Annotated in this window: 101 protein-coding genes, 2 tRNA genes, 1 other RNA gene and 2 riboswitches; of the genes, 73 read left to right on the top strand and 31 right to left on the bottom strand. The window is 50.3% G+C overall.

All coding sequences use genetic code 11. From position 1 onward, the window contains the following. Positions 1-144 precede the first annotated feature (144 nt). From L1N82_RS20025 to L1N82_RS19975, 11 genes are all read left to right on the top strand, one after another. A complete protein-coding gene (locus tag L1N82_RS20025) occupies positions 145-1,461 on the top strand; it encodes a putative glycoside hydrolase (protein WP_235289230.1) in 1,317 nt (438 codons plus the stop codon). A gap of 148 nt (positions 1,462-1,609) precedes the next feature. Then, positions 1,610-3,067, top strand: a complete 1,458-nt coding sequence (guaB, locus tag L1N82_RS20020; protein WP_235289229.1) for an IMP dehydrogenase — start codon at positions 1,610-1,612, stop codon at positions 3,065-3,067. 198 nt (positions 3,068-3,265) lie between these two features. Continuing rightward, positions 3,266-4,585 carry a D-alanyl-D-alanine carboxypeptidase family protein gene (locus L1N82_RS20015; RefSeq protein ID WP_235289228.1) on the top strand — a complete coding sequence of 440 codons (1,320 nt, stop codon included), beginning with the start codon at positions 3,266-3,268 and terminating at the stop codon, positions 4,583-4,585. Positions 4,586-4,699: 114 nt separating this feature from the next. Continuing rightward, positions 4,700-5,581 (top strand): pyridoxal 5'-phosphate synthase lyase subunit PdxS, encoded by an 882-nt coding sequence (gene pdxS / locus L1N82_RS20010; RefSeq protein WP_235289227.1) that lies wholly within the window; start codon positions 4,700-4,702, stop codon positions 5,579-5,581. A 29-nt stretch (positions 5,582-5,610) separates the two neighbouring features. After that, positions 5,611-6,195 (top strand): pyridoxal 5'-phosphate synthase glutaminase subunit PdxT, encoded by a 585-nt coding sequence (gene pdxT / locus L1N82_RS20005; RefSeq protein ID WP_235289240.1) that lies wholly within the window; start codon positions 5,611-5,613, stop codon positions 6,193-6,195. A gap of 34 nt (positions 6,196-6,229) precedes the next feature. Then, positions 6,230-7,510 (top strand): serine--tRNA ligase, encoded by a 1,281-nt coding sequence (gene serS, locus L1N82_RS20000; protein ID WP_235289226.1) that lies wholly within the window; start codon positions 6,230-6,232, stop codon positions 7,508-7,510. Between the two features lie 103 nt (positions 7,511-7,613). Then, positions 7,614-7,702 (top strand) — tRNA-Ser (locus L1N82_RS19995). 154 nt (positions 7,703-7,856) lie between these two features. Continuing rightward, positions 7,857-8,204, top strand: coding sequence for a hypothetical protein (locus tag L1N82_RS19990; protein WP_235289225.1), 348 nt, complete (start codon positions 7,857-7,859; stop codon positions 8,202-8,204). A 60-nt stretch (positions 8,205-8,264) separates the two neighbouring features. After that, positions 8,265-8,456: a hypothetical protein gene (locus L1N82_RS19985; protein ID WP_235289224.1), complete on the top strand. Its 192-nt coding sequence runs from the start codon at positions 8,265-8,267 to the stop codon at positions 8,454-8,456. Positions 8,457-8,462: 6 nt separating this feature from the next. Continuing rightward, positions 8,463-8,618, top strand: coding sequence for a small acid-soluble spore protein P (locus L1N82_RS19980; protein ID WP_111146065.1), 156 nt, complete (start codon positions 8,463-8,465; stop codon positions 8,616-8,618). 149 nt (positions 8,619-8,767) lie between these two features. Further along, complete coding sequence (locus tag L1N82_RS19975; RefSeq protein WP_235289223.1) at positions 8,768-9,805, top strand: alpha-helical pore-forming toxin family protein; 1,038 nt, start codon at positions 8,768-8,770, stop codon at positions 9,803-9,805. Between the two features lie 317 nt (positions 9,806-10,122). Here the strand turns inward: L1N82_RS19975 and L1N82_RS19970 are convergent, their stop codons facing one another. The 4 genes from L1N82_RS19970 to L1N82_RS19955 form a co-directional block, all read right to left on the bottom strand. Next, positions 10,123-11,220 (bottom strand): DUF1648 domain-containing protein, encoded by a 1,098-nt coding sequence (locus tag L1N82_RS19970; protein WP_235289222.1) that lies wholly within the window; start codon positions 11,218-11,220, stop codon positions 10,123-10,125. Then, positions 11,217-11,618 (bottom strand): GntR family transcriptional regulator, encoded by a 402-nt coding sequence (locus L1N82_RS19965; protein WP_235289221.1) that lies wholly within the window; start codon positions 11,616-11,618, stop codon positions 11,217-11,219. Before L1N82_RS19965 ends, L1N82_RS19970 begins: the two co-directional genes overlap by 4 nt. Before the next feature lie 129 nt (positions 11,619-11,747). Continuing rightward, positions 11,748-13,391 carry an S-layer homology domain-containing protein gene (locus tag L1N82_RS19960; RefSeq protein WP_235289220.1) on the bottom strand — a complete coding sequence of 548 codons (1,644 nt, stop codon included), beginning with the start codon at positions 13,389-13,391 and terminating at the stop codon, positions 11,748-11,750. A 135-nt stretch (positions 13,392-13,526) separates the two neighbouring features. After that, the gene (locus L1N82_RS19955) at positions 13,527-15,962 is read right to left on the bottom strand and encodes an O-antigen ligase family protein (protein ID WP_235289219.1); all 2,436 of its coding nucleotides are present in this window, start codon (positions 15,960-15,962) and stop codon (positions 13,527-13,529) included. A gap of 269 nt (positions 15,963-16,231) precedes the next feature. Here L1N82_RS19955 and galU point away from each other — a divergent pair, with 269 nt between their 5' ends. The 16 genes from galU to L1N82_RS19875 all read left to right on the top strand — a co-directional run bounded on the left by galU (position 16,232) and on the right by L1N82_RS19875 (position 33,658). After that, positions 16,232-17,134 carry a UTP--glucose-1-phosphate uridylyltransferase GalU gene (galU, locus tag L1N82_RS19950; protein WP_235289218.1) on the top strand — a complete coding sequence of 301 codons (903 nt, stop codon included), beginning with the start codon at positions 16,232-16,234 and terminating at the stop codon, positions 17,132-17,134. Further along, positions 17,127-17,558, top strand: coding sequence for a hypothetical protein (locus tag L1N82_RS19945; protein WP_235289217.1), 432 nt, complete (start codon positions 17,127-17,129; stop codon positions 17,556-17,558). The genes galU and L1N82_RS19945 overlap by 8 nt, the downstream gene beginning before the upstream one ends. A gap of 23 nt (positions 17,559-17,581) precedes the next feature. Continuing rightward, positions 17,582-18,370 carry an ABC transporter permease gene (locus L1N82_RS19940; protein WP_235289216.1) on the top strand — a complete coding sequence of 263 codons (789 nt, stop codon included), beginning with the start codon at positions 17,582-17,584 and terminating at the stop codon, positions 18,368-18,370. A gap of 18 nt (positions 18,371-18,388) precedes the next feature. Continuing rightward, positions 18,389-19,696 carry an ABC transporter ATP-binding protein gene (locus tag L1N82_RS19935; RefSeq protein WP_235289215.1) on the top strand — a complete coding sequence of 436 codons (1,308 nt, stop codon included), beginning with the start codon at positions 18,389-18,391 and terminating at the stop codon, positions 19,694-19,696. 2 nt (positions 19,697-19,698) lie between these two features. Then, the gene (locus L1N82_RS19930) at positions 19,699-21,000 is read left to right on the top strand and encodes a class I SAM-dependent methyltransferase (RefSeq protein WP_235289214.1); all 1,302 of its coding nucleotides are present in this window, start codon (positions 19,699-19,701) and stop codon (positions 20,998-21,000) included. Positions 21,001-21,045: 45 nt separating this feature from the next. Further along, the gene (locus L1N82_RS19925) at positions 21,046-22,236 is read left to right on the top strand and encodes a rhamnosyltransferase WsaF family glycosyltransferase (protein ID WP_235289213.1); all 1,191 of its coding nucleotides are present in this window, start codon (positions 21,046-21,048) and stop codon (positions 22,234-22,236) included. Between the two features lie 10 nt (positions 22,237-22,246). Continuing rightward, positions 22,247-24,445 carry a hypothetical protein gene (locus L1N82_RS19920; protein WP_235289212.1) on the top strand — a complete coding sequence of 733 codons (2,199 nt, stop codon included), beginning with the start codon at positions 22,247-22,249 and terminating at the stop codon, positions 24,443-24,445. 7 nt (positions 24,446-24,452) lie between these two features. Continuing rightward, on the top strand, positions 24,453-25,763 hold the full coding sequence (locus L1N82_RS19915; protein ID WP_235289211.1) for a glycosyltransferase family 4 protein: 1,311 nt from the start codon (positions 24,453-24,455) through the stop codon (positions 25,761-25,763). Between the two features lie 26 nt (positions 25,764-25,789). Continuing rightward, positions 25,790-26,920: a hypothetical protein gene (locus L1N82_RS19910; RefSeq protein ID WP_235289210.1), complete on the top strand. Its 1,131-nt coding sequence runs from the start codon at positions 25,790-25,792 to the stop codon at positions 26,918-26,920. Positions 26,921-26,999: 79 nt separating this feature from the next. Further along, a complete protein-coding gene (locus L1N82_RS19905; protein ID WP_235289239.1) occupies positions 27,000-27,743 on the top strand; it encodes a sugar phosphate nucleotidyltransferase in 744 nt (247 codons plus the stop codon). A gap of 15 nt (positions 27,744-27,758) precedes the next feature. Then, the gene (gene rfbC, locus L1N82_RS19900; protein ID WP_235289209.1) at positions 27,759-28,316 is read left to right on the top strand and encodes a dTDP-4-dehydrorhamnose 3,5-epimerase; all 558 of its coding nucleotides are present in this window, start codon (positions 27,759-27,761) and stop codon (positions 28,314-28,316) included. 8 nt (positions 28,317-28,324) lie between these two features. Next, positions 28,325-29,344, top strand: a complete 1,020-nt coding sequence (gene rfbB / locus L1N82_RS19895; protein ID WP_235289208.1) for a dTDP-glucose 4,6-dehydratase — start codon at positions 28,325-28,327, stop codon at positions 29,342-29,344. A 14-nt stretch (positions 29,345-29,358) separates the two neighbouring features. Next, positions 29,359-30,201: a dTDP-4-dehydrorhamnose reductase gene (gene rfbD, locus L1N82_RS19890; RefSeq protein WP_235289207.1), complete on the top strand. Its 843-nt coding sequence runs from the start codon at positions 29,359-29,361 to the stop codon at positions 30,199-30,201. After that, positions 30,198-31,154 carry a glycosyltransferase family 2 protein gene (locus L1N82_RS19885; protein ID WP_407946789.1) on the top strand — a complete coding sequence of 319 codons (957 nt, stop codon included), beginning with the start codon at positions 30,198-30,200 and terminating at the stop codon, positions 31,152-31,154. Before rfbD ends, L1N82_RS19885 begins: the two co-directional genes overlap by 4 nt. Before the next feature lie 124 nt (positions 31,155-31,278). Then, a complete protein-coding gene (locus L1N82_RS19880; protein WP_235289205.1) occupies positions 31,279-32,685 on the top strand; it encodes an undecaprenyl-phosphate glucose phosphotransferase in 1,407 nt (468 codons plus the stop codon). After that, entirely contained in the window at positions 32,675-33,658 is a 984-nt protein-coding gene (locus L1N82_RS19875; RefSeq protein ID WP_235289204.1) for a glycosyltransferase family 2 protein, read from the top strand. The genes L1N82_RS19880 and L1N82_RS19875 overlap by 11 nt, the downstream gene beginning before the upstream one ends. A 91-nt stretch (positions 33,659-33,749) precedes the next feature. Here the strand turns inward: L1N82_RS19875 and L1N82_RS19870 are convergent. Further along, positions 33,750-33,827, bottom strand: a tRNA-Arg gene (locus L1N82_RS19870). A gap of 52 nt (positions 33,828-33,879) precedes the next feature. Then, positions 33,880-34,650, bottom strand: coding sequence for a PilZ domain-containing protein (locus L1N82_RS19865; RefSeq protein WP_235289203.1), 771 nt, complete (start codon positions 34,648-34,650; stop codon positions 33,880-33,882). 95 nt (positions 34,651-34,745) lie between these two features. Continuing rightward, a riboswitch (cyclic di-GMP riboswitch) is annotated at positions 34,746-34,835 on the bottom strand. A 239-nt stretch (positions 34,836-35,074) separates the two neighbouring features. On the opposite strand from L1N82_RS19865, the gene L1N82_RS19860 reads away from it, so the two are divergent. Then, positions 35,075-35,272 (top strand): aspartyl-phosphate phosphatase Spo0E family protein, encoded by a 198-nt coding sequence (locus tag L1N82_RS19860; protein ID WP_235289202.1) that lies wholly within the window; start codon positions 35,075-35,077, stop codon positions 35,270-35,272. Here L1N82_RS19860 and tadA read toward each other — a convergent pair. Further along, positions 35,267-35,734 (bottom strand): tRNA adenosine(34) deaminase TadA, encoded by a 468-nt coding sequence (tadA, locus tag L1N82_RS19855; protein WP_328284502.1) that lies wholly within the window; start codon positions 35,732-35,734, stop codon positions 35,267-35,269. The two genes, L1N82_RS19860 and tadA, sit on opposite strands and share 6 nt — an antisense overlap. A 327-nt stretch (positions 35,735-36,061) precedes the next feature. Between tadA and L1N82_RS19850 the strand changes: the two genes are divergently transcribed. The 3 genes from L1N82_RS19850 to rluF all read left to right on the top strand — a co-directional run bounded on the left by L1N82_RS19850 (position 36,062) and on the right by rluF (position 39,931). After that, positions 36,062-38,326, top strand: coding sequence for an ATP-binding protein (locus L1N82_RS19850; protein WP_235289201.1), 2,265 nt, complete (start codon positions 36,062-36,064; stop codon positions 38,324-38,326). Positions 38,327-38,378: 52 nt separating this feature from the next. Further along, positions 38,379-39,050 (top strand): NAD(P)H-binding protein, encoded by a 672-nt coding sequence (locus L1N82_RS19845; protein ID WP_235289200.1) that lies wholly within the window; start codon positions 38,379-38,381, stop codon positions 39,048-39,050. Between the two features lie 179 nt (positions 39,051-39,229). After that, entirely contained in the window at positions 39,230-39,931 is a 702-nt protein-coding gene (gene rluF, locus L1N82_RS19840) for a 23S rRNA pseudouridine(2604) synthase RluF (protein ID WP_235289199.1), read from the top strand. A gap of 122 nt (positions 39,932-40,053) precedes the next feature. On the opposite strand, the gene L1N82_RS19835 is transcribed toward rluF, so the two are convergent. The 5 genes from L1N82_RS19835 to motA form a co-directional block, all read right to left on the bottom strand. Continuing rightward, positions 40,054-40,218: a hypothetical protein gene (locus tag L1N82_RS19835; protein ID WP_235289198.1), complete on the bottom strand. Its 165-nt coding sequence runs from the start codon at positions 40,216-40,218 to the stop codon at positions 40,054-40,056. A gap of 5 nt (positions 40,219-40,223) precedes the next feature. After that, the gene (locus L1N82_RS19830) at positions 40,224-41,234 is read right to left on the bottom strand and encodes a class I SAM-dependent methyltransferase (RefSeq protein WP_235289197.1); all 1,011 of its coding nucleotides are present in this window, start codon (positions 41,232-41,234) and stop codon (positions 40,224-40,226) included. 30 nt (positions 41,235-41,264) lie between these two features. Further along, positions 41,265-42,608 (bottom strand): FAD-dependent oxidoreductase, encoded by a 1,344-nt coding sequence (locus L1N82_RS19825; RefSeq protein WP_235289196.1) that lies wholly within the window; start codon positions 42,606-42,608, stop codon positions 41,265-41,267. Between the two features lie 178 nt (positions 42,609-42,786). Next, positions 42,787-43,632, bottom strand: coding sequence for a flagellar motor protein MotB (locus L1N82_RS19820; RefSeq protein ID WP_235289195.1), 846 nt, complete (start codon positions 43,630-43,632; stop codon positions 42,787-42,789). After that, positions 43,616-44,416: a flagellar motor stator protein MotA gene (motA, locus tag L1N82_RS19815; protein WP_235289194.1), complete on the bottom strand. Its 801-nt coding sequence runs from the start codon at positions 44,414-44,416 to the stop codon at positions 43,616-43,618. Before motA ends, L1N82_RS19820 begins: the two co-directional genes overlap by 17 nt. A gap of 183 nt (positions 44,417-44,599) precedes the next feature. On the opposite strand from motA, the gene L1N82_RS19810 reads away from it, so the two are divergent. Next, positions 44,600-44,938: a hypothetical protein gene (locus L1N82_RS19810; RefSeq protein ID WP_407946788.1), complete on the top strand. Its 339-nt coding sequence runs from the start codon at positions 44,600-44,602 to the stop codon at positions 44,936-44,938. Positions 44,939-45,031: 93 nt separating this feature from the next. Here the strand turns inward: L1N82_RS19810 and L1N82_RS19805 are convergent, their stop codons facing one another. Beyond that, on the bottom strand, positions 45,032-45,547 hold the full coding sequence (locus tag L1N82_RS19805) for a GNAT family N-acetyltransferase (protein ID WP_235289193.1): 516 nt from the start codon (positions 45,545-45,547) through the stop codon (positions 45,032-45,034). 157 nt (positions 45,548-45,704) lie between these two features. On the opposite strand from L1N82_RS19805, the gene L1N82_RS19800 reads away from it, so the two are divergent. Next, positions 45,705-46,895, top strand: a complete 1,191-nt coding sequence (locus L1N82_RS19800) for an MFS transporter (protein ID WP_235289192.1) — start codon at positions 45,705-45,707, stop codon at positions 46,893-46,895. An 18-nt stretch (positions 46,896-46,913) separates the two neighbouring features. Here L1N82_RS19800 and L1N82_RS19795 read toward each other — a convergent pair whose 3' ends face one another. The 4 genes from L1N82_RS19795 to L1N82_RS19780 form a co-directional block, all read right to left on the bottom strand. Next, positions 46,914-48,278 carry a sensor histidine kinase gene (locus tag L1N82_RS19795; protein WP_235289191.1) on the bottom strand — a complete coding sequence of 455 codons (1,365 nt, stop codon included), beginning with the start codon at positions 48,276-48,278 and terminating at the stop codon, positions 46,914-46,916. After that, positions 48,271-48,945, bottom strand: a complete 675-nt coding sequence (locus L1N82_RS19790) for a response regulator transcription factor (protein ID WP_235289190.1) — start codon at positions 48,943-48,945, stop codon at positions 48,271-48,273. The genes L1N82_RS19795 and L1N82_RS19790 overlap by 8 nt, the downstream gene beginning before the upstream one ends. A gap of 117 nt (positions 48,946-49,062) precedes the next feature. Continuing rightward, positions 49,063-50,496, bottom strand: a complete 1,434-nt coding sequence (locus tag L1N82_RS19785) for an alpha/beta hydrolase family protein (RefSeq protein ID WP_235289189.1) — start codon at positions 50,494-50,496, stop codon at positions 49,063-49,065. Positions 50,497-50,646: 150 nt separating this feature from the next. Beyond that, complete coding sequence (locus L1N82_RS19780; protein WP_235289188.1) at positions 50,647-52,188, bottom strand: stalk domain-containing protein; 1,542 nt, start codon at positions 52,186-52,188, stop codon at positions 50,647-50,649. 264 nt (positions 52,189-52,452) lie between these two features. Between L1N82_RS19780 and L1N82_RS19775 the strand changes: the two genes are divergently transcribed. Further along, positions 52,453-52,785 carry an antibiotic biosynthesis monooxygenase gene (locus tag L1N82_RS19775; RefSeq protein ID WP_235289187.1) on the top strand — a complete coding sequence of 111 codons (333 nt, stop codon included), beginning with the start codon at positions 52,453-52,455 and terminating at the stop codon, positions 52,783-52,785. A 73-nt stretch (positions 52,786-52,858) separates the two neighbouring features. On the opposite strand, the gene L1N82_RS19770 is transcribed toward L1N82_RS19775, so the two are convergent. Together L1N82_RS19770 and L1N82_RS19765 are read right to left on the bottom strand one after the other, a co-directional pair. After that, positions 52,859-53,530 (bottom strand): M15 family metallopeptidase, encoded by a 672-nt coding sequence (locus L1N82_RS19770; protein ID WP_235289186.1) that lies wholly within the window; start codon positions 53,528-53,530, stop codon positions 52,859-52,861. A gap of 174 nt (positions 53,531-53,704) precedes the next feature. Beyond that, a complete protein-coding gene (locus tag L1N82_RS19765; protein WP_235289185.1) occupies positions 53,705-54,979 on the bottom strand; it encodes a hypothetical protein in 1,275 nt (424 codons plus the stop codon). A 235-nt stretch (positions 54,980-55,214) separates the two neighbouring features. On the opposite strand from L1N82_RS19765, the gene L1N82_RS23325 reads away from it, so the two are divergent. The 10 genes from L1N82_RS23325 (at position 55,215) to L1N82_RS19720 (ending at position 64,129) form a co-directional block, all read left to right on the top strand. Further along, complete coding sequence (locus tag L1N82_RS23325) at positions 55,215-55,349, top strand: hypothetical protein (RefSeq protein WP_268822069.1); 135 nt, start codon at positions 55,215-55,217, stop codon at positions 55,347-55,349. Between the two features lie 15 nt (positions 55,350-55,364). Next, a complete protein-coding gene (locus L1N82_RS19760; protein ID WP_235289184.1) occupies positions 55,365-55,619 on the top strand; it encodes a hypothetical protein in 255 nt (84 codons plus the stop codon). Between the two features lie 565 nt (positions 55,620-56,184). Continuing rightward, positions 56,185-57,903, top strand: a complete 1,719-nt coding sequence (locus tag L1N82_RS19755) for a peptide ABC transporter substrate-binding protein (protein WP_235289183.1) — start codon at positions 56,185-56,187, stop codon at positions 57,901-57,903. A 157-nt stretch (positions 57,904-58,060) separates the two neighbouring features. Continuing rightward, positions 58,061-58,996: an ABC transporter permease gene (locus L1N82_RS19750; RefSeq protein ID WP_235289182.1), complete on the top strand. Its 936-nt coding sequence runs from the start codon at positions 58,061-58,063 to the stop codon at positions 58,994-58,996. A gap of 2 nt (positions 58,997-58,998) precedes the next feature. Next, on the top strand, positions 58,999-59,985 hold the full coding sequence (locus tag L1N82_RS19745; protein ID WP_235289181.1) for an ABC transporter permease: 987 nt from the start codon (positions 58,999-59,001) through the stop codon (positions 59,983-59,985). A 13-nt stretch (positions 59,986-59,998) separates the two neighbouring features. Further along, positions 59,999-61,039 carry an ABC transporter ATP-binding protein gene (locus L1N82_RS19740; protein ID WP_235289180.1) on the top strand — a complete coding sequence of 347 codons (1,041 nt, stop codon included), beginning with the start codon at positions 59,999-60,001 and terminating at the stop codon, positions 61,037-61,039. Continuing rightward, positions 61,036-62,052, top strand: coding sequence for an ABC transporter ATP-binding protein (locus L1N82_RS19735; RefSeq protein WP_235289179.1), 1,017 nt, complete (start codon positions 61,036-61,038; stop codon positions 62,050-62,052). Before L1N82_RS19740 ends, L1N82_RS19735 begins: the two co-directional genes overlap by 4 nt. 184 nt (positions 62,053-62,236) lie before the next feature. After that, a complete protein-coding gene (locus tag L1N82_RS19730; protein WP_235289178.1) occupies positions 62,237-62,626 on the top strand; it encodes a GntR family transcriptional regulator in 390 nt (129 codons plus the stop codon). Then, entirely contained in the window at positions 62,623-63,504 is an 882-nt protein-coding gene (locus L1N82_RS19725; RefSeq protein WP_235289177.1) for an ABC transporter ATP-binding protein, read from the top strand. The genes L1N82_RS19730 and L1N82_RS19725 overlap by 4 nt, the downstream gene beginning before the upstream one ends. Next, positions 63,497-64,129, top strand: coding sequence for an ABC-2 transporter permease (locus tag L1N82_RS19720; protein ID WP_235289176.1), 633 nt, complete (start codon positions 63,497-63,499; stop codon positions 64,127-64,129). Before L1N82_RS19725 ends, L1N82_RS19720 begins: the two co-directional genes overlap by 8 nt. 56 nt (positions 64,130-64,185) lie before the next feature. On the opposite strand, the gene L1N82_RS19715 is transcribed toward L1N82_RS19720, so the two are convergent. Beyond that, a complete protein-coding gene (locus L1N82_RS19715) occupies positions 64,186-64,590 on the bottom strand; it encodes a VOC family protein (protein ID WP_235289175.1) in 405 nt (134 codons plus the stop codon). A 187-nt stretch (positions 64,591-64,777) separates the two neighbouring features. On the opposite strand from L1N82_RS19715, the gene L1N82_RS19710 reads away from it, so the two are divergent. Next, complete coding sequence (locus L1N82_RS19710) at positions 64,778-64,924, top strand: hypothetical protein (RefSeq protein ID WP_235289174.1); 147 nt, start codon at positions 64,778-64,780, stop codon at positions 64,922-64,924. A 128-nt stretch (positions 64,925-65,052) separates the two neighbouring features. On the opposite strand, the gene L1N82_RS19705 is transcribed toward L1N82_RS19710, so the two are convergent. Continuing rightward, a complete protein-coding gene (locus L1N82_RS19705; protein ID WP_235289173.1) occupies positions 65,053-65,430 on the bottom strand; it encodes a DUF2512 family protein in 378 nt (125 codons plus the stop codon). A gap of 337 nt (positions 65,431-65,767) precedes the next feature. On the opposite strand from L1N82_RS19705, the gene L1N82_RS19700 reads away from it, so the two are divergent. Beyond that, positions 65,768-66,718 (top strand): glycoside hydrolase family 43 protein, encoded by a 951-nt coding sequence (locus L1N82_RS19700; protein ID WP_268822068.1) that lies wholly within the window; start codon positions 65,768-65,770, stop codon positions 66,716-66,718. A gap of 163 nt (positions 66,719-66,881) precedes the next feature. After that, positions 66,882-67,313, top strand: a complete 432-nt coding sequence (locus L1N82_RS19695; protein ID WP_235289171.1) for a universal stress protein — start codon at positions 66,882-66,884, stop codon at positions 67,311-67,313. A 37-nt stretch (positions 67,314-67,350) separates the two neighbouring features. Here the strand turns inward: L1N82_RS19695 and L1N82_RS19690 are convergent, their stop codons facing one another. Then, positions 67,351-67,653 (bottom strand): HNH endonuclease, encoded by a 303-nt coding sequence (locus L1N82_RS19690; protein WP_235289170.1) that lies wholly within the window; start codon positions 67,651-67,653, stop codon positions 67,351-67,353. 168 nt (positions 67,654-67,821) lie between these two features. Then, entirely contained in the window at positions 67,822-68,082 is a 261-nt protein-coding gene (locus L1N82_RS19685) for a KGG domain-containing protein (RefSeq protein ID WP_407946787.1), read from the bottom strand. A 304-nt stretch (positions 68,083-68,386) separates the two neighbouring features. Between L1N82_RS19685 and L1N82_RS19680 the strand changes: the two genes are divergently transcribed. The 3 genes from L1N82_RS19680 (at position 68,387) to L1N82_RS19670 (ending at position 71,388) form a co-directional block, all read left to right on the top strand. Then, positions 68,387-69,352, top strand: coding sequence for a polysaccharide deacetylase family protein (locus L1N82_RS19680; protein WP_235289169.1), 966 nt, complete (start codon positions 68,387-68,389; stop codon positions 69,350-69,352). Positions 69,353-69,584: 232 nt separating this feature from the next. Then, positions 69,585-70,133 carry an RNA polymerase sigma factor gene (locus L1N82_RS19675; RefSeq protein ID WP_328284501.1) on the top strand — a complete coding sequence of 183 codons (549 nt, stop codon included), beginning with the start codon at positions 69,585-69,587 and terminating at the stop codon, positions 70,131-70,133. Continuing rightward, positions 70,108-71,388 carry a hypothetical protein gene (locus L1N82_RS19670; RefSeq protein WP_235289168.1) on the top strand — a complete coding sequence of 427 codons (1,281 nt, stop codon included), beginning with the start codon at positions 70,108-70,110 and terminating at the stop codon, positions 71,386-71,388. The genes L1N82_RS19675 and L1N82_RS19670 overlap by 26 nt, the downstream gene beginning before the upstream one ends. A 94-nt stretch (positions 71,389-71,482) precedes the next feature. On the opposite strand, the gene L1N82_RS19665 is transcribed toward L1N82_RS19670, so the two are convergent. Then, positions 71,483-73,513 carry a putative bifunctional diguanylate cyclase/phosphodiesterase gene (locus L1N82_RS19665; protein ID WP_235289167.1) on the bottom strand — a complete coding sequence of 677 codons (2,031 nt, stop codon included), beginning with the start codon at positions 73,511-73,513 and terminating at the stop codon, positions 71,483-71,485. Positions 73,514-73,715: 202 nt separating this feature from the next. Here L1N82_RS19665 and L1N82_RS19660 point away from each other — a divergent pair, with 202 nt between their 5' ends. Next, positions 73,716-76,025: a hypothetical protein gene (locus tag L1N82_RS19660; protein WP_235289166.1), complete on the top strand. Its 2,310-nt coding sequence runs from the start codon at positions 73,716-73,718 to the stop codon at positions 76,023-76,025. A 183-nt stretch (positions 76,026-76,208) separates the two neighbouring features. Here L1N82_RS19660 and L1N82_RS19655 read toward each other — a convergent pair whose 3' ends face one another. The 5 genes from L1N82_RS19655 to L1N82_RS19635 all read right to left on the bottom strand — a co-directional run bounded on the left by L1N82_RS19655 (position 76,209) and on the right by L1N82_RS19635 (position 86,052). Continuing rightward, complete coding sequence (locus L1N82_RS19655; protein WP_235289165.1) at positions 76,209-80,756, bottom strand: DEAD/DEAH box helicase; 4,548 nt, start codon at positions 80,754-80,756, stop codon at positions 76,209-76,211. A 156-nt stretch (positions 80,757-80,912) separates the two neighbouring features. Further along, entirely contained in the window at positions 80,913-82,268 is a 1,356-nt protein-coding gene (locus L1N82_RS19650) for a cryptochrome/photolyase family protein (protein ID WP_235289164.1), read from the bottom strand. A 115-nt stretch (positions 82,269-82,383) separates the two neighbouring features. Further along, positions 82,384-82,884 carry a C40 family peptidase gene (locus L1N82_RS19645; protein WP_407946786.1) on the bottom strand — a complete coding sequence of 167 codons (501 nt, stop codon included), beginning with the start codon at positions 82,882-82,884 and terminating at the stop codon, positions 82,384-82,386. 4 nt (positions 82,885-82,888) lie between these two features. Then, a riboswitch (cyclic di-AMP (ydaO/yuaA leader) is annotated at positions 82,889-83,041 on the bottom strand. A gap of 161 nt (positions 83,042-83,202) precedes the next feature. Beyond that, positions 83,203-84,018 (bottom strand): hypothetical protein, encoded by an 816-nt coding sequence (locus tag L1N82_RS19640; protein ID WP_235289163.1) that lies wholly within the window; start codon positions 84,016-84,018, stop codon positions 83,203-83,205. An 18-nt stretch (positions 84,019-84,036) separates the two neighbouring features. Then, entirely contained in the window at positions 84,037-86,052 is a 2,016-nt protein-coding gene (locus L1N82_RS19635) for a M1 family metallopeptidase (protein WP_235289162.1), read from the bottom strand. 148 nt (positions 86,053-86,200) lie between these two features. Between L1N82_RS19635 and L1N82_RS19630 the strand changes: the two genes are divergently transcribed. Next, a complete protein-coding gene (locus tag L1N82_RS19630) occupies positions 86,201-86,746 on the top strand; it encodes a YwhD family protein (RefSeq protein WP_407946785.1) in 546 nt (181 codons plus the stop codon). A 143-nt stretch (positions 86,747-86,889) separates the two neighbouring features. Here the strand turns inward: L1N82_RS19630 and L1N82_RS19625 are convergent, their stop codons facing one another. Continuing rightward, the gene (locus L1N82_RS19625; protein WP_407946784.1) at positions 86,890-88,989 is read right to left on the bottom strand and encodes a transglycosylase domain-containing protein; all 2,100 of its coding nucleotides are present in this window, start codon (positions 88,987-88,989) and stop codon (positions 86,890-86,892) included. Positions 88,990-89,227: 238 nt separating this feature from the next. Here L1N82_RS19625 and speE point away from each other — a divergent pair, with 238 nt between their 5' ends. The 7 genes from speE (at position 89,228) to argS (L1N82_RS19590) (ending at position 96,782) form a co-directional block, all read left to right on the top strand. Further along, positions 89,228-90,058, top strand: coding sequence for a polyamine aminopropyltransferase (gene speE / locus L1N82_RS19620; protein ID WP_235289161.1), 831 nt, complete (start codon positions 89,228-89,230; stop codon positions 90,056-90,058). Positions 90,059-90,190: 132 nt separating this feature from the next. Beyond that, positions 90,191-91,060, top strand: coding sequence for an agmatinase (gene speB, locus L1N82_RS19615; RefSeq protein WP_235289160.1), 870 nt, complete (start codon positions 90,191-90,193; stop codon positions 91,058-91,060). 201 nt (positions 91,061-91,261) lie between these two features. Continuing rightward, complete coding sequence (locus tag L1N82_RS19610) at positions 91,262-92,083, top strand: manganese catalase family protein (RefSeq protein WP_235289159.1); 822 nt, start codon at positions 91,262-91,264, stop codon at positions 92,081-92,083. A gap of 184 nt (positions 92,084-92,267) precedes the next feature. Then, the gene (locus tag L1N82_RS19605; RefSeq protein ID WP_235289158.1) at positions 92,268-92,420 is read left to right on the top strand and encodes a hypothetical protein; all 153 of its coding nucleotides are present in this window, start codon (positions 92,268-92,270) and stop codon (positions 92,418-92,420) included. A 474-nt stretch (positions 92,421-92,894) separates the two neighbouring features. Then, positions 92,895-94,595, top strand: a complete 1,701-nt coding sequence (gene argS / locus L1N82_RS19600; protein WP_235289157.1) for an arginine--tRNA ligase — start codon at positions 92,895-92,897, stop codon at positions 94,593-94,595. A gap of 70 nt (positions 94,596-94,665) precedes the next feature. Further along, complete coding sequence (locus tag L1N82_RS19595; protein ID WP_235289156.1) at positions 94,666-95,100, top strand: DUF1934 domain-containing protein; 435 nt, start codon at positions 94,666-94,668, stop codon at positions 95,098-95,100. A gap of 5 nt (positions 95,101-95,105) precedes the next feature. Beyond that, positions 95,106-96,782 (top strand): arginine--tRNA ligase, encoded by a 1,677-nt coding sequence (argS, locus tag L1N82_RS19590; RefSeq protein WP_235289155.1) that lies wholly within the window; start codon positions 95,106-95,108, stop codon positions 96,780-96,782. Between the two features lie 39 nt (positions 96,783-96,821). Here argS (L1N82_RS19590) and L1N82_RS19585 read toward each other — a convergent pair whose 3' ends face one another. Continuing rightward, positions 96,822-97,970: a S8 family peptidase gene (locus L1N82_RS19585; protein ID WP_235289154.1), complete on the bottom strand. Its 1,149-nt coding sequence runs from the start codon at positions 97,968-97,970 to the stop codon at positions 96,822-96,824. Positions 97,971-98,345: 375 nt separating this feature from the next. On the opposite strand from L1N82_RS19585, the gene rpoE reads away from it, so the two are divergent. From rpoE to L1N82_RS19515, 14 genes are all read left to right on the top strand, one after another. Next, entirely contained in the window at positions 98,346-98,909 is a 564-nt protein-coding gene (rpoE, locus tag L1N82_RS19580; RefSeq protein ID WP_235289153.1) for a DNA-directed RNA polymerase subunit delta, read from the top strand. A gap of 443 nt (positions 98,910-99,352) precedes the next feature. Continuing rightward, positions 99,353-100,957 (top strand): CTP synthase, encoded by a 1,605-nt coding sequence (locus L1N82_RS19575; protein WP_235289152.1) that lies wholly within the window; start codon positions 99,353-99,355, stop codon positions 100,955-100,957. Positions 100,958-101,132: 175 nt separating this feature from the next. After that, complete coding sequence (locus L1N82_RS19570; protein ID WP_328284503.1) at positions 101,133-101,489, top strand: response regulator; 357 nt, start codon at positions 101,133-101,135, stop codon at positions 101,487-101,489. A gap of 457 nt (positions 101,490-101,946) precedes the next feature. Next, complete coding sequence (locus L1N82_RS19565) at positions 101,947-103,197, top strand: UDP-N-acetylglucosamine 1-carboxyvinyltransferase (RefSeq protein ID WP_235289150.1); 1,251 nt, start codon at positions 101,947-101,949, stop codon at positions 103,195-103,197. A 145-nt stretch (positions 103,198-103,342) separates the two neighbouring features. Beyond that, positions 103,343-104,674 (top strand): transcription termination factor Rho, encoded by a 1,332-nt coding sequence (rho, locus tag L1N82_RS19560; protein ID WP_235289149.1) that lies wholly within the window; start codon positions 103,343-103,345, stop codon positions 104,672-104,674. Between the two features lie 38 nt (positions 104,675-104,712). Further along, positions 104,713-105,963, top strand: a complete 1,251-nt coding sequence (locus tag L1N82_RS19555) for a radical SAM protein (RefSeq protein WP_235289148.1) — start codon at positions 104,713-104,715, stop codon at positions 105,961-105,963. A gap of 139 nt (positions 105,964-106,102) precedes the next feature. Further along, the gene (gene rpmE, locus L1N82_RS19550; RefSeq protein WP_235289147.1) at positions 106,103-106,300 is read left to right on the top strand and encodes a 50S ribosomal protein L31; all 198 of its coding nucleotides are present in this window, start codon (positions 106,103-106,105) and stop codon (positions 106,298-106,300) included. A gap of 76 nt (positions 106,301-106,376) precedes the next feature. Then, positions 106,377-106,781, top strand: coding sequence for a hypothetical protein (locus L1N82_RS19545; RefSeq protein ID WP_235289146.1), 405 nt, complete (start codon positions 106,377-106,379; stop codon positions 106,779-106,781). A 65-nt stretch (positions 106,782-106,846) separates the two neighbouring features. Beyond that, positions 106,847-107,111, top strand: an RNA gene (ffs, locus tag L1N82_RS19540) — signal recognition particle sRNA large type. Positions 107,112-107,284: 173 nt separating this feature from the next. After that, positions 107,285-109,093, top strand: a complete 1,809-nt coding sequence (gene dnaX / locus L1N82_RS19535; protein ID WP_235289232.1) for a DNA polymerase III subunit gamma/tau — start codon at positions 107,285-107,287, stop codon at positions 109,091-109,093. A gap of 34 nt (positions 109,094-109,127) precedes the next feature. Continuing rightward, complete coding sequence (locus L1N82_RS19530) at positions 109,128-109,439, top strand: YbaB/EbfC family nucleoid-associated protein (protein ID WP_235289145.1); 312 nt, start codon at positions 109,128-109,130, stop codon at positions 109,437-109,439. Between the two features lie 16 nt (positions 109,440-109,455). Continuing rightward, a complete protein-coding gene (gene recR, locus L1N82_RS19525) occupies positions 109,456-110,055 on the top strand; it encodes a recombination mediator RecR (RefSeq protein WP_111146167.1) in 600 nt (199 codons plus the stop codon). 189 nt (positions 110,056-110,244) lie between these two features. Continuing rightward, a complete protein-coding gene (locus tag L1N82_RS19520) occupies positions 110,245-110,553 on the top strand; it encodes a DUF2508 family protein (RefSeq protein ID WP_235289144.1) in 309 nt (102 codons plus the stop codon). Between the two features lie 5 nt (positions 110,554-110,558). After that, positions 110,559-110,813: a pro-sigmaK processing inhibitor BofA family protein gene (locus L1N82_RS19515; protein WP_235289231.1), complete on the top strand. Its 255-nt coding sequence runs from the start codon at positions 110,559-110,561 to the stop codon at positions 110,811-110,813. Positions 110,814-111,197 lie beyond the last annotated feature (384 nt).

The raw sequence follows: 111,197 nt of genomic DNA, 5'->3' as shown, positions 1-111,197 counted from the left end.
ACGTAAAACCCGTTAAGCATATTGCTTAACGGGTTTTTGTTATGCCATTTTACTGTATTCCCTAAAATGGTGTAATCTCCATAGGGCGATTTGGCAGTACGATGATCATACTAAGCAAACCAAGGAACGAGGGAGGTCAGCGTTATGGTAACCCGAACGAAACCGTGGTCTTTGCTGGTCGCCGTGTTGTTGCTGCTGCCAGGTTGCGGGGAGGGGGCAACGAATCTGGAACCACGAACTCTAAACACACATCAAGAAATCCCTTCATTAGAGGATGGGAGCTTGCGTAATCCAGCGTTAACAGCGCAGCCCAAACAGCTGGGCAGAATAGCAAATGACCCAAAGGTTTTTCCACTGAGACAAGAATCACACCCGGGCGGCCAAGGGATTGTGTATCGTGAGCCGAATAATCGGCGAATTGAGACCTTTCCAGAGACTGAGACTGTACCGCAAGAAGTCAAGCCTCAGCCGCGATCAGATATCAAGGGCATCTATGTATCCCGTTCCGCGGCAGGCAGTCCGCGACATTTACGCCGTCTTATAAAATTAATTAAAACCACCGATCTTAATGCAATAGTTTTGGATGTGAAAGACGATTATGGCCGGATGACTTATGATTCCTCGTTACACACTGTTCATGAAGTTGGCGCTGATGAGCGTGCTCCGGTAAAAGATATTCATGATTTAATCCGCTCATTGAAGGAAAAAGAGATCTATTTGATTGGACGAGTCGTAACCTTTAAAGATCCGCTGCTTGCTGAAAAGAAAGTGGACTGGGCTATACACCGCAAAGATGGGTCAGTATGGCGTGACCGCCAAGGCTTCTCTTGGGTTAATCCCTACCTGGAAGAAGTGCAGCACTACAATACGGCCATTGCAAAAGAGGCGGCACAGCTTGGATTTGATGAGATACAGTTTGATTATGTGCGGTTTCCTGATAATGGAGCAGAGATGGATAAGGTAGTAGAGTATATGGGCGGGAATAAGCAGAGTAAGTCGGATGTTATTCAATCGTTCTTGCATGAATCGGCAGAGGCGCTGCACGCGTCTGGTTCAGTCATATCGGCGGACGTGTTTGGCCTGGTGACTTCCTCCAAGGATGACATGGGAATTGGACAGACCTGGAGAGCAGTGGCCAGTGAAGTAGACATCATTTCGCCCATGACCTACCCTTCGCACTATTCAGATGGTATATATGGTGTAGCTCATCCGGATCTGGAGCCCGGTAAAATAATTCGCTTTGCGATGAGGGATGCAGGTCGGCGTAATGAGATGTTATCTAAGAAGGGTGTCAAGGCGGCACATATAAGACCTTGGCTGCAGTCTTTTACGGCAAATTGGGTTCATCCGCATCAGAGGTATGGCCCGGAGGAAATAAGGGAACAAATCCGTGCGGCACAGGCCGAGGGCGTTAACCAGTACCTGTTGTGGAGTGCAAGCTGCAGGTATCCATATAAGTAAATTTCACGAGAGGAGTCCTTCATCTAACATTCTTGACAGTGCAAAACCCCTCTGATAATATTGCAATAATATACGCGAGAGGAATGTAAAACCGTGACGGATTTTGCCGCTGTTTTGCTTCGCAATAAGATAAGGGAGGAACAAACCTGTGTGGGAAAATAAATTCGCCAAGGAAGGTCTGACATTTGACGATGTGCTGCTCGTCCCGCGGAAGTCGGAAGCATTGCCTCGTGAGGTTGATGTATCGGTACAGCTAAGCCCGTCGGTCAAACTCAACATTCCGCTCATTAGTGCGGGGATGGATACGGTAACTGAAGCCGCCCTGGCGATTGCCATTGCGCGCGAAGGCGGTATTGGAATTATTCATAAGAATATGTCCGTTGCTCAGCAAGCGGAGGAAGTGGATCGTGTGAAGCGCTCTGAGAGCGGTGTTATTACGAACCCATTCTCGCTAACGCCTGAGCATCATGTTTATGATGCGGAAGAATTGATGGGTAAATACCGGATCTCCGGTGTGCCGATCGTCAATGATGAGCAGAAGCTTGTCGGCATTCTAACCAACCGCGATCTTCGTTTTGTTCATGACTACTCCATGAAGATTAAAGAAGTAATGACCCAAGAGGATCTCGTGACGGCTCCGGTCGGAACGACGCTGGCGGAAGCGGAAGTGCTGCTCCAGAAGCACAAGATTGAGAAGCTGCCACTCGTCGATGAGTCGAACACACTTAAAGGTCTCATTACTATTAAAGATATTGAGAAGGCCATCCAGTTCCCGCATGCGGCTAAGGACAAGCATGGCAGACTGCTGTGCGGTGCGGCAATCGGCATCTCGAAGGATACATTCGAGCGCGCAGAAGCGCTGATCAATGCTCAGGTAGATGTTCTGGTTGTTGACTCGGCTCATGGCCATCATATAAATATTATTGAAACGGTACGTAAGCTCCGTGAGAAGTATCCTGATATCACGATCATTGCCGGTAACGTAGCAACAGGCGAAGCAACACGTGATCTGATTGAGGCGGGCGCTTCAGTAGTCAAAGTTGGTATCGGTCCCGGTTCGATCTGTACCACACGCGTAATTGCCGGTATTGGTGTACCACAAATTACAGCGATTTATGACTGTGCATCAGTTGCGCGTGAATACAATATACCTATTATCGCAGACGGCGGTATCAAGTACTCCGGCGATATTACCAAAGCGATTGCTTCAGGCGCAAGCTGCATTATGATCGGCAGTCTGTTTGCTGGTACGGAAGAGAGTCCAGGCGAGCAGGAGATTTACCAGGGTCGCCGATTCAAGGTATACCGCGGAATGGGTTCGCTTGGTGCAATGAAGGAAGGCAGTAAGGACCGTTACTTCCAAGAGAATGAGAACAAGCTTGTACCCGAAGGTATCGAGGGACGAGTTCCTTACAAAGGTCCGCTTGCTGACACTGTGCACCAGCTAATAGGCGGCCTGCGTTCAGGTATGGGGTATTGCGGCACGAAGAATATCGAAGAGCTTCGTAACGATACGTATTTTGTCCGCATTACAGGTGCGGGTCTGCGCGAGAGCCACCCGCATGATGTGCAGATCACAAAAGAAGCGCCAAACTATTCACTATAAAGCTTTACCGCAGCAAGAAACATCCAAGTCAGGCAGGGAGCAGGTGCAACACGCACCGCTGCTCTCTGTCTGTCTTTTTCATTCCAGCGTTCTCTTATTATTTGAGGCGATATTAACTAGAAGAGAAGGTTTTTACTAGTAGTAGTGCTGTGTTACAATGAAGACCGGACTAACTATGATAAAGGGGAGAACGGGAAGTTGAAACCAAACCGCAGGCCAGTTAATTGGAAGAAGGCCGTTTCCAGTTTTTTAGCTGTATGGATGATCGCACTGACAATCGGAGGCACAGCAGCATTAGCGGAAGGAGAACAGGAACAGAAGGATACCGCATCACAAGCTGCAGCAGCGCCGGCCGCTAACCTTGGTCTTAATGTTAAGGCGGCGATATTAATTGAAGCCTCTACAGGCCAGGTACTTACGGAAGTGAATGCGGATCAGCCTCTTCCCCCTGCCAGCATGACGAAGATGATGGTTGAGTACATCGTACTCGATATGATTAACAATAATAAGCTGACCTGGGACACCGAGGTATCTACGAGCAAGGAAGCGGCATCGACGCCTCCGGATGGCTCGCAAATCTATCTTGCTGAAGGCGATAAGCATTCGGTAAAGGATTTATACATTGCGATGGCTGTAGGCTCTGCTAATGATGCAACGATTGCGCTTGCTTCCTATATCGGAGGTTCCGAACAGGGTTTTGTGGATATTATGAATGAGACAGCCAAGGATTTAGGACTGGAAACTGCGCATTTCTCAGGCGCCACTGGTCTGAATGAGGACACGGTTATATCAGCCCGGGATATGGCCAAGCTGGCACAAATTATTTTGCAGAAATACCCCGAATTCCTGGACTACTCCAGCATCCCGCGCTATAAGTTCCGGGAACGGGATACGAACGAAATGGTGAACTGGAACTGGATGCTTGGCTCCAATGCTTCCGTTACCAATTTCAGAAAGTATGCCTATGAAGGCGTGGACGGAATGAAGACCGGCTATATCAGTGCAGCTGGCTACTGCTTTACGGGTACGGCCAAGCGCGGCGATACGCGTCTGATCAGCGTTGTTATGAATACGCCAAGTAAAGAAGCCCGTTTCTTCGAGACAGCGAAGCTGTTTGATTATGGATTTAATCATTTTGAGAAGAAAACGGTAGTCGCGCCAAAGTCCGTAGTAGAATCTGTTGAGACGGTCAAAATAAAGAAAGGCAAGGACACGGAAGTAGCAGCTGTGACCGAATCGGATATAACCCTTATGGTTAGCAAAGGCTCCGAGCCTAAGGTTGAGCTGGTTAAATCGGACATATTGCCGGAAAGCGAGCTGATCGCTCCAATAGCGGCGGGCCAGAAGGTCGGCACGCTGACGTATGAGATCACAGACAGCAACGGCCAGAAGATTGAGAAGAATGTCAATCTGGTTGCAAGCGAGGAAGTGGAGAAAGCCAGTTGGTGGCGTCTGTTCTTCCGCGCAATCAAGGATTTCTTCGTGGGCTTGTTTAACGGTATAATGGGCTTGTTTTAAACCATAACGGAATAATTTTCCGCGCGAATGCTTGTCGCATGAAGCTGCTTCATGTAAAATATTTGGTTAGAACAATTCGGAACCTTTCGAACAAAATAGGAGGCTTTAACGTATATGGAAACGGGAACTTCGCGAGTTAAACGCGGTATGGCTGAAATGCAAAAAGGCGGCGTCATCATGGACGTTATGAACGCTGAGCAGGCAAAAATAGCAGAAGAAGCGGGCGCAACAGCTGTAATGGCACTTGAGCGTGTACCTTCTGATATTCGTGCAGCTGGCGGCGTAGCCCGTATGGCGGATCCAACGATTGTTGAAGAGGTTATGAAGGTAGTCTCCATTCCGGTTATGGCTAAAGCGCGGATCGGTCATTACGTAGAGGCGAAAGTGCTTGAGTCTCTGGGTGTTGACTATATCGATGAGAGCGAAGTGCTTACACCGGCGGATGAAGTATTCCATATTGATAAGCATGAGTTCACAGTGCCTTTCGTCTGCGGCGCTAAGGACCTTGGTGAGGCACTCCGCCGTATTCAGGAAGGTGCTTCGATGCTTCGTACGAAGGGCGAGCCAGGAACAGGTAATATTGTGGAAGCTGTACGTCATCTTCGTCTGATCATGGGTCAAATCCGCAAGATTCAAGGCTTGTCAAAGGATGAGCTGTACAACGAAGCCAAGCTGCTGGGCGTGCCTTACGAGCTTCTGTTGGACGTTCACGAAAAGGGCAAGCTGCCGGTAGTTAACTTCGCGGCGGGCGGTGTAGCGACACCTTCAGATGCGGCTCTGATGATGCACCTCGGTGCAGACGGCGTATTCGTCGGTTCTGGTATCTTCAAATCAGACAATCCGGAGAAATTTGCCCGTGCGATCGTGGAAGCGACAACGCACTACCAGGACTACAAGCTGATCGCGGAAGTATCCAAGAATATTGGTACACCGATGAAGGGTATTGAGATTTCCAAGCTGGTGGGTTCCGACCGGATGCAGGACCGCAGCTTGTAAGGCTATAAGAGAAGGAAGGCGTGACCAGCATGAAAATTGGCGTGCTTGCGCTGCAGGGCGCGGTAGCAGAACATCTGCGCAGTCTAGAGCTAGCCGGTGCAGAAGCGGTGGCTGTAAAGCGGGTAGAACAGCTTGAGGAGCTTCAGGGACTTGTGATACCCGGCGGTGAGAGTACAACGATTGGTAAGCTGATGCGCAAATACGGCTTTATGGAAGCCATAAAAGAGTTCTCCGATCAGGGCAAGCCGCTGTTTGGAACATGCGCCGGGCTGATTGTGCTGGCTGACCGTATAGATGGACAGGATGAAGCACATCTAGGTCTAATGAACATGACGGTAAGCCGTAACGCCTTCGGAAGGCAGCGGGAAAGCTTCGAGGCTGACTTGGACGTAAAGGGGATGAGCGAGCCTCTACGTGCGGTCTTTATCCGTGCCCCGCTTATCAAAGAGGTGCGTGAAGGGGTAGAGGTGCTCTCCGAGTACAAGGGTGAGATCGTAACGGCCCGACAGGGCCACCTGCTTGCATGCTCCTTCCATCCGGAGCTGACGGATGACTATTCGCTGCATGCTTATTTCCTGGAGATGGTACGGGAAGCGGCAGCGGCGAAAGCATAATTTATCAACACCCTGCAGAGAGGGGGCTATCAACATGCTGGATATTAAATTGCTGCGCAATGATTATGATAAGGTTAAGCAGGCTCTGGAGAATCGTGGCAAGTCGGAAGAGCTGATTGCAGAGTTTCCGGTGCTGGACGCCAAGCGCCGGGAGCTCCTGCAGGAGACCGAGCAGCTGAAGAATCGCCGTAACACGGTTTCGCAGGAGGTTGCGAAGCTCAAGAAGAGCGGCGGGGATGCAGAAGCGCTTATCGTTGAGATGCGCGAGGTCGGTGACCGGATTAAGGAGTTGGATGATCAAGGCAGGGAGCTTGAGGCTAGACTCGATGAGATACTGCTGGCTATTCCGAATGTGCCGCATGAGAGTGTTCCGATCGGGGCATCGGAAGAGGACAATGTGGAGCTGCGCCGGGTTGGCGAGCCGCGCATCTTTGATTTTGAACCCAAAGCGCATTGGGATATTGCAGATGGTCTCGGTATTCTGGACTTTGAATCTGCCGCTAAGGTTACAGGCTCCCGGTTTGTATTTTACCGCGGCCTGGGTGCCCGTCTTGAGCGGGCGCTGATTAATTTCATGATGGACCTGCACAGCGATGAGCACGGCTATACAGAGCTGCTGCCTCCGCAGATCGTCAATCGGGACAGCCTGATCGGTACTGGACAGCTCCCAAAATTTGAAGAGGATCTGTTCAAGCTGGAAGGGACCGACTATTACCTGATCCCGACAGCTGAAGTGCCCGTTACGAACATTCACCGGGACGAGATTTTGAGCGATGAGGACCTGCCCAAGTATTACACGGCATTCTCAGCCTGCTTCCGTTCTGAAGCGGGTGCAGCCGGCCGGGATACACGCGGTCTGATCCGTCAGCATCAATTCAACAAGGTTGAGCTGGTGAAGTATGTGAAGCCTGAAGAATCGTACAATGAGCTCGAAAGCTTGACTGCTAATGCAGAGAAGGTGCTGCAGCTGCTTGATCTGCCATACCGTGTACTGGCCTTGTGCACAGGCGATATGGGCTTTGCCTCAGCGAAGACGTATGATCTGGAAGTATGGCTGCCTAGCGGCGGTACATATCGGGAGATTTCCTCCTGTACAAACTTTGAGGACTTTCAGGCAAGACGGGCTAATATCCGCTTCCGGAGAGATTCGAAGAGCAAGCCGGAGTTTGTGCATACGCTAAACGGGTCTGGCCTTGCCCTCGGACGCACTGTTGCGGCCATTATTGAGAATTATCAGCAAGAGGACGGCTCCGTGCGGATTCCGGATGCGCTGGTTCCTTATATGGGCGGCAAAACGGTCATCTCTAAGTCCTAAATTGAATAAAAACGTACACGGAAAATATTACTTGTATCACAGGTTATATAAAGGTTGCAAATCTTTTTTAGCCTGTGGTACAATATCTTTTGTTACCGTTCATGGAGAGATACCGAAGCGGTCATAACGGGGCGGTCTTGAAAACCGTTAGGGTGCAAGCCCACGTGGGTTCGAATCCCACTCTCTCCGCCATACATATTCCCATAACGTCTGGTCTCATCAGTGGTTGTGCAGCTCCTTAAGAGCTCAAAGCCACGCGAGAGATCGGGCGTTTTTTACTATTCCGGTTACCGCATAAATCACCCTCGTTCTCCGCATGTTATGGATGGATGGAGGTGCTTAACTAATGGCTAATAAAGACGAGTTGAGAATCAGTCAAGGACGCCTGGAGGACGCCTGGCGGCGCACGCTCCCGATTGTCATGAACAAGACGGACCAGTGCGAGGTCATGTCCGACGGGGCAGACGATAAGGCACTGCGGATTCATATTAAGACTGCCGGCCACCAGATGTACGCTTTTGACTTCAAAGTTACCTATGAAGACAGCCGTGAGATCCGTGTAGAGCTTGTGGATGTAGAACGTGACGGGAAGACGATTGATGAGCGCCCGGATGCCGTTCAGCGGCTAATTGAGGATTATACGCGGCACCTGCATGAATGCGCTCAGCAGCTGCATGATCTAACTAAGGCTTAATAGAGTTCAGAGCTTTTTCAAGTAAAGGCAATATGCTTGCATGAAGGGGTGGCTTATTTCATGAGTAAAGCTAAAAACGGACTTGATAAGAACTTAAGCAATGTTACAGAGGATCTGGATACAGCAGCTGTTAATGCCCATGATGCCCAGCAGCTTCAGCAGGCTGTGAATGACCGCCGGCATCAGGATGCCCTGAATCATGATAACCCGAATGACCTTAACTCGGCAGACCTTACCAACAAGAGGGGGTAATCAGCGATGAGCAAACCCGATACCTATCCCGTAGCAGCGGCCCAGAGATCGGAAGAGCGGCGTTACAAAAACAAGAACAAAGGCGGCCAGATGGAGCCTATGTCTGGTTCCAAAAGGGTAAAGCAAGAGAATCATTCGCGCCATAATAACGGTGAAGGTTAATTACCGGCCATACCCGCTTCTGACAATAATATAACACAAACTTTAGCGAAACTTTACTACCCGTTCCCTCCCTAATGAGTTAAAATAGAGTATGTTGTTTCTGTGACACTCATATGGGAGGGAATAAAGTTTTGAAAATGAAACATTGGATGAAGAGCTTACTGTTGATGGGTACCGTTCTGGTCATTCTGGCGGGCTGCAGCAAGCCGGAGGCGCCGAAGGAAGCGATACAGTCTTCGATGACAAAAGCAATGGACATGACATCGTATACGTTCACTGCTTCTATGGGAATTAACGAACTGGAGCTTCCTGATTCAATCACCGGAGCGCAGGATCAAGCGATTGTTGATATGATCAAGAATGCATCCCTTAACGTAACGGGCGTGTATCAAGCTGATCCTATGCAGATGGAATTTACGATGGACGTAGAGCTGCAAGGCGACATGTCCATGAAGATTTCTGTTCCGGTTGTTATGACGCAAGATAAGATGTGGGTCAAGATTCCGAATATTCCAGGTTTCCCGCTCGGTGAGGCTGCTGGTCAGTTCGTTGAACTGGACATGAAAGAACTTGCAGCTGAATCCGGCGTTGAAATGCCAACCATGGATATCGACAAGCAGCGCAAAATGGCACAAGATATGGCTAACGTATTCTTCAAGCATTTTGAAGAAGACAAGTATTTCACTGAGCTGAAGAAAGAAGACGTTGCAGGTCTGCCAGAAGATATTAAGGCGGATCAAATCGTGAAATTCTATGTAACGCAAGAGACGTTCGAGCCTATGGTCATGACGGTTGTAGACAAGGTAGCTCCGGAAATCATCCAGCTGCTCCTGAACAACGAAGAATACCGCAACATGCTGCAAGTATCCAAGGAAGATCTGGAAGCTGCTGATCAAGAGCTGAAAGAGGGCGACCGCAGCGAGCTGCGTGAAGCACTGAACGAATTTAAGAAAGACGTTACCGTTAATGAAATCAGCTTGACCACAGTAATCGAAAAAGAACTGCCAGTTTACCAAACGGCTAACCTGAACTTTGGTGTTACGCAAGAAGGTGAGTCGATGAAGGTCGGCATGAACCTGGATATGCGTTATGACAACATCAACGAGAAGGTTGAATTTAAGATCGGTATTCCTACTGATGCACTTACGGTAGAAGAAGTCGAAGAAATGTTCATGACGAGCTACTAAGCTCAACCAGCACTCATATCTGCTAAAAAAAGCAGTCCCTATCGGGGCTGCTTTTTTATTTGGGTAGACATGTAGTGCAAGAGCTGACGGATGATCCGGAGGGCGTAGAACGTCACTCAATTGTGATTACTCTAGTCATCGGAGACTCCTTATAATTAACCGTATACCCGAGACTTTCAGAACTAGTTAATCAAGGATAAATACGGGACTCTAGAATTTTTTAAGTTTGTTCAAGGTAGAGAAAAAGAAAGAACCCTGCTTAGACAAGGTTCGAATAATTAGGTAGTGGTAGTTTCAACATCATGTTACGGAGTAAACTAACTCAGAAGCAGAATGACGCAAATCACAACGACGATAAGCGCGATAATGAGCCAACTAACAGGTCTCGCAAAGTTAATTGTCCAGCCCACCCCGACACGCTTCTCCACAAAGAGGGCGGGATCTGAGGGGTTGTAGTAGAGCATACCGCCCTTCCAGTGATGATCTTCTCCTTCAGACTCTTCTCTGCCTCGCATGCGTTGAATGCGAAAGCCAGCTGCCCCAATAACTGCTGCTGTTAGCAAAGGAAATAACACAGCCAAGCTTCCAGCCAGCTTCATGTTGCCGCCGTATAGTGTCATAGCCTGAAGAAGAGCAAAATAGACTACCAGCAGAAAACAGAGCGAGATCATAAGCAGGGACATACTGCGTCTGTAGCGGATTTCCTGCTCCCGTGATTCCGCTGGTGCTGAGGGATTCAGCCTCTGCCGAAGTGAACGAATCGAATAGTTTAATAATATAAAAACACCAATGCTAATGAGCTGTACATAATTAAGAAGGAGAACGCGGTGTACGGTCTTCTCGGCTGAACGCAGAACTTCGCCTTCTATGCTATACCGCAATCCAATCACATCGGGTATGCGATCATACAATGCCAAGGCAGCGCCTATACCCAGCAGGGTAACGAGCATATGCGGAAGGAACCAATAGTTAGAGTAAATAATTGATGAACTGCGGAATTTAAGGTCGGCGGCGGCTTTTTTCGGTAGGGGAGGTGTTGTGCTCCAGCCCTGTTGACGCTTGTAATCAGATACCTGACCGTGAAAGATAATGAAGATGATGCTTGCAATCAGAATATAGCCAATAACGCTTGTAACAATTAGCAGTTCACTTATCCCATCATCAGCAGGCAGCTCTTCAAGCAGTCCGGCTAGTGAAAGAGCAATAATAAGAGTGGCCCACAGAATACCGGCTATGATGACCGACCATATGTAACGATATTTAAAGCCATGCATCGCCGGGTGATCGATTTGTTTATCTGGAATGGTTATTCCAAATAAAATATTCCGTGGTGAAAAGAAAGGCAGCGTAACAAAGACAATAATCATGATGGCGTACAATAGACTAAAGCTAATCCAGGATCCGGCTACGGTCATGATGTTGTTCCCCCTTTGTTGTAGTGGATACTTAAGAATGCAGCCCGGCAGGCCTCTAGAAAAGCCTCCTCATCCATTCCACGGCAGATAGCCTCGGCAGCCAGAGGCCGTACCTCAGACTGAAGCCTGTCCTTAAAGGAGGCATCAGCTTGCGGCATCCTATGAGGCTGAATGAGGGCACCTCTTTGCCGATGTATCTGCAGGAAGCCTTCCTGTTTAAGATGAGTGTACGCCTTGTTGACAGTGTGAAGATTGATACCAAGGTCAGCGGCAAGACTACGCACAGAAGGGAGCTGCTCTCCGGGCTCTAGTTGACCGGTAGCAATGCCTTCAATGATCTGATTGACTAGCTGCGTATAGATAGGAATGTCGGATTCCAGGTCCAGCTGAATAATCAAGTACTCACCACCTTTATCTACAATATGTATTTGTTATATTTGTAGTATAACAGTGAGACAAATGTATGTAAAGTTTTCAAGAAGGGTAGTAATAAAAAAAGCGGCCCCTAGGGCCGCCTGGTGTAGCTATTAGTTAATGAAGTTAGCGTTGTTCAGGAAACGGATGATCATAGTTGCAGCTTCAGCACGGTTAGCTTCAGCCTTACCATTGATCTTCGTGGAAGTTTGACCTTGCACGATTCCGGATTTCACTGCAGCAGCTACTTCTTCTTTAGCCCAACCCAGAGTTGCAGCATCTGTGTAGCCAGCCAGTGCAGCATTTACTTCTGCAGTGGACAGGTTAGCATTTTTGCCAGCGAACTCCAGAGCGCGAACAACAATCGCAGCTACTTCTTGGCGAGTGATGTTAGCGTTAGGCTTGAATGTGCCATTCGTGTAACCATTGATCAGACCAGCTTCTGCAGCTGCAGATACAGTTCCTGCGTACCAGCTGGAGCCAGAAACGTCAGTGAAGTTGTAAGTGGAGCTAGTTACAGAAGTGTCCAGACCCAGGGAACGAACAACCATTGCCGCAAACTCAGCACGTGTAATGCTGCGCTTAGGCTGGAACAGATTCTTGCCAGTACCTTCAACTACGAGCTTGCTTGCAAGCTTCTCTACGTCTGCTTTAGCCCAGTGGTTCGTCAGATCCGTGAAGGATTTAGGACCCACTTCAACTACTGTGTAGATGGAGTTGCTCTTGCGCTTCAGCGTAGCAGTTGTTTTGCCTTCAACTGTTGTGAATGTGGAAGGAACGAAGCTAACGCCTGCACCTTCTTTGTACACAACACCAGTAATAGTATTCAGGTTCGTTACGGTTTCGTTAAGCGGAAGACCACGTTCAATGTAGACTGGGAAGTTGTTTACAGCTACTTCTTTCGTGCCGCTCACAGCTTTCACTGTGAAGTCAACGATAGGAGCAACAACTTTACCGCCATCTGCAGCTGCTGCAGCAGTAACTGCTGCTGCTGCTGTGCCTTCCAGCTCAGCGATACCAATTACGATCTCGAGATCAGAAACATTAACACCAAGTTGTTGAGCCAATTTTGCTGCATCAAATGCTTTAACAGGAAGCTTGTAAGATACGCCACTAGCAGTGACAATCGTTACAGATTCGCCTTCTGTCAGAGCGGATGCTGGCAGAATTGCTTGCTCACCAGTAATCTTGATTGTTACGTTCTTGTACGTTCTGAGTGCATCAGTAAGTGCTTGAGCAGTTACACGACCATCCAGGTTCGTATCGAGTGTGCCACCCACTACTGCAGGGACTCCACCACCAAAACCAGGGAACGCGCCATAATAATACTGATCGATAGGATCACTATACACATAAGTAGATGCGCTAGTGGAGAAGCTGAGTCTCAGTGGGAAGTATACGGATTTTGTAACAGACGTATTCACGTTGTAGTAGTAGTACTGACCATTGAACGACGAATATGTAGCATATGTCGTCGATACTGGAGTACCCCAGTTTTTGCCGTATACGCTGAGCGTAAGACCATTATCGGTCAGCAGACCATTTGCGAACAAATAGTCGTAGGTAGCCTGATCAATATAAACTTGACCAGTAACCGAGTTATTAGAGTTATGCTTCAGACCACTGAAACCATTTGCATAAGCAAGAGCAGGAAGTAAAAGAGAGAACGTAAGCAGGAATGCAAGCAGACCAGCTGTTTTTTGTTTGAACATTGTTTTCAAGTGTTTCACCTCATTAGTTTTAATAAGCGATTTCAACTTTTTTTCACCTCCTTTCAAGCAGTTTGTTTTACTGTTTGACCGATTTATTTTCACGTTTTTTCGACAAGTCTCACTATAGCTATTATAAAGATAGTTTCGCAATTTACAACAAGGAAATATTTAGCCAGATGGTTAAGGTTGAAGTTCATTGATAATTGCTTCTTCGTTAGGGTCCACCGCAAGCAGCCGTTGATATAGTTCCTCATTCCATTGTCCCATTGCTTTTAGAGATGCTAGATAATAACGCAAGTTTACCTTCACATATTCTTCCGAGGGATCTGAATTGCTGTGGAGCTCAAGAATATTTATCGCAGTTGTGTAATCCCCACGGTAATAATAGATCTGACCGATTGCTTGAGCAGTCATTGGCGAAATGTTGAAATCCCGGCCTTGCTGCTGTTCTTCCGGCAGATTCTTCAGTTGGTCACGCCGTTTCAGAATCTCGTCATAGATTTCGAGGGCGCGGTTCCATTTAGCTTCAGAAGCCTGTAGGTTTTGGTCTCTCTCCATCTTGCCAATCGTGAAATATTCCATGATCGCAAGATCATAAAACATGATGTCCCATTGGAATTTAGTTAACGTGGTTTCGAGAAAAGCCGGCACCCGATCAATCTGTCCACTGTCCTTCAGATATCTGTATTCTGCTAATAGTATTAGACGGTTGTTAGGTTCATAAAGTTGCGCTTGATCCAGGAACTTTTTGGATTCCATTAAATAATTTGTATCCCCTGTGCTCTTATAGACATGTGTCATGAGCTCTGCACGAGTAAGATTGTAGGTAGGGTGTTTGGGGGATAGCTCGTGAACCTTATTCAGATATGGAAGGACTTCCTCAAGATTAGCCTGCTGCTGGTTAACCATATAAGTGACTTGTTGAAAGTTCTGATTCGCTTCATACTGGCGATGGGCCATGAAGATTGCTGTTATAGCTGCAATTGAGATGATCGCCGGGTATACATAACGTGTAATGGATTGCTTCTTTGCAAGCCAGGTAAGTTGTATATTATGTTCGTATGGCGCGATCATGGAACCTAGTGACAAGAACACTAACGCCGCGATATAAACATAGCTCATGTCAAAGTCAATTAAGCTATGTGTGAGTAATGAAACGGCCACAATGTAGAAATAAAGCTGGTGTTCCTTGTTTTCATGGTTTTTCTGCATCCTGGTAAAAAGATAAAAAGTTAATGCTAAGATGAGCAGGACTACGAATAACCCAAGCCATCCTACCTCAACAAGTGTCTGGAATAAGAAGCTATGTGCTTGTCTGCTTAAATAAGGGTTATTCTGATATTGTTCATAGAGCACAGACCAGGCTCCGCCGCCAGCACCCAGAACAGGGTAGTCGCTGGACATTTTCAGTGCGTCCTGATAGAAGGTCTTTCTCTCTAATACACTGTGTTGCTGGAAATTAATGCTTGCCAGACGTTCAGATATGCTATCGGGCAGTATTCCGCGAAAGCCGTTAGTGGCAAGGAGTAATCCAAACAGCACAATCCCAAGTCCGATAATACCTGCAGGAAGGAAAAGTGATGATCCCTTGCGGCTCTGCATGCCTTCGGTCTTAGCGGTAATCCAGCCGCTTATTTTGTGCTGCAGCAGGATACATAATCCAGCCGCAACGACCGAAGCGCCTAAGAGCAGCATCCAACTTTGAAGCGGGAGTCCGCTCCATGCTGAGATAACTGTAGCTGGTTTCAGATCGCTAGGCTGAACGGCTTGAGCGATCTGCTCAGTATTCTGTGAAATGTTACCCAGTATAAGAAGCGTTAAAACACCTGAGATGGCCATGTGCCCAAGCAACAAAACTTGCCGTGCGATCGTCAAAAAAGGCAGAATAAGCAGAAGAACGACAGGCAGCAGCACAATACCCCCACGAGAGTAGGTTAAAGCAAAAGACAGTAGAATGGGAACAAGCATAATTGCATGCATACCTAGCCAATACCATCTATTGGTACGTATTATAAAATACAGAGAACCAAGTAAAGCGGCAGTCAGAAAGGCGGCGTAAGCATTGGAATATTGAAATACGGATGTTAACCGGTATCCGTTATGAGCGAGCCACATGGCTTCAGGATAATACACCTGTCCGAATAAATTGAGTACGCCATAAATAACAACCATGTAGGCTGCGAACTGAATAGAGTGCTCTAGGACAGTACTTCCCAGCTTATCTTTAGCCAGATATAGGCCCATGATATAAAAACCTGCTGTAACGAACATAAGGAGGACCATGAGGTCGGCATTATATTCTGAGACTGCCCGCTGGGCTGAAATGAAGTAACATAACGGAAGAGCCAATACTGCAACCGCCATCCATGATTTCACATCTGTTGGACGCCAGTGCCAGAACATTAAAATACCGATCATCAGCAGCAGCACAGAGGCAAATATTGCGCCTTCGAACAGATTAGCTTCAAATGTGAAATCAAAGCCATTAAATAAGCCAGCTTTAAAAGGGAAGACAAACAAGAATACTATAACGCCAAGAAGTGCTGCCCACTGCAGCAAAGAAAAATCATTTTTTGTTAACAAATCAGGTTTTGCACCGTTATTAGAACTTACCATTACGAATGCTCCTTTTTTTGGGGAATGCTTCAAACTATCAAACAAGTTATAATTCTACCAGATGGAGAACCACCGGTACAGAGCAGCCAAAGGATTAACTTTTTTTAATATTTCTGGAATTTGTAAGATGTGGTGAACTTTCTATTAAGGGATGGGCAAATCTTTGCGGTTATCTTGCTTCATCGGAACACAAGAGAGTGCGAGACCGGCATATATTTGGTAAGATAAGATATTATGTTGAACGAAGTAGAAAATCGGAGGGTTAATAGATGAAAATTCGTAAGGCCATTATACCAGCGGCGGGGCTGGGGACGAGGTTTCTACCAGCGACTAAAGCTATGCCGAAAGAGATGCTCCCGATTGTTGATAAACCAACCATTCAATATATTGTCGAGGAAGCTGTCGCTGCAGGGATAGAAGACATTATTATTGTGACTGGAAAAGGAAAACGAGCAATCGAGGATCACTTCGACAATAGCTTTGAATTGGAGCAAAATCTAATTGAAAAAGGGAAATTGGATTTACTTGATGAAGTTCGAAAACCCACTCATATGGCGGATATCCATTATATTCGGCAAAAGGAACCAAAAGGTTTAGGACATGCTATCTGGTGTGCGCGCAAATTTGTGGGCGATGAACCTTTTGCGGTGTTGCTGGGAGATGATATTGTTCATGGAGGGGTTCCGAGCCTTAAACAATTGATGGATGTGTTTGCAGAAGTAAAGCAATCAGTGATTGGCGTGCAGCCAGTCGCTGAAAATGAGGTTTCCCGTTACGGTATTATTGATGTGAAATCTGAGCATGGTCGCCTATATCAAGTTAACAACTTAGTGGAGAAACCGGCAAAAGAAGCAGCTCCATCAAACTTGGCCATTATGGGGAGATACATTTTGGTTCCGGAGATTTTTAACATTCTTGCAGAGCAAAGAGCTGGTGCAGGAGGAGAAATACAACTGACAGACGCTTTGAGTGAACTTAACAACAAGCAGAAGGTTTGGGCCTATAACTTTGAAGGTACAAGACATGATGTCGGCGAAAAAATTGGTTTTTTAAAGACAACACTCGAGTTTGCCCTTATGAATTCAGAAGTTAAAGATGAGGTGCTGAATTTTATGAGGGAGCTATTAGAGAGAGAAGATAAAATGAAGAAAGAGGCGCAACTACATGCGTAAGTTATTGATTATATTCACAGCTGTTTATTTTGTCGTTAGTGTATTGGGCGTTGCATCTGCGGCTGCTGAAAATGACTCATCTGTTATTTATAAGGAAAAGAGAGCTGAAGAATTTAAGGATAATAATCAATGGGTTACAATACAAGCTGGTGAAGGAGGCATCCGGTTTATTTCGAATGACAAGTCAAAGGAATTAATGCTGGTCGACAATTTCGGCGGCATTTATATGAACGCAGACTTGTTTGTGAATGGCAAGAAGTTAAATGATATAACTGATGATTATATAGACAGCAGTGTATTCGCCATAGCTTTTGCGATAATACTAATTGTAGTATTAATTTTGTTTATTCTATTGGTATTTATGCATCTGAAACTAAAAAAGAAATTCACTGAGCTTGAGAGACATATCAAATTTAATCAGTGATCGAGAAAGTGGAGAGAGCACTAATGTCCTATCTTAAAGAACTAGTGAATAGCCAATCTATGCTTTTTCAACTTGTGAAAAATGATTTTAAAGCGAAGTACCTAGGATCTTATCTAGGTATGTTCTGGGCATTTATAAACCCAATTATTACGATTCTAGTGTTTTGGATCGTTTTTCAATTTGGTTTTAGAAGCATGCCGGTTGGAGATTACCCTTATGTGGTTTGGTTGATCTCGGGCATTATTGTCTGGTTTTTCTTTTCTGAGAGCTTGGGGAGCGGAACTCACTCTATAGTTGACAATAGTTTCTTAGTGAAAAAGGTATCCTTTAGAGTGAGCTATCTTCCGGTAATCAAAATATTATCCGGTCTAATTATTCACCTGTTTTTTATCATAGCAGCTTTTATAATTGTGTGGTCATATGGATATGAACCGACTCTGCATCTTCTGCAGGTGTTTTACTACTTGATCAGCGTCATTATTTTGCTGCTGGGTCTCACATGGCTAACCTCATCCATTTATGTATTTTTCCGGGATACTTCGCAGATCATATCTATTATTATTTCTCTTGGCTTTTGGCTGACTCCTGTATTCTGGACGTTTAGCATGGTACCTGAGAAATACCAGATTTTTTTCCGTATAAACCCTATGATTTATATTGTGGAGGGTTATAGAAGTTCGTTCTTGTATCATCAATGGTTTTGGGAGGATATCCCTTCATTAATTATGTTTTGGGGAGAAGTGGCTGTAATTTTCTTGCTTGGAGTGTTTGTTTTTAAACGTTTACGCACTCAATTCTCGGATGTTATTTAACCAAATGGAGGAAGAAAATTGGGACAGGATGTAGTCATAAGGGCGGAAAAAATTACAAAGGTCTATAAACTTTATGCCAAGCCTGAAGATCGATTGAAAGAAGCCTTTTCGGTGTTTGGTTCAAAAACCTATCATAAAGAACACTATGCACTGCAGAATATTAATCTTGAGATTGCAAGAGGAGAAACAATAGGGATTATCGGTAAAAACGGCTCGGGTAAATCGACTCTCTTAAAAATACTCGCAGGGGTATTGACGCCTACATATGGGCATGTAGCCGTAAATGGCAAAATTACGTCTTTGTTAGAATTAGGCGCAGGGTTTAACCCCGAGTATACTGGAATAGAGAATATATACTTCAATGGAGTCATAATGGGATATACAAAAGAGCAGATGGATACCAAACTCGACGATATCCTAACCTTTGCAGATATAGGTGATTATGTACACCAACCTGTTAAAACTTATTCCAGCGGTATGTTTGCCCGGCTTGCTTTTTCCGTAATGGTGCACATGGACCCTGATATACTAATCGTTGATGAGGCATTATCTGTAGGTGATGTTTTCTTCCAACAGAAATGCTTTACATTTATGAAAAATAGTATGAAGAATACAACCAAACTGCTGGTTACGCATGATATGAACAGCATTTCTAATCTCGCTGATCGTTGTATAGTATTGGAAAAGGGGAAGTTAGTATTTGAGGGTGACCCATTGGCTTCTATTGAACACTACATCAAAAGCGTTCATACGGAAAGCTTTAGTGCTCATAAGGAAAGCGAAGTAGACAGGACAGCAAACGTGTCTCAAGATAAAGCCTTGTCTACTGAGGGACTTGCCTGGCAGCAGATTGACCAGAACAAATTGGGTGGTGCTCTAGAAGCAGTAATAGAACGTTACGAAGTTACGGTAAATAATGAAGCGTACAAAGGCTATATACAAGAGGGCGACCATGTTACGGTTAATTTTGTTGTTCGCTCATCCAGAACAATTGAAGAGGCGGTTTTTGGATATATAGTTAGTGATAAGTTTGGAAACAATATATTTGGAGAAAACACCATAACTTCCGGGTTTAAAGATTTAGTTATCCCCAAGGAAAGGCCTGCAGTTGTTAAAATGGAGTTTGACTGGCCTGAAATCAAAGAAGGGGAATATTTTATAACGCTGGGGATAGGAGAAGGAGATCATGAACTGCAGCATGTCATTCAATGCTGGGCTCATAATATAACAAAGTTTGACTGTATAACACCAAATAAGACCATTCATTGTCTCTTTAATAATAAGATCGATCGGTTTCATATGACCGGCATAAGAGGTGGAGAATAGTAATGGAAAAGTGGATGGTTTCCGATCCGCAGTTTTATTCAGATCGCATTAATCCTGCGCTTGCAGTTTCGCCTTGGTCTGGTCATAGAAACTTTGCCTATGATCTATTTGCATTTGTAAAACCCCAAAGAGTTGTGGAATTGGGTACTCACTATGGGTGCTCATTGTTTTGTTTTTGCCAAGCTGTTCATGATCTGGGTTTAAACACCTCGATAACGGCGGTCGATACTTGGGAAGGTGATCCACAGGCTGGTTATTATGATGAACAAGTGTGGAATATGGTTAGAAAGACACAATCCGAGTTTTTTTCGAGCCTTAACCTAAAACTAGACCGCAGACTGTTTCAAGATGCTGTGAAAGATGTTACAGACGATTCGATTGATTTAATTCATATAGATGGCTTGCATACATATGAAGCTGTCTCTGAAGATTTTCATACTTGGCTGCCGAAACTAAAAGAAAACGGAATTATGCTATTCCATGATACAGCCGATTATACCGGTTACGGATCACATACATTCTGGGAAGAAATAAAGGTAAAATATCCATCGTTTGAATTTCATCAGAGTTGGGGTCTAGGTATATTATTCCCTAAGGGAGATTATTGGTTTAAAATTCTGTTTGATAAGCAAAACATGGATGATAAATGCCAGCTATATTATTTTAAAGCAGAATATAATTTGAATAAAATTAAAGCAGCTGACCTAGAACAAATGGCGACAGAACGTTACCATGCTATGCTGGATATGGAAGCTCTAATTAAAGAGAAGGACGTAGCATTGTTAGCGCAAGCCGAAATGCTTGAGAACCGATTAAACGCCATGAATGACATGGAGAAACTAATTATAGAACGTGATAAGATTATTGAATCTCAAGCCAAGATGCTCGTTGAGAGATATGATGCCATGCAAAACTTAGAGGGCATGATTAAGGAACGCGATGAGACGATACAGGCACAGCAGCGGCTGGCTGAAGAAAGATATGAAGCGATACAGAGTATGGAACAGCTCATAAAAGAGCGAGATCAAACGATTTTGGCGCAAGGTAAACTGCTAGAAGAACGATTTGCTGCTATACAAAACCTAGAAAGTATGATCAAGGAACATGATGAAACGATACAGGCACAACAGAGGCTGATTGAGGAAAGATACGAAGCGATACAAATTATGGATCAACTCATAAAAGAGCGGGATCAAACGATTTTGGAACAAGGTAAAATGCTTGAAGAGCGTTACTCGGCTATGTCGGAAATGGAGCAGATGATTAAGGAAAGAGATCTTACGATTGAGCTTTTAAGAAAATAAAATTCATTAACTTAAAAATAAAGCAGAAAGTGAAAGGTGATCACATTGAGAAAAGTAGCATGGTTTATCCCTTATCCAACAGAAGGGTCAGGAGGGCATCGGACTATATTTCAAAACCTTCAATATCTAGTGGATAACGGATATGAATGCCATGCATACATCGAGGATATCGGTAATGGCCTATCATCTGAACAAATAGGGGACATGATTAAAAAATACTTTGGACCTATAAAAGCAAAGTTCTATAAAGGTTTTGTGCCTGAGGAGCAGTATGACTTAATTTTTGCAACTGCCTGGTATACTGCAAAACATGTTCGGGATGTTCAGCAAAATTGTCGCAAGGCATATTTTATTCAAGATTTTGAGGCCTATTTCAACCCGATGGGCGATGGCTATCTGCTGGCCGAGAATTCTTACCGCTATGGTTTAATGCCTGTAACCATCGGCCGTTGGCTGTCTAATATGATGGTGGATGAGTATAACACTCCATCCAATTATTTTGAATTTTGTGCTGATCTAGATGTTTACAAAAAACTTAACATTAAAAAAGAAAAAGCGATCTGTTTTATCTATCAGCCAGAGAAGCCTAGAAGATGCAGTCTTATTGGTATAGAGGCTTTGGGAATTGTAAAGCACTTTATGCCTGAGGTAAAGATATATTTATATGGTTCAAGACAGAAAACGAATGTCTGGTTTGAGCACGAGAACTTGGAACTTATAAATATTAAACAATGTAATGAACTATATAACAAAAGCATGGTAGGGCTGTGTATTAGCTCTTCCAATCCTTCCAGGATTCCTTTTGAGATGATGGCCGCTGGACTTCCTGTAGTGGATATTTATAAAGAGAACAACTTATATGACATGCCTGAAGGCGGAGTACTGCTGGCAGACCAAACACCGGAATCAATTGCTGATGCACTGATGAGGCTTCTGAAAGATGAGGAATTAAGAAATCAGATGTCAGATTTCGGTCCGAATTTTATGCGGGATAAAAACCTGAAAAGAGGGTTTGAACAGTTCTTGGACTCCGTTAATAAAATGTTCGATGAGAATTACTCTGGAATCTCCGTGGTAGAGAAAATGTATACCAAACCTCCAGTTGTTGCTGATATATATCTTGAGAAGGTATCGAAAGAGATACCCGTTCCTGTACTGACTCCGCCAAATCACACTTTAGTGTATAGGGCTCTCAGGAAAGTAAAACGGAAAGTTAAACAATTTTTGGGGAATTGAGGTTGAAGAAATGTCAAGCTATAAATTATTGAGCTTTGATATCTGGGACACAATTCTCAGAAGGAACTGTCATCCTGATGAAGTTAAACTTCATGTGGCAAGAACTATCTTCTTGAACTATTATGATTTCCTGCTGCCGGAGTACCGCGATTACTATAACATTTACTTTGAACGCTGTAAAATAGAAGGGCAGATTGGCGAAAAGTGCAGGTTAAATGGGCATGATGACGAATATCTGCATGTAGAGGTCATTGAGCAATTACTGGACAAAATATCTGGCGGTTCTATTCCGGCTGCACAAAAGGCAGCCGTCAGCCTGACAAACGTTGAGCTGGAACAAGAGAAGGCTGTCATCTATCTGGATGGCCAAATTGAAAACAAGATTAATTCGATTAAGGCGGAAAATCGGGTATTTATATCCGATTTTTACTCTGACCGAGCCTTTATCGAGTCCTTATTAAAGCACGCCGGTTATAGAGTGAAGTATGATAAAGGGTACGTATCAAGTGAATATAAAATAAATAAACGATCGGGTAAGCTCTTTAAACATGTTCACGCTGACTTAAAGATTAATCCGTCAGAGCATGTCCATATAGGTGACAGTGTTGCGGCTGATGTTGATGCTCCCAAACGTTTGGGTATTGAAACCATCCATTATTACAACGATCAGGAAGAAAACAAACGGACAGTAAAGCAGCAAAAATTCGATAAGCGTATGCAGTCTAGGCAATTTACTGTGGATTTAGCTCCTGTACAACATAAGTATGCCGATTCGAATCAACAAGCATTGTACGAAGCCGGGAAAAAATATAGTGTGGTTTTTTACACGTATGTTATGGAAATCATTGAGAAAGCTAAACAGAGGGGCTTCTCAACCGTTTACTATTTCACACGGGAAGGTGAATTTTTTAAAAAAATTCATGATGACATACTTGCTTCACATGCATACGGATGTGAGATGCCTAAGGCAGAGTTATTAGAAGTAAGTAGAATTGCTACGTTCTCTTCATCATTGCGATCTGTTACGCTTGAGGAATTAATGAGATTGTGGAATCAGTACTCTACTCAATCGATGAAAGCATTGTTTAAATCGCTGGATATCGGGCTGGAGGAGTATTTGCCCTATCTGAGTAAATACGGTATAGAATACGAAAAGGAAATACAGTACCCTTGGCTGGATGCACGTGTTCAACAGCTGTTTAGTGATCAGCAGTTTGTGTTGAAGCTTCAAAAGGAAATTGACAACAAGCGGGCAAAATTCTTGGGGTATCTTGCGAATAAGGGGATCAGCCAAAGGGAAGAAAGCATCTTCATTGTAGACATTGGATGGAGAGGTACAATCCAGGATAATCTGGCTTATTTACTTGAAGAGACACGGGTCGAAGGCTATTATCTGGGATTGTTTGATTTTATTAATGAACAGCCGGTCAATACAATTAAATACAGCTTTCTTGATAAAACGACGATGGGACGGGTTTTAAGATTTGTCTCGCCAATTGAAATGATGTGTAACTCAGCGAGCGGTAGTGTGGTTCATTATGATGAAAATGGTTCGGCTGTCAAGAAAAATGATCCTAATGAAGATGATGTACACGCCAAGTATATTGCACAATTCCAAGAAGGTGTATTAAGCGGAACAAGAGAAATTAATCCGTTGATTCGACAGCATGCTTTAGTCTCGCAGGATCTGAAAAGACAAGCTATAAGCTCACTGTCTGATCTTATGTTAAATCCACCTAAAGTGTTGGCAGCAGCATACTTTGAACTTGCTCACAATGAAACATTCGGTCTTGGTCAATATGTATATAAAAAACCTAAGTTTCCTTATGCTACAGCAGCTCTGGGCTTAGTCTCACGTAAACACAGAAGAGCATTTAAGCAGCAGCTAGAGGACTCATCTTGGCCTCAAGGGTTACTGGTATATTACAATATGCATTCGTTAAACCGTTATTACAATAATCATATGGATAGAATTCTGTCTACGCCGTCAGCATCACATTCAGTCGAGGACTCAGCACTACTGGAAGAACTGGAAGGTCAACGGAGGCTGCTGGAGGAGCGGTATGCGGCCATGATGGAGATGGAACAGATGATTATTGAACGTGACAATACCATACAAGGGCTGGAAGCTCTACTCAAACAACGTGATGACAGGATTCGAGAGCTGGAGAACCTCATGCAGGACCAACAGTCTGGATCAAAGGTGTGAACGGAGAATGAAAACAGTTGTAGTGATTTCTCCTGACTATATTGATAATAAAATGGCGGGTCCTGGAATACGGTATTGGAATTTTGCAAAAGAACTATCCAAAGATTTTAATGTAGTTCTCTTCACACCCAACGATTGTCAGCTTACAGTTGTTGAATTTACTATTAAGACTATCGCCAAGAAGGAACTGATAAAGGAGATCAACGCTGCTGACACGGTTATCCTGCAAGGGATGACCTTGTGGACATATCCTTTTCTAAAAAGGTTGAACAAGCCCATCATCATAGACTTGTATGATCCTTTTATCCTTGAGAACTTAGAGACATTTATTTCATCTGATGAGGCAGAGAATCTTCATAAAGCAGCCTTATCCATACTCATTGACCAGCTCCAGCATGGTGATTACTTTATATGCGCATCTGAGAAGCAAAAGGACTTCTGGATTGGTATGTTGGCGGCGCTTAACCGGCTGAATCCTTCTGAATATAACAGAAGTAAGGATTTATCAGCTCTTATCGGTGTCGTACCTTTTGGTTTGGATAAAGACGAACCTCAGTATACGCAAAAGGTAATGAAGGGTGTAGTAGACGGAATAGATGCGGATGATAAAGTGCTGTTATGGGGCGGGGGACTATGGCCGTGGCTTGATCCGTTAACTGCCATTGAAGCTGTTCACCACTTATCAAAGCAATATGACCATATTAAACTTTTCTTTATGGGCACAAAGCATCCTAACCCGACCATATTAAATATGGAGATGGTTGAACGTGCTATAGAGCTGAGTGATTCTTTGGGTTTAACTGGTAAATATGTGTTTTTTAATGATTGGGTACCCTACGATAACAGATTTAACTATTATCTCGAAGCCGATATTGGTCTCAGTCTGCATTTCGATCATCTAGAAACCCGATTTTCGTTTCGGACTCGTATGCTCGACTATATCCGATGCAATCTGCCGGTAATCTGCACATCGGGCGATGTATTTTCCGATATTGTTTCAGAATATAGAATTGGTTCCACGGTTTTACCCGGTGATTCGTTTGAGCTAGCCCGATTAATTAAAGCCGAGATCATGAGAAACAAGAAGGATTATGATTTCCATAAGCTCCAGGAGGCTTATAGCTGGAGCCGGGCAATTGATCCTCTCCGCAGTTTCTGTCGTAATCCGCAGCGTTCTGAAGGGAAGAGATATGCTCTAAAAGTACAGGGGACGAGTAAAGTAGTGTATTATTTCTCGAAAATTAAACACTATACTAAAGATGGAAAGTACAAGTATATTATGAAGAAGGTATCAGAAAAATTTTTAAAAAAAACTTAGTAATCACAACTTAGAGGAGAATAACTATGCATAAATTAAAGACGTGCTTGCTGGTTTCAACGGTTGTGCTTTCAATGTTACTCACTTCATGTACAAATAATGAATTGCAGCAACCTGATAGTAGTGTCGCGAACCAAATAACAGTAAACAAAGCAAATCACCCAAGGAATGAGGGGATTTGGCCTCAGTATACAGGCTTAGATACCGCTCTACGCAGTAATTGGATTCTAACCGATGTGATAGAACCGGATTCTCAGTTTGAAAATTGGAAAGGTGAAACTGTTAAATCTCATGATCTGTCCAATCAAAACCCCAATAACTATGATAGTGTACATAATCACTATCAAAATTTTTTAAGTGAAGTGTGGAATTTCAAACCAGGAACTAACGCAGTAGCAATCTGGGGGGATTCAGCTGCAATAGCTGACGGATCAAAAGCGTGGGGAGGCTTTTTTAGCGCACGTTCAAACTATAAAAGTTTCACCGAAAATGAGCTATATAAAAAATATATACCTAATGGTGTGGATTTTAGTAAATATAATGAAAATTATGATGCTCAGTTAGTTGGAATAGAAATAGATGTGCTTAATGATGGTAAGCCTGGCATCTACCCGAACAAGGCAAAAACAGGCCTTCAAATTGTTGGATTTGGAAAACCTAATTCAATGGCAATTGAAGTGAGGAGTGAGGATACAGATAAAGATGTTGAAGAACGAAGGGGAGTTTGGGAAAGCGGAATATACTTCAAAAATAGCATGGCCCCTTACGGTAGACTAGTTGTAGCGGACTTTGACCAGTCTAAGATGGGATTTGACTTTAGAAAAGCTTTGTTTACCGAAGGAATTATGCAGGCGAAGACAGACGGTGTTGGTACAGGAATAATCTTGAATGAAGGGAAATCAGGAGAATTGTACGGTGGTACTCGCTGGAAGGGTGATGAAAATCCAGAGAACTGGCTTACATTGCGTGCTGGTGAGGGCGGCCTGAGAGTTGTTAGTCAAGATGACACAACTGAACTCCTATCTATAGATAACCATGGAGGCATCTATCTAAACGGCGATGTCTATGTAAATGGAAAAAAATTAAATGATTTACTCGCCATTGAGGATAGAGTTGAGAAGTTAGAGAAACAACTTAGTACATTGCTTTCAGAATAGTTTTCAATGTCGCCATAGGACTTCTACCGGAAGACTTATTGGCGACTTTTTAAGTATGAATAAGAAAAGGATGATAATGATGAAAGGAATTATACTAGCAGGAGGTACAGGTTCAAGACTATACCCATTGACTAAAGTAACCAATAAGCACTTGCTGCCTGTAGGGAAGTATCCCATGATCTTTCATTCTATCGCAAAGTTGAAGGAAGCATCGATAACAGATATTCTAATTGTAACGGGTAAAGACCATATGGGGGATGTTGTAAACCTCCTTGGTAGCGGCAGAGAATTCGGGGTCTTATTTACTTATAAAGTACAAGATGAAGCAGGCGGGATAGCGCAAGCTTTAAGCTTAGCTGATAATTTCGTAAATGGTGACAGGATGGTTGTTATCTTAGGTGATAACGTATTTGCTGATAGTATTGTTCCATTTGTCAAAAATTTTGAGCAGCAAGAACGAGGAGCCAAAATTTTAATACAGCAAGTTCATGACCCACAGAGATATGGTGTTCCAGAAATTAAAGGGGATAAAATTTTATCAATTGAAGAAAAACCACAACAGCCTAGAAGTAGTTACGCTGTAACTGGCATATATATGTATGATAGTCGGGTATTTGATATCATACGAACCTTGAAACCCTCCGGCAGAGGAGAGCTGGAAATCACCGATGTGAATAATGCATATATTGAAATGAATGAACTAACCTTTGATATCTTGAGGAGCTGGTGGACTGACGCTGGAACACATCCTTCCTTAACAAGAGCCAATGAATTGGCCAAAGATATTGTGTTTGGCGAGGAATTCGGCAAATTGAAAATATAGAAAGAGGGATAACATTTGATTGTACGGCAGACAAAGCTCCCTGGTGCTTATTTAATTGAGCCGACTGTTCATGGCGACCATCGTGGCTTTTTTATGGAAAGCTATAATGATCAGCTGTTCAGAGAGAATGGAATCAAGTATTCGTTTGTACAGGACAATCATTCTTTATCAGTAGAAGCTGGCGTATTAAGAGGTCTGCATTATCAGTTAAGTCCCAAAGCACAGACCAAACTAGTCCGGGTAACTGCGGGAGCTATCTATGATGTCATTGTTGATATCCGGAAAGGCTCTCCTTCATTTGGAAAGTGGCAGGGGTTTATTTTAACAGCCTCTAACAAGCGCCAGCTGCTGGTTCCACAAGGCTTCGCTCATGGGTTCTGCACACTTGTGCCTAACACGGAAGTGCTTTATAAGGTAGATGAACTGTATTCACCGGAACATGACCGCGGTATTGCTTGGGATGATCCTGGTTTATCTATTGATTGGCCGGTAAGTAAGCCGACTCTATCCGAGAAGGACACGAAGCATCCTGTTTTAGCCGACGCGGAAATGAATTTCGAATACGAAGGGTGAATCGATTTATGAAACTTCTTGTCACCGGCGGGGCCGGTTTTATCGGCAGTAACTTTGTGATGTATATGCTGGAGAAGCATCCGGATTATCAGATTATCAATGTTGATGCGCTTACGTATGCGGGCAACCTGGAGAACCTGAAGTCCATTGAAGGCAATGCGAACCATACGTTCGTCAAAGCGGATATCACCGATGCGAAGGCGATGGGTGAGCTGGTACAGCAGGGCGTGGATGTCATTGTGAACTTTGCGGCTGAATCCCATGTGGATCGCAGTATTTTGGAACCCGACGTGTTCGTGAAGACCAATGTCCTTGGTACGCAGGTGCTTCTGGATGCGGCGAAGAGACACGGCGTGACGAAGTTTGTCCAGGTGTCCACAGATGAAGTATATGGTACGCTCGGCGAAACGGGATTATTCACAGAGGAGACACCTCTGCAGCCAAACAGCCCTTACTCATCCTCCAAGGCAGGCGGAGACCTGCTTGTTCGTGCCTATCACGAGACGTATGGCCTGAACGTGAACATTACGCGCTGCTCGAACAACTACGGCCCTTATCAGTTCCCGGAGAAGCTGATTCCGCTGATGATCCAGAATGCGCTGAACAACAAGCAGCTGCCTGTTTACGGTGACGGTTTGAATGTGCGTGACTGGCTGTTCGTGAAGGATCACTGCAGTGCAATTGATCTGGTCATCCACAAAGGACTGGCAGGCGAGGTTTATAACGTTGGCGGCAACAACGAACGCAACAATCTCCAGGTGGTTCGGACGATTCTTGAGGAGCTTGGCAAGCCGGAATCACTGATTACGTATGTAAAAGACCGTCCCGGCCACGACAGACGCTATGCGATCGACGCCAGCAAGATTACGCGTGAGCTGGGCTGGCAGCCGGAGTATCAGTATGAATCGGGCATCAAGGAAACGATCCGCTGGTACCTCGCTAATCCAGAGTGGATGGAGCGGGTGACTTCCGGTGCTTACCAGGAGTATTTTCAGACTCAATACAAAGATCGGCTGGGTGATCAGTAGTGGCAGGGAGAGGCATGAAGCTGCTGGTCACGGGTGCGAACGGACAGCTGGGGCAGGAGCTCGTTAAGCTGCCCGCAGCTGAAGGCATAGAGATTGTCGGTTATGACCGGGAAGCGCTCGATATTACCGACCTGGATGCATGCCGAAGGGTGCTCGCGGAGCAGCGGCCGGATGTGGTCATCCACTGCGCCGCTTATACCGCTGTGGACCAGGCGGAGGCCGATCCTGACGGCGCGTTCCGGGTGAACGGTGCGGGAACACGCAATATGGCCGTAGCTGCTGAGGAGATCAAGGCGAAGCTGGTATACATTAGCACCGATTATGTGTTTGACGGGACTGGAACCAGCCCCTACAATGAATATGACAACACGAACCCGATGACGGTCTACGGCAAGTCGAAGCTGGCCGGTGAGCGGCTGGCTCAGACGCTCTGCAGCCGTTATTTTATCGTGAGGACATCTTGGGTTTACGGAAAGTACGGCAATAATTTTGTCAAAACGATGCTTAAGCTCGGCCCCGAGAAGCAGCAGCTTAAGGTTGTTCATGACCAGGTTGGTTCCCCCACGTATACACGAGATCTGGCAGAGCTGCTCGTAGAGCTTGCGGCGACCGATTACTACGGAATCTATCATGCTTCAAATTCAGGGGTATGCTCCTGGTATGAATTTGCCAAGGCGATTTTCGAGGAGAGCAAGCTGGATGTAGCAGTCGAACCATGTACGACCAGCGAGTTTCCGCGTCCTGCTCCGCGTCCTGCTTACTCCGTGATGGACGCCAGCAGCCTGCGCGCCAATGGCTTGCAGCCGCTGCGCGACTGGCGGGATGCTTTGAAGGATTATCTTAAAGACAGTGAGTGATCAGTTTGCTGAAACAGGATAGTGCTCCGACGGTCAGCGTATGTATCGTCACCTACAACAGCAGCGAGGATATTGAGGACTGCCTGCACGCCGTGCTACAGCAGTCCTTTCCTGTTGAGTCGGTTATTGTTGTCGACAATGATTCCAAGGATGATACCTGCAATAAAGTGGCTCAATTCGGCCCACCGGTTCAGCTTCACCGGAATCGGGTGAACAACGGCTTTGCCGGGGGCCAGAATCAGGCCATCTCTCATACGGACAGCGACTACGTGGTTGTGCTGAACCCGGATGTCCGCCTCCAGGCAGATTACATTCGGGAGATTGTCTCCTTCATGGAAGCGAACCCGCAGGCGGGCAGCGCGGCAGGGCAGCTCGTGTTTGCCGATCGTCCGGATCTCATGGACAGTGCCGGGATAGCCATTGCCCGTGACCATAATGCGGTTGAGCTTGCGGCAGGAGAGCCTGCGTCCAACTGGTCGGAGTCTCGTGAAGTTTTTGGCGTATCAGGTGCGGCGGCCGTTTACAGGATGGCAATGATTGGTGATATATCATATAAAGACCAGTTCTTTGACGAAGACTATTTTGCTTACAAGGAGGATGTGGATGTAGCATGGCGAGCCAGACACCTGGGCTGGCAGGCTTGGTACATACCGGCAGCTAAAGCTCTTCACCGCAGAGGATGGAAGAAGGGCGGAAGGCGTTCCATGCCACTCTTTGTCCGCAGGCATTCGTATCAAAACCGGTTCTTCACGCTTATTAAGAATGAGCCGGCCGGGTGGAGCTTGCTGCAACTTTTCCCGGTTCTGATCGTCAAAGAATTAGGGAAGCTGGCTTATATCCTGCTACGCGAGCCGGGACTGCTGGCATGCTGGCTGACAATCATACGCAAGTGCCCGGATATGCTCCGCAAACGGAAATGGCTGTTCGCCAAAAAAAGGGAGCGAAGTACTTAAATGGAGTCCCTGGGGTATCTCTTCGCATAATTTTTTGTTACAATAAGTCTAGTTTTGAAACTAGTAAATCCATTGTTTTCATATAGCTTGTAGAAGAACGCGTGGATCAAGGAGGCTTTCATATATGATCCGGCAGAATCAACGATTTTTGACACAAATCTATGTATTGACGGATGCCCTGTGTATGCTGGTTATGTTCCTGGTATCGTATTGGGTCAAATTTCAGAGCGGCTGGCTCTCTTCTTATGACACGATTCCATTCAACCAGTATTTCATGTGGGGAACCTTGTATGCTTTTGCAGCTGTACTGATTGGTTTCTATGTAGGGTTTTACGCGCCGCGGCGGCGCAAGAGCTTCTCTTCAGACATCTGGAAAATCATACAGGTGCAGTCACTCAGCTTTCTGGGCCTGCTCAGCATGCTCTTCATTGCCAAGGAAGTGCATATCTCGCGCGAGCTGCTGGTTATCTTCTTCTGTGCCAATATCACCGCCATGGCGGTATACCGCTTCATGGTTAAGCAGGGCTTGTTCCGGCTGCGGCGCAAGGGCTACAACAAGAAATTCGTCCTGATCCTCGGGGCAGGCACGGTAGGCCGGAGCTTCTTCAATAATCTTCAGAACCATCCTGAGCTGGGCTACGAAGTGTATGGATTTCTTGATGACTATCATCAGGAGCATCCGCTGGAATACCGGCATCTGAAGCCTGTTCTGGGCAAGGTGGATGATCTGGAGGCCGTTCTGCGTGATAATCCCATTGATGAGGTTATCATTGCCCTTCCGCTCGATGCCCATCACAAGTATGCCCGGATTATCGATGTTTGTGACAATGCGGGAGCTAAGACACTTATTATTCCGGATTATTTTGACCTGCTCCCGGCCCGTCCGTTTTTCGATAACTTTGCGGGAATACCGCTGATCAATGTCCGAGATATTCCCTTGGATGAGCTCAGCAACCGTTTGCTTAAGCGTACCTTTGATATTGTTTTCTCGCTTATTGCTATTATTATTGCTTCCCCGGCGATGCTGTTTGCATACATCGGGATTAAGCTTACTTCACCGGGACCGGCAATCTTTAAGCAAGAGCGTATGGGGCTCGATAAGAAAACTTTCTATATGTACAAATTTAGATCCATGCACCTCTCTGATGACAAGACGGCGAATACGCAGTGGACAGTTGAGAATGACCCGAGACGGACAAAATTTGGCGCCTTCCTGAGGAGGACCAGCATCGACGAGCTGCCGCAGTTCTTTAACGTGCTGCGTGGTGAGATGAGCGTTGTAGGCCCGCGTCCGGAACGGCCGTATTTTGTCGAGCAGTTTAAGGGAGAAGTGCCTAAGTATATGGTGAAGCACCATATCCGCCCGGGCATCACCGGATGGGCACAGACCAACGGGCTGCGCGGTGATACTTCGATTCATGACCGGATTGATCATGATCTGTTCTACATTGAGAATTGGTCGTTTCTGTTCGACTTGAAAATCATCATCAAGACCATCGTGAAAGGGCTTGTCAATAAAAATGCCTACTAACGTGCAAGACCTTGCCTGTCCGGCCCAGCCTACTGTATCTGTTATCATACCTACCTATAATGCAGGACCACCTTTTCGCGCCTTGCTGCAGGCCTTATGGAATCAGTCACTGAGGCCGCATGAAATTATTGTAATAGATTCCACTTCAAGCGATGGAACAGCTGCGGCTGCAGAGACCGAGGGTGCTCGCGTGCTGACGGTTGATCAGCGGGAGTTTGACCATGGCGGAACACGTAACCGGGCTGCAAGAGCAGCGTCTGGTGAGATCCTGGTTTTCATGACACAGGATGCGGAGCCTGCCGACGGCGGGCTGCTGGAGGCGCTTGTCCGGCCATTGGCGGATGAGCGTGTTGCTTGCTCGTACGGCAGACAGCTGCCCCGGTCTGACGCGAACGTCCTGGAGAAGCTGTCACGCTCGTTTAATTACCCGGCCGAGGCTTCTCGTAAGGGGAAAGCGGATATCGATCAGCTGGGGATCAAGGCTTTCTTCTGCTCTAATGTGTGTTCTGCCGTGCGGCGTGAGCTGTTCGTGGATATGGGTGGGTTTGCCGAGCCGGTTATCTTCAATGAGGATCTTTTCTTCGCCGCTCAGTGTGTCCTGGCCGGCTATGAGATCGCCTATGCAGCTGAAGCCAGGGTGGTCCATTCGCATAATTACTCGCTGAAGCAGCAGTTCAAGCGTTTCTTCGATAACGGCGTGTCAATGCGGCGTAATGAATGGATCTATCAATACTCCTCCGTAAATAAAGCCGGTTCCCGTCTGGTGGGAACACAGCTGAGGGAGCTGCACCGCGCCCGCAAGTGGCATTGGATACCGGTATTGATAGCGGAATCCGGCGCGAAGTACCTTGGATACCAGCTTGGCAAGCGGTACAACCGCCTTCCGGCCTCCTGGTGTGAACGGTTCAGCATGCACCGGAAGATCTGGGACAAGCTGCAGTCGATGGATACAGGTGTGGCAGAGCGGGGTTGATTAGGAGCTGCCGTTCATGTGATCTTTGTATGAGGAAATCAAAAAAACCCCCTTGGGCTTCCAAGGGGGTTTAGCTTCTGTAACATTAGTATGGCGCGCCACGCCGGGATTCGAACCCGGGACGCACAGTTTAGGAAACTGTCGCTCTATCCTGCTGAGCTACGGGCGCGCAGTACTTTGAATTATATCACATTCTGATTATAAAATGAACACCTCAACAGTTAATTGGTAAAATAGGAACCGCTGTCCATTAAATTAGAGATGCTGGAGCTGCTCCCCGGGCCTCTGGACGCTTCCTCCATCTTTCGTCGGCGCTTCTCGTCATAATAGGTTTCAATCTGGCTCCTCAGCAGGAAGGCACGCAGTTTGCCAGTGTGCTCAGCGGATAACTCTTCGAACCTTGAGCCATATACAAGCCCTGCCGCTTCCTTTGCTTTGCGGACAATCTCAGCCCGGCAGCTTAGTGTAAATCCAAGGTCAATATCCAGTTTAATGACCGTATTAATCTGCAGTGGCAGCTCCATATCTACGACGAATCCGGTACCGGTCAGACTAATATTATCGAGCTGTACCTGAAGCGGCTCTGACAATACTCGCTCAGCCTTTCGCGGACCCTCGAAGATACTTAGTACTTGAGCGGATGCCTGGACAGGAACACGAGGCTCCTGACGTTTATCAAGAAAGCGCCTGCGGTTCTCAGGCGGGTTTACAATAACGATTGCAGACTCTGCCTTAGCAAGAATCCGGGACTGGAAGACATAAATACCGGCCCCCGTATACACCATAATTCGGACTGCTTCACCCAGTTCAAAAACACCAAACTGTGGAAGCTCAATCTCAATAATCTCTCCCGCTGCGTACGTGAGCACGCCTGTGGCAATGAAGTTCTTCTTCTCGACAACTGCTTTGCAATTAAGCATAACGGTAATGTCGCTGCCTTCTTTACTACCATAGTAAGGCAGACTGTTCGTGATGGGTACAGACATGCTCATATCAGTTTATCCTCCTCTTCCTCATAACCAAACGTAAGTGACGTTGCCGCACTGCCCCGTGAGGCGGCATGCCGAATCGGAAGGGAGTCCATCCACTCGGCAACCAGGCGATCTTAGCTCTGTTTTTGAGCCTTAGACCCTTAGCTTTGCGTCCCGTCCTTTCGAACGGTTTGCCTTTGTCGATTTATGAAGTACATATAGTCCAATGGTCTCATATTGATAGTTCTATTATACTTGAGCGGATCGCTAGAAATCAATCCATTAAACCCCATGCTGCTATAAAATTTATGAGGGACTGGTGGGGATAACTCGCAGTGAAATCAAAAAAGCCGTGCTTAAGACAAAATACGACACGGAATATCCCAATACTAGTGTATAATGGAATTAGGTTACAAATTTGATAGATAGGAGCAAGTGGGGGGTAATGAACAAAAATCTGTTAGTCAACCAGCTGCATACCCTTCGCTTGCAATTGTATGAAGTGGCGGAGACAAGGGGCAGTCTGACTGACCCGGAGGTACTGGCGCTAAGTGAGCAAGTGGACACGCTTATTGTGGTTCTGCAAAGAATACAACGTCAGGAGAGGGAGAGGGAATCCCGCAAGGCGGGACCTGCCTCATAGCTTTCCCCTAAGACGGCGGAAAAACTGTGTGAGCAGCTGCCCGCAGCTTTCACGCAAAATACCTTCGGTAACCTCGCATCTATGGTTGAACCGGCTTTCCTGCAGCAGATTCATTAGTGTGCCGGCACAACCAGCTTTAGGGTCAGGCGCACCAAATACAACGCGGGCAACTCGGGAATTGACGATTGCACCTGCACACATTGGGCAGGGTTCGAGCGTCACATATAGGGTACAGTCAAGAAGCCGCCAAGCCTTGATAGATTTACTGGCGTCTTTAATGGCGATCATTTCGGCATGTGCTGTTGGATCAAACGCGGTTTCGCGCAAGTTATGTCCTCGTCCAATAATAACTCCATCCTTAACTACAACCGCTCCTATGGGTACTTCCCGCAGGGCTTCCGCCTTTTTGGCCTCCAGGATGGCCTCCTGCATAAAAAGTTCGTCAGCTGCCTCTATATCCACAGATAAATCTCCCTTTCTGACTTGATTGTTAGGTCTGAATATGCTGAAAGCTCTGTCAATAAAGCACGAATTATGCCACGAACAAATATTCGTTGTTAACAGTGTGTGGATAAAAATGTGCATAACTTTTAATTATCCACAACTTTGTCCACATACCAACGAATTTAATGAGGATAAACAGCAAGTTATCCACCATCTTAATATGTAAAAACTTGTGAAAGACACGACATTAGGCCTAGTTGCTGGTCCTTTGGTTTGCTGCCATTTTCCCTTAAGTATGATAAAATCGCCATATACCAACGTTATTCGTGAAGGGTGTGTCAATCGTTGTCGGTTAAAAGCAAATTGACGCTCGCTATATCGTTGATCGTCATGCTATTTTTGGCGCTTGATGTCATTTTGAATGATTATTCAACGCGGGTCAACCTGAGAAGTGAAGCGGAGGCGAGCATGGCGGGGTTAGCCCAACAGGTTGCGGAGGCGATTGAACAGAACGGACGGCTGCAGGCGGCTTATGAACAGGAAATGACGGTCCGGCTGCATCTATCGGCCCGAGCAGCAGCCAGCCTGCTGCCCGAGAAGCTGGAGGATGTAGACCGTGCAGCCATTCGTGCGGCTGCCAATGCTGTGAAGACAGACAGTCTCTCCATCCTCGCAGCTTCTGAAGAAGGCTTGGAAGTCGTAGGCTCCATTAATGAACAATTAGTCGGGTCGCTTGAGAACGAAGCTGCTGACAAGCTGCAAATGCCGGTCCGTACACTCGCAGTCGATGAAGCTGGGGGGGAGGTCCGGCAGAAATCGGCTTTTGTTGTTATGTGGCCGGATGAGAGCCCGGAAAAAGACGTGATCAGGCAAGAAATTAAGGCTTATCTAATGAAGGCGGACCGGAACTACGTCATATCTGTCGGCATTCATACAGATGCTACGTTGGGACTTCTGGGGCAATCGGAGCCGAAGCGCCTAATTGATGATCTGCTTGCCGGACAACAGGGACTTATAGAAATAGCCGTACTGGATCCTGGCTCATTCGCTGGAGCCGGAACCTTGGAGGCTAATGCCTCGGCAGGAGCTGTTAAGGGACCGTTGTCCATCCAGTATGGGAGCTTTACACCGGGGGATAAGCTCACCGACCAGGCGGATATAGCGGAAGCCGCGGCGGGAAACATGGTCTACCGCTCGGCAGTCGTTGAAGGAAAATCGGTATTGAAAGGGTACATAGGATTTAAAGATCCTTACCCGCTTGTGATCAGCCTGGTTATGGATGAGGCTTTCTTGTTTGATAGTCTCAATCAGCAGCGTATAAACCGCATCTTGATATCGGGTGCGCTGCTCGTTCTGGTGGTTATGGCAAGCTATATTATATCCGGATGGCTGATCCGGCCTGTTCATTCCATTTTATCAAAGGTGAACGATGTGGCGAACGGACAGTTTGATACCGTATTGGAGGTCAGAAGCGGCGATGAAATGGGTCAGCTGGCTCAGCAGGTGAACGCGATGTCGAAGAACCTCGCTGTTTATACCAATAAACTACAAAGCGCATTTGAGGAGAATCGGACAATGAAGGAATACTTGCAGTCCTTCATCAATCATACAAGCGATGCCATTCATGTGGAACAAACGGATGGGACGATTGTACAGGTGAATCAGGCTTTCGAGATGATGTTCGGATGGACGGCAGAAGAAGCGATAGGCGCCAAGCTGCAGCTTGTACCGGAGCAGTACAGCAAGGAAGAGCAGCAGGCGCTGGATGAAATTGCAGCAGGCAAGCTTCTGCCGGCAAGAGAAACGGTCAGGCAGAGGAAAGACGGTAACTGGATGAATGTCAGTGTAACGACATCCCCGATCCGAGATAATAAAGGCGTCATCCGGGCATATGCCAGCATTACCCGCGACATGACCAGCCGCTATAAGATGGATGAGCTGCTGCGGCGTTCCGAGAAATTGAACACGGTTGGCCAGCTGGCAGCTGGCGTAGCGCACGAGATACGGAACCCGCTGACAACCCTGCGCGGATTCCTGCAGCTGCAGCAGCAGACACAGAAGCTGAACATCGGCCATGTGGATCTGATGCTTTCCGAGCTTGACCGCATTAATCTAATCGTCAGTGAGTTTCTTATTCTTGCGAAGCCGCAGGCATCCAAGTTTGAACTGAAAGATGTTCGCTATGTCCTGGGCGATGTCGTCTCGCTGCTCGATAGTCAGGCCCATCTCTGCAATGTCGTCTTTAACACCGATTTTACCCAGGAAGAATGCGAGATAGCCTGCGAGGAGAACCAGTTGAAGCAGGTCTTTATTAATGTGCTTAAGAATGCAATTGAAGCTATGCCGAGCGGTGGCGAGGTGAACATAGTAGTAGAAAAGAAAAAGCGTGATACGATTGCCGTATCCATCACCGATCAGGGTGTCGGCATTCCAGAGGAGATGATCCCTAAGCTTGGCGACCCGTTCGTAACGGGCAAAGAAACCGGAACAGGGCTCGGTATCATGGTCAGCCAGCGTATTATCCAGAGCCACCATGGCACGATGGATATTACAAGTCAGGTGGATGTCGGGACAACGGTCGTCATTACGCTGCCGGCAGTAACCGAATAACCGGATACTCATAGGGGACTGAGCGAGAAGGTATAGATAGGGGGCAATGAGAATGGGGCAGCGTGCTGTTATAGCAGGGGCCAGCGGTTTGGTAGGACAGGAGCTGGTGAAGCTGCTTCTGGGTGATAAGCGGTATGAGCAGGTTACCATACTGGTTAGGAAGAAGCTGAGTATGGCGCATCCTAAGCTTGTACAACGGGAAATAAACTTTGACCTGCTGGAGCAGCTTGCTGATCAGAGAGAACTGTTTGCTGGTGCAGTTATCTACTGTACGCTGGGCACCACGATCAAGAAGGCGGGAAGCCAGGAGGCATTTGCAAGGGTGGATTATGAATACCCGCTCGCTCTCGGCCGTCTGGCTAAGGAACATAATGCGGACCGCTTTCTCATCGTAACGTCTATGGGAGCCAATCCTCAGTCCAGGATCTTCTACAACCGGGTGAAGGGACAGGTAGAGCGGGATCTAAGGGCGCTTGGCTTGCCCTCACTCTACATCTTCCGACCTTCCCTGCTGCTTGGCAATCGAAGCGAGTTCCGACTAGGAGAACGGATAGGTGCTGTCGCAGCCGCAGGACTGCCGTTCCTGTGGGTCGGCGGTATGAAGAGGTTCAAGCCGGTTGAAGCCAGGGTGGTGGCCTTAGCTATGCAGCAGGCGGCAGATCAGGGGCCTGATGGGGAGCAGATTTATGAATCTTCAGCTATTTCCCGAGCAGCGCACAAGTAGCACATCAGCTTGAACATAAACACTTCACATTCGGGCAGACGGGACTATGTTTTGGCTTATAGCACTGCTCCTTCCTTACACGCTTTCTGGTCTTTGTGTAAGGAAGCATTTGGCATGCTATAATAATAATCGTCCAAGATGTGTGAGGTATTGCGCGGGAAATAATGGGGTGAATAAGCATGCGGATCAATAAGTTTATCAGTGAGAGCGGCTACTGCTCAAGACGTGAGGCGGACAAGCTGATCGAGAGCGGGCGGGTCACCATCAACGGTATACAAGCGGGGCTTGGCAGCCAGGCAGAAGCCGGAGATGATGTCCGTGTAGACGGCAAGGCTATAGGCAGCCATCGCAGCCATGTCTATATTGCCTTGAACAAGCCAGTCGGCATAACCAGCACCACAGAGTCACATATTAAAGGAAATATTGTCGATTTCGTTGGTCATCCGGAGCGGATTTTCCCGATTGGCCGGCTTGATAAAGATTCAGAAGGCTTGATTCTGCTGACTAATGACGGTGATATCGTGAACCGGGTGCTGAGGGCCGAAGGCAAGCACGAGAAGGAATACATCGTCACCGTGGATAAGCCGGTCACGGCCTCCTTTCTGCAGGGCATGAGCAGCGGGGTGAAGGTACTCGGCAGTATGACACTGCCCTGTGAAGTAAAGCGCGTAGGAGAGCGTGTGTTCCGCATCATTCTGACCGAAGGCCGCAACCGGCAGATCCGGCGCATGTGTTCGGCGTTCGGCTACCAGGTCCGGAAGCTGAAGCGGCTCAGAATTATGAATATTCAGCTTGGCGAGCTGCCGACAGGCAAATGGCGTGATCTGACTCCCGAGGAAAAAACGGAGCTGTTCCGGGAGCTGAATTATAACGGCGGATAGGTCCTCTGGGCTAGCGTAGGCAGTTCATCAGGGATAGGACCGAAAGAACAGCGCGTATATAAAAGAGAGGCAGGGGCCGGATCTTATCCGCCCTGCCTCTTGCTTTCCTGGCTTAAGGAAATCTAACTCCCCGCTCTGCTGCGGTGTCGAAAGAATGCGACAATTCCAAGAACCAGCAGGGCGATAGCAATGACGTAGGCCAGAGCTCCCAGCAGATTCAGGAACAGCTCCAGTACAATGACAGCGACCATGAGAATAAAGAATATAATAGCGAGCATTCGACCCATCTTTATCACTCCTCTCCAGTCTGTTCCAGACCAATAAAGTACCAGCTGCCTTCGCGGATAACAGGCTGGCACAGCGTCATACGAAGCCCTTCATCTTCAGCCATCTGCTCCAGCTCAGACTTGGTGGGAAACGGGTAAAGATTCTCATGGGCGGACATAAAGCTGTTAAAGGCTGAGGCAAAAGCCTGACCGCTGCCGGTCTTGTTAACCGGGCTGATCAGCGTGATCGTTCCACTGGTACTGAGCAGCTGTTGTGCCTTCCGGAGCAGCTGGCAGCGCTTGTCCGGCTCGAAATAATGCAGAATATTGTTCATCATAATGAGGTCTACAGGCTCTTCGGGACCCTCCCACTGATTAAAGTCAGCGTGCACCAGCTCAAGCTTGCAGCCATTGCTGTCCGACTCCTCCCGGGCCTGATGCACAACGTCCTCGTTCTGCTCGACACCGATGAGACGCATGCCCTTGCGGACCTCTGACAATCTTCGGAGATAGCCGCCATGACCGCAGCCGATATCAAGAACCGAATGAACATCATGTGCCTTAGACCATTGAACAAGCTTGGGAAAGGCAAGTTTCTCGAGCAGGGCGGAGGTAGCGGCGACTGTCGGTCCGAAAAGGTCATTTTCAAAAACGGGCTTCTGTTCACCCTTCAGCAGGGAAGGATATTGAAGCAGAGTCGGAATATGCAGCTCCATCAGCTCCTGCAGCAGAGGGCCAACCGAGTCGGGGCTGGAGGGAGAAACGTAAGAGAGCATAGCAGGAGTGGCATGAATAAGGCTATCCCGCTCCCGCAGATGGCCTACCGCCAAGCCAACATCCACCCAATTCTGAAGCAGTCCCTGGTCAAGATTGCGCTGCTTCGCAGCCTCTTCTACAGTATTACCCTCCGCGAAGCATTCGAAAAGCTCGGCGGTATAGCCAACGTAAGCATGCCATGCCGGCAGGAATGTAGCATTTTGCTTCATCCATTTGCGCGCCTGGTACAGCTTCTTCCATTCATGAATAGTCTCCAGCACAGCTCTCACCTCCATTTGTCTTTGATTAGTTTAGTCTGAACGCTCCATTAGTGGTCTGTAACCAGCCAGCCAAGGGTAATCCTCTTCTATGGAAAAACGACGCCGCAGCTTCTCTTTGTCGCTTAGTGTACGTCCCCCCGGCAAGACTCCCAGCTGAATGAGACGGTCAGGCAGCGTGTCAGGCCATATGCCAAGTCCGGAAATATTAAGCATGTATTTGTAATGCAGATAGGGAGAATTCGCGATCGATTGAAGAATACGGGGACGAATGCGGCTGATTCCCGGGAAGGTGTAGGAATAGGCGAGCGCTGACAGATGACTGAGTCCTGATATATACTCCGCTCTTGGGCGGCGGACGCTGTCATACTCATTCAGAGCGCTGCCCAGCGGCAGGTTCTCTTTATACAGATAGACGAGCAGCTGTCCCAATATATCAGCATCCTGAATGGCCATGTTCATGCCCTCACCAGCCATCGGGTGGACATTATGGGCGGCATCCCCTATGATCGCAATATTGCTCTCAACATACCGGCCTGCCTGGTGGCGAAAAGGAATCATCAGCTGGATTTCCTTCCAGCTTTGGATCTCTTCTACACAGCCCTCCATGGGTGGGTAAAGCTCCCGGTAAGCCTGGTAAAAGCTTTCTAAGCCGCTGGAGCGCATCGGTTTAAATTCATCTGGCCGGATTAGATAGACGGTCCTGACGCGTTTATCCGGCAGAGGGAACAACCCGAGGAAACGGCTGCCTTGAGACAGAATCGTAGCCTCGGTCAGCTCAGGCGGCTTCCGGAAGGAGACGGTCAGGAAGTGATGATTGTAATCTGTCCGGTTCATCTTAACGTCCATGGTCTCCCGGACGGGGGACACCCTCCCCTCAGCGCCTACGAAAACATCAGCTTCAACACGCAGCTGCTCATCCGGTGTCTTCACGAATGCTGCCCGGGCTCGCCCGCTCTCATCCCGTTCCAAGCCGGTCACATGTCCCGGCTGCAGCATCGTAAAGCAGGGGCATTTGAGCGCCTCTTCCATTAAGAGACCCTTCAGCTTCTCATGCGGATGCATGAGAGCAAAGTCATAAGGGGGTAGAAGCACGCTATAGTCCATCACCGCATCCCGGCTGTCTGAACCTGCGGAGACATACAGTTCTTTAAGCCGCATGGTACGGACCTTGAAGCTGGTTTTCTCAAGGGGACGAAGCGCACCCAGCTGATCCAGTATCTGCAGACTCTTGGGCTGAAGCAGCTCTCCCTTGTACATCAAGCCCTCCCCTCGTTTCTTCTCCGCTACGATGACATTGATTCCGTGTCTTGAAAGAAGAAGACCAAGCGTAAGACCTGCAATGCCGCCACCTGAAATAAATACCTGGCAGCGCATGGCATCCCTCCTCTCTTGCGACTTGGTCGCTTCCCGTGATAACCCTTAATAACGCAAATGGCTGATTGTGAAACATATATTGTACAAACTTTGTATAAGGTTATAGCGATATTAAAAAGCCCGACCGGGCGAGCTGGTCGGGCTGACGAACGATAATCATACTAAGTGTTTACGAGGTTTAGGAGCTAGCGGGCCCGGCAGTGACCGACTCGCTGTTTTCAAGGTCTACATATTTTCGAATAATGGAAACCTCGACACGGCGGTTCTTGGCCCGTCCCTGAGCGGTCTCGTTAGATTCAATCGGCCTGTATTCCCCGTAGCCAGTCGGACTGATCAGCTTCGGATCAAGCTTGCCGGTTGAGATCAGAATGGACATAAAGTTGATGGCCCGTTTGGCGCTGAGCTCGTAGTTGGATGCGAACTCGTAGGTATTGATCGGCTTGTTATCCGTGTGGCCTGCGACTGTAATCTCGTAGCCCGGATAATCCTTCAGCATCAAGCCGATGGAGACAGCCAGCTCCTTGGCGTCTGATTTTATCGCGGCGCTGCCTGAATCAAACAAGGCATTATCGCTGATGGTAATCATGAGCTGCGACTGGTTAAGCTTCGTTTCCAGCTGAGTCGTCAGACCGTTTTGCTTAATATACTGGTCCAGCTTCTGCTTCAGCTTCTCAAGCTGCTGCTGTTCCTTTTCCCGCAGCTTCTGCTGTTCTTGCTTCGTCAGGTCAGTTGCGCTGTTCCTGCTCTGTGTACTGTCACTGTCCTCGTTACGCTTGGTGCGGTCCTTGCTCGTCATCTGATCGGCGCTTGCCACTACAGCTGACTGGTCAAGCACACCGACGCCGGAGTTGAAGGCAATACTGAACGCCTGGCTCATATCCTGGAATTTCTTCGCATCCGTTGAGCTCATGGCGTAAAGTACGATGAACAGCGCGAGCAGAAGGGTCAGCAGATCCGCGTACGGGATGAGCCAGGATTCGTCTACATGCTCTTCATGATCGTCATGCTTATGCTTTTTGCTCACCAGGCTCACCCTCTCCGGAAGACATCGCCTTACGCTCAGTTGGCGTCAGGAAGACGGACAGCTTCTGGCTGATAGCGATTGTTGACACGCCGGACTGAATGGACAGCAGGCCTTCAACCATCATCAAACGAATTTCGGATTCACGCTTCGACAGGCGCTTCAGCTTGTTGGCAATTGGATGCCAAAGAACATAACCGGTGAAAATACCGAGCAGGGTAGCGATGAAAGCACCCGCGATGGCATGGGCGAGTTTGTTCATATCACTCATATCTGCAAGAGCGGCGACCAAGCCGACAACGGCCCCGAGAACACCGAGGGTAGGAGCGTACGTACCCGCCTGTGTGAAGAGGAGCGCCCCTACTTTATGGCGGTCTTCTGTTGCCGAAATTTCCTCAAGCAGCACATCACGAACAAAATCCTGATCATTGCCGTCAATAATCATCCGCATACCGCTGCGAAGAAAATCATCCTCGATTTCCTCAACCTTTGCTTCCAGAGCGAGAAGGCCCTCACGGCGGGTAACAGATGCCCAGTCCATGAACATGCGGACCAGGGCATCCTTTTTCGGCAACTGCTGTTCTTTGAAGATCAAGCCAAGCAGCTTTGGAAACTTCGCAAATTCAGACATCGGAAACCCGATGAGCAGTGAAGCGGCAGTACCGACCAGGATGATCATAAACGCTGCGGGATTAAGCAGCTGGGCGACTGATGCTCCTTTAAGAATCATACCGCCTACGACGGCAATAAGGCCTAGGACAATACCAATAACAGTTGACTTCTCCATAAGTACACCCCATATTTCATGAAAATGATTGATTTTGTGCAATAGACGTCAAAAAAACAAGATATTCGACAATGCCACTACTGTATTTATCGTCAAAACCTTGGAGAATATTAGAGTAAGCGAGATAGAAAAGGACGGTTAACTCAATTTTTTTACTATAATAGTGGTAACGAAAGGCGTAGAATGGATAGAAAGCGTTTCATCAAGCTTCAGAGAGGGGATATGCAGATGGGTGTCCGGCATGCGAGGGAATACAAGGAAATACTAGAGGACTTGACCGAGGCGGTTAGCGGGATAGCTGACAGCTACACGTTCTTTGATATGACGGCAGAGGAGTGGGAAGTCTTAGGACCTGATGAGCGCGGGGAAGTGATGGAGGCGCTTGCTGATGATGTATTCTACGGTCTCGGGGAGGAACCCACTATTGCGGTTGGTTCGGGGCATGTTACGTATCATGCTAAGCGTCATGTAATTGAGGTTTCGGTTGATGGCACGGAAATCCGACTGGTCCGGCTGATCTGACGGCCGCTTAACCAGACTATACTGTTAGGGGGCGCCCCGGCTTCAGGCCGAGGGCGTTTATTGGCGTTCGTGCATGCGGGCATAAGGAGGCGCTTAAACGGACGGTTCCTGGTAAATCATGCAGAAAAATTCACCTGTGCCAGCAGGAGTGGGACGACAATAGCGGTCTGTAATTTCGAATCCGGCCTTCTGGTAAGCCTTAACGGCCCGCTTGTTCCACGTCAGGACCTCGAGATCCACTTCATCCTCCGGTGCCCGCCTGAATGCTTCCTTAATGAGAAGGGAAACAACAGCCGGGCCAAGGCCTTGACTGCATAAGGTGGGACGAAGGCCGAGGCCGAGACGGGTGACACCAAGCAACGGGAAAAATTGTGCGTACCCGGTTAATTCGTGATTCGCATCCAGAATTGCGGTATACTGCCTCTCACGGATTACCGGATCACCAAACTCAATGCCCTGCTGCTGCATTAGCTCCCAGGAGGGCCAGTTAAACAAGTCATAAGGCGGTTCATAACGCCAGCTGCACAGCTCCCTGCCATACTCTTCAGAGAGGGGAGCAAGATACAGCCCGGCTGCATAGGAAGGTGGATGTACGTTGGAATGTACCAAGATGGGCCTCCTGATGGTGTGGTTACTTAATGGGATGAAGTCATTATAACAAAATGGCCTGTGGCATGTTAAAATAAGAGCGGTCTTACAGATAACAAGCGTTCGTAAGATAACGAATTTTTTCAAGCTTGATTAGACAGCTGGAACAGGAGCAGATATGAATAAATTGATATGGATAGGATGCCTGTCTTATCTTGTGATCGGGATGGCCCATGTCGTAGGCGGCGCAGTATTGGAGCCGATGATGGACCATTATGGATTAGGTTATCAAGATGGCGGACAGTGGATCATGAACCAGTTCCTCGGCTTCCTGGCGGGCGTGCTTGCAGCGCCGTATCTGACCCGCTGGATCGGAAGAAGGAACACAGTACTGGCTGCAATGGGGAGTCTGACGGCCGCAGAGGCGGCATACAGCCTCCTCCCGCCTTGGGGACTGATGCTTAGTATAGCACCGATTGCAGGCTTTGGATTTGGGCTGACGGAAGCGGTGCTTGGCGCTATTATTATTGAATTCGTGGTGGAACGGAAGGCGTCCGCAATGACCCGGCTCGAAACCTTCTTCGGGCTTGGAGCGCTTGCCATGCCTTCAGTCGCCGCTCTGCTAATTGGGGAGGGGATATGGCAGATGGCTTTCCCTGTGGTGACAGCGATGGCCGGCATTACCACCCTGATCTGGCTAACCATGTCCTTTGGGCAGGCGGATGACATGCTTGCACACACAACACCTAAGATTACGGAAAGCACAGCACCCAGGGCCCGCTACAGCCTCTCGGCTCTGCCTCTGCTCACTATGGGGGTTGCTTACTTCGTCCTCTATGTCGGCATGGAGATGAGCGTGTCCAACTATCTTCCCTCGATTATGAAGGAACGTGCAGGTATGGGGGAAGCGGCAGCAGCGTCTACACTGAGCTTGTTCTGGGGATTAATGGTCATTGGACGGTTATTCTCCGGCCGCCTGGCGGACTGGAGCGGGTATATCCGGTATCTGGCTGTTTCTACAGGGGTGGGTGCCGGCTTGCTGGCACTGCTTGCTGTAACGGGCAGCACCAGTATCAGTCTAATATGGATCGGGTTGAGCGGGCTTGTCTGGTCAGGTGTGTTCGCTATTGGTCTACTGTATATTAATGAGAAGCTGCCCGGCATGACCGAACGAACGACGAGCTTGCTAGTAGCAGCCGGGGGCCTTGGCGGGGCGGCTATGCCCCGAATCACCGGCTGGTTCCTGGATCGTTACAGCGCGGGCAGCACGATATGGATGCTTGCCGCGGTATCGGCCGTCATGCTGCTGCTGCTGGCATGGATGGCAGTGGAGGCCCGCCGGTTGAGAGGGAAAACAGTGGAGACTTAGTCTTAAGGGATGACGCTCTTACCCGGCGGGCCGGTTTTGTTGGCGGTTTCCCGCATGTTCTCGCACTACCTCACCTTCGGCCCGCGGGACAGGAAGCGTGATGATGAATGTCTTGCCTTCCTGCAGCGGGCCGTCCACTATGCGAATACGGCCCTTGTGGATGCCTACTATCTTCTGAACGATGGACAGACCGAGGCCGCTGCCTTCCCTGGTCCGGTCTCTGGCCTCATCCACCTTGTAGAACCGTTCAAATATACGCGGTTTATCTTTCTCTGCGATACGTGCGCCGCTATCATAAAAGCGGGTCTCCAGTTGATCTTCTTGAATCCGGACCGCTATACGGATTGCCCCGCCCGGGGGCGTAAACTTGATGGCATTGGACATCAGGTTGGACCATACCTGGCTCAACAGCTCCTTATCTGCCTGGATAATGGCCTTACTTGCCGACATTTCCACATTCAATCCCTTCTGGGACCATACCGGTTCAAAGGCAAGTACAGTCCGGCGAATCTGCTCGGCAACGTCGAAAGGAACCGGCGACAGGGCCAGCTTGTCGGAATCCAGCGCCGCAAGCCGGAGCAGGTTATCGCTGAGCTTGGACAGGCGGTCGCTCTCCTGCCCGATAATCTGGAGGGCGCGCTGCTGCTCGGAAGCATCAAGCGCTCCCTCCAGCAGCATCTGCGTGAAGCCTTTGATTGAAGTAAGCGGCGACTGAAACTCATGGGAAACATTGGCTACGAAGGCCTGCCGCTCCTGGTCCAGCTGCCCGAGCTCTGAAGCCATATGGTTGATGGATGCAGACAGCGCCCCCATCTCGTCCTGCCGGTCAGTGGGAAGACGAATGCCGAAATTACCCCCGGCAATCTCTCCCGCGGCAGTAGTAACGGCCTTAACAGGCTTAACCAGATGTCTTCCGGCGGCCAACATGAGCCCTCCGCCAACGAGCAGCACAATCGCAAGAATGAAGGCAATCTCGCTGAAGCCCGAGATCTCCTCCTGATCCGGAAGCACCTTCAGCTCGTAGTCATTGCCATTGATGCTCCATATTGTGCTGTAGGCAACCTCGCAGTCGCATAACAGACCAAGTGACTCGTTCTCCCTCCAGTTGAATCTCTGCTCACTATCTTCACGGCCGGTTAACTGGAGGGATACGCGTACGGAGGCAAGCTGTGCGGCAGATTCCAGGAATGAGGCTATATTTTGCGGCCGGGTCTGCTCGTAGAGCTGTACAATAACCGCTGCTGAGCGCTTCAAGCTGTTCGCCTCCTCTTCATATCCGGAGTTCCAGAACAGCACGACAGCAGAAGCAAAGCCAATTCCTACACTGATTAAGACAGCCGCGCAATAATAGAGGACAATTCGAGTATACAACGACTTAATCATGCTGTACCTCCAGCTTGTAGCCCAGGCCGCGTACGGTTACGATTTCAAGGCGGGAAGCGTAACTGCAGAGGCGTTCCCGCAATCTTTTTACATGCACATCGACAGTACGCTCATCCCCTTCGTAATCCAGGCCCCATACCTGCTGGATCAGCTGCTCCCGAGTCAAGGTCCGGTTCGGATGGGAAGCGAGCAGGGTTAGAAGCTCGAATTCTTTGGGCGGCAGAATCATGTTCGTTCCATCGATGCTGACCGTACGGTCGGCGTTTAGATACAGCGCCCCCACCTCAATAACACAGCTCTTATCCAGCTGAAATCTGCGCAGCAGAGCTTTCATCCGGTACCGAAGCTCAGTAGGATCGAAGGGCTTTACAACATAGTCATCCGTTCCCGCCTGGAAGCCCTTGACCTTATCTGTGTTTGTTCCCTTGGCAGTTAGGAGAAGGATGGGGATGTCATAATACCGTTTGAGCTCACGGCACACCTCCAGCCCATCTATCCCGGGCATCATGACATCGACAATCGCGATATCGATACGCTGTGCGGAGGCGATCCGCAAGGCATCGGTTCCGCTGCCTGCTTCAGAGAGCTCATAACGGTCCTGGCGCAGCGTCATCCGGATGAGCTCCCTGATATGCGGGTCATCATCGGCTATTAATACACTCGTCATTCCGTTCTCCTCCTTCAAAGGATAATCCACAGCGTGCAGCAGAGCCTCAGGAGCAATCTTAAGCAATCTGAAGCATTCCCAACCATTATAACCAGGACTTTACAGGTGTCGCTAGTATCAGGAGCTTGGTACAGTATCGATATTCTTCACATGACGGTCAAAGAATATCAGCAGCTCGTTATTTATGGAGCGCATCAGCCCCGTATCCTTCCGGCCCAGCAAAGGGGTGTACAGTCCCATGTCGGAGAAGGTCATGTGGTCCGCACCAGCGATTGTTCGCTCCACCCCATCGTTCTGGAGTAAACCGGCCTTCCTTCGCCTTAGCTCCTCTGCAATCGCCCAATACTGCTCGACAGAAGCGAGCCCGTATTCAGCGGGTTCGGTTGCAATCTCTGGAGGCAGTTCCTTGTCTGCGAAGAGGTCCGAGTCGGCGGTCTGCATATAAAGGAATGGGCCGGGCAAACCATTCGTGATTTCCTCGCCAAAAGGAAAACCGTCCATATTCACGCCTGCCAGAATGCCGATCTCGGGGAAGGCATGCATAACCTGTGCGGCGGCTGCACCGCCAAAGGAGTGGCCATACATTCCGAGACGTTGTAAATCCAGTTTGCCCGTCAGCAGACCGAGCGGGTCCTGTCCGTTTACTTCTTGAAGCTTGCTAATCGCAAATCCCGCATCCTGCACCAATGTCCGTATCTCCCTCTCCATCGCTGCCCAGTCAAACCCTGCACCATCCAGATCCCTCTGTCCCTCGGTTACCTGTCCGTCGGGTGCGAGTGTAGGAAACATTGTGTAGTAAGGATGTTCAATAGCAGCGACGATATAGCCATGACTGGCAAGCTGCTCGGTTTGGGTGGTATACATAAAGTTAGACATTCCGTAGCCCGGTGAGAATAGGAGTACGGGATACTTCTCTTCTTCACCAGAAACCGGGGCTTGAAGGTAGGCGTGTGTCTCGGTATGTGAGATGCTGTTCAATAATACGCGAAGCTCTAGAGGCAGGGATTTGCTTACACGGCTCAACTGTTCGGGCGGGTAAGCGTATGGCGCTCGCTCTGCATTCTGCAGCCGTTCCGCCGGATACCATACCCTGAGTGCGATACTCCTTTTATCAGAGGGATCGGGGGTGAAGGCTTCACTGCGGCTGGGGTCGGTCCAGTAATAGCTTGCCGTGCCAACGGCATAGGGGCCGCTAGGCTGCTCCAGAATAACAAGCGGCAGCAGGTAAAGGGGGACGAATAGCGCAACAGCTGCGGTGATTATCCCGGTTAGTCCCAGTATTATACGTCTGGAGAGCGAAACATCACCAAAGGGGTGCAGACTTTTACTTTTGACTAATGCGGACAAGCAGCCAATCACACTTCCTGCAAACCATACATAAAGCGGGATCATCTGCAGGCGCGCCCCTTCGAAAAGAAGGTGAATTACGCCCATGATGGTGCCGCTTAAAGCGACAGCGGGTATCCAGGGCTTCCTTGGCCACAGCTTGAAGCAATATCCGAGCAGCAGGAGCCCGGCGGCTGCGAACAAGCAGATTTCAAATGGCTTCATATTCATAATTCCTCCCAGTCTTAATGTTGTTATAAGACTCAGGCTATCAGAGGTATATGAACGGAAGATGAACGAAGTGCGGCCAGAACATGCGGATATAAATCAAGCCCGCCTGCAGCAAATGAGCTGCAGGCGGGCTTGGTGCCGCATTTATGGGCGAACGGCCGATTCTACCTTGCCGTTCTGGACTAACGATACAGCAAACAGGTGGAAAACTTCATAGCCGCCAGGGACCGTTTCGATTTCTTCCTCGTCGAAGGAGCTTGGGTAGCTTGTAAACATGTCTTCATAGAAGAGACAGATCATAATTTTGTTGTTCGGGAAGCTCTTGGCTGCTGATCTGCCGAGGTTATCCATCCACTGCTCATATGCAGCGTGGTTAGAATCGAAATATCGATTGTAGGCTGCGTAGTCATCTGCATCCAGAACATTAAAGACTACGACAGTACCGTCCTCTACATAGGAGATCCATTTGCCCAGCTGGATTGAGCCGCTCGGCGTAGGGAACAAAGTCGCCGAGCTGTTCAAGGTGCTCACCATTGAACGGGCTACGTTATCGGGAGTCTCGGAGGAGCCGGTAGAGCTGGCCGGCACAGCAGCTGCCAGTGAGGACAGCGGAGTTGTTGTCAGCTGGGCATAGCGCATTCCCTTGGTTAGTTCAAGCATGCCTGCAGCTTCTCTAATGTCAATAGCAAAGTTAAGGCTGGCATTGCTGTCAATGCCGCTCGCCGTAATACCAACAAGTTGTCCCTTCTGGTTGAAGAGAGCGCCACCGGAGCTGCCGTGATCAATCGGCACGCTGATTTGAATCAGCTTGACATTATCTTCCGTTGTTCTAAAGCTGCTAACCAAGCCTTCAGCGACGGTGTTCTGCATACCCATTGGGCTGCCGATCGCTACGACCTTCTCACCCTTGGACAAGTCAGAAGGATTACCGATGGTCACCGTGGTGGCCTGAAATGTGTTGGATGTAATCTTGATAAGGGCTAAATCACGGGTGGTGTCATGCGCAATAACACCTTCAATGTCAAAGTATCTGCCGTTAGTATCAACCACGCGTCCGGACACGCTTCCCTCAATGACATGGTGGTTGGTAATAAATACACCTTCACCGAGATATACGCCGCTGCCCTGGCCTTTTTCCATCTCGATCATAACTACCTTGCTGTCGTTTAGCTTGGTGATCTGCTGGGTATTCAGAGTTCCTGCAGCTGCAGTCGAAGCAGGTGGAGTGGTTGTTTGGCCTGGTTCTGCCGAGACATAATCCTCATCACTCTGGGAATCAACATATATCGAACCTGCCGCCTTATCCGCCGATACACTGTATCCAGTGGATTCACCTACGAATCTCACAGGTATGTAGGTCGTATTGTTAATAAGGGTGGGTGCTACTGGAAGCATTGCTGCCGTACCATTAACGCTTGCTTTCTTATTGCCGATCGTGAGCGTGATGACCGTCCCTGATTTTTTGGCTTTGACCGTCTTGGACTTGCCATCATATTGGAAGCCGAAGCCCATGGCGGACAGAACCGGCTTGAATGGTACGAGAGTGGTACCATTACGGACAATACCATTCGAGGTAGCGAGTGCACCGTCCACGTACACTTTGTATTTGGTTGCTGCAGCTTGTACGCTTGCTGCGCTACCGAACAACAGGATGACTGATAGTAGAGCGGCGAAATACTTTTTCAATTTGGATTCCAGCACCTTTCCTTCAACTGATGTATGAAAAATATGAGTCTGTACGACCTGTCTCCCAAGGGTCCGAGTCCTTCCGACAGTCAGAATTCGCCAGCTGTACCGGCTTCAGGTACAAGTCTACTAACCCATTATAGTTCATAAGTAGCAAGTTGTGGGAACGTTATTGATAAATATTTGCTTAAGCTCTGTTTGACAATGAGAATCTTTATCAACTAGAATATGGATACTACTAGTCTTTTATTAGGAGGGCGTGCTTTGTTCATTCAAACAAGGTCGATTATCGTTGAAAAAGGGTTTGCCGATCAGGTCGTGGAGCGATTCAGCTCAGAAGGTGCGATAGATGCGATGGAAGGGCTTGTTGACCGCAGTGTGATGGTGAACCGCTTGAACAAGGAGCAGGAGGAAGTGCTGGTTATGATCAGGTGGGAGTCGGAAGAAGCCTGGAAGAATTGGGAGAAGAGTGATGCCCATATTCAAGGGCACCGGGATAACAGAGGTAAGCCGAAGCCTGAGTTTGTTATCAGCAGTTCGGTGAACATGTATCATGTGAAGACGGTGCGGCCTGGCAAGGCGGCCGGTACGGTATAAAACAGAGGATTGTCCAGCCGGTATCAAGAGAGCCGGTGGGCAATCCTTCTTTATTTAATAGAATAGATTTCAATTAAGGAATGCTTGTCTCAGCCTGTACGGGAGGACGTTTGCCGTTTTTCAGCTCACGGATTGAATAACCAAAGTCCATTTGAAGGTGTGGGTAATCCCGGAAGCTTGCCCAGTCGCCTCCCCAGGTAAACCCCAGCTCCTTGGCAATGCTGACAACTTCCATCCAATCCGATTCTCCATTGCCATTGCCATCGTATTCTAAGTCCCAGATGACATTCCCGTCATCTGTCCGCAAAGCGAAATCGATTGCCAACCCATAGTTATGGTAGGATTCCCCGCCTTTAGCGTGAGTGACGATAGGCCCATCGTCGCTTCTTCCCTGGCGGTACAGAGCATCTTGCTCTTCCTTGCTCCTAAAGCCGTCCGTGATAAGAATGGTAATTCCGGCCTTCCCGGTGAGACGTATGAGCTCATTTTGCTTGGCTGCCACAATGGGGTGAAGTCCGGTAACAGGTGAAATGTCACGGACAGAATTCTCGGGCTCCAGGAATTCCGGGATGGGAAGCTTGTTCCAATATATGATGAACCCGAGCGTAATAAGAAGCAGAAGCAGGGTGTTTCGCCTTGAGCGCCGCTTAACACGCCGTAAGTTCCTTTCATGGTCTGCGGGATAGGGGGCAGGGAACTCGTGTGCGCTTCGGGTTACCATGATATCCTGTCGGTTAGGCTTCATATCCTTATGCTCAGTCCTTGTGTGTATAATCTACCGCCTGTAGGGTGGAAAAGTCTCTTGCCTATTATAGAACATGCCGAGGGCAGGGTAACCCGCCCCAGGGCGGTAACAGGCCCGGACTTAAGTCCGGGCCTCGGCCTACTTATATGAATGGATTACATTTTCTGTACTGTTCTACAGGTCTTGCAGAGAAATAACTTCCCCCGAATGAGCCAATACACCATAGTCGGAGTCGAGTTTACCGCATAATCTGTATCTGCGAAGTTCAAAGTCGTAAACATACACTGGATCAAGGCGAAGCTTATCGTGCAGCCTACTGCAGGCTGTCTCCAGACTCAGCGGCTCATCATAGTCGGCCGGTTCATAATCGTTATAGAGGTCCAGGAAGGAGAGAGTATCCATCCAGTTAACAACCTCCATAGAGACACGGTCAATGTGAACAATCATCTTGATGCCGGGAAAGCGCCAGTCATCCGGCACCTTAAGCTTGGCAATCACATAGCCATGCCGGACGGAGAGGGAAACCATGTTCCATCTGCCGGAGTCTTCCGGGTACTTGCTCCGCAGGAGGCCAAGTACGGCGTGCTTAGCCAGCTCCCGCTCTTCCGGAGTCAGTGAACGCATGTCGGGATCGGGCTCCCGTTCCAGTACCTGTTCGACCGTAACAGGGTGACGGGTGAGGTTGAGCGGGCGCCGTTCATAGGGATGCTCAAGCGGCGTCTCCCATTCCATTCGCTCATTGACGTCACATCGTGCGGCTTCATCAATGTCGGTCCGGATAGGGATAAGTGTTTTCCGGTCTTGTGCTATATACACTTCTTCGAGGCCGTAAACGGCAAGCCATTTTCTCGTTTTGTTGGCCGGTACAGTCAGCCGCCGGAGCTGTCCTGCTGCGATTTGCTGCACTTCCCCATCGAGCGTCAGCGTGAATGGCTCGGGAGTGATTTCTTCAGCGGCCGCAAAGCGCCCGTGACGGCTGTATAAGACGAGCTTACCAGTCTGGTCAAGCTTCAAATCGATTCTGGCTTGCGGGGAAATGGGAATTCCCTCATAGCAAGCGGAGAATTGATACTCATTGCCGGTCTGCTTGCTCAGGCAGAACTGTTTCCGGTACTGGAGCCCTGTCTCTTGTTCAATCCAGGCGGCTGCCGCTTCCGCATTCCCGGTTTCAATAATTGGCCCGCTGCTGAGTGAGACGCCGCCCACGTACAGAATTTTGGTAAACTGCATCGCAGCCAGATCCAGCTCGATAATAGCTGTGCCGGGAGGATTGTAACCATCCTTGGACCGTCCGTCACGCTCAATGGGGAACCACTCCATTTCCAGTGTGTACAGTGTTTCGGAAAGGAAGTTATGACTGCGTCTGATGGCACAAGCATGCAGCTTATAAGCGGACAAATCAATTCGGCTTTCAGTATAAGCAATCCATTCCATCATCTTCTTTTCCATGAGTGGACCTCCATTAGTTAGTAACCGGTTACATCGAAAATAGGGTGAACGCGAATCCGTACCTGTATTTCAATGCCTGCTTGAATCTATTCTTTATATTATATCATTCCTGTCCGGTCTGGGCTACAACCCCCCGCTGCATACCCGAAATATGCTGGGAGAGCAGAAGAGTCTAAGCAAGAATGGTATAGCCGGCATAGTATAAGGTAAACAGAGGAGACAGGTGGGATCAGTAATGAGAGCGAGGCCGGTCGGGTATCAACGGACGAAGACAGGTGTCAGCCTGGTGGTCTTTATTATTGTTATAATCAGCTTCTTGGCTGGTATTGGCAGAGGTCCGGAACTGGAGACGCCAATCTTAATTGGTTAAAAGGGGGCGATTGCAGTGGCGGTTCGCAGAGACAGATCAGCCGGCAGCCAAACGGCTGGTAACGGAAACCCGCTTCCCCGCACAAAGTTAACCCCGCAGCAGATCGCGATTGCTTTCGGCTTGTTATCGAATGCGCTCACGGTAAATTCTGTGCTGATGGATCGTGACCGTAACCTGCAGTTTGTTGTCACAGGCCGCTTAGCCAATCTCGAGCTGTTCTTCAAGGATATTGGCGTTTCGAAGAATGACATCTTAAAGATGTTTGATTAGATGAGGTTGGGTTGGCCGGGGAAGATAGCAGAATGAAGCGGGACAGCTTGTCGGCCTGCTTCATTTTGGCAGTTTAAGGGGATTGAACAAATCTGTTTGAAGATCTTGGAAGCTATACCTGTTAAATAGGACAAGCCTGGGTTGATGTATTCGACAAAATACGATAAAATTCTTAGTTGTAGTCTCTTGCACATGGAGATTGCGGTGGCAGTGACAGCGTCATGATAACGAGGCACGCAGCATAAACGTTCAGATAAGAAGGGAGGGCAGTGGCCGGGAAGGGCGCACGGGTCCGTGATATTTTCTATAGCATGTAAGGATTTGTGCCTCATAACCAATATGCATGATTTTGTTTACAAATCTGAAACAAATATCTGTCATATGCCTTGTAATATAGCGGTATTCAGTATACAATATAAAATATTTTTCAGTTTACTTTCTTTTACAAAGTCGTATTCGAAAGGGAGGTGTCATGCTACTTAACATATACATGACACGTTTTGAAGAAGGGGTATTATGCCAGCTTCTATAAAGAGAATTACAAATTGACTAACGGAGGGTTCCCATGAACAAGCGCAAAAAAACAGGATCCATTATGCTGGCACTGGTCATTTCGGTCAGCATGCTGCTGTCCGCCTGCTCGAACAACGGCGGCAACACTGGCGGTAATAACACTGGCGGCACGAACACGCCAACTAACGAAGCACAAAACAACACGTCTGGTGAAGCAGGACTTGCCGCAGAGCAGATTTTCCGTATGAACCTGCATGCCGAACCGCCGACACTTGATCCGGGTATGAGCCAGGACAACACATCCGGTACCGTTCTGAATGCAGTGATGGAAGGTCTTACCACGGTTGATAAAGACGGAAACGTTCAGCCTGGTATGGCTGAGAAGTGGGAAGTATCTGAAGACAACCTGACTTACACGTTCACAATTCGTGACGGCGCTACATGGAGCACAGGCGAGCCTGTGACCGCTCATGATTTCGAGTTTGCATGGAAGCGTGTCCTTGATCCAACTAAAGAAACTCCGGCTCCATACGCTTACCAGCTGTACTACCTGAAGAATGCTGAAGCATACAACACCGAAGAGATCAAAGACGCAAGCCAAGTAGGCGTTAAAGCACAGGACGACAAGACACTTGTTGTTGAACTGCATTCGCCGACAGCTTACTTCCTGAACCTGCTCAGCTTCTATACTTACTACCCTGTTAACAAGGCAGTAGTTGAAGCTAATCCTAAGTTTGCAGCAGAAGCGGCTACGCATTCCACGAACGGTCCTTTCCTTCTGACGGAGTGGAGCCACAACGAATCGCTGCTGCTGACGAAGAATCCGAACTACTACAATGCTGACAAGATTCACTTCACAGAAGTGCGCATGTCCATCATTGGCGATGGCAATACCGAACTCAGCATGTACGAGACAGGCGATCTGGACTGGGCTGGTCGTCCAACAGGCGAAATTCCGACTGATATGCTTCCAACACTGAAGGCAGATCCGGAAGCTAACCTGCAGATCCAGGGTATTGCGAGCACGTACTACTTTAACTTTAATACCACAAAAGAGCCATTTGATAACGTGAATATTCGTAAAGCACTGGCAATGGCGATTGACAGAAAAGCAATTGTTGAGAAAGTAACACTGGGTGAACAAATCCCGGCGTTCGGTTTTGTGCCTTACGGTATCAAAGGCGAGAACGATACGTACCGTAATGAAGTGAAAGACAGCTACTTCACGGAAGACGTAGAACAAGCCAAGGCATTGTTGGCTAAAGGTATGGAAGAAAAGGGCCTGAGCAAGCTGCCTGCAATTACGGTTACTCATAACGAGGGTGAAGGCCACAAGAAAATTGCTACAGCAATAGCTGATATGTGGAAGAAGAACCTTGGCGTTGAAGTAAATGTACAATCCCAGGAGTGGGGCGTATTCCTTACCAACCGTACGAACCTGAACTATGACATTGCGCGCGCTGGCTGGGGCGCTGACTACAATGATCCGATGACATTCCTTGACATGTGGATCACGGGCGGCGGCAACAACGATACAGGCTTCGCAAACGCTGAATATGACGGACTGATCAAGAAAGCACAAACATCTGCTGATCCAGCTGAACGTATGGCAGCAATGGCTGCTGCAGAGAAGATTCTGATGGACGAAATGCCAATCCTGCCGATCTACTATTACACGGGCATCTGGATGCAGAAGCCTTATGTACAGGGCGTATGGATTGACTACTCTGGTGAAATCAGATTCAACTACGGTTCTATTGCCGAGCATTAATTAAATCAGGTTGTCGTTCTTAAAGCCGTCAGGCCATAGGTAACGGTGAAGTGGGATATTTATGGATTACCATAAGTATCCCATTTTCTCCGTTCATGCGCTGCAGGGGCGAATGGCAGCTTGACGCAAGTTCAAACTTTATCCGGAGATGATGCAGATGGTCCGTTTTATAGCGACTAAGCTGATGTACGTGCTGCTTACGCTGTTCCTGCTCGCTACAGTGACCTTCTTTATGATGAAGGCCATACCTGGTGATCCCTTCATGGGCGAGAAGAAGCTCCCGCCGGCAATTTATAATAATATGATAGCCAAATATGGCTTCGATCAGCCGGTTTGGAAGCAATATTTAACGTATATGAACAATTTGCTGCACCTTGATCTTGGAGAGTCAATGAAAAGTGCTAACCGTACGGTTAACAATATCATTCAAAACTCCTTCCCGAACTCCGCTAAGCTGGGCCTCGTAGCGATCATCGTATCTGTTATTGTTGGTATAGCTCTCGGTGTTATTGCAGCTCTCTACCACCGCGGATTAATTGATGCTCTTGCAACGATAGTTGCCGTGCTCGGTGTATCAATCCCGAGCTTTGTCTTGGCGCCGCTTATGCAGTATTTCTTCGCGGTTAAGCTGGGCTGGTTCCATGTGGCTGGTCTGAAGGAGCCGCTCGATTATGTTATGCCGGTCATTGCGTTATCGGCACTGCCAATCGCCTTTATTGCACGTTTGACGCGTTCTAACATGGTCGAAGTTATGAATTCCGATTATATCAAGACTGCTAAGTCGAAGGGTCTTTCCAAGGCTATCATTATAAACCGGCATGCTCTGAGAAATGCTATTCTGCCGGTTGTTACCTATCTTGGTCCGATGACGGCAAACATTGTTACCGGATCGGTCGTTATTGAAAAAATATTTGGTATTGCGGGTATTGGCAAGTATTTTGTGGAAAGTGTATCAAACCGCGATTATACCTTGATTATGGGTCTTACTTTGTTCTATGCGTTCATCCTGATTATGGCGCGCTTCCTGACGGATATCGCATACGCTGCTATTGACCCGCGCATCAAGCTGAACAGCCGGGGAGGTGGCTCGTAAAGATGTCTAATCTGAATGTGACTAAGAACAATGAGGAGCAGCATGAAGCCGCTTCGAATGACCGGCATCAGCATCTGAATCTGAAGCCGGAAGACTTCCGCAAAATTGATACCTCGGGCTTGAACGCCGAAGTCATTTCCCGTGAGAGCGTCTCGGTTTGGCGGGACGCGATGGAGCGGGTTGTAAGCAATAAGCTGGCGATGATATGTCTGTTTATATTGCTTGCTATTACTGTCATGTCTTTTATTGGACCGTATCTTACTCCTTATGATTATGAAACGAATGATCTGATGAACACGAACCAACCGCCGTCCAAGGAGCATTGGTTCGGTACGGATGATCTTGGCCGGGATATGTTTGAACGTACCTGGATGGGGGCATCCATCTCCCTGCGCGTAGGTTTGTTCGCTGCCTTGATTGACCTTGTGATTGGTATTATCTACGGTGGTATTATGGGTTACTTTGGCGGACGGGTAGATGAGATTATGAATCGGGCTGCTGAGATTCTGTATTCTATTCCAACACTGCTAATCGTTATTCTGCTAGTAGTTGTCATGGAGCCGAGCTTGTTTACGATTGTTCTGGCAATTGGTATAACCGGTTGGGTTAACATGGCATGGATTGTCCGCGGTCAGGTTATGCAGCTGAAGAACCAGGAATATGTTCTGGCATCCCGCTCACTTGGTGCAAGCGCAAGCCGGATTATCTTCCGCCACCTGATCCCGAATGCAATGGGCCCGATTATTGTTACGCTGACTCTTACAGTGCCGAGTGCAATCTTCGCGGAAGCGTTCCTGAGCTTCCTTGGCCTTGGTGTTCAATCGCCGGCTGCTTCATGGGGTACCATGATCGAAGATGCGCGAAGCGCTATGAAGGTATTCCCTTGGCGTATTTTCTTCCCTGCCTTGTTTATCAGCTTGACGATGTTAGCATTCAACATTTTTGGCGACGCGCTTCGTGATGCGTTCGATCCAAAATTGAAGCGGTAGGAGGGAGAGTTCCATGAAATCTGACAATAAACTGCGTAACAGCAGCATAGGGCAGACGAATGCCCAGCCTCTGCTTGAGGTAGAGGATTTGCACGTCTCCTTTGATGTACGGGGAGGCGAAGTGCAGGCTGTTCGCGGTGTAAATATGGTTATTAATAAGGGCGAGGTAGTCGGAATCGTCGGCGAGTCAGGCTGCGGCAAGAGTGTTACCGCGCAGACGCTGATGCGCCTAATTCCTTCGCCGCCAAGCCGTGTGAAGAAGGGTTCAATCCGCTTCGCCGGTGAAGATGTATTGAAGAAGTCGGAGAAGGAGATGCAGCAGCTTCGCGGCGGCCGCATGGGCATGATCTTCCAGGATCCGATGACGTCTCTCAACCCGACGATGACAGTCGGCCGGCAAATTACGGAGAACTTGATTCGTCACCGCAATATGTCGATGAAGGAGGCTCATAAGCGTGGAGTAGAGATGCTTAACCTGGTTGGCATTCCGCTTGCGGAAACCCGGATGAAGCAGTACCCGCATGAGTTCTCTGGCGGCATGCGCCAGCGTGTCATGATCGCAATCGCGCTTGCCTGTGATCCCGAGCTGCTGATTGCCGACGAACCGACAACAGCACTCGACGTTACGATTCAGGCACAGATTCTTGAAGTCATGAAGGAGCTGCGTAACCGTCTGAATACATCGATCATGCTGATCACCCACGACCTCGGTATCGTTGCTGACGTCTGTGATAAGGTTATCGTCATGTACGCCGGCCAGGTTGCTGAGACCGGTACAGTGCATGAGATCTTCAATAATCCGAAGCATCCGTATACGCAGGGTCTTCTGGAATCCATTCCAAGATTGGACGATGACAAGAGCCAGCCGCTTGTTCCGATCCCGGGCACTCCGCCGGATCTGATCAAGCCGCCTACAGGATGTGCGTTCGCTGCACGGTGCAAATATACGATGGATATCTGCACGCGCGTGGATCCAGGCCTGTTTGAATGCAGCTCAACACAGTCGGCTCGCTGCTGGCTGAATCATGAGATGGCCAAGGAGGTGCACGCATGAGCAGTTCACTGAACAAGAACAAGCCGTTGATTGAGGTCAACAACCTCAGCAAGCTGTTTCGTGTTGGCAAAGGCCGTACACTGAAAGCCGTCAATGATGTCAGCTTCTTCATTCGCGAAGGTGAAACACTGGGGATGGTAGGCGAGTCCGGCTGTGGTAAATCCACGGTAGGACGTACACTGCTTCGTCTGTATGAACCGTCCGGAGGAGAAGTGAAGTTTGAAGGCAAGGATATCTACAAGCTGTCTCCCTCAGAGATGAAGGCAATCCGGCGCGACATGCAGATGATCTTCCAGGATCCATACGCATCGCTCAACCCGAGGCTGACGGTTAATGATATTATTGGCGAGGCACTGGATATTCATAATCTTGCCAAGAACCGTACTGAGCGCAAAGCTAGAGTGGCCGAGCTCCTGCAACTCGTCGGGCTGAATGCCGAGCATGCCAACCGCTATCCGCATGAGTTCTCCGGCGGCCAGCGTCAACGGATTGGTATTGCCCGCGCGCTTGCTGTTAATCCGAAGTTTATCGTCTGCGATGAGCCGATCTCAGCGCTTGACGTGTCAATTCAAGCACAGGTTGTCAATCTGCTCAAGGAGCTTCAGCGCAAGATGGGTTTGACGTATCTGTTTATCGCGCATGACCTGTCGATGGTAAAGTATATCAGCGACCGCGTAGCTGTCATGTATCTGGGTAAGCTGGTAGAGCTTGCGGAGAGCGAAACGCTCTATGACGAGCCGCTGCATCCTTATACACGCGCTCTGCTGTCGGCCGTTCCGATTCCGGACCCTGATTCCGAGACACAGAAGCGGAGAATTGTTATCAAAGGTGACCTGCCGAGCGCGATTGATCCGCCTAGCGGTTGTCCGTTCCGTACCCGCTGTCCGCTCGCCAAAGAGGTATGTGCGAAGGAAATGCCACCGCTGATCGAGCATCGGCCTGGGCATTATGCGGCCTGTCACTTTGCAGGGGAGCCGCTGCCGAGCCAAGAAGGTATTGTATCCGCTGGATAGACTTCTAACCCTAATATGGTTTGAATATACAATTAACTACCACAGCCCGCTCGTGGAATCTCGCTAGAGATTTCACAGGCGGGCTGTGGTTTTTTATGTGCCGTACGGGGCAACTGTCATTGACACAGTTAGGAGTGGTGTATATATTATATATATACACTAAATACGGTTAGCGTGGTGATGTATGAATATTATTATTTCGAATGCGTCCGGAGAACCGATCTATCTGCAGATCGTGACGCAGCTCAGAAGCGCCATCTTAAATGGCACATTAAGTCCTGGTCAGGGGCTGCCCTCCATCCGCCAGCTGGCCAAGGATCTCCAGATCAGTGTCATTACAACGAAGAGAGCTTATGAAGAGCTGGAAAAGGAGGGGCTAGTTGACTCGGTAATCGGCAAAGGCTCTTTCGTATCCGGTGCTAGCTCTGCTCAAATCCGCGAGCAGCGGATCAGGCTAATGGAAGAGAAAATGCGGGAGATCGTGAAGGAGGCAAAGGGTCTCGATATGGGACTGGATCAATTGCTGAGCCGTTTCGGTCAGCTGTATAGCGACGAGGGGAGTGAATGGTTATGAATCAGGACGAGAATGTAATTGAGCTTGACGGGTTGTCCAAATCATACTCGCGGTTTAAGCTGGAACCGATCACAATGTCAATTAAGCAGGGATATATTACGGGCTTGGTGGGGCCTAACGGAGCAGGCAAGAGTACGCTGATTAAGCTTCTGTTGGGTATGGCTGTACCGGATCGCGGCGAGGTGAGGATATTTGGGCGGAGGATGCCGGAGAGGGAACAGGAGATTAAGGAAAGGATCGGCTATGTTTCGGATGAAAGCCATTATTATGAGCATCTCTCAATAGGAGCCATGAAGAATGTGCTGGCGCCCTTTTACAGCTGCTGGGATGAGCAGCAGTACCGGCAGCTTCTAGACCGCTTTGAACTTCATCCTAAAGCCAGGATTCGCAGTCTATCCAAGGGTATGAAGATGAAGCTTTCACTCGTATTTGCACTGTCTCATCATGCGGACCTGCTTATTATGGATGAACCGACGGCAGGGCTAGACCCGGTATTCAGGCGTGAGCTGCTGGATATGCTGGCGGATTTCATTCAGGAGGATACCAGAAGCATTGTTTTCTCTACCCATGTGACAACCGATTTGGACCGGATAGCTGACTATATTGCCTTTGTAGATAAGGGCAGGCTGGTGTTCTGCGATTCTAAGGAAGAGATATTCGAGCGTTATGCACTGATCAAAGCCGATAGGTCTCTCCTCGACCGGGATACACGCGGCACATTGATTGGTATTCGTGAGACATCTGTGGGCTTTGAGGGACTGTCAGCAAACAGGGAGGAAGCGGAGCGCCTGTTCGGCGGCTTTGCCCGCATTGAAATTCCAACGCTGGAGGACATCATGTTCTATACAGCAAAAGGGAGGTCCGGTGCCCGTGTTTAACCTGATCCGCAAGGATATGCTGGTCGTCCGGTTTTATTATCTGTTCATTGTCCTGTATGCTATCTTCTTTGGATTTATTATGAATAATGAAGCCTCCACAATACTTGTGGGTGCACTGTCAGCAATCATGCTGGTAATGTTCTCTGTCAGTCTTGAAACGAAGAGCAAGAGTATCCTGTTTATCGGCAGCCTGCCGGTTAAGCGGAAGCAGATTGTCCAAGCCAAGTACGCCGTCGTTATCGTCTTCCTGATTATCGGCTTATTCATGAGCCTGCTTGTGCATCTGGTCAGTCTGTATGTGCTGGATAACCCGGTAGAGTGGACCTGGATGCAAGCTTCCCTTACAACAGGGATAGTCCTGTTGTTCGCTTCCCTCTTCTTCCCGGTTTATTATTGGCTGGGTGACCGGGCAGCACAGGTCGTTTCCCTTCTCGCTATCTTCCTCGCTGTATCGGTGATCGTCGGCATGAGCGGTGTTATGAGTGAAATGACATTTGGGCTCCCGTTGGACACCGGATCTCCGGCAGCCGTGCTGTCGGTTATCGTTGGGGGAACGCTGCTGCTGTTTGTGATATCATACGGGTTGTCTCAGTCGCTCTTTCGGAAGAAGGATATGGCAGGGTAAGCTCTTCTAAAAGGGAAAGCCGGGCTTATTCGCCCGGCTCTGACCTGCCAACAAACTTACAGGCCGCTGCTCTGGAACAGCTCAATGATCTCCCCGTCAGGTCCTTTGAAGAAGGCAATACGGACAGGCTCGCTGCCAAGCATGACATCGGTCGGCTCCATGGTGACTTCCATACCGGCATCCCGTGCCAGCTCAAGGGCATTGTCTACATTGCTGCTGCGCAGAGCTATATGTAGAAAAGCCCCTTCTGGCTTTTGTCCTTCAGCCCCGCCAGCAAAGATCTCCAAATAGTTGCCGTCACCAGTATCCAGCATCACAGCGCGGCTTGTACCCTCACCCCAGCGAACACGCTCCTCAAAACCCAATATCTCGGTATAGAACCGCACGGATGCATCAAAATCATATACGCGGATTGCTACATGATGAAATCCGCCCCCGCCAATCTTCGAATTATGTCCCATCTCTAACTCCTCGCTTTCCCTTCAAAATATCTTTCTTTAAACGAGTATAAACCGCCTATTCATAAATAACAAAAGGTCGTAATGCCATGCGGCCGTCATCTCGGGTTTCACCCATATTCATGTTTGTCCTTCCCGGCAGCGGGTAATAACAACTAGAACACAGCACCAGGCAAAGGAGGGATAGACCATGGCCAACCTATCTGGAGATGAGATCCGTAACCGGGAGGACAAGCACAACCACTCGCCGGAGCAGAATAAGACGATTGAGCAGGGCCGGGATGTTGAACCTGAAGCCCAGAAGTGGAGTGACAAGAAGGGTAATGACTCCAAGTAAAATTACCGCACGATGAACCGTCCGCCTGACAGTGGACGGTTTTTTATTGTGCGTGTATCGGCCTCTGACGGACAAAAGAAATCCGGCTGACCACCATGTCGGTGGAGCAGCCGGTATTTGGTTCTATGTTATGACAGAATAGCTTTGTCGCCCTTACGTTTGGTCGTATTGGCTCCCTCGTCCTGCAGCCGAAGCAGGCGAATATGGAAGACATATTCAAACAGACCGAGGAACAATACAATGACCAGAAGCTCGGACAGATGAAGCTGCCATTCAATCAGGGCGCTGGCTCCCCAGATTACAAGTGCGGCCCATACAGCGTCCACCAAGGTGGCGGTTATATTATTCGTCCTTGGCAAAATGGTAAGATCGCCGAGCAGATAAGCCGTTACCGTTAAGACCAGCGCGATTGATAATGCGCTCCACCAGGGCATCTCGGTAAACAACATCAGCGTCAGAATAACGATAAAGCCGTTACCAGCCAACTTCAGTAAGAAACTCTTCATTCGTCATCACCTCTCCTTAGCTGTCTACTATTGTTTAACCATGCCAATACTTCTGGAATCGCATAACTGGAAAATTTCTCATAAATAAGTCTAGAGAAATACTATTTTTGCTAGTTTATTCAGCATCGGGGAAACGAAGCTACTATTTTATAAATATATTAATAGGTTAACAAAAATGGGTTGACAAAGGTAAAACAATCCAGTAATTTATAAATACAAGAATGCGCTTACATTCTTGTTAATGAGTCGAGGAGGTGAACGGAAGAGCCACAGAGTAAGGAGGCCTGCGGGGTGCCTTAATACCCTCAATATTATAATTTTAAAGGAGCGGATCAGATTGGTGAAACGTAAGAAATGGCTGGTATCAGCCGCGCTTGCCCTGACATTGGTTACTACTTCCGTATTCCCTGCTTATGCGGCTTTTTGGAACTTGTCAGGCGACATAGGGGTGCATGACCCTTCAATCATCAAGGAAGGCAATGCGTGGTACACCTTCTCTACCGGCCCGGGACTGCAGGTGCTGCGCTCGGATAACGGAACAAACTGGTACCGTACACCACAGATTTTCTTGCAACCCCTTTCGTGGTGGAAAAATTATGTGCCAGGGCATGCCAACAATGATGTTTGGGCACCGGATATCGAATACTTCAACGGACGTTACTGGCTCTATTACTCCATCTCGACCTTTGGTTCCAATACATCCTTGATTGGTTTGACCTCCACGCACAGCATCGGTTCGGGACAGTGGCGGGATGACGGTCTAGTCATTCGTTCCACAAGTGCAAATGATTACAACGCAATTGATCCTAACCTGACGATTGATGCCAATGGAGAGCCTTGGCTGTCCTTCGGATCGTTCTGGAGCGGCCTGAAGATTGTAAAACTCGATAAGAATACAATGAAGCCTACAGGATCGGTCATGTCAATCGCCCGCCGGACAGCCAATAACGGTGCAATCGAAGCGCCGACCATTATCTACCGCAACGGCTACTATTACCTGTTTGCTTCGTTTGACAATTGCTGCAGAGGCGTAGACAGTACGTACAAGATTGTATACGGCCGTTCCAAGAGCATTACCGGCCCATACGTAGATAAGAACGGTGTCAGCATGATGAACGGCGGCGGTACTGTACTTGACGCAGGCAATGATAAGTGGCGCGGTCCAGGCCACCAGGACGTTTATAACAACATTATTGTCCGCCATGCCTATGATGCAGAGGATAACGGAGCACCGAAGCTGCTGATCAATGATCTGTACTGGGACTCGAACGGCTGGCCGAGATACTAAGCTAAAGCTTTGTTAGCTGTCATCTCATGAAGTAAAGAAGACGGATTGGCCGCAGAAATGCGAGCCGGTCCGTTTTTTTTTGTGCGAAATTATGGCATATCGTACACCTTTTACATGCGGACAGCGTTTGATATAGAAATACTTGTAGTAAGAGGTGATGCTGATGCTGTTTCGGCATATATTGGCCGCTTATGACGGCTCTGTCCAGGCGAAGAGGGCTTTGAATAAGGCGATTCAGATGGTGGATAGCTGCAGTGGAACGAAACTGACGGTCATCCATATAGTCAATTTATATCCGCTTGCTGCGGGTGATATCCTGATTTCTCCTTCCGAAGCCCTGAGTGAAAGCGCTTTGAGGCAGGGAGAGGAGCTGCTGGAAGAGGCTAAGCGATATACGGAGGGGCTTTGCAGAGTGAATACCGAGATGATTCAAGGCAATCCTTCGAGGGTGATTCCGCAGCAGGCGGCCGAGCGGGGATGTGATCTGATTGTAATGGGAAGCCGGGGGCTCGGACCACTGCAGGGGGCTATGCTTGGTAGTGTGAGCCGCTCAGTGGTGCAGCATGCCAAAGTGCCGGTGCTTGTCTTTAAATAGCTGCTGCCAGCCGGTATGCCATAGTAGTGAAATGGATTCAGCTCCTTACACGTTCTGATTTACGGACACGGGGAACCGAAGTCGAAGGCTGCTTGCGAATCCACTTCAGATACCGTGCAGTGTTGGGGTCCTTCTGGAGGGCGGGTATGGAAGTGAGGCCAAGAGTGACCAGGTCGTGATTGGTATACAGGGCATGTATTTGCTTATGACAGCTGCGGCATAAGCGGGCAGTTGGCAGATGAGTGCCGCCCTTGGCCTTGGGTGTCAAGTGATGACGTGTCGTCTCGACGCCTTCACGGCCGCACAGCTCACAGATTTGGTCTAGCCCGTTATCTATCATGCTCACCTCCATCATTTGCAGGAACCTGTCCATCCCAGTTTACCCACAGCTAGGGTGAAACCATTCATGTCTTTGTCTGCATGCTGCTTGATGTCAAGGCAGCGCAAAATCCCCTTAAGGCCCGAGCCTTAAGGGGATTTTGGTACGATGTCGGTGGAAACGGGATCTTTAGCGGTCGTCGTTAGAACGGGCGCTGCCGCCTTTGCTTCCGATTTCTTTATAGAAATCTTTATCATGCGAGTTCGAAGTTGCTTCGCCGCCCTTACGGCCGATTTCCTGATAGAATTCTTTATCATGAGATTTGGAAGTTGCTTCGCCGCCCTTACGGCCGATTTCTTGATAGAACTCTTTGTCATGGTTACGGGATGTTGCTTCGCCACCCATACGTCCAGCTTCTTCACGGCTCATACGATCGTCATTGCGTGCCATATCCAAATCACTCCTTATGTTGGGTTTATTCTTGTCCTCTTTACTGTGTTGCGCGCGCACTCTCTATTACCACCAGAGAATGGCCATAAACATGGTTAAGCGCTCGTTAAAAAATTTCTCATTTACTCCCTTTTGAAACGATATAAGCTTATGAATTGGAGAATAAAATTTTATGAGATTGTCTGGAACTGCCAAGTGGACAGACTTGTCGAAAAAGTGGGGATTTTCTGTCGGACTTTAAACCGGGCAAGGATTTCCTTCGTCTAAATGATCAGTGAAGCAAGCAGAGGGGAACGGGTGATCAATGGGGAGAATGGTTCGTACGGCGGCCGGTTTACGTAAGGAAATAATGGTGGCGGTTATCGGCGTGATGGTGGTTAGTGTTGTGTATGGACTTATCGGGCTAGTGGAGGGATTCGGCGGAGTGGGCCCAGGCTTAAGCGGGCAGGCACTGGCTGCATCTGAAGAAAATGCAGGACCGGTGTCAGCGGTAATAGATAAGGCGGTTTTGCCCGCTTCCGGACAGCCTGCCTCACTCTCAGAAGAGCTTCCTGCTGAACCAGCGGGAAAGGGCGCAGGTACAGCAGCGGAGACTGCGGGGGGTGCAGCAATCCCGGCTGTTCCCTCAGAGCGGCGCGTGGAGCACCAGGTCGCGGATAAGAACAACCGGATGGCGCTCACCTTCGATGATGGTCCGGATGCCAAGTATACAACCCAGGTACTTGATATACTGAAGGAATACAATATTAAGGCTACCTTCTTTGTGGTCGGACAGCAGGTGGAGCGGTATCCTGATGTGCTGAAGCGGATACGGGATGAAGGGCATGAGATCGGCAACCACAGCTTCGGCCATGCTAACCTGCGCAAGCTGAGCAAGAAGGGGGTAGAGCAGGAGATCAGCCGAGGCGATCAAGCGATTCAGGAGGTGCTGGGGGAGAAGCCTGTGCTGTTCCGGGCACCCTATGGAATCACGCCTGATACCTTAACAGATGTTCTGAAGGAGAAGGATAAGCAGCTGATCAGCTGGACGATTGATACAAGGGACTGGGCCGGCACACCGGAAGACGAGATTCTTGACACGGTTCTAGAGCGTGTACAGCCAGGGGGAATTGTCCTCATGCACAGCTTTGGCGGAAAGAATTCTAATCTTGATAATACAATTGCCGCACTGCCGGCTGTTATCGAAGCTGTTCAGGAGCTTGGTTATAGCTGGACGACTGTTTCGGGATTAACCGGCGCTAAGGAGCGGCCAGCAGAAGAGCACGAATAAAAAATGAGGCTTTATGTAATATTTAATGGAAATCCGCTGGCAGTTGCCGGATAATAGAGGTGAGGTTCAAAAGCCGTAGGCAGGCGCTCATCCACGGACCGGGGTTCTCAAAATGGAACCGCGGTTTTTACATTTTAAGAATACATAATCCGTGGACTGAACCGATCCGTGACTGCGGTCGTCCAATAGATTAGAGGTGGCAAATTTGCACTCGGACACACAATACGAATACTTGAGATATATAGGTGAGGATGCGGCGGAGCGGAAGGATGTCCTGAACGAGCTGATGACAGCTTACGGCAAGGACGTATGGAACTTTGCCTTCAGCATGACCCGCAAATGGGACCAGGCTGATGATATCAGTCAGGAGGTGTTTCTGAAAGCCTATCGCAATCTGCACACCTTCCGTTCGGAATCTTCCATTAAGACCTGGCTGCTTGCCATAACCCGCAATATGGTGCTCGATTACCGCAAATCGGCCTTCCTCCGTAAAGTCACACTGGTGGATGCCTTTAAAGAGCAGGCGAGCGAAAGGTCTGCTGAAGGTGAGGTAATTGAGGCGCTGGCGGTTAATGATATGTGGAAGCAGGTACTGGAGCTGCCTTATAAGTATAGAGAAGCTATGATTTTATACGCCCATCATCAAATGTCGATGAAAGAAATTTCCCAGCTGCTGGGGGTTAGTGAAGGAACGGTTAAATCCCGGCTTTTTCACGCCCGTAAGAAGCTGGCAGACCGGAAGGGGGATGACCAGCATGGACCCGATGGACTCAATGGATAAGAAGCTGAAACGCGATCTGTCTGGCGGACCGCTTACCCGGAATGGATTTGATGAACGGATCCAACAACGGATCCGGGAAAGGCTGGATCATAGAGCTGTACCTGGACGCAGGAGCTGGCTGCTCCGCTTTGGGGGGTGGTCGGCAGGTGCTGTTGCTATGATCATGCTGATCATGGCAGTTGCCCACCTTGGCGGCGGACCACCCGCGGGGAACAGGGAACAGGCGATTGCTGATTTCGATCCTGCTGCAGGCAACAAGGAGAATGCCGGTACGCTGTCTTACAGCACCGAAAGCCCGCCGCAGACAGCTCTTTTAATTGCTCTGCGTAAGGACACAGCGGGGAGAGAAGGGGAGATGAGCAGCGCATATCGAACTCTCCTTGTCACGGCTGACGACAGTTTACCGAAGAAAGTAGCAGAGGACAGCGGTATCCTTATGCCATACAGGACGAACTTCTGGCGTGTGGAGGTTGGCCGTGTCGACCTGGGGCAGGGAGAATATCAAGTTGCTGGAGCTTACAATACGCAGACCAACAAGAAGCTAGATAAACCCCTAAAGCTTTACAGCAAAGAGGGGAACCCGCGGGAGATCGTTCGCGAGAGAATCGATTATGTAGGAAACCGGTATATTGCCCTCACTCGTGAGATCGCAGCACCCGGCGTAAAAGGGGAGCATGACAAGCGGCAGGAGAAGCAGGAAACAACATGGGTTATGGAAGTATCCCAGCTGGGCCAAGCCAGGGAGCTCGGCAGCCTGACAGCGGGCACGGAGCATCATGCTGTTGCTTCTGCGGGCCCCGATCAGCCGCTGGCCGCTTTCCTTTCTAACGAAGAGGATATGCCGATGGGAACCGAGCTGATACACAACTGGACGCTGACCCGGAAGCCGGGCCGCTGGATTGCGGAGAAGTTGCTTATGCCGGGTACGGCAGCGGCTGCGCCGCTGCTGCAGGAGATCGAACAGGAGCTTGATCCTACGATTGTACAGCATAATCAGCTTGATATCCCTTGGAATGATATCCGTGCGGTCGAGCCTGCCGCTGTTGATGCCTACACATCACCTGCAGGCAACCTGGCGGTCATAATGACGGACCGCAGGCTGCTGTTTTACGGAATGAAAGACCAGTCGCTTACGAACCTGGGGTTTGAAGAAGCAGTGGGGCAGGATGAGAGAATCATCATGGTTCAGTGGGCGATTGTTCCACGGTACGTTGAGATGTGGAAGGAACAGGCAGGTTCACTATTAACGGATTAGACATGAAGGGGATGCCCGAATAGGGCTGATAAATATAAGAGGCTGACGGTTACGCACTAATTGTGCGCCGTCAGCCTCTTATTTTTGCTGTGGTTCATTCTTTTGCAGTTGTGTCCGTCATAGTAAGCCGCTCCATCCACGCATATAACTCATCAGCCGGCATAGGTCTGCCGTAATAGTATCCCTGCATCACACTGCAGCCGCGTGACTGCAGAAAGTGGCTCTGATCCTCGGTTTCGACTCCTTCGGCCACTACATCAAGCCGGAGGTGTGCGGCCATGGCGATAATAGTGCTGATAATGGCTTGCTTTGAAGGCAGAGCGCTCTGCCGGATAAAGGTCTGATCAATCTTCAGTGTGTCAATGGGTATGCGGTCAATGGTGCCAAGAGATGAATAACCTGTTCCAAAGTCATCCATAGATATTTTGACGCCAATTGCTTTGACGGCATTTAGTTGCTTGATGGTCTCTTCAATATCCTGCATAGCGATGGACTCTGTAATCTCAAGCTCCAAGTCTTCCGGATCCAGTCCAGATGAGTGAAGGGCTTCCCTTACCATCTCTTCAAGCTTACCGCTCTCGAATACACGGATTGACATATTGACAGATATCCGCAGCTTGGGGAGGCCGCTCAACTGCCAGTACCGGTTCTGTTCACAGGCCTTTCGCAGAACCCACCTTGTGATTCCCACGATCATGCCGGTTTCTTCCGTAATGGGAATGAACTCCGCTGGGGAGATAGGGCCGAGCATGCCGTGCCGCCACCGGAGAAGCGCCTCAAGTCCAATGACCCTGCCAGCTTCCGCATCCCACTTTGGCTGATAATGAATATCGAACTCCTGCAATTGGAGCGCCTTGCGAAGTCCCTTCTCAAGCTCCAGCTTACGGAGCGTGTGGAGATTGGTCTCTTCATCATAAATACAGTAGCGGTTTTTACCGGCAATCTTGGCATGGTACATGGCTATATCGGCCGCCCGCAGCAGAGCCAGCCGGTTAGTGCCATGCTGGGGTGTGAGGCTGATGCCTATGCTTGCAGTCATATAAAACTCCGAGTCCAGCAGCAGGAACGGTTTTTTTAAATGAAGGATCAGCCTGTCAGCCAGCTGCTCGGCATCCTGCCTCGAACCAGAGGAGATAATCAGGAATTCATCCCCGCCGAAGCGGAAAAGAGTCTGGTTCTTATCCAGTGCTTCCTGCAGCCTCGCCGCCATCTGCTGGATAAACCTGTCACCTGTATCATGCCCCATGGTGTCATTAATCATCTTGAACCGGTCAAAATCGATATACAGCATGAATCCTTCTTCATAGAACATGGAGAAATCATTATACTGTTGGCTCAGCCGATGCCTGTTGGGCAAGCCGGTCAGTGCATCACTGTACGCCATTTTCTCCAAAACCTTCTTGTCATACAGGAGGGATGTCCATGAGATGCCAATCAGGAGAAATGCGCCACCGATGACTCCAGCAAGCAGCAGGACAGATGAATGTTCACCAGTATCTGCGTGAGCGGCATGTACTGGGACAAGCGATTGCAAGGGGACCGCCGCCATGCTGGCATAATGCATACCGCTTGTTGCAAGGCCAATGAGTACAGCACTGAGAAGCTTCCAGCGCCTGTATGCACGATGTTCATGAAACCTTTGGAAGAGAAGCAGGGCAGAACAGATGGCGACAAAGACGATGAAGGCGAACAACCCCAATAGTATGAAGTTATAATGCGCCTTTAAAGGACTTTGCATGACGGCTATCCCGGCAAAATGCATATCTGCTATACCGAGTGAGAGAAGCAGGCTGGCACTACAGAGGCGAATCAGTGATTGTTTGCCGCCCGTATAAATTATGAAGCTTCCGAAGCAGGCGGCAACCGTTATGGCGAAAGACAATCCGGCGAGTGCAGGAGTGAATTTAATCTGCTCACTGAGCCTGGCCGCGAGCATTCCAATGACATGCATGGACCAGATGCCAGCCCCCATGACAACCGAGGCGGCAAGAAGCCGCCAGCGGCGCAGCGTGGTGCCTTGGAACAGTCTGCCCGCCAGCGTCAAGGCGAAGTAGGAGGCGGCCGTCGCTACTGCAAAAGCGATGAAGACGGTTAAGGGATCGTAAAACCCATGAGTATGGTTCATCCTCTGACCTACTTTACTATGAAATCTGAACAAGCAGCGATATCTAACTATATATCGGCTGACAGGTCCAAAAAAGATAGAGTCATATCGAATTTTTAACAGCCTCATACAGAAAGGGATAGCTCGTAATCTTGCGGCTGTGCTACACTTCAAGAAGAGACCTTGGAAGCTTGGGAAGTAACTGTTAAAGGTGGGGGCTTGTTTGCATCAACGGGGAAAATTCATCATCACTCTCTTATTATTTGCGGTATGGTTCTCGTCCATGCCGCCGTCGCTGTACGCTCAAGGGGATACCCGTCCTCAGCTGGTCGGGGCAGAGAGCCGGGAGCCCTATTCGGTTACCCTAAAATACGATCAGAATATTCGTCCTTATGAAGACGGGGAGCTTGAAGCAGGCAAGGATTTATTCATTATTGACCAGCCGGATGTCCGGGTATCCAACCTGGCTGTGGAAGGTACCAGAGTAACGTTGAGGCTGAACAGGCCGCTTCCTAACGTGGATAGCGTCAGTTTGCAGGCCGCGGCGGGAGCTGCGGTCGGAGCAAACGGTCTGGCCAGCAAACCGGAAGCTGATTACCAGGTTATGACCATGGGAGGCAAGCTGGCGCTTCAAGACCGGATTGATCCGGCTGGGGAAAGGGTAACCTTCAGGCAGGTAATGGCTTATCTGACAGGTGCATTGCCGTCTAACATAGTGGGACCGGAGGGTATTGGTCAAGAGGATGTGCGTTATTTGCTTGCCCTGACCAGACCGGACGAAGCACGCTCCACAGCTGCAGCCGAACTCAGCCAGCTGGCTGAGGAGGTACAAGGCTTTCTGGCGTCCCAGGCAGCAAGAGAGTTTTATACGCTAGCATCCGTTGAAGCCCTGCAGGCAGAGCTGGTTCTAGCTGAGCAGGTTCTGCAGGAGGCATCGGCTTCATCGCGGCAGATCATGTACGCATGGCTGAAGCTGTTTTATGCAAACCAGGCGCTTAAGGCATTACCGGTACAGGAACCGGCGGAACCAGCCGTTCCCGCTCCCGCGGAACCAGCAAGGCCGCTTGAGGTCGGTACTGATCTTTGGACATACGGTGCTAATGAACACTTGGAGCGGGTAGACGGTGGGCTGTATGTCCCCGCAGCGATGAGCGCGGAAGAGCTGAAGGAGCATCTGCAGGCACCGGAGGGAAGCAGCGTAGATATTTTAGATGCCGTTACGGGAATGGCCGTATCTGCGGGAGCCGTGAATTCGGACATGATCGTCCGGGTCCAGGACCCGGCATGGAATGCTGCGGATTACAGTATCCGTATCCAGCAGCCGGTTTCGACCTTCGCGGAGCTGCAGGCTGCTGCGGCACGGTCGGATTTAGAGGCCATTAAGCTAATGAGCGCCAGCCTGTCCAGCAGTTCAGAGGTACTGCGATTTGACAGCTCTGTGGAACTGCGAAGTGCAGTGGACAATGTTGATATTACAGCTCTGCGTTATGAGGGCATTATTCCAACCCTGCATCCGGGGATAACGCTGACTGCGAATGCCTCGACGGATAATCAGTTGAGGAGCGCGATGAATGGCATTGCCAATCAGATTATCGTGCATGGTCTTGAGGGCTACCCGGACGGGATTATTACACGCCTGCCGGGTGGATTTTACGCTTACTATAATAAGGAAACCGGCCAAGCCTTTGCCCATACACCCGAGGCACTTATTGAGGCGGTACAGGAGATCGGCGTTTCCCGTGTGTATGTAACGAATGATATTTCATTGGCCGAAGCATACGATATCGGGAACAGGAGCTTGACCTTGGCAGGGGAAGGGCGTAACGTGTACGGCTTAAACGGTACAGCCATCCAGCTTGAGGGGGTGGCGCTTCCTGATTACAGTACAAGATCAGGTCCAGAGGTGCTGATGGCGGGGGAGCCTTACTTATCCCCGTCTACGACGATTACCTTCACAGAACCCTTAAGTGAAGCGGCCAAATTGCGCATTCAACAGGCTGTGCAATCAGCTGCACCGGAGCTTGCTTTTGTACCCGAGAACTTCAACTGGACAGATGCCGCTCTCGACATATATCACCCGACAGAGGGTAACTATTATTTCGAGCGGGATATCCGGGTTCAGCTTGGGGAAGGCGCCTATGCCCCGTTCGTTACCATCATTAATGTGGGACTTGACGCTGTTCTATACCCGGTTGAATGGGATGTACCGGTTCAGGAGCTTACCGTTGGTTTTAATCAAGAGCTGGCCGCAGATGCGACGAATATCTTCTACTGGGCGGAAGTTATCGCAGATATATACGTGCTGCGGAACGATGCGCTGGTTCCGCTGCAGGTTGAATCGATCCAATGGGATGAGACGTCGATGCCCGGACAGTCCCTGCGCGTCAAGCTGGCTTCTCCTTATGTGCTGGGGGCGACGGATTCGGTTCATATTCAGCTGGCCCCAAGCCGTCTGATTAGCGGAGAGGGAGACAAGCTGGAGCGGGAGTGGCTGGAATACCGGCCGATTCAATACACGGCTCAGCTGCTGTAGCCTGGGATACCGTCTGCTTAATGGCCAGGAATGCCATAGAATCTTTATGCCATGGACTGCTATAACGGAAAGAACCTCCGCCAGCACCTTAACAGGTAGGCAGGAGGTTCTTTCGCATTGTGGCAGCTGACGCAGCTGCGGCTGGGCTTTTAGCGGTAAGGGCATGTCTAGGACGGGCATCTTCTAGGGTGCAAGCTGGCTGCGCCACAGCACGAGAGAGTCTTTATCCCGTTCTGCGCCGAGAGCGCGCAGGAAGGGCTCGCCTTCCGAGTGTGCGACGGGAGTGCTATTCCAGAAGCTGACCTTGATTTTGCTTACGGCTTGGAGGCGCATCATTGCCTGGAAAGCAGAGCGAAGGATGTCCGCCGGGTCTCCTGCAACCTCATTAGGATTGACAAGCCAGTGGATCTTTCGTCCGCCTCCCTCAATCCATAGCAGCCACTGGCCGCCTCCATCCAGTACCATATAGTTGCCCGGTTTGCGTGCAAATGCAGATCCCCGGCTCTCCGGCCAGGGTGTCACCAGACCAAACAGATTGGCGGGATCGGCAGCTGAAAGCACGGTAATAGAACCTGTTCCGGCTGCTCCGTCAGCCGGTTGAAGCTTGGGAGACAGATCACGGGATATGAACTGCATGGCGGGTACGCCGCGGATGAAGAAGCCGCGCGTCATAACGCCCCATTCCTCGAGCTGCTTCATGATGGGGAGCAGCGTATCCCAGCTGTATGGAGAGGCATGAGCGACAAGCTCATGGGTAATAATACCGTGGCTGTTCAGCAAATGCCTTGTCCAGGCCATGGCCGAATGCTCCGGCATCTGCTCATTAGAGAGTGAGGCCAACTCCCCTGCAGCTTCACCCTCTCCAGAATGAGCAGCTGTCTGAGACACTTCGCTTTCGGCCATATTGCCGGGCGGGAAGTGAAGCTCCGCGGGCAGGGCGGGTGAGGCAGTATCATGGAGCGTACTGACCGGGTACCACCTGCCCTGCCCCGAGCCGGTCCTGGCCAGCTGCTTGCCCTTCGTATGGGCTTGTATCCTCAGCGGAGCGAACTGATCGTTGGATATATGGCCCTCCCACACCAGGTCTAGCAGCAGCTCCAGCAGCTCAGAAGGAAGCTTGCCTGCTTCTCTGGCCAGCCGGGTCAGGAAGCTGGCGCCTGTACGGCGAATTAAGGAGAGCAGCTCAGGATGCTTCGTTCCGGCTTCGGCAGACTGCTTAAGGAACGGAGCATACAAGGATTTGGATTCCGCGAGGAAGAAGGCAACCTTGCCCTCCTTGCCGCCTTCTTCCCTGCGTCCTATCCAGACGACCTCTCCGGATGCGCATAACAGGTCAAGATCTTCCTTCCGGTAATCCGGGATGCGGGACGGGAGGATGACGCTTTCCCATAATGCGACCGGAAGGAAGAAGCCCTGCAGCTTGGCGATAACGCTGCGCAGTCCTTCGCTTCCCCGTACCTGGGCAGCGGGCAAGACATGCTGCAGGGCGGCTGCCCTTACCAGCCATTCGGCAGCCTCCGAAGGCTCGGCTTCGTTGCGCGCTTCGCGGATAGACAAGCGGATCATGCGCGAGGCGGTGCGGCTGCTCATCCACAACCGTTCGTCCGGAGAGCTGGCAAAGGGAGCCTGCTCAATCCGCTCCAGCCTCAGCAGCTCTTCAATTACCTCGCTTGCCTGCTTAGAATTCAGAACTGGGTAGCTGGCCTGCAGATCAGCGTCGGTAAAGGACAGCACACGGTCAGCATACCGGCCGGCAATGAAGGCGACCGAAGCCCGGGAATGAGGAAAGGAACGGTAAAGTTCCGTTTCATCCGCACAGATCCAGCAGGTGCTGGTGCCGAAGGGCAGCTGTGTGATTCGCCCGGTGCGCTGCAGCTCAGCGAGCCAGGAAGTAACGGCCTCCCCGCCAAGCCGGACCAAATCCTCCGTGCTGCTGTCCCCTCGCTGCTTCAGCAGCTGATAGCAGTCAGCTTCGTCCTTTAGTTGATGCGGCAGCATGGATAAGCGTTCTTGTTCCTGCTGCAGTACAGATTCTGATATGGCCTGCCGGACAGAATCCTGACCAAACATTTCCGCTGTAAGCTCCTTGCTGATATGCAGCAGCTGGAGCTGGACCGCATCATTCAAGCTGTCTCCTTCATACAGCTGCATATTGACATAGTCTGCAATGAACTGGGCGGCGAGCGGAGACGGATGTCTGGTCTCCCGCACCGTAATCTCCATTGTCCCCTGCTGGATGTCCTGAAGTGCTTCCTTTAGCTGATTCAGATCCAGGTAGTGATGGAGACACTCCCATACCGCTTCATGCAGATAAGGGAATTCGGCAGCAAAGGGCAGTGAATCCTTCAGCAGCTCTTCGCTCCGCATCCGTTTCTGCCACATCGGTGTCCGGGTGAAGCTCCGGGAGAGCAGTAGGGAGGTTTCTGCCAGACGGCGGAAAGCAATGGCCAGCAGAGGAGAACCGGTAATGGCTTCACTCAGCAAGGGCTCCAGTGTATCGGGCGTTACCTTCCAGACTGCCTGGAGCCACGAGGGGTCCCAATCAGGCAGAACGAATTCTATGCCGCTGTCCTTCGCGTTACCGTACAGGCGGTAGGGGAGAATCTCCTGAAGCTGCTTCTCGATAGCAAGAAGCCAGGTCCGGTTAACGCGGCGTCCCCAGTGATTATGAAGAATAACATGGGTGCGGTCCGTTAAATCCCGGTAATATTCGACCACAAGCCGCTTATGCGTCGGAATATCACTGACCGCCATCTGCGCCCTTACATAGCTGATCAGAGTGCTTGCGGCCTGCTCGTCAAAATGGGAGGAGCGGCGGAGCCACTCTGCCGTGCTTAAATCCGCTTCAGCAGATGTTGGACCTGCCATAAGCCGAGCCGCGATCTCTTCCCAAAGCTGGCCGACCAGCCGCCCATTATCATAGGACCTGCCTGTACCTTCGTTACGCCAAAAGGGAATCTCGCTGTACCGGTTGCCTGCCTCTGTCACATACACGCGGTCCTTGCGGATCTCTTGGATCATCCAGGAGCTCGTCCCAAGCTGAAACACATCACCGACCCGGCTCTCGTGGATGAATTCTTCATCCAGTTCGCCAAGATGCGAGCGGCTCCCCGCATGGTGAACCGGAAAGGCAGAGCTTGAGGGTATCGTTCCGGCCCCTGTGAACGCCGCCATGGATGAGTTCGCCCGCTTGCCGATCTGTCCTGTGGCTGCATCATAGCGGATCAGCGGTTTAACAAATGGATAGTACCCTCCGAGCACCTGTACCATAGCGGTGAGCCGTTCGAGCGGAAAGGTGCGAAAGCTGTCGCTCCGGCAGATTAGGCGGTATAGCCCGTTCAGGTCGTGCTCCTCTGCAGCTGCCATGGCGACCGTATGCTGGGACAAGACATCAAGCGGGTTGCGGGGAAGCTTGATCGGCTCAATATCACGGCTGCCGATCCGCCGGGCAAGCACAGCGATTTCGGGCAGAGTGCCCCGGCTGCGGGCGAGAATGACGCCTCGGCTGATATCCCCGACTGCATGGCCGGCCCGGCCGATCCGCTGAATGCCGCTGGCTGTATCGAGCGGCGAGTCAATCTGCAGGACAAGGTCGATATGCCCGACGTCAATGCCAAGCTCAAGAGATGAAGTGGCAACCAGAACCCGAAGCTCCCCGCTCTTAAGCTGGGCTTCCACTTCCAAACGCCGCTCGCGTGAGAGGCTGCCATGGTGAGCCTTAGCAATCTCATGCCCGGTATAGTCATTCAGCCGCAGACAGAGCCGTTCGCACAGCCGGCGGCTGTTGGTAAAGATGAGGACGGAGCGGCTGTCACCCATCAGCTGCATTAACCGGTCGAGCAGAGGGAACCAGACGGTTTCCCTGTTGTGCCCCTGTCCCGGCTTCTCCGCGTCGGGCATCGTAACCGTAAGCTGGAACTGCTTGGACATGCGGCTCTGCACAATCGTAACAGGCCGGGGGGTATAGCCAAGCGGATGCTCCTCCAGATCCTGAATATACGGATCGGCCAGGGGTGTCAACGGCTGTGAACGGAACGGCTGTCCCGGGGGTTCCTCCCAGCCGGCCAGATAACGGGCAATCCGCTGCATCGGCTTTTGGGTGGCGGATACGCCTATGCGCTGTACCGGGCTGCCGCACAGCGCTGCCAGGCGCTCAAGGGACAGAGACAAATGAGAGCCCCGCTTGTCAGCGGCCAAATCGTGAATTTCATCGACAATGACCTGTTCCACTCCCCGCAGCATATGCCGGCCTTTGGCAGAGGTCAGAAGGATATAGAGCGACTCTGGTGTAGTAATGAGAATGTCAGGGGGGCGGCGCAGCATAGCCGCCCGCTGGGCAGATGTCGTGTCGCCGGTCCGCACAGCAGCATGAAGCCCGGGCCAATCAGCATAACCGCCTTCTACGGCAGCTTCTCCAATGGCTTCGGCGAACCGGATGACATGATGATGTATGTCGTTATTGAGTGCCTTAAGCGGCGTTATATATAGGGTTTGGACACCCGCCTCAGGTCTGCGGCCGGACATGGCGGATCGTATCGCGCGATCCATACAGGGCAGCAGGGCAGCGAGTGTTTTACCTGAACCCGTTGGGGCCGCAATCAGGGTATGCTGGCCGGAAGCGATGGCTTCCCATGCCTGCTTCTGCACATCGGTAGGCTCACCAAAGGAAGCTACGAACCATCCGGCAAGTGCGGGATGGAAGGTGGACAGGGGAGAGGAAACAGGATTCACAGGATCAGCCCCTTTTACAGATCGTCGAATAGGCAGTGTTACAGCTGAGAGAAACAGGGTAGTAAGCTCCGCCCTAACAAATCTATCATTATTTTACCAGTATAACCCGGATGCTGCCCTCAGCAAGCATGAAGAACAGTTGGCAGGCAGTTCTATCTAGCGCAGAATGGTCCGGTACACTTCAATGGCTCTTGCGCGGGATGCCTTAAGGTCCACAATAGCCTGCGGACGGGGAGCGTGCAGGTCGCGCCCGGCCAGATGGCGAAGCTCGGGCAGCCACCGGCGGATATATTGCCCTTCGGGGTCATGCTTCATCGACTGGGTCACCGGATTCATAATCCGGAAATAAGGTGAAGGGTCGTAGCCAAGTGAAGAGCTCCAAAGCCAGCCGCCGCGGTTAAGCGTATTGTCGTAGTCGTTTAGGGACGAGCGAAAATACTGCTCGCCAAGCGGGAATGGGCAGAGCAGGTTTTTGGTCAGGAACATGGCGGTGATCATGCGCAGGCGGTTAGGAAGCTCGCCGGTCTCACGGAGCTGCGTCATAGCTGCGTCGATGATGGGGATACCGGTTCTGGCTGACGTCCAAGCTTCAAGGTGCCGGTCTGACAGTTGCCCAAAGTCATAGAGCTGCTCATAGCGGAAGAAGTCCTGATGATAGACGGCTTGGTACAGATAAAAGTCCCGCCAGGCCAGCTGCCGCAGCCAGCTCTCTGAGCCTTCCTGTTCAGCAGCCGCCTGATAAATCTGCCTCGCCGACAGGGCGCCCGTGTTCAAAAACCGGGACAACCCGCTGGTGCTGCCAATGTCCGCATAGCTGTCACGCCGGCTGCTGTAAGCCGTGAGTGGCCCGCCCTTAACGAAACGCCTGAGCTCGGCTTCGGGGGCTGACAGGCTGCTGCGTGCTTCTTCCCGCAGAGCTTGAAGGGCATTGCTGACGAGCGGCGGCAGCGCGAAGCGGTCTGTCACCGTTCTGTCCAGCTCGGCATTTTCCGGAAGATCTGTCAGGCTAACTTGGGAGGAGGGGCGAAAAAATTGTCTTATATAGCTGTTCCACTTGCGGTAAAACGGGGTAAAAACCTTATAAGGCTCGTTTCTCGCTGTATAAGTCTGAAAATCGCCAAGGTCAGCCAGCGGCAGGTCGTCTTCCGACAGCCAAACCGCTCCCGCTGTTTCGGCGGCGTGCCGCATTCTGGCATCGCGCTCAATAGCATAGGGTGTGTGGTCGGCATGAACAGCAGTCAGGCGGAGCGGGTGTACGTGCGCAATGGCTGTAACCACTTCGGCTGGATCACCGTATAAGAGATAGAGCTTGCGGTTCTGCTGCCGGTACAGCATGTCCAGACGGGCTGCTTGAAGCAGGAAATTCCTGCAGCTGTGACTGGTCAAACGGCCGTCGATAAGCCGCGGATCGAGAATAACCGTATGAAGTCCTTGCATATTGGAGCCGCGCAGCACGTCGAACAAGCGCAGGTCGGAGGTTCGGAGATCCTTGCGGTGTATGAACAGATACATCGGGATGTTCCCCCTGGCAGACAGGTTATAGTATATAAAAAAGGAACCGCAGACTCTATCCGGGCAGGGACAGGGCTGCGGTTCAATCAAGCAAGCGTAAAGCTTTTGCGGCGAATCAATCCTGATCGCCATCTCCTTCAGGAAGATCTGAAGGCTCTGCGGCAATTGCCTCATAGGTATCGGCATTCATGACACGACGTGCGCCCATGTAACGCTTCACGTAGTACGAATCGCTTAGCTTGCTGATCGTCACGCCTTTGCTGGAGGACGAATGAGCAAACTTGCCGTTGCCTACGAAGATGCCTACGTGGGAGACACCTTTGCCGCTAGTGTTGAAAAATACGAGATCTCCAGCTTGAAGATTCTCTTTGGCTACCTTCTTGCCAACCTTCGACTGTGCTGCCGATGTGCGCGGAAGCTCGATCTTGAACTGGCGGAATACATAGGAGGTGAAGCCGGAGCAGTCAAAGCCGCTCGTAGTGGAGCCACCCGATTTGTACTTGATGCCAATCAAGTCACTGATTTCATTGTCGAGCCTGGAATCCGCGAAGACGCTCGCAGCCGTGAAGGTCATCATACATAAGAAGAAAACCATGGATGCCAAAACCTTCTTCAAAGCGTAAAGCCCCTTCCAATGCCTACGAGGTTAGCTGTGGGGTTCGGTAGAAGGCTCCCTATGATCTCTCCGGCGTCTCGTCAAGCACAAGACGCGAGATCAATTCACCCAAAGTGGTTCCCCCGTTTTCCTTGCGGAAATTCGGCAGTTTTTTATGTACTCGCTTACTATTCGAGTACATATCACCATTTCCTGCTATTGTCACAGAATGTTCACAATTTTGGTGCAACAAAAACAAAGAAACTGACAAAGCCGAGGAATAGTCCCGGCTTTGTCAGTTTTTGGGTTCACTGCGTTTTTTGTTAGCTTCCCGCTTGGCTAAGCTCCCTTGGAGTTCCAGGCTTTATGCTGGGCTGCGAAGGTCCATACCTTGAGCCAGGTGCGTATGAAGTGATGAGCCTGATGAAGCATAACGGCGAGCAGCCCGGCCCATAAGAGCGAGGCGGCAGAGGAAGCCGCGCCGATTAGAATACCGATTCCCCACATGGCGAGTGATACGCCCGCCATGGGCAGGAGGGTTCGGGATGCCTGCATCAGGGAGCTGGTGAAGCCTTGGCCTGCTGCTGCCCCGAACTGCAAGGCGATTGACAGCAGCCGGACCGCTGCACACCACAGCATCCAGCACAGCAAGTAGGGAAGAAGAGCAGTTGCCATATCCGTAAGACTGACGCTAGCGGCTGCAGTTCGTTTGCAGAGCGGGATTAACCACAGCAGGGGCCCGAAGGCCAGCAGCTGTTCAGAATAGTATATGACGGCGACCGGCTTCCAGGAGCGGCGGATGCCGGAGAAGAAGGTTGTGCCCTCCTTGTCGGAGGCATGCTGCAGGGAATGGAACAGCCCGGCGTTGATAAACGGGGTAATCACCATCCGAATGCCGAATAGCCCGGCGAGTGCCCAGAGATAGGGGTAGACGATATCGGTCTTCAGCAGCTGAAATTGAGCCTCAACCAAGAACAGCTGAACGGCGCTGTCGGTTCCTGTAGCATCCGGGTAACGCTTGAGCAGCGGCACAATGATGGCTCCAATGAAGCGGTACAAGAAGAATCCCCACAAAAGCTGATACAGGAACAGGATCGAGATAATCGGAAAATGTTTGGCTGACACCTGCCAGCCGTCTTTAATAAATGTTTTCATCGTGTACGAACGCCCCCTTTACCAGCCCATTCGGCTCAGCATCAATTCCACAAGCTTGACGAGACCCATGTTCCAGCGGTTGCGTTCCTTGGCTGGGAGCTCGGCCTTCATAAAGTTATTGATGCGCTTGTTGTCAAGCATATTAGTCAGATTCGGATCGGCAACCACCCAAGCCAGCGGTGTGTCGTGAGTCAGCCGGTATTCAATTTTCGTTCCATTGCCATCCCAGATCCGCGGCATTGTGGTACCGTCCTCAAACTGCATGATGACGGCCACCGGACCCAAGCTTCCGCCCTCACGCCGGATCAGGACCACCGAATCGTACTGCTTTTTGCCGTCCTTCTTGACCGGCTTGACCTGTATGGAGTCGACAGCTACATCCGACATTTCACTGCCATAGACGAAGGCTTTGAAGTAGTCATCCCATGGCCTGCCTGTCACCTTTTCCACGATGGCCTGGAAGTCTTCAGTCGAAGGATGCCGGAATTTATAGGTATTAAAGTAAGTTCGGAGGATAGCCTGCATCTTGGCCTCGCCAACCTGCTGTTCGATGCCGAGCAGTACGAGCTTTGCGCGCATGTACACATTTTCTGCATAATGGTCGTTGCTCTCATAATGCCAGGAATGCTGCTTAAGCGGAGCTGGGCTTGTCATGTAGCTGGATTCGATAGGCAGGTTGGATTCGACACCATACACGGCTTCCATGACTTTATCCTCTGCATAAGAGGTTAAGCCCTCATCCAGCCAAGCCTCCTCAAATTCATTGGTTGCGACCATCCCATACCAGAACTGATGGCCAATCTCATGGACGACGGTCCGCTCCAGGCTGTATCCGGGACTCTCGTTCTCGGCCGCGAAAGCGGTCACGAGAGTCGGATATTCCATCCCGCCTGCGCCGTTTCCGCCCTTGGGAGGTACAACCACGGACAGCGTGGAATACGGGTAATCGCCATACCACTGGGCATACTTGGCAAGCGAGGACTTGGCCGCATGCAAGTAGCGCTCCTTAAGATGGACATGCAGCGGGTCCAGGTAGAGCTTAATACGCACACCGGGAACACCGGGGGCTGAGAAGGCTTCTTCTACATAGACAAAATCGGGTGATGCCGCCCAGGCGAAGTCATGGACGTCATCCGCGTAGAAACGATAGACCTTGTTATCGCCCGAGATGACAGCTGATTTGGTAGGAAACCCGGTGGCTGCTACCTTATAACGGGAAGGGACCTGAATCCGAACGTTGTAGATGCCAAAGTCACTGTAGAACTCCGAGTTGCCATGGTACTGGTGAAGGTTCCAGCCGTCCTTGGTGCTGCCGCGGGTACCGGCTGTCTCATAAGCCGCGAGCTTAGGGAACCACTGCCCGGCCATGATGAAATCACCGGAGTAGCCCATCCGGGCGAATACCTCAGGGAGCTTGACCTCAAAGGCGGCCTTAAGGGTTATCCTGCCTCCGGGGACAACCGGTTCAGGCAGCCTGACCCTGGCCAGCGTCATATCGTTGGGATTGTTGTCATCCGGACGGACATACTGCAGGGCGGGCAGGAGGCTTGTGCCATTTTCCGTCGAAAGGGCGTTCAGCTTCATGTAACCGACGCTGTCCGTCGTGGCCCGGTCTTCGCGCAGCTTGCCGCCGGATTCCCTCATGAAGGTTGTATTCTTGTTCATGAAGGCATTCGGGTACAGGTGAAAGTACAGCTCGGACACTGTCGTCTGCCCGGGATTCCTCCAGGTGACGGACTGGGTGCCGTGAAGCTTTTTGTCCTTCTCGTGCAGGTGAACATCGATATGGTATTCCGCGATTCGGTCACTGAGGGCGGCAGGCTTGGGCTTTGGTTTGGGGACCGTCTCCGGCTCGGAGACCGGCTGCTCGAGTGTCTCGGGTGGCTTTACGGAAGGCTGGGGAGCAGCAGTGAGGTTGTAGGCATACGTATACCCGGATAACCAGGCATCGCCGAAGCTCTGCCGCAGCGACAGAACCAGCACGGCAGCGGTTGCTAGAATGAGAGCAATGCGTAACATCTTACGTGGATACATGGACCGATTACCTCCCGTTGACAAGCATCTACAGCATGTATATGTTTGCTTTTCACAGATTATTAGCTAAAATGGAATTAATCTTGAGCGCTGTGGAACAAGCCGTAAGAAGGCTGGTTATGAACGTAAGCAGACACCCGGCATGCGGGTGAATACAATAGAAGGAAGGTGTTCGGAAGGCGTGGAACAGCAGGGGAATAATCCAGAGAAGAAAGAGAAGAAGGCGCTCGCCTTTAATGTTGTGAGTAACAAGGAGCACAAGGGGTTTGGAGCGGGTACCATTAACCTTAACGATATGTCCTCAGTGATTATCGACGGGGATCAGGCTTACATCGATATCGGCGCCATGCATGCCAAGAGCAAGGTGGAGCGCGGCATCAAGTTCAGCCCGAACAAGGAGGATGTGCCGAACGGACGGAAATGCTGGATCGTATGGGTCGCTGTGGATCGGGGCGAGAGCGGCCAGTATTATGCGGGGGCGACAGCCTGCGAGATGCTGATTGATACCGAGGCGCGCCGCGGTTGGAAGATTCTCGCGGATCACGTGAACAAGATGGATTACGCGCTCAAGCGCCGCTATATTCTGGAGGGCCTGAATGATACCGAGCGCACAGCGCTGCGGAACCTGCTTATTTCTCATAATGAGCAGTGGTGGGCCAACTCGCCGGACAACCTGAAGGAGCTGCTGGCATAGGCTGGGGCGAGGCAGCAGCACGTTATATAGGTAACAAATAGATAAGGGAGTCTTCAGCGGCGTAACAGCTGCTGGAGACTCCCTCTTTGTTCTTTAAATTTATGAAGATGTTCTGCGGAACGGGGTTACCGCTGGGCTCATTCTTACCCGTTCCACCACCGCTTCAGATCCGACCACCAGGAATGATGCTTTTCCTTGGCCGGTACTTCTGCTGCGGAGTCCTCGCTTCCGGCCTCATCCGTGTGTTCATCGCAGAGCTCGGTGGGTTCAGTACCGGCGATGAATGTCTCCAGCCGCTTGTCCGGACAGGAATCGCCAGCTAGCTTGCCGGTCGCGGGATCAACATAGACAGTGACAACTCCCTCCGGTACGGGGAACATCTTGGGCGGAACAGTCTCTAGCGCCTTCTCGGTAAAGGCGGCGAAGATGGGGGCTGCTCTGTGCGCTTCAGCGGTCGTGATTGTGCGGCCCTTGTCATAGCCAACCCAGACGGCGGTCACCAGCTCCGGCGTGTAGCCGACAAGCCAGGCATCTGAAGCTGTCGTGCCCGTCTTGCCTGCTACCGGGCGCTTAATGTCAGCGGAGACGCGTGCGGCCGTGCCGCCTGGCTTGAAGACGCTCTCCATCAGGCTTGTCAGGACATAAGCGTGTTCAGGCTCCACGACCTGGGTTTCCTCTGGCACGGCGTCATACAAGATACGGCCGTTCTTATCTTCAATTCGCGTAATGGCTATAGGGTCAATATGCTTGCCGCTGTTTGCAAAGGCACCGAATGCGGAGGCCATCTCGAACGGGCTGACCGGGAAGGTGCCCAGCGCAAGTGAAGGAACCGGGTCCATTGGGCTGTTGATCCCGAGACGCCGCGCTGTCTCAATCACCTTATCCGGCCCGACGGCCATAATGGTGTGGACCGCGTAGATATTATCCGAGCTGGCGAGCGCCCTGCGCATATCAATATCTTCTTCGGCGTACTTGTCATTATGGTTGCTCGGTTCATACGTCTGTCTTCCTTCATCATAGGTGAAGGTGGTGGGCTCACTGCGGTACGTATGAAGCGGCGTCATGCCGCTTTCTAGTGCGGTGAGGTACACGAAAGGCTTGAAGGATGAACCGGGCTGTCTGGTTTTGGCAAATACACGGTTGTACTGATTGGTTCTGTAATCCCGCCCCCCGACCATTGCTTTAATATAGCCGGTACGCGGATCGATCGCAATCAGAGCAGCCTGCTGCTCCGAGTCGTCCGGAAAGCCTGCTGCAATGGCCTCTTCAGCGGCCTTCTGTGCAGCGGAATCAAGTGTCGTGTGTATCCGAATGCCGCCTTCATTGAGCAGATGCTCATCAATCCCGAGCTTGTCCACGGCCACCGTACGAATATAATCACGGAAGTAAGGCGCGAACCCTTCCTGATTGCCGGCGGAAAGCGGCTGGAAGGACAGTATTTCATTATAAGCCTCATCCGCTTCCTTGCGTGTAATCACGCCCTCCTCCACCATCACATTCAAAATAGTCAGCTGCCTGTCCTTGGCATTCTTCATATTCATGTAAGGGGAATAATACTTCGGTCCTTTGGGCACACCAGCCAGCATTGCGCTCTCAGCCAGCGTTAGCTTGGAAGCGGGCTTGCCGAAGTAAGTGGATGCCGCGGCTTCAATTCCATATGCACCGTGTCCGTAATATATCTGATTCATATACATGGTCAAAATCTCGTCCTTGCTGTAGCTCATCTCCAGCTGGGCAGTGTAAGCCGCTTCCTTGATTTTGCGGGACCATGTGCGCTCATGGGTCAGGTACAGGTTGCGGGCAAGCTGTTGGGTCAGCGTGCTGGCACCCTGTTTCTTGGACAGGTTCTCCAGATTGACGAGCATGGCGCGTGCCATACCCCTGAAATCAAATCCCAGATGATCATAGAACCGGCGGTCCTCGATGGCCAGCGTGGCCTGTACCGCGTAGGGCGAAATGTCTTCCAGCTTGACCGAACGGCGGTTTTCCCCGGCGTGGAAGGTATCAATTACATTCCCGTGGATGTCCAGCATCTGGGAGGTCTGGCTGATAGAAGCAACCGGCAGCGATTGAGCGCGTAGATAGAGCAGCGAGCCAATCAGGAGCAGCAGTATGAGCACCGTCCCTGCAGCGCCCAGCTTTAAGAACAGTACGAGACGAGCGAACAGGACGCGGCGCTTCTCCTTGCGAAGCGACCTCCTGCGCTGTTTAGCTTTTTGTGCTCCATTAGTGCTGCTTGTCACGGCCCATCACTCCTTATTCCGGGACTCCCTTTTTCCTTAGTATGGAAAAGACAGGGGGGAGCTATTCACTCCCGCGGAAAAAGCAGCGGATTAGCCGATCATAAATTATCCATGAACTTTGAGGCAGAAATTGACTCTATTCCTCATGATTCACTATAATACAGGGTGAAACATTGGACACAAGCGGCTGCAAGACGAAAGCACCTGCTTAGTTTAACAAGGAAGAGGGGATCGACCCATGACGGATATCTGGTTTACCGAGAAGCAGACCGAGACCTACGGGATTACGATGAAATTGAAAGAAACTTATGTGAGAGAGCAAACGGAGTTTCAGGATCTTGCGATGGTGGAGACCGAGGAATGGGGCACGATGCTGCTGCTGGACGGTATGGTCATGACAACGGATAAGGATGAGTTTGTTTACCACGAAATGGTGGCCCATCCGGTACTGTTCACCCACCCGAATCCGGAGCATGTGCTTGTCGTAGGCGGCGGTGACGGCGGCGTTATCCGTGAGATTATGAAGCATCCGAAGGTGAAGAAGGCCGTGCTGGTCGATATTGACGGCAAGGTTATCGAGTATTCGAAGAAATACCTGCCGCAGATTGCCTCCGAGCTGGACAACCCGCGCGTAGAGGTTATCGTGAACGACGGCTTCATGCATATCCATGACCATAAGAATGCGTATGACGTCATCATGGTCGATTCCACGGAGCCTGTAGGTCCTGCAGCGAACCTGTTCACACGCGGATTCTATCAGGGCATCTACGAGTCCCTCAAGGAAGACGGCATCTTCGTTGCCCAGACGGACAACCCGTGGTTCAAGGCTGATCTGATTCAGAGCGTTAACCGCGATGTGAAGGAAGTGTTCCCGATTGTCCGCACATACGGTGCCAACGTGCCGACTTACCCAAGCGGACTGTGGACATTCACGCTCGGCAGCAAGAAGTACGATCCGCTGAAAGTGGATGAAGCTTCGATTCCTGAGATTGATACCAAATACTACTCCCCGCGCCTTCATAAGGCGGCCTTTGCGCTGCCGAAGTTCGTGGAGGATCTGATAAAATAATCATCCTGTTAGTGCAGCGGCCTTGTGCGGCTGTGGAGGATGCGATGCGAGCTTGGCCGTCCAAGGGCGGACAGGCTCTTTTTGCGGACAGCGGTACAGATAAAGTGACCATTAGGAAGGTGGAGACGAACAATGAGACTGGATCAGCGTTATTCCGGTAATGTATTTATTTTGAGCTCTGATGACTACGAGGCGTCGCGGGCGGTTATTTACGGCATGCCGATGGACTACACGGTATCCTTCCGTCCGGGCTCACGCTTTGGCCCTGCACGGGTGCGCGAGGTTTCGATCGGATTGGAGGAGTACAGCCCCTATCTGGACAAGAGCCTGGAGGATATCACCTATTTTGATTCCGGTGACCTCTTGCTGCCGTTCGGCAACGCGGCGCGGAGCCTGGATATTATCGGGGAGTATGTTAGGGGCGTGCTGAACGACGGCAAAATGCCGGTTGGTCTCGGCGGCGAGCATCTGGTGTCCTGGCCCGTTATCCGGGAGGTATATGCCAAGTACCCGGATCTTGCCATTATCCATTTTGACGCGCATGCGGATCTCCGGGAGAGCTATGAGGGAGAGCCGCTGTCCCATTCGACGCCGCTGCGCAAAGCGGCTGAGCTGATGGGCGGCAAGAACATCTACCAGTTCGGCATCCGCTCCGGCTCCCGTGAGGAGTGGGCATACGCACGCGAGAACATTAACTTCTATCCGTATGAGGTGCTGGAGCCGCTGAAGAAGGTGCTGCCGGAGCTGGCGGGACGTCCCGTGTATCTGACAATCGATATTGACGTGCTTGACCCGTCGTGCGCGCCGGGTACGGGTACAACTGAAGCGGGCGGTATTACATCGAAAGAGCTGCTGGAGGCCGTGCATGCCATCGCCCGTTCCGAAGTCAATGTAGTCGGCTGCGACCTTGTTGAAGTGGCGCCGATTTATGACCACTCCGAAATGACGCAGATCGTGGCATCGAAGGTTGTCCGCGAAATGCTGCTCGGCTTCATTAAGTAACTCGGCAACAACTTAGCTAAACAGGCTGTATAGGCTGGATCAGGGAAACCTGGCCAGCCTTTTTTGCATGCGGAGTATAGATATGCGGGCCATTATTAAAAAATTCTATATAAAATATCCGGCTGGACGTGTTTACCAGTTTAGGGAGTGGTGTAAGAAAAAGTGTCTTTTGATAATTATTCTAAAGGGAGTGTGATCGCATTGTTCACTCATGTCAAGAAGCTTCAGTACACAGCCAAGCCTGATCGTCCGGATCCCGTGTTCGCGAAACGTCTTCAGGAAATTGTGGGCGGACAGTTTGGTGAAATGACGGTTGCGTTCCAATACTTGTTCCAGGGCTGGAACTGCCGCGCGGACCAGAAGTACCGTGATATGCTGCTTGATATCGGTACAGAGGAAATTGGTCACGTGGAGATTCTGGCAACAATGATTGCCCAGCTCCTTGATGATGCACCGGTTGCGGCACAAGAGGAGGCGGCGAAGGACCCGATTATTGCAGCGGCGATGGGCGGCATGAATCCGCAGCATGCGATTGTAGCTGGTCTTGGCGCGACGCCGACTAATAGTGTAGGCGTGCCTTGGAATGCCGGTTATATGGTTGCAAGCGGCAACCTGCTGGCGGACTTCCGTCATAACCTGGCGGCGGAATCGATGGGACGGCTGCAGGTCGCCCGCCTGTACGAGATGACGGATGACCGCGGTGTACGGGATATGCTCTCGTTCCTGCTGGCCCGTGACACGATGCACCAGAATCAATGGGCAGCAGCAGCGGCAGAGCTTGAGGAGCGTGAAGGCTTTGTCGTTCCGGCAACCTTCGATCCATCACAGGAAGCGCGGGAATATTCCCATAAATTTATCAACTTCTCCGAAGGAGAGGAAAGTCGTGAAGGAAGCTGGGCACAGGGCCCGACGCCGGACAAGCGCGGCACCTTCGAATATATGGCCGCACCGGTTGCGGAAGGCCAGGAGCCGATCCTGAAGCCAGCACCGTTATACACGCACAATACACTCCCCAAAAAATAAAGCGCTGCAGTAAATCTTGTACAGCCTCCTGACGCATGGAGAGATCTCCATGCAGCAGGAGGCTTATCACCGTATAATGGCTAAATAATGTAATTTATACGGCTGGCAGGTTTCAGAAGCAGTCACACAGGGGTAATGGAAATTACAGAACAATACGTAAGTGGAGAACAGGAGGGATCCCGGGATGAAGCTGAGAAACTATTTGTCAAGCCTTGTTGTAGCGATTTCCTCCCTGCCTTCGCAAGAAGCAGGTCGGGGACTTCACCGTGTACCCAGAACTGGCGAAATGGACAAGGATGGCCGGATGCCGGTTTTAGCCAGCTCCCAGCATAGATAAGGATGCAGTACGGAATAAGAAAGCTTATATTGCGGACAGTGGCAAGCCCAAAGGGCTGCGCATTGTCCGCTTTCGTTTTTCCACCCGCGGGCGAAACTGCCGGCCCCGGCTTGATTTTGGAGGAGATTGTTGACTATAATATATAGCAAATACTTCGTTGCCTGCAGGCAGCGGCCCATGGAACGATGTGAACGACATTGATCGGGAGAGTACTCTTTGCGTAAGCCGAATGCAGCGAGCCGGGATGGTGCAAGCCGGAGCGGCAGCGATGAGGAAGCGGGCCCGTGAGTCGGCTTTCCGAACGCCTGTGATGGCCAGTAGGTCAGTCCGGTACCGGTCCGTTATCCGGCTTTGAGCGGAATGCTGGCTGCTTGCAGCCGGTGTTTCAGAAGAGTGGCACCACGGACAGCCTCCGTCTCTTTACGAGACGGGGGCTTTATTTTCTCAAGTACAGAGTCTACGGGAGGGAATGCGATGCTGATTCAGGGAGCAGCCGAATATCTGGCACCTTATGTGCCGCTTGACTTGGAGGAGATAGCAGCACGGCTGAAGCGGCCTGAGAAGCCGGAGCAGGGAGAGGCGGTTTTTCCATGCCGCGAGCTGGCTCAGCGGCTTGGGCAGTCGCCGGAGCAGACGGCATCTGACCTTGCCATGCGGATGAGGCAGTTATCTGGCGAAGTGAGAGTGGAAGCCTCGGGACCTGATTTGCATCTTTATCTCAACCCGCATGTTTGGTCTATACGAATATTGGAGAAGGCCCTGCAGCCGGATTTTGGCTCCAGCCGCCTGGGTGAAGGGACACGCGTTGTGATTGATCTATCTTCACCCAATATCGCCAAGCCGTTCGGTGTCGGTCATCTGCGCTCTACTCTGATTGGGGGTGCGCTTGCCCAGCTGTACCGGTTCAGCGGTTATGAGGTTATAACCGTCAATCACCTCGGTGATTGGGGAACTCATTTTGGGAAGCTGATCGCGGCTTTTAAGCGCTGGGGTGTCATGGAACGTCTGCAGCAGGACCCCGTACGGGAGAGCCTTCGGCTGTATGTCAATTTTCATGAAGCAGTAGATGAGGAGCCGGAGCTGGCGGAGGAGGCAAGGGAATGGTACCGCAAGCTGGAGAAGGGTGATGCTGAAGCGGAATCGCTTCGTACCTATTTCGTAGAGGCCAGCCTTCATGAGTTTGACCGGGTGTATGAGAGGCTCGGTGTAACCTTCGATCACGTAATGGGAGAGAGCTTCTACAAGGATCGGATTGTGGAAGTCGTTAGCCGCCTGAAGGATAAGGGGCTGCTGGAAGAGCTGGACGGGCGGACTGTTGTCCGGCTTGACCATCTGGGGCTGCCGCCCTGCCCGATTCTAAAGGCGGATGGCACGACAGAGTATTCGCTTCGTGATCTTGCCGCTGCGCTGTACCGCAAGGAAGAGCTTGGAGCAGACCGCCTGCTGTACGTTGTCGGAATCGAACAGTCCACTCATTTCCGCCAGGTGTTTGCGGTTTTGTCGGAGCTGGATCCAGGGCTGGCGGAGAGGTGTGAGCACGTTGCATTCGGACAGATGAAGTTTCAGGGCAGGCAGACATCGATCCGAAGAGGGCAGGTTATCTTCCTGAATGATGTCCTGGATGAAGCAGTTGCCAAGGCAGAGCGTATTGTTGCCGGCAGCAATCCGGATGCCCTTCTTCATAGACAGTCGGCCGAAGCGCTGGGTATAGGCTCCATTGTCTTCAGTGATCTGAAACAGGAGCGGACAGAGGAGATTGAGTTTTCCCTGGATGATGTGCTTCGTATCGATGGAGAGACGGGTCTGCATATGCAGTATACGTATGCCAAGGCAATGGGACTGCTGGAGACGGGAACGAGGATGCGCAGTCAGGCCGAACTATCCGCACAGCCTGATCCGTCCGCATTGTCAGGGCGGCTGGCTTGGGAATGTCTTAAGCGGTTGAACGGGTTTCCGGATGCGGTCCAAGTTGCCCTGCAGATGAACGAGCCGTCGCTTCTGGCAGCCTATCTGTTAAGACTGGCACGGCAGTTCAACCGCTTTTATCAGCATGAAACTATTATCGGGACCGATCCCGAACAGACGCAGGCCCGGCTGCTGCTGACGGCGGGAGTGGCTTCCGTTCTTAAGCAGGGTCTTGAGCTGCTCGGTATCCGGGCGGTTGCGAAGCTGTAACACCCGCCGGAACCGCTAGCGGGCAGCGGTGAGATACGGCCGATTTATAATAAGGACAGGTGAACATGACATGCAGACAGGCAGTGCGGTTCCCGTCCGGATTGTGCTGGAGAGCAGCCAGGAAGGCGCATCTCCGACCATAACCCGCCACACCGGACTGCTGTACAACAAACCGAAATCCATCTTTATACGTTACGATGAGCAGGAGCAAGGCGGGGAGGGCGCAACTGTAGGGACGACGATCCGGTGGGATGGCCAGGAGCTGAAGCTGATTCGGCGGGGAGCGGTTGAGAGCGAGCAATCCTTTGTCGCCGGGAGGCGGACAGGCGGTGCATACCGCTCAGACTTGGCTGATTTTCGGATAGAGACGGAGACCACTTATCTGACTGTGGCTGCTCCGCCGGAAGCTCTTCTGCCCATCACCATGGAGTGGCGCTACGAGCTCTGGTTAAGCGGGGAGCATGCCGGACAATTTCAAATCAGGCTTACTTTACGGGAGGAATAAAGGCAATGAGTGTCAATATACTGGAACAATTCCATCAACAACTGAAAGCGGCCATCGCAGATGCGGTGGTGGCGGCGGGCCTGGTTCAGCGTGAAGAGCTGCCGGTATTCGTCATTGAGGTGCCGAAGGATAAGAGCCATGGCGATCTCGCAACCAATGCGGCAATGCAGTTGACGAAGCTGGCCAAGCGTAATCCGCGCCAGATTGCCGAATCTATTATTGAACATCTGGATAAGTCGTCGGCCTCCATTGAATCGGCGGAAATTGCGGGACCTGGCTTCATTAACTTCAGGCTCGACAAAAGCTATCTCTACCCGGTCATTGGGGAAGTGCTGGCAGCAGGCGAGAACTACGGACGTGTACAGGTTGGCGGAGGCCAGCGTGTGCAGGTTGAGTTCGTCAGTGCGAATCCGACAGGCAGCCTTCATCTGGGCCATGCCAGGGGTGCGGCAGTTGGAGACGCGCTGTGCAATGTGCTTGACTTTGCCGGCTATAAGGTGACGAGAGAATACTATATTAATGATGCGGGCAACCAGGTCGCGAATTTGGCGAAATCCATAGAGGCCCGTTATAAGCAGCAGCTTGGCCAGGAAGCGGAGATGCCGGAGGACGGCTACTTCGGGGAAGATATTATCGGATTCGCGAAGGCGCTCGTAGAAGCGGAGGGAGACAGGCTGCTGGCGATGCCGGAGGATGAGCGGTTTACCTTCTTCCGTTCGTATGGTCTGGAGCGTGAGCTGGATAAAATCAAGCGCGACCTGGGCAAATTCCGCGTGGCATTCGATGAATGGTTCAGTGAAACCTCCCTCTATGAGAACGGAAAAGTGGAGCAGGCGCTTGAGGCGCTGCGCGGCCGCGGGATGGTTTATGAGGAAGAGGGCGCGACCTGGTTGTCCACGATGCAGTATGGCGACGACAAGAACCGGGTGCTGGTGAAGAACGACGGCTCATATACCTATCTGACGCCGGATATCGCTTACCACATGGATAAATACGGCCGGGGCTTTGACCGGATGATTAATATCTGGGGTGCAGACCATCACGGCTATATCCCTCGTGTGAAGGCGGCTATGGCAGCGCTTGGCAATGATCCCGAGAAGCTTACGGTCCTTATTGCGCAGATGGTCAGCCTCTTCCAGAATGGCGAGAAGGTCAAGATGTCCAAGCGGACAGGCAAGGCCGTCACGATGGAGGACCTGATGGAGGAGGTAGGCGTGGATGCCATCCGTTACTTCTTCACCATGCGCAGTATGGACTCTCATCTGGATTTTGATATGGACCTGGCGATTTCGACGTCCAACGAGAACCCCGTCTTCTACGTACAGTATGCTCATGCGCGGATCTGCAGCATCTTCAGGCAGGCGGAGGAGCAGAGCTTGACTGTGGATCACAGCAAGGCGAATCTGTCGAAGCTTGCCACGGAAGCGGAATTTGATCTGATTCGCAAGCTTGGTGAACTGCCGCAGGAAATCGAGGATGCCGCAGCCCAGTACGCGCCTCACCGTCTGATCCGCTACCTGTATGAGCTGGCTGCCCAGTTCCACAGCTACTACAAGGCTGAACGGGTTATTACCGAGGACGCGGAGCAGACAGCCGCGCGGCTAGCTCTGCTTGATGCAGTGAGAACGGTATTGGCCAACGTGCTGCGTCTTGTTGGTGTATCCGCTCCAGAACGTATGTAAGATAATTATCGGGCTGATATAAAAAGCTGCATGCCGCAGTTATTTATCTGCGGCGTGCAGCATCCGAATAACATCAAGCTCCCCTGCCCGGGGGGCTTTTGTGATTTTTGAACTCCTCGTACCTCTAATGGGCTGGGTGGAGCGCCTCAGGATTGCTTTGATTTCGGCAGGAGAAAGGCCAGGATGCTTTGCCAGCAGCAGGGCAATGGCACCGGCGACATGAGAGGTCGCCATGGAGGTGCCGCTCATCTCATTGTACCGCCCATTAAGCCAGGAAGAGATTATCTTGTCCCCGGGCGCATAGATGTCGATCTTGGCCCCCCGGTTGCTGAATGGCGCGATGCGGCGGTTTCGGGTCGTGGCACCTACGGCGACTGTCTGAGGAAACCGGGCCGGGTAGTCGACAGACTGCCGTTTCCCGTCATTGCCGGAGGAAGCGACGATAATAACGCCTGCGTTATAAGCATTGGTGACTGCTGTAAGAAGTGCCTGACTCCGGGTCTTCATGCCAAAGCTCATATTGATTAAATCCATCCGGTTCCGGACACACCAATCAATTCCGAGGATAATATCTGAGACATAAGCGCTTCCGTTGTGATCAAATGCCTTAACGGGATGGACAATGGCCCGCGGGGCTACACCGATCATGCCGTGAAGCCGGTTGGCTGCAGCGATCGTGCCGGCGATATGGGTGCCGTGGCCATTATCATCATGCGGCAGCATACTGCGTGTAATCAGGTTAATACCCCTGGCCAGCGAGTGCTGAAGATCAGGATGGTTAAAATCAACACCGGTATCGATCACCCCGATTTTAACCCGGTGTCCAGTCGTTGTCCGCCAAGCGGCCGGCGCTTTGATCTGCTGGATTCCCCATGGGATGCCGCGGTCCTGGGCGGGCTTGCGTATGGAGGCGTGCACGGTAATGCGCGGGTCGGCTTCCAGTGCGAACAGGCTCGACAGCTTTGCCGGCAGCTCGCCGGCAGGCATTGGGCATGATAGGGCATGAATGATCCGCATTTCGCGAATCCTCTTCAGCTTGGGGTGGCGCGGGACTTCCTTCGACCATTCCCGCAAGAAACGTTTGTAATCATAGCGATGCTGAAAACGAAGAATGCTGCGCTGTTTTTTGTCATACGGGCCATGAATGGCCGCTTCGTGAAGCCAGCGGATCAGGTTGTGGATGTCCAAGTGTAGCGTCCCCTCCCGGTGGAACATGCTGAACTATACTATGAAGACCGGGACGATGCTGCATGAGTAGTCGCCTTTTTTTACGTGAAATAGGCAGCTTGCCGTGTCAATTTGCCTTTGTGAACATAGGATGAAGAGGAGTCCAGTCTTCACTGGGCTTTCGGGCGATCTTAACGTTGGTCCGTCGGGACAGGATACAGTCAGGGAGCGGGAGCGGGGCTGCCCGCTCTCATCCCATGTTTCTGCGCGGACAAGCTGGCTGATCCGGGGACGGAATAGAAGCTTGCTTTTTTACCGGAAATAGGGTTTACTATAGGTTGATAATGGATAGAAATATGTATGCCGCAGAAGATTTTGCGTGAGAGGATGTGTCCTATGGCCAGCGAGATCAACTTGAAACTTGATCCCGAACGGGTGCAGGAAATGCCGATGGTCGACCTTGCCTTCGAGGTGCTGAAGTCGATCAATACCCCGTTGTATTACCGGGATTTAATGATGGAGATCGCCAAAATTCGCGGCTTGTCCGCCGAACAAATCAACGATGTGATCGCTCAAGTATATACGGAGATTAATATTGACGGCCGCTTCGCTTGCGTAGGCAGCAATATGTGGGGGCTTAAGCGCTGGTATCCGGTAGAGCGTTCCGAGGATCCAGTCAGCAACGCCAAGCGTCCTCGTATCATTAACGATGATGACGATGATGAAGAAGAGCTGTACGCGGATGAAGAGGAAGAAACCTATACAGCGGATGAAGAGGACTTCGACCTCTTTGACGAGGATCGGGAGGATATATTCTCGGAATCCGAAGATGAGAATGAAGTGGACGAGGACGTCGAGATCGAGGAAGAGGATATCGATGAAGATACGCTGGATGAGGAAGACAGCGAGGATTCGGATGATTCCGATGAAGAAGATACGGATAACGACAGCGACCGGTAAGGTCCTTCTGACAGCTGCAGACAGGAGCCCTTGGCTTATGAACAAGAGGCGCCTGTCTGCCTGTTTATAATCTGTGCTTCCTTCTCTTGACAGGGGACAAGCGACAGAGTAAACTATTGCATGGGCTTAAGATTTGCTCAACAAATAGAAGCGATTAGATAAAGTGCCCCGTGGCTACGGGTGTCACTTTTTTTATTTTTACATGCTTGTTGCAAGGGCGTTCGGCTCCTTATTTATTCAATGGTATGACCTATGCTAGTGTCTGCCGCTATAGTTAATGCGCTTACTGCGAGCGGGTTTTGCGACAGCCCGCTTTTCATTATGCGTCCTGTTTTACCAAATCCATCATCATGAAGCGAATATCGTCAAGTTTGACGGCGATAGCCGATTCTGCTTGTGGGTTATCCTATATACTAACCATGGAGCCTGGAGGGTATCATCACGTGACAAAATACATTTTCGTAACCGGCGGCGTAGTTTCATCACTGGGGAAAGGCATTACCGCTGCCTCGCTCGGCAGACTGCTCAAAAATCGGGGACTTAAGGTGACGATTCAGAAGTTCGATCCCTATATTAATGTGGACCCGGGAACAATGAGTCCTTATCAGCACGGTGAAGTGTTCGTTACCGACGACGGAGCGGAGACGGATCTCGACCTGGGACATTACGAGCGGTTCATCGATATCAACTTATCGAAGAACAGCAATGTTACTACGGGTAAGATTTATTCCACCGTTATTACAAAGGAAAGACGCGGCGAATACCTTGGCGGTACCGTTCAGGTTATCCCGCATATTACGAATGAAATCAAGGAACGGGTTTTCCGCGCTGGCAAGGAGGCCGGATCGGATGTCGTTATCACCGAAATCGGCGGCACGGTGGGTGATATCGAGAGCCTGCCATTCCTGGAAGCGATCCGCCAGATCAAGAGTGATATCGGTCGCGACAATGTTATGTATGTCCATGTCACGCTGATCCCTTACATTAAAGCCGCAGGCGAAGTGAAAACGAAGCCTACTCAGCACAGCGTTAAGGAACTTCGGAGCATCGGTATTCAGCCGAACATCATAGTATGCCGTACGGAATATCCGCTCGCCGAGGATATGAAGCGTAAGATTGCACAGTTCTGCGACGTGGATGCGGATGCCGTTGTAGAATGCCGCGATGCGTCCAACCTGTATGAAGTGCCGCTTAACCTGCGTGAGCAGGGGCTGGATGACATTGTCGTCAACCATCTCAAGCTGACTACGACTCCACCGGACATGACGGAGTGGGAAAGCCTTGTTAAACGGGTTAAATCGCTTAAGAAGACGACAGAGATTGCCATCGTAGGTAAGTATGTCGCGCTCCATGATGCTTACTTGAGTATCGTTGAATCGCTGGGTCATGCAGGTATTGATGCCGATTCCGAGGTTCAGATCCGCTGGGTTAACGCGGAAGAGGTAACCTCCGATAACGTTGCGGACAAGCTGCACGGCGTAAACGGCATTCTCGTACCGGGAGGCTTTGGCGACCGGGGAATTGAAGGCAAGATTAACGCCATCCGTTATGCCCGTGAGCAGAAGGTGCCATTCTTCGGTATTTGCCTGGGTATGCAGGTTGCTGTTATTGAATATGCCCGCAGTATTGCCGGACTTGCTGATGCCAACAGCTCGGAGATTGATCCTTCCACTCCGTATCCGGTTATTGACCTGCTTCCGGAACAGAAGGATATTGAAGACCTTGGCGGTACAATGCGTCTAGGCCTGTATCCTTGCAAAATCGTTCCAGGTTCGAAAGCAGCTGCCGCTTATGGAGACGGACTGGTCTATGAGCGCCATCGTCACCGGTATGAATTTAATAATGAGTACCGCGAGCAGATTGAACAGCACGGTATGCGCATTACAGGCACATCGCCGGATGGCCGCCTAGTCGAAATGGTGGAGCTGGAGGATCATCCGTGGTTCCTTGCAGTGCAGTATCATCCGGAATTCACATCGCGTCCAAACCGCCCGCAGCCGCTGTTCCGTGATTTTGTCCGCGCATCGCTGGCATTTGCAGAGAAATAAGATAAACGCGTTAAGAAAAGGACTTTTTTTCCAAAGTTGCAGGATTATAAATGCCAATCGCGAATATGTACCCATCAGGATATGAGTTGTCCAAACGGCTTTTGGGCTGTGCTCAGTGTGGGAGGTTTTTTCGTTGGATAATAATAAAGTATTAATTGTTGACGATTAGAACGGGATTCGGATTTTGCTTATGGAAGTGTTCAGCAGTGAAGGGTACACAACCTTTCAAGCTTCCAATGGGAAGCTGGCTCTGGAAATCGTCCGCAACGAATCCCCGGACCTTGTCCTGCTGGACATGAAGATACCGGGTATGGACGGACTGGAAATCCTGAAGCATGTGAAGGCTATTAACCGTGATATCAAGGTCATCATGATGACGGCCTACGGCGAGCTTGACATGATTAAGGAAGCGACCGAGCTGGGTGCTTTGATGCACTTCACGAAGCCATTTGATATTGATGAAATGAGAATGGCCGTGAATATGCAGCTCCGTGGTGGCGAGTCAAATAATCGTTATGCAATCGGGTCCTGACCAGGACCCGTTTTTTCTTGTCCTGATTGCGGAATGCTTATGTTAGCGTATACGGATGGGCAGATGGTTTTTAGCACTATTTGTACATTAGAAAGGTCATTACCACAACCTGTCCCAGTGTGGTATAATATCTCAGGATGACAAGACGGAGCGGGCTTGAACAGCCGAGAACCAAGTGCATGCACGAACGCAATCCGTGAGGTATTGAGCGGCGATTGCGGTGTTTGCGATCTACGCAAATACCTGTCACCGGCCCGGAGCGCGATGATCAATCGTGGCTCAGGAGACAATCCGTCTGTTCGGCAGCAGCAACCAGGCTTAATACCGGAGCAATGTGCTTAAACCGCCCCGCTTCGGAAGATCTGCAGTGTGTTAAGGGTTATCGTAATTACACTGCCTGATCGGCGAAGCCCGGCGTTTTTTGCTTTTTTCCGAATGGGAGGATATAGGGGAGACAATGGAAAAACTGATGATCCGCGGCGGCCGTCCGCTGCGCGGTACGGTCCAGATCAGCGGAGCAAAGAACAGCGCCGTCGCGCTGCTTCCAGCATCGCTGCTGGCCGAAAGTGAAGTTGTGCTTGATAATTTGCCACACTTGAGTGATGTTGCCGTCTATTCCGAAATACTGCAGGAGCTTGGCGGGCAAGTGACGTGGAAGGGCGATTCCATGGTCATTGATCCTTCCAATCTTCGTTCCTTACCGATGCCTAACGGCAAAGTGAAGATGCTGCGAGCGTCTTATTATTTGATGGGTGCCCTGCTCGGGCGGTTTGGCGAAGCAACGATTGGTCTGCCTGGCGGCTGTAATTTTGAACCCCGGCCGATAGACCAGCATATTAAAGGATTTGAAGCCTTGGGAGCCGTCGTGACGAACGACCATGGTTCTATTCATATATCTGCAAAGCAGCTCAGGGGCGCGAAGATCTACCTGGATGTGGTCAGTGTTGGAGCTACGATTAATATTATGCTGGCGGCATCACGGGCCAAAGGTTCAACAGTGATCGAAAACGCGGCAAAAGAGCCTGAAATTATAGATGTAGCAACACTTCTTAATGCGATGGGCGCCAAGATTAAGGGAGCGGGCACTGAAACGATCCGGATTGAAGGGGTAGATAGCTTGAGCGGCTGCCGGCATTCTATTATCCCGGACCGCATTCAAGCGGCGACTTATATGATGATGGCAGCAGCGACCCGCGGCGATGTCTTGATCGACAACGTAATTCCGAAGCATCTGGAGGCTGTTACGGCCAAGCTTCAGGAGATGGGTGTGCATGTCCATGAGATGGATGAATCCATCCGAATTATTGGGCAGCCGCAGTATGAAGCCGTGGATGTAAAAGCCCTGGTCTATCCTGGATTTGCTACAGATATGCAGTCACCGATGACGAGCCTGTTAACACAGGCCAATGGAGTGAGCATACTGACGGACCATGTCTACAGCAACCGTTTCAAGCATGTGCCGGAACTGATGCGAATGGGCGCGAAAATCCGGGTGGAGACGCGTTCGGCCATTATCGAAGGCGGCAAGCTGGTTGCAGCCAAGGTACGGGCCGCTGATCTACGTGCGGGCGCATCTCTTGTAGTCGCTGGTCTTACAGTCGAAGATGGCGTAACAGAGATTACAGGAGTGGAATACATCGACCGCGGCTACGACCATCTGGTAGATAACCTTCGCAGGCTGGGTGCTGATGTTTGGCGCGAGCATTAATCGCGTAATAATAAATAATGACAGGCTGCGGCCTGTATGCGACATCCTGTAGCCGCGGGGTTATCTATTACGGTGCAGCCTTGCACTGAATAGATAACCGTTTTTTCGGCAAAGCTGGATGAAAAACTGAATAAAGGGTGAGAATATGGCAGATCTTCAGATCTCCGATCTGGAAGAATTGAAGCTTACGGACTTATACAAGCTGGCTAAGCAGTATCAGATTCCCTACTACGGAACATTGAAGAAGAAGGAACTGATCTTTGCTATTCTTCGGGCTCAGGCCGAACAGAGCGGACTTATGTTTATGCAGGGCGTTCTTGAAATTTTGCCGGAAGGATTTGGTTTTCTTAGACCGATCAACTATTTGCCAAGTACAGAGGATATTTACATATCAGCCTCGCAAATACGCAAATTTGATCTTCGGACAGGTGACCTTGTTTCAGGAAAATGCAGGGCCCCCAAAGAAAATGAACGCTACTTCGGTTTGCTGCAAGTCAATGCGGTTAACGGTGAAAGCCCTGAGTTGGCAGCTGAAAGACTGCATTTCCCTGCATTAACCCCTCTATATCCACAGAAGAAGCTTGTACTTGAAACTTCCCCGACGCATTTATCGACACGGATCCTGGATTTGCTAGCACCGGTCGGACTGGGACAGCGTGGTCTTGTTGTAGCGCCGCCCAAAGCCGGTAAAACACTGTTATTGAAAGAAATCGCCAACAGTATTTCTTCCAATCATCCGGATATTGAGCTGTTCGTGCTGTTAATCGACGAACGTCCGGAGGAAGTGACCGATATGCAGCGATCTGTAAAAGGGGAGGTTGTGGCATCGACCTTCGATGAGCTTCCGGAGAATCATATCAAGGTGGCCGAGCTGGTTCTCGAGCGTGCTCTGCGTCTTGTAGAGCACAAGAAGGATGTTGTAATTTTGCTTGATAGCATTACACGTCTGGCGCGTGCCTATAACCTGGTCATTCCTCCTTCGGGGCGTACCCTCAGCGGCGGTATTGATCCGGCGGCCTTCCATAGACCGAAGCGCTTCTTCGGTTCGGCGCGTAACGTGGAAGAAGGCGGAAGCCTGACCATACTGGCAACGGCCTTGATCGACACCGGTTCGCGTATGGACGACATCATTTATGAAGAATTTAAAGGCACAGGCAATATGGAGCTTGTTCTTGACCGCAGGCTGGCTGAGCGGCGTATATTCCCTGCGCTTGATATTCGGCGTTCGGGTACACGCCGTGAAGAGATGCTGCTGACCAAGGAGGAGCTGGACAAAGTATGGGCAATACGGAAGAGCATGAACGACTCTACCGAATTTGTTGACAGCTTCCTGAAGAAATTAAGGGACAGCAAGACGAATGCCGAGTTCCTCGATTCCCTGGATACCTCCGCGGTGCAAGGTTCTGGTCCTTCCTCTTCATCAGGCGGGAGCGCTTCTTCCGGAACAGGAGCAGGGCGGCGGACAGTCCGCTCATAGAGCACTGAGCTATAGATGGCAAGGATGGAGGAAACATCATGAATCTCGTATATGCCGACGAACAAGGTAATGTGTTCGACCATCCTGAATGGGTCGGACTGGGACGCAGTGGCGATATGGTTGTGGAGCTGATGGAGGATGAGCTGATTCCGCTGCCGGATGGGGCAACCTTGGTTGGGCTGCCATTTACCAGGCCGGTCGGAATCAATCCGGAAACCGGGAACATGCAGGTTCTGCCGGGAAATGTGCAAGCGGTTGGGGCCCTGCTCCCGCAAGGTTATACACGACTTAGCATCCCCGGCTACGTCAAGTCGGATAAGGAGCAGAAGCTGCCGCTCTTCGGTTATTCTGCTGTCGTCTGGAAGGACGATAATTTTTATGTGGCTGCGCGGAGAAGCGATGATCCCGAAAGATGGAATCCGCTTAACTGTGACCGTAGTGAACTGGAGCTGAAGGTTGATTCTCTGCTTGCCAAATATCCGGACAACCGCTTATATCAGCATCTGTCTCATTGTGCGCTGGGTTATGAATGCCTGACGGCCTCTAATACCTTCCTGCAGCGCTGGGAAGGAGCGGTACCGGTCTCGTATTCCTGTAACGCAGGGTGCTTTGGCTGTATTTCTGAACAGCCGGATGACAGCGGGTTTCCCGCTCCCCAGACGCGGATGAACTTTAAGCCGACTGTAGATGAGATTGTTCAGATTATGCTGGAGCATCTGCAGACGCCGGAGTCTATCATTAGCTTCGGCCAAGGCTGCGAAGGAGAGCCGTCTACCCAAGCAAAGATTATTGTTGAAGCTATGCGTAAAGTCCGGGAAACGACATCAATGGGCTTCATTAATATCAATACAAATGCTGGTTTAACCGATCATATCCGGGCTATAGTGGACGCGGGCCTTGATTTAATGCGTGTGAGTACGATCAGTGCGCTGGATGATCACTACAATGCTTATTATAAGCCGCGCGGGTACACGTTGAAGAATGTCGAGAAATCGCTGCGTTATGCAGCTGATAAGGGTGTATATACGTCCATTAACTATCTGATTTTTCCTGGTGTTACCGACCGGGAGGAAGAAATGGAAGCGATGATTGACTTTGTGAAGCGAACTGGTCTGCGTCTGATCCAGATGCGTAACTTGAACATTGATCCGGAGAGCTACCTGGAGCTCATTCCGAAAGCGCAGGGTGACATATATGGGATGAAGCAGATGATCGAAATCTTCGAGCAGGAGCTTCCTGATGTGGTGATCGGCTCTTATACGCATGTCCCGCCAGCCCGCGTTCGTTAAGAGAACGGCAGGATTTAGAAGCAGAAGAAGGCCGAAAATTACAGTTGCACGTTCTGCAATGGCCATGCTATACTCTTCTTACGTGTCAATTTAAACTCTGGGCCCGACTGTTGGCTCAGGGCAGAAAGAGGTGAACGAGATGAAACAAGCTATTCATCCGACCTACCACGTCACCACTGTAACTTGTGCTTGCGGCAACAGCTTCGAGACGGGTTCGATTAAACCGAACCTTCGCGTCGAGATTTGCTCTGCCTGCCACCCGTTCTTTACAGGGAAGCAGAAGTTCTTGGATGCCGGCGGCCGTGTCGACAAATTCAAAAAGAAATACGGTATCTAATAATGAAATCTGCCGCTATTTGGCAGAATACAAGAACCTCCCTAAGCCATCCTATGGTTATAAGGGAGGTTTTTTTATGGACATTCGCTGGAAGCTGATTTTCCGCCGGAAACGCTGGCGCCTCATATGGATTTCCGCCCTTGCAGTGATGCTGACGGCGGGTTGTGCCGGACAGCCCAGGGGTGTTAGAAGTTATGGGCATGACGGCTATATGGGGATATCATCCAGTAATCCCAACATGCCTATTACAGGAACGGCTTGGAGCTACCGGGATGATACCAAGTTTGTTGGTGAGCTGCTCTCCACTCTTAAGGGCGTCAGACACTCAAGGGTGTCTTTTGAAGGTGCGGTGATGAGGGTGGCGCTGCAGCTTGACAATGCCATGAGCCGGGAAGAAGCGGCCCGGATAACCGTTCAGGCTGAAGAGCTGCTTGATTATAATTTTCCGCGTTATGATGTCGAGGTAACAACGAATCAGTAATGGATACAGAGGCAAGTTCTTCCCCGGGTTGCGCTATGGGACAGAATCCGCTATACTAGGTTCTACCGTGCTAGACGGGGAGGTAGCGGTGCCCTGTAACTCGCAATCCGCTGTAGCGAGGTTGAATTCCTGTTAGAGGTTGTGCGATGCAAGGCTGGCGTCTGTGAAGCGTGTTGACGGTCGGGTCCTCCGCAATGGGCGCCTGTGAATCTGGTCAGGTCCGGAAGGAAGCAGCCATAAGCAGGTTAGCCCATGTGCCGGAGGGGTGCCTGGCCCGAGCGTGGATCAGAAGTGCCGCTTGGATCGCATACATCGAAGACAGGTGCACGGTTTAACCTTTTTACCTTCTTATAGAAGAGACACACCTCTTGAGCGCATGAAGTGCGGCAGGAGGTGTTTTTGTTATGATCGCATGATCTATCGTTTTTTTATAAGATTGAATTGGTGTATAATGAATAAATAGTTCGCCTTCGAGGTTGAAGGCAGTGAAAGGAAAGGTCAGCGTGTCCCATATCGCATTATATCGTGCCTGGCGGCCGCAGACGTTCCAAGACATGGTTGGCCAGCAGCATGTTATCCAAACTTTGCAGAATGCTATCCGGGAAGACCGGATCTCGCATGCATACTTGTTTAACGGCCCGCGAGGAACGGGTAAAACAAGTGCGGCCAAAATCATGGCTAAGGCCGTAAACTGTGAACAGGGGCCAACCACTCAGCCTTGTAATGAATGTGATGCCTGCACAGGCATAACATCAGGCTCTATAATGGATGTGGTAGAGATAGATGCCGCGTCCAACCGGGGGATTGATGAGATCCGGGATATACGGGATAAGGTGCGGTATGCGCCAACCGAGGTCCGGTATAAGGTTTATATAATAGATGAAGTGCACATGCTCACCTCGGAAGCGTTCAACGCGCTTCTGAAGACGCTTGAAGAACCGCCAGGGCATGTTATATTTATATTAGCGACTACAGAACCCCATAAGCTGCCGGCGACGATTATATCGCGCTGTCAGCGGTTTGATTTTCGCCAGGTATCCCTGCACGAACAGACGGACAGGCTGAAACGCATATGTGAAGAAGAGAGTATAGCTGCAGATGAGGATGCTCTGGCTTATATAGCACGGTTATCTGGCGGTGGCATGCGTGATGCGATCAGTTTATTGGAGCAGGTTGCAGCCTTTGCGGGTGAGCGTGTTACCCTCGAAGAGGCTGTGGATGTAACCGGAGGCATGGTAGCTGAGCATTTTGCTGAGCTAGCGGAAGCCATCCGCGATAGGGATGTCGCCGGTATTATGGCTTTGATTGAACGGCTAATGCAGGCGGGTAAGAGTGCTGATAAGTGCATGGAGAATCTGATCTATTATTTCAGGGATCTGCTGCTGCTTAAGCTAGTACCCGGAAGTGCAACAGGGACGGAACGGATTGTGGACCCGGAGCGCTTCAAGGCAATGGCGGAGGCCTTTTCCAAGGAACGCTTATTTGAAATGATTGATGTCCTGAACCGCTATCAGAATGATATGCGCCATGCCGCACAGCCCCAGACATTGTTTGAAGTGGCCTTGCTTAAGATCTGTACCCTCCCGGATAGCGCGTCTAGGAACAGTGAGCCCCCACAAGTGGCTGCCGGGTCAGGTGCCGCAGCAGGTTCTGCGTCAGAGGGCCCAGAGGTCGTGCGCCTGCGCCAACGGATCGAATCGCTTGAACAGCAGCTGGAGAAGTTGATGAAGGCAGGTGCAGGAGGCCTTGCAGCTGCAGCGAATACAGCTCCGGCTGCATCAGGCGGCAACGCAAGGGGCCGAAATGCAAGCGGATCCTTTGGAAGCCGAAGCGGAGGCGGGAGCCAGCTTGGTATTGCCAAGGTGAAGCTGGATCCTTTTGTTGCTGCGAAGGGAACGGACGAAACCAGACAGATTCTGGCGAAATGGGCAGAGATGCTGCAAAGAGTAAAGGATGCCAAAATCTCCGTCCATGCCTGGCTGATCGACGGGGAGCCGGTAGCTGTGTGGGATAATCAGGTGCTTATTGCCTTCAAGAATACAATGCACCGGGAAACAACGGAAAGACCGGCAAACCGGGAGATTATTGAAGGTGTTATGCAGGACTTGTTCGGCCGGCCGATCCGGTTCGTAACTGTTATGCAGAAGGAATGGCAGGCAGCTGAAGGCGCGCCTTCGGCAGCGGCCGAAATGCTAGAGCTTGGCCAAGAGTCCGGGGAGCAGAATACTGATGGGAAACCTCCATGGGTGGAGGAAGCTCTACAGATGTTCGGCGAGGACCTGGTTGTTATTGTGGACAATAATAAGAGTTAAGACGGCAATTAAATTACAAGAAGGAGAGAAGACCATGAACAATATGAACCAGATGATGAAGCAAGTTAAGAAGATGCAGGAGCAAATGATGAAGGCGCAGGAAGAGCTCGCCGAGAAAACAATCGAAGGAACTGCAGGCGGCGGAGTTGTATCCGTACAGGTGAATGGACATAAGAAACTGCTTAGTGTAACGATTAAACCGGAAGCGGTAGATCCGGATGATATCGAAATGCTGCAGGATCTGGTTTTGACAGCTGTTAACGATGCCATTACAAAAGCGGATGAACTCGCCAATAAAGATATGAGCAAATTTACGGGCGGTATGAAAATACCAGGACTTTTCTAGAAGGAGCTAAAACCTTTTGTATTATCCCGAGCCGATCGCCAAATTGATCGAATCTTTCTCCAGGCTGCCGGGCATCGGGCCTAAGACTGCTGCCCGGCTTGCTTTTCATGTTCTCCGGATGCAGGAGGATGATGTTATTGATTTTGCCAAAGCGCTAGTCAGTGTAAAGCGTAATCTGCATTACTGCTCGGTTTGCTGTAACATTACCGATGTAGACCCCTGCAGGATCTGTCAGGACAAGTCCAGAGACCAGTCGGTTATCTGTGTTGTTCAGGAAGCGAAGGACCTCATTGCCATGGAACGGACCAAGGAGTTTGACGGTCTCTATCATGTCCTTCAGGGTGCAATTTCACCTATGGAAGGCATCGGACCTGAAGAAATTCGTATTGCTGAGCTGCTAAGAAGACTGGAAGACGAGCGGGTGCAGGAGCTTATACTTGCCACCAACCCGAATATAGAGGGTGAAGCGACATCCATGTATCTGTCCAGGCTCGTAAAGCCGTTCGGAATCAAGGTAACCAGAATTGCCCATGGCCTGCCTGTTGGCGGCGATCTGGAGTATGCGGATGAGGTGACACTGTCCAAAGCGCTGGAAGGCAGAAGAGAACTCAGTTGATTCGCTTGCAAACTATTGTTGTACACCTATTCAGATAGGATAAAGCCTCCGGTATGGAGGCTTTTTTGCTGTTGCGGGATACCATAATAGGTTCTAAGTTTGTCCCCTCGTTTATATGATGGTAATAGAGGTTCTCGGTTGGGAGCGGTTTACCGCGCTTAGGATGGATCCCCTAGGAGGTGGAGCTTAGTGGCATGGTGGAATGCATGGCTATCAGGTTGGTTCAGACTATGGGGCAGAGACTATCTGGTTGCAGACCGGGCAATTGAGGCGGAGACACGAACATCGTTGAATAAGCTGGTGGAAGAAATCCGGGAAGCTCATCGCGATTGGGAGAATGCCCGCAGACATTTTGAATATGCTTCTGGAAAAGATCAGATTGACTACGCTATCTATGCAATTGAAGCGGCGGAGAAGCGATACGAAATGCTGCTGCGGCATGCGAAGAACCTGCAGGTTGATTGGAAGGTTCGTCAGCAGGAGGCTGATGTGGGGTGAAGCTCATGTGGGCTTTAATATTGGGGATATCTATACTTGGTTTGGTTATTGTAATTGTGAGGAACAGATTATCAATTCGGCTGCTCAAACAGTTTGTACTGCATCTGGCAGCGGCTGCTCTCGTTATTTATGCGTTTAACTACTCTGGTTGGGTTGCTGATTTACATATTCCATTGAATGCGGTAACGATTGCTGCAATTGTCATGCTCGGCATTCCAGGCGTGCTTATGATAATCGGGCTGCAGTGGACGATCCTCTAATAGAAGAGCGATGCAGGTATTAATGCGGCTACAGGTCTAATGTTGATTGAATGATTCTTCGCTAAAAGCGCCTCTGGCGCTTTTTTTTGATGTGATATCAATTAGATCTCACATAATCTTTGAACAGCTTGGAGAAGCATATTAAGTTTTTCTGCCTAATTAGTTGACTTTAAATGTTGATATATGATACATTATATCTCGCGCCTGATGAGGGCAAGTGAACAGATAATTCACAGGAAATAAAAAGCACTTGCACACAGGAAAGCGATTGTGATATATTATAAAAGTCGCCGCTGTGAGGCGGACGACACAAGAGAAGAAGGCGAAGAGTTAAGAGAGCCTTCGGAATTGTTCTTTGAAAACTGAACAACGAGCGAACTGCCC

It is taken from the genome of Paenibacillus tarimensis, assembly GCF_021532315.1.
GTDB classification, from domain to species: Bacteria; Bacillota; Bacilli; order Paenibacillales; family Paenibacillaceae; genus Paenibacillus_I; species Paenibacillus_I tarimensis.
This window is presented reverse-complemented; position numbering and strand designations above follow the sequence as displayed.

What these genes read in the sequence shown, in the direction of transcription:
- L1N82_RS20025 (WP_235289230.1), top strand. Translation starts at nt 145, where the DNA reads ATGGTAACCCGAACGAAACCGTGGTCTTTGCTGGTCGCCGTGTTGTTG.
- pdxS (WP_235289227.1), top strand. Translation starts at nt 4,700, where the DNA reads ATGGAAACGGGAACTTCGCGAGTTAAACGCGGTATGGCTGAAATGCAA.
- pdxT (WP_235289240.1), top strand. Translation starts at nt 5,611, where the DNA reads ATGAAAATTGGCGTGCTTGCGCTGCAGGGCGCGGTAGCAGAACATCTG.
- serS (WP_235289226.1), top strand. Translation starts at nt 6,230, where the DNA reads ATGCTGGATATTAAATTGCTGCGCAATGATTATGATAAGGTTAAGCAG.
- L1N82_RS19990 (WP_235289225.1), top strand. Translation starts at nt 7,857, where the DNA reads ATGGCTAATAAAGACGAGTTGAGAATCAGTCAAGGACGCCTGGAGGAC.
- L1N82_RS19985 (WP_235289224.1), top strand. Translation starts at nt 8,265, where the DNA reads ATGAGTAAAGCTAAAAACGGACTTGATAAGAACTTAAGCAATGTTACA.
- L1N82_RS19980 (WP_111146065.1), top strand. Translation starts at nt 8,463, where the DNA reads ATGAGCAAACCCGATACCTATCCCGTAGCAGCGGCCCAGAGATCGGAA.
- L1N82_RS19975 (WP_235289223.1), top strand. Translation starts at nt 8,768, where the DNA reads ATGAAGAGCTTACTGTTGATGGGTACCGTTCTGGTCATTCTGGCGGGC.
- L1N82_RS19970 (WP_235289222.1), bottom strand. Translation starts at nt 11,220, where the DNA reads ATGACCGTAGCCGGATCCTGGATTAGCTTTAGTCTATTGTACGCCATC.
- L1N82_RS19955 (WP_235289219.1), bottom strand. Translation starts at nt 15,962, where the DNA reads ATGGTAAGTTCTAATAACGGTGCAAAACCTGATTTGTTAACAAAAAAT.
- galU (WP_235289218.1), top strand. Translation starts at nt 16,232, where the DNA reads ATGAAAATTCGTAAGGCCATTATACCAGCGGCGGGGCTGGGGACGAGG.
- L1N82_RS19945 (WP_235289217.1), top strand. Translation starts at nt 17,127, where the DNA reads ATGCGTAAGTTATTGATTATATTCACAGCTGTTTATTTTGTCGTTAGT.
- L1N82_RS19940 (WP_235289216.1), top strand. Translation starts at nt 17,582, where the DNA reads ATGTCCTATCTTAAAGAACTAGTGAATAGCCAATCTATGCTTTTTCAA.
- L1N82_RS19930 (WP_235289214.1), top strand. Translation starts at nt 19,699, where the DNA reads ATGGAAAAGTGGATGGTTTCCGATCCGCAGTTTTATTCAGATCGCATT.
- L1N82_RS19920 (WP_235289212.1), top strand. Translation starts at nt 22,247, where the DNA reads ATGTCAAGCTATAAATTATTGAGCTTTGATATCTGGGACACAATTCTC.
- L1N82_RS19915 (WP_235289211.1), top strand. Translation starts at nt 24,453, where the DNA reads ATGAAAACAGTTGTAGTGATTTCTCCTGACTATATTGATAATAAAATG.
- L1N82_RS19910 (WP_235289210.1), top strand. Translation starts at nt 25,790, where the DNA reads ATGCATAAATTAAAGACGTGCTTGCTGGTTTCAACGGTTGTGCTTTCA.
- L1N82_RS19905 (WP_235289239.1), top strand. Translation starts at nt 27,000, where the DNA reads ATGAAAGGAATTATACTAGCAGGAGGTACAGGTTCAAGACTATACCCA.
- rfbB (WP_235289208.1), top strand. Translation starts at nt 28,325, where the DNA reads ATGAAACTTCTTGTCACCGGCGGGGCCGGTTTTATCGGCAGTAACTTT.
- rfbD (WP_235289207.1), top strand. Translation starts at nt 29,359, where the DNA reads ATGAAGCTGCTGGTCACGGGTGCGAACGGACAGCTGGGGCAGGAGCTC.
- L1N82_RS19880 (WP_235289205.1), top strand. Translation starts at nt 31,279, where the DNA reads ATGATCCGGCAGAATCAACGATTTTTGACACAAATCTATGTATTGACG.
- L1N82_RS19875 (WP_235289204.1), top strand. Translation starts at nt 32,675, where the DNA reads ATGCCTACTAACGTGCAAGACCTTGCCTGTCCGGCCCAGCCTACTGTA.
- L1N82_RS19865 (WP_235289203.1), bottom strand. Translation starts at nt 34,650, where the DNA reads ATGAGCATGTCTGTACCCATCACGAACAGTCTGCCTTACTATGGTAGT.
- L1N82_RS19860 (WP_235289202.1), top strand. Translation starts at nt 35,075, where the DNA reads ATGAACAAAAATCTGTTAGTCAACCAGCTGCATACCCTTCGCTTGCAA.
- L1N82_RS19845 (WP_235289200.1), top strand. Translation starts at nt 38,379, where the DNA reads ATGGGGCAGCGTGCTGTTATAGCAGGGGCCAGCGGTTTGGTAGGACAG.
- rluF (WP_235289199.1), top strand. Translation starts at nt 39,230, where the DNA reads ATGCGGATCAATAAGTTTATCAGTGAGAGCGGCTACTGCTCAAGACGT.
- L1N82_RS19835 (WP_235289198.1), bottom strand. Translation starts at nt 40,218, where the DNA reads ATGGGTCGAATGCTCGCTATTATATTCTTTATTCTCATGGTCGCTGTC.
- L1N82_RS19825 (WP_235289196.1), bottom strand. Translation starts at nt 42,608, where the DNA reads ATGCGCTGCCAGGTATTTATTTCAGGTGGCGGCATTGCAGGTCTTACG.
- motA (WP_235289194.1), bottom strand. Translation starts at nt 44,416, where the DNA reads ATGGAGAAGTCAACTGTTATTGGTATTGTCCTAGGCCTTATTGCCGTC.
- L1N82_RS19810 (WP_407946788.1), top strand. Translation starts at nt 44,600, where the DNA reads ATGGATAGAAAGCGTTTCATCAAGCTTCAGAGAGGGGATATGCAGATG.
- L1N82_RS19800 (WP_235289192.1), top strand. Translation starts at nt 45,705, where the DNA reads ATGAATAAATTGATATGGATAGGATGCCTGTCTTATCTTGTGATCGGG.
- L1N82_RS19795 (WP_235289191.1), bottom strand. Translation starts at nt 48,278, where the DNA reads ATGATTAAGTCGTTGTATACTCGAATTGTCCTCTATTATTGCGCGGCT.
- L1N82_RS19790 (WP_235289190.1), bottom strand. Translation starts at nt 48,945, where the DNA reads ATGACGAGTGTATTAATAGCCGATGATGACCCGCATATCAGGGAGCTC.
- L1N82_RS19785 (WP_235289189.1), bottom strand. Translation starts at nt 50,496, where the DNA reads ATGAAGCCATTTGAAATCTGCTTGTTCGCAGCCGCCGGGCTCCTGCTG.
- L1N82_RS19770 (WP_235289186.1), bottom strand. Translation starts at nt 53,530, where the DNA reads ATGAAGCCTAACCGACAGGATATCATGGTAACCCGAAGCGCACACGAG.
- L1N82_RS19765 (WP_235289185.1), bottom strand. Translation starts at nt 54,979, where the DNA reads ATGGAAAAGAAGATGATGGAATGGATTGCTTATACTGAAAGCCGAATT.
- L1N82_RS23325 (WP_268822069.1), top strand. Translation starts at nt 55,215, where the DNA reads ATGAGAGCGAGGCCGGTCGGGTATCAACGGACGAAGACAGGTGTCAGC.
- L1N82_RS19755 (WP_235289183.1), top strand. Translation starts at nt 56,185, where the DNA reads ATGAACAAGCGCAAAAAAACAGGATCCATTATGCTGGCACTGGTCATT.
- L1N82_RS19750 (WP_235289182.1), top strand. Translation starts at nt 58,061, where the DNA reads ATGGTCCGTTTTATAGCGACTAAGCTGATGTACGTGCTGCTTACGCTG.
- L1N82_RS19745 (WP_235289181.1), top strand. Translation starts at nt 58,999, where the DNA reads ATGTCTAATCTGAATGTGACTAAGAACAATGAGGAGCAGCATGAAGCC.
- L1N82_RS19740 (WP_235289180.1), top strand. Translation starts at nt 59,999, where the DNA reads ATGAAATCTGACAATAAACTGCGTAACAGCAGCATAGGGCAGACGAAT.
- L1N82_RS19735 (WP_235289179.1), top strand. Translation starts at nt 61,036, where the DNA reads ATGAGCAGTTCACTGAACAAGAACAAGCCGTTGATTGAGGTCAACAAC.
- L1N82_RS19730 (WP_235289178.1), top strand. Translation starts at nt 62,237, where the DNA reads ATGAATATTATTATTTCGAATGCGTCCGGAGAACCGATCTATCTGCAG.
- L1N82_RS19725 (WP_235289177.1), top strand. Translation starts at nt 62,623, where the DNA reads ATGAATCAGGACGAGAATGTAATTGAGCTTGACGGGTTGTCCAAATCA.
- L1N82_RS19715 (WP_235289175.1), bottom strand. Translation starts at nt 64,590, where the DNA reads ATGGGACATAATTCGAAGATTGGCGGGGGCGGATTTCATCATGTAGCA.
- L1N82_RS19710 (WP_235289174.1), top strand. Translation starts at nt 64,778, where the DNA reads ATGGCCAACCTATCTGGAGATGAGATCCGTAACCGGGAGGACAAGCAC.
- L1N82_RS19705 (WP_235289173.1), bottom strand. Translation starts at nt 65,430, where the DNA reads ATGAAGAGTTTCTTACTGAAGTTGGCTGGTAACGGCTTTATCGTTATT.
- L1N82_RS19695 (WP_235289171.1), top strand. Translation starts at nt 66,882, where the DNA reads ATGCTGTTTCGGCATATATTGGCCGCTTATGACGGCTCTGTCCAGGCG.
- L1N82_RS19690 (WP_235289170.1), bottom strand. Translation starts at nt 67,653, where the DNA reads ATGATAGATAACGGGCTAGACCAAATCTGTGAGCTGTGCGGCCGTGAA.
- L1N82_RS19685 (WP_407946787.1), bottom strand. Translation starts at nt 68,082, where the DNA reads ATGGCACGCAATGACGATCGTATGAGCCGTGAAGAAGCTGGACGTATG.
- L1N82_RS19680 (WP_235289169.1), top strand. Translation starts at nt 68,387, where the DNA reads ATGGGGAGAATGGTTCGTACGGCGGCCGGTTTACGTAAGGAAATAATG.
- L1N82_RS19670 (WP_235289168.1), top strand. Translation starts at nt 70,108, where the DNA reads ATGGACCCGATGGACTCAATGGATAAGAAGCTGAAACGCGATCTGTCT.
- L1N82_RS19665 (WP_235289167.1), bottom strand. Translation starts at nt 73,513, where the DNA reads ATGAACCATACTCATGGGTTTTACGATCCCTTAACCGTCTTCATCGCT.
- L1N82_RS19650 (WP_235289164.1), bottom strand. Translation starts at nt 82,268, where the DNA reads ATGTATCTGTTCATACACCGCAAGGATCTCCGAACCTCCGACCTGCGC.
- L1N82_RS19640 (WP_235289163.1), bottom strand. Translation starts at nt 84,018, where the DNA reads ATGAAAACATTTATTAAAGACGGCTGGCAGGTGTCAGCCAAACATTTT.
- L1N82_RS19635 (WP_235289162.1), bottom strand. Translation starts at nt 86,052, where the DNA reads ATGTATCCACGTAAGATGTTACGCATTGCTCTCATTCTAGCAACCGCT.
- speE (WP_235289161.1), top strand. Translation starts at nt 89,228, where the DNA reads ATGACGGATATCTGGTTTACCGAGAAGCAGACCGAGACCTACGGGATT.
- speB (WP_235289160.1), top strand. Translation starts at nt 90,191, where the DNA reads ATGAGACTGGATCAGCGTTATTCCGGTAATGTATTTATTTTGAGCTCT.
- L1N82_RS19605 (WP_235289158.1), top strand. Translation starts at nt 92,268, where the DNA reads ATGAAGCTGAGAAACTATTTGTCAAGCCTTGTTGTAGCGATTTCCTCC.
- argS (WP_235289157.1), top strand. Translation starts at nt 92,895, where the DNA reads ATGCTGATTCAGGGAGCAGCCGAATATCTGGCACCTTATGTGCCGCTT.
- L1N82_RS19595 (WP_235289156.1), top strand. Translation starts at nt 94,666, where the DNA reads ATGCAGACAGGCAGTGCGGTTCCCGTCCGGATTGTGCTGGAGAGCAGC.
- argS (WP_235289155.1), top strand. Translation starts at nt 95,106, where the DNA reads ATGAGTGTCAATATACTGGAACAATTCCATCAACAACTGAAAGCGGCC.
- rpoE (WP_235289153.1), top strand. Translation starts at nt 98,346, where the DNA reads ATGGCCAGCGAGATCAACTTGAAACTTGATCCCGAACGGGTGCAGGAA.
- L1N82_RS19565 (WP_235289150.1), top strand. Translation starts at nt 101,947, where the DNA reads ATGGAAAAACTGATGATCCGCGGCGGCCGTCCGCTGCGCGGTACGGTC.
- rho (WP_235289149.1), top strand. Translation starts at nt 103,343, where the DNA reads ATGGCAGATCTTCAGATCTCCGATCTGGAAGAATTGAAGCTTACGGAC.
- L1N82_RS19555 (WP_235289148.1), top strand. Translation starts at nt 104,713, where the DNA reads ATGAATCTCGTATATGCCGACGAACAAGGTAATGTGTTCGACCATCCT.
- rpmE (WP_235289147.1), top strand. Translation starts at nt 106,103, where the DNA reads ATGAAACAAGCTATTCATCCGACCTACCACGTCACCACTGTAACTTGT.
- L1N82_RS19545 (WP_235289146.1), top strand. Translation starts at nt 106,377, where the DNA reads ATGGACATTCGCTGGAAGCTGATTTTCCGCCGGAAACGCTGGCGCCTC.
- L1N82_RS19530 (WP_235289145.1), top strand. Translation starts at nt 109,128, where the DNA reads ATGAACAATATGAACCAGATGATGAAGCAAGTTAAGAAGATGCAGGAG.
- L1N82_RS19515 (WP_235289231.1), top strand. Translation starts at nt 110,559, where the DNA reads ATGTGGGCTTTAATATTGGGGATATCTATACTTGGTTTGGTTATTGTA.